The following is an 83,016-nucleotide window of genomic DNA, read 5'->3' on the forward strand; positions in this document are numbered from 1 at the left end:
AGTTTCTGACATCAGCCCCACTAGCAGAACAAACAATTAAACTTCCGGTCGCATATTCACGAGGTTTAGATAAAGCAAAACCCCTATTATAAATGAGTTCAGTAAATTCCATATCAGCAGAAAGGAATACATCATAAGGAGCACCGCTCTGGATCTGAGAACTTAATTTGCCTGATGAGCCGCTAATGATCTCTACAGTAACTCCCGTTTTATGCTCAAAATCTGCCTTAAGCTTTTGCAATACGAATTGTGCATTCGCTGCAACAGCCACCCTAACGGTTTGGGCCTGAACTGAAAAGCCTATAAATAGAATTATGACTCCTAACTGCAGTTTCAATTTACACATTTTTCAGTCCTTAAATTTAATATTCCGCAAATGTTTCGTCCACAAAACACCATAACCATCGCTCTCCGGGCTCCGAAGAAATAATTACCGGATGCTTAGATTGATGAAAATGTGCAGTCATGTGTTTCAATGGCGACTGATCACAGCAAAGCGTTACTCCGCATGTTTGGCAGGTCCTTAAATGTACCCATCCACTATTGACTTTAACACATTCTTCGCAAACCAGTTCACTGGCTAATTTAAGCTCCTTTATTGAGCTGAGGTGATCGCAAAGCTGATTATCCATACTTTAATATTACAAGATACCGAAAATAAACATTTAATCTGTAGCCAGGGAATTAAATCCGATTATATTAAAAACAAGCTAAGCGCAGTTAATGTTAACCTCTATATAAATAAAATAAAATTATGATTACTCCAGAAAACGAGGCTGCATTTGACAATGAAGATCAAAAAAGTCAGCAAGATATCCAGTCAGATGGTATCGAAGTTACTCCTCAGTCAGAAGAAGATAGAAATGCATCAGATATTGACAAGCTAAATCAGGCCGATAGAGCTTCAGAAGCTTCTTATACCCTTGATGTTGACAGAGGTATTGCCCCAGAGAAAGATTAATTCCCTGAATAAATGATGGCCTCAGCTCCTTTGCCCATGATCACCATTGCCGTTAGGTTGATGAAAAGTCCATGGGCAAGGACACCATCAATCTGATTTAGACTATTAGCTAGATCAGCGGGATTAGTAATCAATCCAAAATCAGCATCTACTATATAATTTTGGTTGTCGGTTACAAATGGCGTTTGATCTTCTTTATTTCTCAGCTTTCCTTTTCCATTCAATTGAGCAAGTTTCCTAAGTACATAATTTAAGGCCAACGGTACTACTTCAACAGGGACAGTAAATTTTCCAAGCAACTCAACTTTTTTTCCAGAATCAGCAATGATAATCTCTTTATCCGTTAAAGAGGCTACAATTTTTTCCCTAAATAATGCGCCACCACCACCTTTTATCAGCTGCAGACTTTCTGTAAATTCATCAGCCCCATCTATAGTGATGTCTATACGCTGCACATCATTCATCTCAAGCAACTCAATACCCATATTGACAGCAAGTTCTGCGGTTTTTTCAGAAGTGGCAACTCCTTTAATTTTAAGCCCCTCTTTTACCAGCAAAGCAATTTCCTGAAGCACAAAAAAAGCTGTAGACCCTGTGCCAAGTCCAACAATATCGTTGGCCTTGATATATTTTACAGCGGCCTTTGCAGCAACCTGCTTTTCCAGGTCTTTATTTAATGTGGGTTTTGTATCCATCCTATCTTTGTTTATGTTACAAATTAGTTAAAATAAATCTATTAAAAAACAGGACTAATTTTGGCTTCATTGAAATCTATCTGATTTTCCTGATGCCGTATCTCTTCATCACTAAATTTCTTTTCTTTGCGCATCTTATAAAGCTCTTGTCGCTGAACCGCATAAATATCCAGCAATACACGATGGTAGCGTTTAATCTCTTCCTTCTGCGTCTCGTCGCATTCCAGAGAAGCCAGCTTTTGTTCAGCAATAACTGCATCGCTTTGCAATTGATTTTTCAGGAAACTGACCAGCTCGTTCTCCTCTACCGCAGCGGCATGCTTTTCTTCAAGCCTTTTAATGGCCGTATTCATCAAGCGGATTTGAATGGCAGCTTCCTGCTCCTCTGCAGGTAAAAAGTCGCTGGTGTCTTTAATTCTGACCCACTTTATAACCATGGGCAAAGTCAGGCCCTGAAAAACCAGGGTAACCAGGATAACAATAAAAGTAACCAAAATGATTAAACTCCGATGGGGAAATGCTTGTCCATTATCAAGCAAAATAGGAACAGATAACGCCGATGCAAGAGAAACAACACCTCTCATACCAGCCCATCCAATAATCGTAGCCCCTTTCCATAAAGGATTATGAGGATCTGTTTTTTTAGTGATTCCAAACCAGCTTGGCACGTAAGAAAACACCAAAACATACAACAATCTTATTATAATCGTAACCAGACTTATAATGAGACCATATTTAATGGCTTCCGTTATCGAATACTCATCCATGTCCTCAATAATAGCCGGAAGCTCAAGTCCAATTAATATAAAGACCAGTCCGTTAAGGATAAAAACCAAAGTTGCCCATACATTAATGGTTTGTAATCTGGAGTTCCCGGTTGCAAAAATTTCATGAGAGCGATAAGACAGAAATAGACCGCCACTTACCACTGCCATTACACCCGAAAAGTGGAAATGCTCAGCTACAATGTACATAAAATAAGGGCTTATTAAAGTTAACGCAGCATCTATACTTGGTGTTGTAGGTAAAAAACGATGTACCACATACATCACATGCGCAATGGCCAAACCAATTACAATACCCATGGCTGTAACGATAAAAAACTGACCTGTAGCATTTGAAAAAGAGAATGCACCAGATACCACCGCAACCAGGGCAAATCTAAATACAATTAAACTTGAAGCATCATTGATGAGGCTCTCACCTTCCAGTATGGTAGATAGCCGCCCGGGAATTTTCAGATGTTTTAAAACAGAATTTGCAGCCACAGCATCCGGTGGCGAAATAATGCCCCCCAATAAAAAACCCAGTGCAAATGTAAAACCTGGGATCAATGACGAAGAAAGGAAAGCCACAATGGTGGAAGTCAGGAAAACAAGACCAAAAGCAAGCATCCCAATAGGTCTCCTCCAGCGCCAGAACTGGTTCCACGATGTATACCAGGCCGCCTCATATAGCAAAGGCGGGAGAAACAAAAGGAAAATAAGTTCCGGTTCCACATCCACCTTGGGAATACCTGGTATAAAGCTAATCCCAAGACCCGCCAGTACTAAAAAGATCGGATAAGAAACCTTAAGCTTTTGGGCAACCATAATGAGCAGAAATACCGCAAAAAGAAGAGAGAGCACCAATAAAATGTATTCCGGATTCATTGCTGTTACTTTTTGTATTCCTCCAGCAGGGTATCCATATCCGCCATCAGTTTTTGTACATCTGTATCCAGCGTACCATCATAGGCACCTCTAATGCGTTTTTCTTTATCCACTAAAATTAAATATCCCTGGTGTATAAAACCACCCGGACCAGTTTTGTCTTCTTTTACAGCAACAAGGTAATTGCGCTCAGCAATTGCATACGTATCTTCCTTTTTACCCCAAAGAAACTCCCATTGTGTTCCTTTAATCCCCAATTTATCTGCATATGCCTTTAAACGGGATGGCGTATCATATTTTACATCTATGGTATGCGAAGCCAATTTAACCTCAGGATTATTTTCGTATTTTTTATACACCTTCAACAAATTTCGGTGCATCGTAGGGCAAATTGTAGGGCAGGAAGTAAAAAAGAAATCCGCCACATAAATTTTACCCTTAAAAGCATCTTCTGTTACCGTAGCGCTATCCTGGTTTAAAAATTTAAACGAAGGAATTGTCCTGTAAGTAGTATCCGCCACAGTTTTACCATCTACCTGGTTTTCGGTAATTTCTTGCTGCAGGAAGGGCAAACGTTTGGGTTCATCGTTACAACTTGCCAATAAAAGAAAAGCTGCCGCTACATAACTAAAGTTCTTCATTTATTTTTTAAATTTATGTAAATACACATCAGATGATTTAAGTTCTGCTTTATACATACTGTCAATACTGGCTATCTTTAATTTCTCTGCCATAAAATATTTTACAGCCTGCTCATTTGACTTTCCTGTAACATCCGGTTCAAACTCATGCATCCAGGTATTCATTGCCTCTTCTGCCCTAGCCAGGTTCAAACTCACCATTCTTAAAGTATCTTGCGCGGCTATAGTATCCAGATCAGGAAATTTAATTTTAAGTGCAGATAGATTTCCCAGCAAAGTATCAGCCTTCATTTGATTGTCAACTATTCTGCTTTGGTCTGCCATTACTACATCATGAAGTTTCATCACCTCATCTCTTGAAACTTTATAGTCCGTTTGCTGAATACAAGAAATTATAGCTGCGGCAAGTAGGATACCGCAAAAAAACTTCAATTTAGTCTTCATTTTCAGATGTTTTATGACGCAATTTACCCCATTTCAAATAAGTAGCACCCCAGGAAAAACCAGCTCCAAAGGCAGTTAAAATCATATTATCACCTGCCTTAAAATCTTTCTGGTAATCCCATAAACATAACGGTATAGTAGCCGCCGTGGTATTTCCATACCGGTCAATATTTATCTTTACCTGTTCTGCTGACAATCCCAAATTATCACCCACAGCCTGAATGATCCTCAAATTAGCCTGATGTGGAACCAAATGGTCAATTTGACTGCTCTGCAAATGGTTGGCTTTTAAGATCTCATTACAGGTATCCGTCATACCCTGAATTGCAGCCTTAAACACTACACGTCCATCCTGACGTACATAATGAAGCTTTTGGTCCAGTGTCTCCTGCGAAGCTGGATTTTTAGATCCGCCAGCAGTAACAATTAAATTTTCTTTGCCACTTCCGTCAGTTCTGAAAAAACTATCCATCAGCCCAAACTCTTCCTCTGTTTTTTCCAGTAATACCGCTCCTGCGCCATCGCCGAACAAGATGCAAGTGTTACGATCGGTATAGTTTACGATCGAGCTATTTTTATCAGCACCAATTACCACCACCTTTTTACTCCTGCCGCTTTCAATCATACTTGCACCTAAAGTAAGTGCATATAGAAATCCACTACAGGCTGCGTTAGTATCAATACCCCAGGCATTTTTTAAACCTGCTTTCTCGCAAACCATACTACCGGTAGATACCATCACATAATCAGGAGTTGAAGTAGAAACAATAACACAGTCAATTTCATCAGGTTGCACATTTCCATCTTCCATTAAACGCAGTAATGCCAGCGTCGCCATATCAGAAGTAGCAATGTTTGGATCTTTAACAATTCTTCTTTCCTTTATTCCTGTTCTCGAAACAATCCATTCACTATTAGTGTCCACCAGTTCTTCCAAATCATGGTTAGTTAAAATGGTATCAGGAACGTACCCTCCCAAAGCTGTTATCACAGCATTATATCTTGTTCTCATTAAGTAATTCAAATACGGTGGGCAAAATTAGTAAATATTTACAGCTACGTTACACTTATTTTTAATAGTACCTTAACTTTGCCGCCATATCTAAAACACATGAACGGTAATTGGCATTTAAAAATAAGTTCCCGCAGTTTACTCATCCTTACCGGTTTCATGCTTTCCATTTCCATCATGCTCTATTCCTGCCAAAATGCAGCGCAACTACAGCAAGATATATATTATACCAACGGACGTGATTTGTATATTAAACATTGCCAAAACTGTCATGGCAGCAAAGCTGAAGGATTTGGTGCATTGACTCCCCCACTTACAGATTCTACCTATTTAAAAGCAAATAAAAGCAAACTGGCTTGTCTTATAAAGAATGGCATAAGTGGCCCAATCCGCATCCATAACAAAGATTACAATGACAAAATGCCCGGATTTCCTGGCCTTGCCAATATCGATATTGCACAACTCATTGTATTTGTTACCAATGCGCACGGTAACCATCAGGGTATGTACACTACAGATCAGGTGACTACCGATCTAAATAACTGCGAATAAAGCACATACTTCGGGTGTTAAAATTGTTGCATTATAATTCACAAGATTATTCTATACTTGTTTAAACACAAATTAAACATCATGAAAGCAGCATTTTTAATACTAGCCGGTCTGTTTGCGGTTACCGCAGCCCCTGCACAGCAAATTTACAACCATCCGGATTTGAAAGATATCATTAAATCTCAAAAGCGGATTGCCATTTTACCTTTTAACACCAGGATAAGCTATAAAACACAGCCACGTAGTTTTGATCCCTGGGCAAACAGAACAAAAGAATTGGATGTAGCCAGTACCGTTCAGTCCAGCCTATATACATTTTTATTAGATCGGGGCACTAAAAACAGGGTTAGCTTTCAGGACGTTGATGAAACCAATCTTTTACTCAAAAAGGCTGGAATGGCCGACAGCCTATTTAACTTTAGCAATGCAGATATAATTAAAACATTAGGCGTAGATGCAATTATCGGTGGCAAATATGAAATTGAGCACATCAGGACAGATACCGACTATTCCAGGCCAAAAAGAAACGACAGCACCTCAACGGCTACAAATACGCCATTTATATCAGGCTCAGCAATACTTACAATTACCATTAACGATGCTTCAAACAATGGGCTATTGTGGCGATATTATAACAGTGCCACAGATTATTCCGTATGGTCTACTAAAGACCTGCTGGACCAAATCGTAAAAAAAGCATCCCGTAATCTACCGTATACTAAATAGGCCACCTTTTTTTATATCTTTGCTTTGAAAATGCAAGCCGTTCTATCGCTGTTCTGATTTATCAGGAGAGAGGAAAGTCCGGGCAACATAGAGCATCCCGCTTCCTAACGGGAAGAGGTTTGGGAATGAATACCCAAATTATGGAAAGTGCCGCAGAAAATATACCGCCGATGGCCCTTGTAGCACAGGTAAGGTTGAAATTGTGAGGTAAGAGCTCACAAATTTTCCGGGCGACCGGAGAGTTGGTAAACCCCGGGAGTTGAAAGACCAAATAGGCTAACGCATGTAGGGCTGCTCGTCCGATGTTAGTGGGTAGGTCGTTAGAGATAAATGGCAACGTTTATAGTAGATTAATGATAGAAGTCCTGAGCAATCAGGATACAGAACCCGGCTTACAGGCTTGCATTTTTCTTATTTTATCTTTAATTTGATAAAAGTAAATATATTAGCACTTAAATAATAAATACCAGTACAGTAAACTATGGCAAAATTATTAATAATTGATGATGAGAGGGCGATTAGAAGTACGCTACGAGAAATTTTAGAGTATGAAAATTATGAAGTCGATGATATTGATAATGGTATTGATGGCCTGGAGCTCATCAAAAAGAAAAAGTTTGATTTAGTACTGTGCGACATTAAAATGAATAAGATGGACGGTCTTGAAGTGCTTGAACTGGCACTGGCACACAGCCCAGACCTCCCTTTTATCATGATTTCCGGACATGGAACAGTAGAAACTGCAATAGAGGCCAGTAAAAAAGGTGCCTTTGATTTTATCTCCAAACCACCTGATCTTAACCGCTTACTTATTACGGTTAGAAATGCACTGGACAGAGGAACATTAGTTACAGAAACTAAAGTACTCAAAAGAAAGGTCAGCAAGACTAGAGATATTCTTGGTAAATCAGATGGAATTGGAAAAATTAAAGAAACCATCGAGCGTGTGGCACCTACCGATGCCCGTGTACTTATCACGGGAGCCAATGGTAGTGGAAAAGAACTTGTGGCCCGTTGGTTACATGAAAAATCCAATCGTGCAGATTACCCTTTAATAGAGGTAAATTGTGCAGCCATTCCATCAGAACTTATAGAAAGCGAACTTTTCGGGCACGAGAAAGGATCATTCACCTCTGCGGTAAAACAACGGATAGGAAAATTTGAACTGGCCAATGGTGGTACGCTATTTTTAGATGAAATTGGCGATATGAGTCTTTCAGCACAGGCAAAAGTATTGCGTGCTTTACAGGAGCATAAGATAAGTCGTGTAGGTGGCGAAAAAGAATTGGAAGTAAATGTCCGTGTACTTGCTGCAACCAATAAAGACCTTTTAAAAGAAATAGAAGACGGTAATTTCCGTATGGACTTATACCATAGGCTAAATGTAATTAATATTCATGTTCCCCATTTAACAGAACGCATTGAAGATATTCCTGTAATTGCTGAAAACTTTTTAGATGAAATCTGTAAAGATTATGGCATACCAGTTAAAAAAATCAGTGATGCTGGTATGGTTGCTTTGCAATCCTTACCATGGACCGGTAACGTGAGAGAGCTGCATAACATGATTGAACGTTTGATTATTTTAAGTGATAAAACAATTACAGAACATGATGTGATAGCCTTTGCAAATCCAGGCGGAGGCACAAATATTGGTGCGGCAAATCACCAGCAAGTTACAGCCAATACTTCATCTTCAGCTGTTAATTACGACAAGTTCAGTAATTTTCAGGACTATAAAGATCATGCAGAAAAAGAGTTCATCAAATTTAAACTCGAAAAAAACAATTGGAATGTTTCTAAGACTGCTGATGATATTGACATCCAACGCAGCCATTTGTACAGCAAAATCGAGAAATTTGGCTTGAAGAGAGTCGCGGAATCATAAATAGTTTACACTTTGTAACCGTCATCTCGACAGAGCGCAGCGACGAGAGATCTGTTTTTACATGTTAAATGGATCTCTCCTATCGTCGAGATGACGATATTATTTCTCAATACGACGAACCTTTTTTATTCCATTTCAATAAAGCCCTGTGTCCGCCACTTTCAGCCAATGGTTTGGTGTAAATAGAGTACTTGTTCTTGCTCCTGTTAATCAGGTAAGCAATAGCTGAGGTGATCATTAACGGTACCATTAACACATATCCACCTGTAATCTCCGCAATTAAAAAAATACCGGTTAAAGGCGCATGCATAATGGCACTTAAAGATGCTGCCATTCCCGCCACTATAAAATTAGCCACGTTCACCTGCGCAAAGCCTAAGGTATTAATGGTGTAAGCCAAAACAAAACCTATCAATCCGCCCATAATTAAACTTGGGGCAAAGATACCGCCGTTTCCACCGGCACTAAGTGTAACAAGCGTAGCGGCAGACTTTGCAAAAACAGTCACAATGGTAAATAATATAATTACCCAGGGCAAAGTACTGTAACCAGAGAATATACTATTACTTACCACAGAACTATAACTCCCACTCAGTAAATTTTTAATGGTAATGTAACCCTCGCCATACAAAGTAGGAAATAAAAATACCATCCCGCCAAGCAAAGTACCACCTACCAATACTTTATAATAAGGATGCTTAATTTTATAAAAAGTCTTTTTTATAAAATAATAAGCTTTATTAAAATAGATAGAAAACAGCCCTATCAAAATTGCGAGTAAGACGTACCATATCAATGCGTTAAACTTCCATCCCTCGGTTACCAGAAAAAATAATTGTTCATTATAAAAAAGTCTTGCTATAACAGCTGCTGTTGCCGAAGCCAGCAATAATGGGATAAAAGAAGGAATCGTAAATTCCGGTAATAAAATCTCAATCGCAAAAACAATTCCGGCTATCGGACTATTAAATGCCCCTGCAATCCCTGCCGCAGCGCCACAGGCCAGCAACATCGTAGTTTCTCTATAAGACAGCCCCAAAAAACGGCCAACTACAGATCCTATACCTGCACCACTGGTCACAATGGGTGCTTCCAAACCCGTAGACCCACCAAAACCCACAGTCAATGCGGCAGTAATGATCTGCGAATAGATATTATGAGATTCTACCTTGCTAGACTTTTTGGATATCGTAAAAAGTAAAGGCGTAAGTCCTGTTTCAAACGTACCCTTTCTGATAAAACGTCTAACATACAATACTGAAAGCAAAATACCGATGAGCGGGAAAACAAGGAACAGGTAATATTTGTACTGCCAATGAAAACCACTTTGTAAAAAATCCTCAATGTGATGTGTAAGGGCTTTTAATAAAGATGCTGCCAATCCGGCCAATACCCCTACCACAAGTGCAGCAACAATCAAAAAGTTCCTGTTAGATATTTTAGTCCTCCTGTACTTATTGATTGCGTCTACATAATTAGCCAATTTTACATACATGTCCTTGATTTTCTAACTATCAAATTTATCCAGCAGCTTTATCAGCGTTGCAAAATCTTTAGGATAAGGTGCCTCTATTTCAATATCATTACCATCCATCCCCTTAAACACTAAATGCTTTGCATGTAATGCAAAACGTTTCATGATGGGGAGCTCCTCCTCATCTTTAGATAAGCGGTATCCCTTTTTAATGCTAGATAAAAACACTGGCTTTCCCCTGTACATGTCGTCACCAACAATAGCGGCACGCTGAGTAGCAAGGTGAATTCGGATCTGGTGCATTCTACCCGTAATGGGTTTGCACTCCACCAGTGTATAATGTCTGTAAAATTTGATGGAATTAAAGATGGTTTCTGCACGTTTACCTTCTTTACGATCTATGGTTACACTTTTATTACCATCATTTAAAATAGGCAAATCAATAAATAACTCTTCAAAAGTAAACTGACCATCAACAACAGCATGATAGGTTTTCTTAACCTTCCGTTTTTCGAACTGCATAGATACAGAACGGTAAGCTTCAGGGTTCTTGGCAATAATAATTGCGCCAGAAGTTTCTTTATCTAATCGGTGACAAACTTGTGCATCTGCACTGTACTGTTTAGCAAGACGAAGGATATTTACTTCTCCGGAGCCGCCACGTTCATCCAGAGAGGCTACAAATGGCGGCTTATTAACAACAATATGATCATGATCTTCAAACAAGATCAAATCTTTAAAGGAAGGATATTTCAAGGATATAAATTTAAAACTCTACAAAAGTACAATTTCATATCTTAATCCATGAACTACCGGGACAAATGATTAAGAAAGTTCAAATTTATAGCCTACGCCTTTTACAGTAGCTACGTAACTTTCACCTAATTTTTCCCTTAATTTACGAATGTGCACGTCTATAGTCCGGTTGGTTACCACTACAGAGTCTTCCCAAATGTTCTTCAGAATAGATTCCCTTGTGTAAACCTTGCCTGGTTTAGAGGCCAGCAAGTAAAGCAATTCAAATTCCTTTTTAGCCAAAACAACCTTCTTTCCATCCTGGTATACCAAATAAGCTTCCCTGTCAATTACCAGGTCACCAATTTCCACTTTATTTTCAGAAATCTCATCGTTGCTTACATTCCTTCTCAAAATTGCATTGATACGGCTCACCAGTGCACGTGGTTTAATAGGCTTAGCAATATAATCGTCGGCACCAACATTAAATCCGGCAATCTCAGAATATTCTTCACTGCGGGCAGTTAAAAAAACCATAAAAGTATTTTTAAATTCAGGTATAGCACGCATTAACCTGCAAGCCTCAATGCCATCCATTTTAGGCATCATAATATCCAGGATAATTAAATCCGGATGAACTTTTTTAGCCAGCGCAATCCCCTCTTGTCCGTTATTTGCCACAAAAACCTGATAACCTTCTTTCTTAAGGTTGTATTCAACTAATTCTAAAATATCCGGTTCATCGTCAACAATTAATATTTTCTGTTTTACACCACTCATAGCATTTAAATATTTGTTACGAAAATAGACATAAAGATGAACGTTCAGGTTAAAGCAAGGTTAACAAATTGTTAACAGCACTTATTTTTTAACATGAACTTACAATTTTGGTAAACTCTTGTTTAAAAAGGACTGTAAGTCTGCTGCTCTTAAATTTTTTGCAATGATTTTTCCTGATGGATCAATCAGGAAAGAAGCAGGAATAGCTTCAACCTGAAACAACTTAACAGAAGGGCCATCAAAGTCCTGAAGTTCACCTGCATGCGTCCAGGTTAAACCGTCAGTCTGTATGGCCTGTTTCCATTGTTTGGGATCTTTATCAAGAGAAACACTAAGAATGGTAAAGTTTCTGTCTTTATAATTTTTGTAAGCCTGAACTACATTTGGATTTTCTTCCCGGCAAGGCCCACACCAGGATGCCCAGAAATCAAGCAATACATATTTACCCTTAAAGTCTGAAAGTTTGATATTTTTTCCTTCTATCGTATTTATGGTAAAATCTGGCGCAATCGCACCTGTTTGAACGCTTTTTAACTTAGCCATGCGCGTTAAGAACTCCACCACTGCAGCATTTTTCCCAAATGTACTGCCAATCTTATCCGAATAGGCAATCATCTCCTTTTCATAAACAGAAGGATTGAGTAAATTAATGGCATAAAAACCCGTCAGCGTAGTTGGGTTATCCTGTGCAAATTTCAATATTGCAGCATCTAGTTGCTCTGCTTCTTTTGTATAACCAGGCATCAAACGTTCAATAATCTGCTGTCTTTTGGCTGGCTCCTTTGCTACCTGATCATCAAACAACTGTTTAATTTCGGCAAGTTTCTGGATGTGCTTATTTTTCGTCGTATTCAAATCCTGAAGTTTATCAGCCTCCTCCGCACCAGAAAGACTATAATGCATATCTTTATCGTCTAAATCAGCATTAAGTTGAATACGGTCGCCATTCTTAGCAATAATCATATATTCATTTGAACCGACGGTAACTTTAAAAAAGTCTACCCCTTCAGTTTCGTGTTTGAATTTAAATTCACCTTTATCAGATAAAACTGTAGAATCCAGAGGTATTGGATTTGCCTTATCCATGGCAAAAAGATATACTTTAGCCTGCGGGGCAGAATGCTCAAAAGCACCTTCTAGTATAAATTTATCCTCGTTGGCACATCCTCCAAATAGCAATGCAGCCATCAAAACAGCTCCAAATCTCTTCATCATCATTTATTTAAGTTTTTCCTCCAGCAACGCACTTACCTTTTGAGGGTCAGCTTTGCCTTTTGCAAGCTTAATCACTTCACCAACAAACAAGCCTAGTACCCCTTTTTTACCTTTTTTATAAGCTTGCACCTGAGCCGCATACTTTTCCAATACCTGGTCGGCAAAAACACTAAGTTCGTCTACGTTATCCTCAATAAGTAAATTCATTTCCTCAGCAAGGGCAAATACATTTCCTCCATCACCTTTCATCAGCGCAGGCAAAAGCTGCTGTAACGCCACTTGCTGGGTAATTTTCTTATCGTCAACGAGGTTAACAACCGCGGCAAACTGCGTCGCAGTTAGGTTAATGTCTTTTATCAATATCCCTTTTTCATTTAACATCGCCCTTACAGGACCAACCAACCAGTTTACAAGGCTCTTTGGCGTTTTTACGTCCAGAAGTGTAGCATTAAAAAAGGACAACAAATCAGTATCTTCAGCAAGAATTACCGCATCAGAAAGCGACACACCTAAATCTTTCATTAGCTGTTCCGTAATCGCTCTTGGTAAGGCTGGCATTCCAGCTTTAAGTTCCAACAGCCATTCGTCTGATATGGATACAGGAGGGAGATCAGGATCAGGAAAATAACGGTAGTCATTTGCCATTTCCTTAGTTCGCATAGGCGAAGTAGTACCCTGTTCAGCATCAAAATTTAAAGTACTCTGTACAATCGCCCCTCCGCTCAACACCAGCTCTTTCTGTCTGATGTATTCAAAATCCATAGCACGGCGAACATTACGGATAGAATTCAGGTTTTTCACCTCACACCGTGTGCCAAATTCAGTGCTGCCTGCTTCACGGATGGAAATATTCGCATCGCAGCGCAAGCTCCCCTCTTCCATATTGCCATCACTAACATTTAAATGCCGAACCAGCTTTCTCATTTCAGTTAGCAATACCGAAGCTTCTTCAGCACTCCTGATATCCGGTTCAGTAACAATTTCTATCAAAGGTACACCCGCCCGGTTTAAGTCTACAAAAGAATACTGCTCATCCTGATCGTGCATACTCTTTCCCGCGTCCTCTTCCAGGTGTATTCTGTTGATACCGATCCTGCGTTCCGTACCATCGCTAAGCGTCAAATCGATATAACCATTCTTACAAATAGGCTCATTGTCCTGAGTAATCTGATAACCCTTTGGCAAATCCGCATAAAAGTAATTTTTACGGTCAAAGTAGTTCAGCTGATTAATGGTGCAATTTAGGGCTAGTCCCATTCTAACTGCCTTTTCAACCACTGCTTTGTTTAGTTTTGGAAGCGCACCCGGCAAACCCAAAGACACAGCAGAGATGTGTTCGTTTCCACTGGCACCAAAAGAAGCGCTGTCAGAAGAAAATATTTTTGATTTCGTATTTAACTGTACATGAATCTCTAAGCCAGAAACCAATTCAAATTCCGGAACGTCAAGGTTTGTATTTGTACTCATTTATCAGCAATGGATTAAACTTATTATATAGACTACAGTCCTACAAATATAAACCAAATATGTTGACCGCCATGATTAAAACACAATTATCACTTTGGCACAGCATTTGGATTATAACACACACACAAATGATTAAAACTATGAAACGATTAATTCTATTTGCGTTGCTTGGGATCGGATCCCTGGCCGCGATGCCAGCAAAAGCACAGGTAAGTTTAAACGTACACATTGGTCCAAGACCACAACCAGTAGTGTACTACAGCAATCCAAGACCTGTTGTTGTACGGTCTGTTAGGTACTATGAACCCAGACGAGTACAATACGTAAGGGCTAACAATTACCGCAGGCCAAATGTAGTTGTAGTGAAACACAAACATTATAAACACCATAATAATCACCATAGAGGTAATAATGGTCATGGCATAGGTGGCCGCCACTAAATAAAAAGGGGGGAATTCGTTAAGATTCCCCCCTTTTCTGTTACTTAATAAACGTGTGGGCCTTTTCCAGCACAGCCGTCAGGCCACTGGCATTTTTACCTCCGGCAGTGGCATAAAAGGGTTGTCCCCCGCCCCCGCCCTGTATGTCTTTAGCAAGCTCCCGCACAATTGCAGAAGCATTCATGCCCTTATCCTTTACCAGATTCTCAGAAAGCATCACCGTAATACCAGGCTTATCATCAATTAAAGTTGTCAAAACAAGATACAAGTCATCAACAATATCCTTTACACCAAAAGCTAAGTTTTTCACCGCCTCCGCATTAGGAAGCTCAACATGTACCGCAATCATATTTACACCGTTAATGGTTTTAAGATGATGCACAATCTCATGTTTTAAGCCTGCAGCGTGTTCTCCGGCGGCTTTATCTGCGTCTTTTTTAAGTTTCGCATTTTCCTCCAGTAGTCCAGATACCGCGGCTGTAAGGTCTTTATTGCCTTTTAATAAGGCACGCAATTCGTTTAGTTCCTTATTTTGGTGCAATACAAAAGCTTCCGCTTTATCTGCAGTAATCGCTTCTATACGTCTTACGCCCGCGGCAACGGCGCTTTCCGAAATTATTTTAAAATAACCAATCTGTCCGGTTGCCTTTACATGCGTGCCACCACAAAGCTCCTTAGAATAGTGGTCATCAAAAGTAATGATCCGCACCAACTCACCATATTTCTCTCCAAAAAGCGCGGTAACACCACTGGATATAGCCTCATCATATGGTACATAACGCTGTTCTTTTAAAGGAATATTTTCCCGCACCTTCTGATTCACCAGATGCTCAATTTTTGCCAGTTCTTCCTCAGTAATCTTCGCAAAATGAGAAAAGTCAAAACGCAGGTAGTCCGCATTTACCAGAGAACCTTTTTGGTTCACATGTGTACCCAACACCTTTTTTAACGCTGCATGAAGCAGATGCGTAGCCGTATGGTTGTCTTGAGATAACAAACGCTTACCCTCGTCTATTACTGCCCAGAAAAATCCTTCAACATCTTCAGGTAAAGTGTCTGTATAATGAACAATCACACCATTTTCCTTTTTTGTATCGGTCACTTCAACAGAAAACAGGCGGCTATGGTCTTCTAATCTGCCGGTATCACCTACCTGTCCGCCACTTTCAGCATAAAAAGGAGTCTTGCTCAATACCATCTGGTAGTGTTCTTTACCTTTAGAATTTACCTTACGGTACTTTATGATTTTTGTTTCCGCCTCAAAATCGTCATAACCTACAAACTCAACTTCAAGCTCCGGATGAACAGCAACCCAGTCGCCTGTATCAATTGCGGTAGCAGCCCTTGAACGCTCTTTTTGTTTCAAAAGTGCTTTTTGATACTCTTCCATATCTACCGTCCAGCGCTGCTCTCTTGCCATCAGTTCAGTCAGGTCAATTGGGAAACCATAGGTATCCTGCAATTCAAATGCAAATTCACCAGATATGACCATTTGGTCTTTCAAAATACTGTAAACCCAGGCATCCTCAAAAGATTTCTCCAGTTCAATAGCATTCTCAGACATCAGCAATTCCCCTTGTTTCCGGGTATAATTTTCAAAGCGCTGAATCCCTGTCGCCAGTGTTCTTAAAAAGGAAATCTCCTCTTCCAGAACTACCTTCTGTACAAATTCCTGCTGCAATACCAATTCCTCAAAAACACCACTAAACTGATTGGCCAAAACTGGCACCAATTGGTTTAAAAAGGGCTCCTTCAAGTTTAAAAATGTGTAAGCATAACGTACTGCACGGCGTAAAATCCGGCGGATAACATATCCTGCCTTCGTATTAGAGGGAAGTTGTCCATCCGCAATTACAAAAGAAATTGCCCGGATATGGTCAGCCATCACACGCATGGCGATGTCAGTTTTTTCATCAGCACCATATACTACATCAGCATGGGCGGCGATGAACTGAATCAGGGGTTGAAATACGTCTGTATCATAGTTAGATGACTTCTGCTGCAATACGCGCACCAATCGCTCAAAACCCATTCCGGTATCAACATGTTGAGCTGGTAAAGGCTGTAAAGAACCATCTTTCAGTCGGTTAAACTGCATAAATACATTGTTCCAGATCTCTATAACCTGAGGATGGTCTGCATTCACCAAATCTTTTCCACTAACTGCTGCACGCTCCTCAGCAGTACGACAATCTACATGAATTTCAGAGCAGGGACCACATGGGCCAGTATCTCCCATCTCCCAGAAATTGTCTTTTTTATTACCTAAAATGATGCGGTCTTCCGGCACAAATTGCTTCCAGATCTCAAAAGCTTCCGTATCTCTCGGCAAGCCCTCTCTTTCATCACCCTCAAAAATGGAAACATACAATTGATCTTTAGGAATTTTATAAACTTCAGTCAGTAGTTCCCAACTCCAGCTCAATGCTTCTTTCTTAAAATAATCACCAAAACTCCAGTTGCCCAACATTTCAAACATGGTATGGTGATAGGTATCAATACCTACCTCCTCCAGATCATTGTGCTTTCCAGACACACGCAAACAACGTTGCGTATCTGTTACACGGGGATATTTTATGGCTGCCTCACCTAAAAACAAATCTTTAAACTGATTCATACCTGCATTGGTAAACATCAGGGTAGGATCATTTTTTACCACTATGGGTGCCGATGGAACGATATGATGTTGTTTAGATTCAAAAAATTTTAAGTAAGCCTGCCTGATTTCTTTTGCTGTCATGTTATAGATATTGTGCAACAAAATTAAAATTTTATTGCGGTATTCTACTAAAATCCCTTTACATTTGACTACTTTAAATAAAAGCCGTAATCAACTCATAATCAACATAAAAATATGCCTTACAAAGAACGGGAAATCAATAAAATGTATTACACCATGGGTGAAGTCACCGAAATGTTTGGTGTAAATGCTTCTCAGATCCGCTTTTATGAAAAGGAATTTGAAGTGCTGCAGCCTAAGAAAAATAAAAAAGGAAACAGACTGTTCAGTCCGGAAGACATAGAAAACCTGAAGATTATATTTCACCTGGTAGACGATAAAGGTTTTACCCTTAAAGGAGCCAAAGAACATCTAAAAAATAACAGTAGTGAAGTAAAGGAAAATCAAAAAATCATCGATTCCCTTGAAAAACTGAAAAGCTTTTTGCTGAAGCTTAACGATGAAATTTAATTATTTTAACATTTTCTTCTCTTTCTCAAAATAAAAAAACTTATTCCGGGTTACTATGCCCGGAACAAAAACTCCATTCTTAAAAAGAACCGCAACGGCGCTTGCCTTTATCGCAGTCAGCACCCATTTTGCCCATGCGCAACAACTCCAGGACCAGTTTATCAGAGACCTGGTAGAAAGTCTTGCTGAAACAGTTCCTGAAGATTATGATCTTTCAGAAATCAGCGATCGCTTACATTATTACAATAAGCACCCTATAGACTTAAACCACAGCAGCGGCGAAACGCTAAAAAACCTGATCTTCCTCAGCCCTTTACAAATCAGCAACTTATTCAATCATTTAAAAACAAATGGCATGCTGCTGGACCTGCTTGAACTTCAATCCATAAATGGATTTGATGTAGAAACAATTCAAAAAATAATGCCTTTTGTTACTTTACGTAGCGAGGGCAGGCTCAACAGCTTATCCCTTAAAAATCTAAGCAGTAAGGGTAATCATGATCTCATTTTAAGATACGCCAAAACGCTGGAAGTTCAAAAGGGTTTTACAGATCTTCCCGGAAGCAGGTATCTCGGCAGCCCTGAAAAACTATTGGGCAGGTATCATTACAACTACAATGATCTGCTCTCCGTATTTCTTATTGTAAAAAAGGATGCAGGAGAATATCTGTTTGCTGGAAATAACAAGCGTAGTTTTGATTTTATGTCTGCCCACATTGCCTTAAGCAATGTGGGTCGTTTAAAAAAAATAGTAGTGGGTGATTATAACCTGCAATTTGGGCAGGGCTTAACCTTATGGACAGGTTTTGGCTACGGAAAAGGACCAGATGTAACCAGTGTAGCTAAAAAAGACCTCGGACTCAAACCCTCCACCTCTTCAAATAATCTGGCCTACCTTAGAGGTGTCTCCGCAACAATTACCCTATTCAAAGACATAGACTTTAGCCCCTTCATTTCATTAAAAAAATTAGATGCCAGTTTATCCAAACCGGTAGATGAAGTACAAACGCTGGTCAATCTAAGCACCAGTGGCTTGCACCGCACTGCTACAGAGATAAAAAACAAAGGCAGTCAGGAGCAAATGCTGTATGGGGCAGCTTTACAATACCATAACAATAACCTCAGTATAGGCACGGTACTGTACCATTCCAGCTACAAGCATCCATTTATAACCGGTACATCAGCCTATAACAAATATAGTTTTACAGGCCGCCAGCTTAGTAACGCTGGCCTGCATTACAATTACACTTACAATAACCTCTATTTATATGGAGAAGCTGCACACAGCATCAATGGTGGCAGCGCATTTATCAATGGGGTAATGGCCAGCTTGTCCAGAACCATTTCAGCCGTATTAGTCCATCGTTGGTATGCTGTAAATTACCATAATTTCTTTGCCCAGGGCATGGGGGAAAACAGCGAAGCAAATAATGAAAAAGGGTTATACGCTGGCTTAAACTTTATCCCCAATAAAACCTGGAACGCAGCCCTTTATGCAGACGTATTTCAATTCCCCTGGCTAAAATACCGCATTGATGCAGCATCCGGAGGTTACGATTTGCTGAGCCAGCTCAGCTTTAATCCTTCTAAGACCTTCAAAAGCATCGCCCGTTTAAAAGTTAAACTGAAGGCGCAAAATCCAGATGATCCACTGTCAGAAAACTTGCTTGATGAGGTTTATAAATATAATTATAGACTAAAATCAGACTATCAATACAACAGGAAGCTTAGTTTCCAAAACTGTATTGAAACTGTTCAGTATAAAAAAGGAAAATCAAAAACAGAAACCGGTATTTTAGTCTATCAGGATATTGACTACAGTTTTCCTAAAACCGCACTTTCAGGAAACTTACGTCTGGCCTGGTTTCATACCTCATCTTACAACAGTCGTTTATATGCTTATGAAGAAGATGTTTTGTATGGTTTTGGCTCCGGAATGTACAATGGTCAGGGGTACAGAACTTTTCTTAACCTCAGGTATAGATTAGGTAAACGCATTAACATCTGGACCCGGTATGCTATTTCCATCTACCCTAACTTAACTACAATTAGCTCAGGGCTGGATGAAATACAGGGCAATAAAAAATCGGAGTTTAAAATTCAGCTGCGTTATGAATTCTGAAAAACTGGTTTACGGTGCCGAAATTGTCTTCGTCAGATTGTTACTGCCCTTATGCTTTGGCATATTTTTCAGCGATTTAACAGAAGCCCAACACCTCAATTACATCATCTTTTTAACCGCATTAACATTTAGCACATTGTGCGCCATAAATATCTTTTATCGGAAGCTAAAAATCTACTTTATCAAGGCAGCACCGGTATTGCTGTACTATGTGCTTATCTTTTTGATAGGCATGTTATCCGGAATGCTCCGCAACCAGTCACAGCATGCCGGGCATTTCAGTAAGCAGCCCTTTCGCTATCTAAAACTATTGGTTGATGATGAACCTCAGCAAAAAGGGAACATCGTGAGGATAACTGCCCTTGTAATCGGCGCAATTACAGTAAAAGATAAATATGAAGTTATCAGGGGCAGAATAATGCTTGCGTACCCAAATACCAATGGTAAATTACATCTTCAATATGGAGACGAGCTGTTTATCCCGGCTGTTTATAAGGCCATTGCGCCAGTTTATAACCCTGGTGAATTTGATTTCCAGGCCTGGATGGCAAAGCAAAACATCTACCACCAGGCTTTTTTAAATCCAGGTCAGCTAAAAGTGTTAAGCCATAATAACGGCAACAGATTAATCGCTTATGCCTTAAATTTACGTCAGAAACAGCTTAAAGCTTACCGTAACATCATCAAAGATGATAATGCTTTTGCTGTAGCAGCCACTTTAATTTTAGGCTCCCGTGAAGATTTAAATCCGGAAATCATTACTGCGTATTCCAAAACTGGAACCATACATGCACTTTCCGTTTCCGGAATGCATGTGGGAATGATTTATTTGGTTTTAAACTGGTTACTTGCTTTTATGGACCGCAACAGGCAGGCTAAAACACTAAAAATCTTCCTTATAATTTCCTTGATCTGGTTTTACAGTTTAGTAACCGGATTTAGTCCCGCAGTATTGCGCTCGGCAATTATGCTCACCGTATTTATTCTTGCAAAAGCATTTAAACGGAACACAAATAGCTATAACATCCTGGCCTTTGCAGCTTTTGGCCTTTTAATGTATAATCCATTCCTGCTATGGGACCTAGGCTTTCAACTGTCATTTTTATCGGTTTTCGGGCTCATCTACCTGCAACACAAAATAAAATCGTTGTTTTACACCAAATACAATATCATAAACTGGATTTGGGAAGCCGTATGTCTATCCCTATCTGCACAAATTGTCACCTTTCCGCTCAGTATTTATTACTTCCATCAGTTCCCTTTATATGTTCTTCCTGCCAATTTGTTTATTTTAGTTCCCAGTACGCTAATGATGTACCTTGGCCTCGGCATCCTCGTGTTCCGTGCCTGGTTTCTGGCGCCTATGTTTGAGTGGCTCATTTGCTTCACAAACCAGGGTTTAACTTATTTATCCCAACTCCCCAACTCAAGTCTTAATGCCATCTGGATCTCTAAAACAGAACTTTGCTTAATCTATGGCATCCTGATTTTAGTATTTCTCTGTCTGCAAACCCGCAATAAAAAGATGTTGTTTGCAGGCATCTTGTTAGCCATCCTATTGCAAAGTTCCTTTACCCTAAATAAAATCAGTGCCCGGCATCAACACCAACTCCTATTCTTCAGCCTCAAAAATAACTATGGGGCCGCTTTCATTTTTTCAGACACCGCTGTTGTACTCACCGACCTTCAAAAGAACAGCAAAGCATTTCAGTTCTCCATTCAGCCTGCATTAGATCAGAAAAAAGTAAGCTGCATTAAGCTGATGAAATGGTCTGAAACTTGTAAGGTAGGCCCTTTGAAGATCAATAAACATCAAATCCTCTTTCAGCATTATCGCATTCTCAAATACGACAGCCTGCTCCAGCAAAAACGCATCCTGCAGTGCCCCTCTTATCAGGTTATCTGGCTGCATGGAAATGTGCTTTATCGGCCAGGTGATCTTATACAGCAAATTAAGTATGAGCATCTTGTTGCCGATGGCAGCACTAAAACCGGAATGTTAAAAATTTATGAAGATTCAGCAAACTTATTTCATATCAAACATCACATCTTAAAGAATAAAAAGGGATATTTGCCCTAACTCAACTGATCTATTTATGCTAACCAACATGACAGAACCTTTGGTTTTATATAGTGTATATAACAAGGTGGCTACCATCACGTTAAACCGTTCAGAAAAAAGGAACGCCTTAAACCCTGAGCTTGTAAACTTACTTACAGAAAGTTTTTTAAGGGCGGCAGAAGATGAACAGGTTAAGGTAGTTCTGCTTAAAGCCAATGGAGCAGTATTTAGTGCCGGTGCAGATCTGAATTACCTGCTACAGTTACAGCAAAATTCATATGAAGAAAACCTGGCAGATTCTGAAAACTTAAAGCGGTTGTTTACCACTATCTATTATCTTCCAAAAATAGTAATTGCCCAGGTAGAAGGTCACGCTATTGCAGGTGGTTGTGGCCTGGCAACAATATGTGACCTCATTTATGCTGTTCCAGAAGCAAACTTTGGCTATACAGAGGTTAAGCTTGGTTTTGTACCGGCCATTGTTTCCTGTTTCCTGTTGCGTAAGACCAGTGAAAGCATCGCAAAACAAATCCTGCTCACAGGCGATTTGTTTACAGCACAAAAAGCTTTCGACTACGGACTGATAAATTACGTAACGCCGGCAGCAGAGATTAATCAAACGGTTATGGACTGTGCATTGAAACTATGTACAGAAACTTCCGCCAATTCACTTATGGTAACCAAGCAACTCATCGGTCAAACTAACAATCCTCAACTGGAAAAAATGCTGGACTTTGCCGTCCACATCAATGCCAGGGTACGTGACAGTGATGACTTTAAAAAAGGCATTGCTGCGTTCATCAATAAAGAAAAAATCAATTGGTAAGAAGCTTATTATTTTTTGTTCGCCTGTATCTTTTCTGGATACTTTTCTTCTGCATAGACCGGGTAATCTTTCTGGCGGTCTTCCATAAAAAACTCACCCTAATTCCTGCAAAGCAGGTGCTGGCAACCTTCTATCATGGATTTAGCCTGGATTTGTCAATGACAGCATATATCTCCATATTCCCTGTTTTGTATGCTGTATTTAACTATTTATACGGCAAGGGCCAGGCGGGCATGAAATGGTTAAGAATTTACAATACGGTCTTAATTGTCATATTCAGCCTTATCTCAGTCATCAACTTCAATATTTTCAGAGAATGGGGAACAAAATTAAATGCCAAGGCCATTGGTTTTGCATTTACAGCGCCAAATGAATCACTGGCTTCAGGTGCCTCCTCGCCTATTTTACCAGGCTTATCAATTCTTATTTTTCTGATTACCTCGGGTATACTGCTGCGTAAATTCATTGTACCATTACACATCAACTTCAATAAAAATAAATTCAGCACCCGGATTATTGGAAGTATGGTGTTGATGCTGATCAATTTTTTATTCATCCGTGGGGGATCAGTAGCCCCTATTAACCAAAGTGCCGCTTACTATTCAGATGATTCTATCTTAAATCATGCCGCTGTAAATACCGAATGGAACCTGATGTACAGTGTGCTTGCTGCCACAGGGCCTCATAAAAACCACTACCTGTATTTAACGCCTAAAGATGCAGATGAAAATTTAAAAGCCCTGTTCAGTGTCAAAAAAGACAGCACCATACAGGTATTAACCACCAAAAGACCGAATGTAGTATTGGTGATTATGGAAAGTTTTACAGCAGACTTAACCAGTGTGCTTGGGCGGGAAAAAGGCGTAACACCCAAATTTGACAGTTTGGTGCAGCATGGTATTTTGTTCTCCAAAATATATTCTACAGGCAACCGCACCGATAAGGGCATCATTGGCACCCTAGCTGGCTTTCCAAGCCTTGCCGCAGGCAACATGGTCAATTACCTTCATAAAATGCAGAAGATTCCGGCAATTTCCCAGGAGTTCAGGAGAAATGGCTATCAAACCTCATTTTATTACGGCGGTGCATCAGAATTTGACAATTACAAGGCATTTATACTCTCCCACAGCTATCAAAAACTGATTGACAAAAAGGATTTTAGTAAAGCTGAAATGAATTCTAAATGGGGTGCGTACGATGGTGTGGTATTGAACAGACAAATTAAAGAGCTCAATAAAACCAGGCAACCATTTTTTGCTACGCAAATGACCTTAACCAATCACGAACCTTTTGAAGTTCCGGGAGCCTATAAATTTGGTTTGCTGGACAATTCCATGAGGTTCAGGAGCACAGCCTATTATACAGATTCTTGTATCAATGACTTTTTAAACCAGGCAAAGAAACAAGCATGGTACAAAAATACGCTCTTCGTTTTTATCGCAGATCATGGCCATATCCTGCCTTCAGAAAGTAATGAAGTCTACATGCCCCAGCGTTACCACATTCCTATGTTATTTTTTGGTGATGTCATCAAAAAAGAATATCAGGGAAAGGTTTTTGACCGGGTAGGCAGCCAGATAGACCTTGCAAATACCCTGCTAAGTCAGCTAAGTATGAATACTAAACCATTTATCTGGAGCAAAAACCTACTCAATCCTTATACCAGGCCTTTTGCTTTTTTTAGCTGGGATAATGGAATGGGCTTTATCAATAGCCAGCAATGTGTTACATTTGATAATGTAGGCAAAAGAGTTTTATATAATGACAACAAGACAGCTCCTAAACAGACGGCAGAAAGCCTTAGAGACGGACAATCCTTTTTACAGAAAGCATATCAACAATTTATAGAACTTTAAAAATGAACTTAAAAAACACCGCTTTTAAACTGGCCTGTATGGCCGTCCTTTTGTGTGGTTACCTCAATGGCCATGCACAAGGCAAAGATGGCATCAATTGGGCCAAAGATGGGAATTCCTATTATGAGGTAGACCAAATGGGGCAAATTACCTCCATTACCCTTCCAAAAAGGGAACGTAAAGTTATTGTATCTTCCACCTTGCTTAGCCCCGCCGGACTGGGCTACGCACTACAGGTAAGATCTTTTCAACTTTCTGAAGATGGCAAAAAAGCCCTGATCTATACCAACAGTAAAAAAGTATGGCGTTACGATACCCGTGGTGATTACTGGGTAGCTGATTTAACAAGCAACAAACTTTTACAAGTAGGAAAAGACAAACCGGCTTCCTCTCTGATGTTTGCCAAGTTTTCTCCGGATGCTTCAAAGGTAGCTTATGTAAGCGGGCACAATTTATATGTAGACGACCTTAGCTCTGGAGCAACTAAAGCCTTAACTACTGATGGAACAGACCGTTTAATCAATGGAACGTTTGATTGGGTTTACGAAGAGGAATTTGACTGCAGGGATGGATTTAGGTGGAGTCCTGATGGAAGTACGATCGCATACTGGCAAATTGATGCTACCAAAATCAAGAATTTCCTGATGATTGACAACATAGATTCCATCTATCCTTTTACCATTCCCGTAGAATACCCAAAAGTGGGCGAGAATCCATCTAACTGTAAAGTAGGTGTGGTAAATGTGGCAACAGCAAAAACAACCTGGCTTGCTGTTCCTGGTGATCAGGTACAAAACTACATTCCCAGAATGGACTGGATTCCTGGAAGCAGCGAAATTATTTTGCAACAATTAAACAGAGAACAGAATATAAGTAAATTGTATGTAGCCAATACAAAAACGGGAAGTATCAACACCATTTATACAGAAACAGATAAAGCCTGGATTGATGCCGCTCCGGAATTCAAATGGATCAACGAAAACAAAGAATTTATATTGGTTAGTGAAAAAGACGGATGGCGCCATCATTACCGCATCAGCAGAGACGGAAAAAAACAAACGCTGATCACAAATGGCAACTATGATGTTATTGAGAACACGCTGGTTGACGAAAAGAATGGCCTGCTATATTTCATTGCCTCTCCTGCCAATGCTACTCAAAAATATCTGTACAAAACAAAACTTGATGGAAAAGGTAAACCGGAAATGGTAACCTCCGCAGTTTTTCCCGGTACCCATGCTTATGATATTTCACCAAACGGTCTTTGGGCTTTTCATGAATACCAAAGTGCGGCTATACGTCCCATGAGCGAATGGTTGAACATGACCACAGGCAATCCTTTTTCTATGGAGGGCAGTATCACCAACAAATTGTCAACTATAAAATTGGCCAAAAATGGTGTTGAATTTTTCAAAATTAAAACAGAAGATGGTACAGAACTGGATGGATGGATGAAGAAGCCCTTAAACTTTGACCAGACCAAAAAGTATCCTGTTGTATTTTATGTATATGGAGAACCTGCCTCACAAACCGTAACAGACACTTACGGTACAGGAAACAATTTCCTTTATGCTGGCGATATTTCAAAAGATGGTTACATCACCATGTCTATAGAAAACCGTGGTGCCCCTGCGCCTAAAGGAAGAGAATTTCGCAAAAGCATTTATAAAAACATAGGAGTATTGAATATCAAGGACCAGGCAGACGCTGCGAAGAAAATTATGGAGTGGCCATTTGTTGATAAAGACAGAATAGCCGTTTGGGGATGGAGCGGCGGCGGTTCTTCTACATTAAACCTGATGTTCCAATACCCTCAAATCTACAAAACTGGTATTTCTATCGCCGCTGTTGTTAACCAGCTCACCTACGATAACATTTATCAGGAAAGGTATATGGGATCGCCTTTAAAAAGCAAAGAGGCTTATATAAAAGGTTCGCCACTTAGTTATGCCAAAAATCTTCAGGGCAATTTATTATACATTCATGGTACTGGTGATGACAATGTGCACTACCAAAATGCAGAAATGCTCATCAATGAACTGGTAAAATATGGTAAAGTATTTCAATTGATGTCTTACCCAAACCGTACGCATAGCATCAGCGAAGGACAAGGAACAAGACAGCACCTTTCTTTAACCTATACCAAATTCTTACAGCAAAACTGCCCTATGGGCGGCAAATAAGAGACTAACGTCTAACAGGGAGTTCCACGGTAAACGTGGCTCCCTTACCTTCGCTCTCCGCAAACAACTTCCCGCCATGGGCTTCTACCAGGCCTTTAGCAATAGAAAGCCCTAAGCCTGTTGAATTTTCGCCACCTGTAGGCTGCGCACTTAAGCGCGTAAAACGCTGAAAAAGCAACTGTTTATCTTCTTCTGTAAATCCTGGGCCTTCATCTTGTACCGAAACTGCTACCTGATCAGCTTTTAAGCACATTGAAACCGTAATAGCAGCCCCTTCTGGAGAATATTTAATTGCATTGTTGATCAGGTTGTCAAAAACTTCAGTCAGTTTATTTTCATCTGCCTGAACATAAGGATCAACCTCAGCTGTAAAAGATATCGTTTGGTTTTTCCGGTCGGCAAGCGGAAAATTCATTGCAATTACCTGTTTAACCAGATCCACCAATGGCAGTTTAATCAGCATTAAATTAACTTTACCGGCTTCCATCGTCCCCATCTGCAATAACTCGTCAATGATACGCACCATACTTAAACTTGCCGTTTTGATCTGATCGCACATTTTGTCGATCATGTCCGGATCGTCTTTTTTGAGCTTAATCAAATCTGCGCGCACAGGAATAGTGGTTAAGGGATTTTTTAAATCGTGTACAGCTGCATGCAGAAAATCATACATCTGCTGTACCCTTAATTGTTCTGTTAAGTTTAGTTCCGGGTTGCTAGGAGTCGTCATCTGGGTAGCCATGGGTTCTTAATTTACAATTGGTTAGCAATATAGCATAAAATTCGCTAAATATTAAACGTATAAAAAAAAGGAGGCCTGCATGGTAGCAGACCTCCTTTAACATTGTAAAATAGAATCCTATTTTTTATAAGCTTCCAGCCCGCTATTTAAAAATTTCAAATAATTGGCTACTTCATAATCTGCACCCTGAGGTGGCACTAAAACACCTTCTGTACGCGGATCAAGTAATACATAAAAAGGCTGAGCATTGGCTTGAAATCTTGAAGCTTGTAAATCACTCCATTTTTTTGCCAATGTGTTCAAGCTCTTTCCTGCAGCGTTAACCACCACATCTTCCGGAGCAAGCTCAGTTTTATCGTCTACATATAATTGAATCAATACGTAATCCTGGCTAATCAATTTATACACAGCCGGATCAGGCCATACGTTTGCTTCCATCTTGCGACAGTTTACACAGGCATGTCCAGTAAAGTCAATCAACACTGGTTTACCTACACTTTTGGCATACTCTACTCCTTCTTTATAATCAAAAAACGGATCAAGTTTCAAAGGCTTCTCAAAAAGCTCTGCATATTTATGCGGTTTAGAAGATGAGCTTTCCGGAGCTGCCGCAGCAAAACCGCCACCCAATGATGAGGTATACAAATCGAAATCTTGCGTTGACTGCGGAGGCAAAAATGCTGAAATAGATTTTAACGGCGCGCCCCATAATCCAGGAACCATATAAACGGAAAATGAAAATACGATAATGGCTAAAAACAATCTCGGAACAGAAACAAACGGTACCGGACTATCGTGAGAGAATTTGATTTTGCCCAATAAATACAGGCCCATCAAAGTAAAAATCACAATCCACAATACAAGGAATATTTCGCGGTCAAACCAGTTCCAGTGGTAGGCTAAATCTACGTTACTTAAAAACTTAAGTGCAAAGGCTAGTTCAAGAAAACCTAAAACAACTTTTACACTGTTCAACCATCCGCCTGATTTAGGCAATGTGCTTAGTAAGGAAGGAAACATAGCGAACAATACAAATGGTATGGCCAATGCAAGTGCAAAACCAAACATTCCTACTGCAGGGCCCAATAAAGCACCACTTGTAGCCGCCTGTACCAGCAAAGTACCAATAATTGGTCCGGTACAAGAGAAAGAAACAAGTGCCAGCGTGCCAGCCATAAAAAATAAACCGGCAATACCACCTTTATCAGAATTCGCATCCATCTTGTTTACCCAACTCGATGGCATGGTAATTTCGAAAGCGCCCAAAAAAGAAGCACCGAAAACAACCAGCAGCAAAAAGAAAAAGAAGTTAAAGATTCCATTGGTAGACAGGCTGCTCAATGCGTCTGCACCAAACAATACCGTAATCAATAAGCCAAGTACCACGTAAATCACGATGATAAAAAAACCATATAACATGGCGTTCCTTATGCCTTTACCTTTATCCTGTCCTTTTGTAAAAAAGCTTACCGTTAAAGGAACCATCGGAAAAATACAAGGCATCAAAAAAGCAGCAAAGCCACCAAGAAATCCGGCAATAAATATTGCCCAAATTGTTTGTTGTGTATCTTTTTTATCTGCTGTTTTTCCCGCTACCGTTACTACGGCAGAATCTGCGCTGCTTTTAGCTACCGCAGGAGCGGCTGTAACCTGTGTATCGGCAGCCGGAGTTTCGGGGGCGATCTCCGTAAATTCCACTCCATCCATGGAGGTCGTATCTTCTGTTTGCGCCCTAAGGTTGCCAAAGGATACTAAAATCAATAAGGCCGGCAGGATAAACCTGCACAAGCCTTTTTGTAATCTATTCATCTAATTAATATAAATTATCTACAATCTGCGAAAAGTTTTCCTTACTTATTTAACAGGAATACTGAATTCAACCTCTTCTGGTGGAAGACATTGTTTGTCGTCGCAAGTCATGTATTCAAATTTACCTTTAACAACTACAGGTTTACCTGGTTTAATTTTCACCTTTTGTTGAAAAATAACACTTTTTTCAAAGTACGTTACGTTCATGCTAAATGTTTCCTCAAATTTAGTTACACCTTTTGGCTCAATAGTTTTACCTACTAAAGTATAAGAAGGCGAAGGTGCAAATGTAAAGGTAGTTTTTACCGGACCGCCGTCTTTAACGTTCTGTGAATATACATGCCATCCATCACCAATGGTAGCTTTAATAAATACAGTAGCTTCAGTAGCACTGGTTTTTTTAGCACCATAACTCCAGGTTACCGGTTTCATGATTTGGCTATGTGCGGCAGCTGTAAAAAACAGCGCGGCAGCTAATAAAAATAATCGTTTCATTTTATGTGTTTGTTTAGAGTTTAATATATTACTTACCTTTTGCAGCCAAAAGTTCTTCTAATTTTTTAGTAAGGTCTGCACCGCGAAGGTTTTTACCCACAATTTTACCAGATGGGTCTACCAAAAAGTTTTGAGGAATAGAATTGATGCCATATTGCTTAGCAACTGCATTGTTCCAAAACTTTAAATCAGATACCTGTGTCCAGGTTAAACCATCAGCAGCAATAGCGCCTAACCATGCATCTTTTTTACCAGGTTGATCCAGGGAAACACCAAGTACAGTGAAATTTTTGTCTTTGTATTCGTTATAAGCTTTCACCACGTTAGGGTTTTCTGCACGACAAGGTCCGCACCATGACGCCCAGAAATCAATCAGCACGTATTTTCCTTTGAAATCAGAAAGCTTTACTGGTTTATCATTCACATCATTTTGAGTAAAGTCTGGAGCTATTGCACCAACACTGGTATTGCGGGCAGCTTCTATAGCTTTTGCAAAACTTACACCTGCTTTACTTGCACGTACAGCTGGAGAAAGGCTTTTGAATACAGGCTCTACTTTTTCTACATCAATACCGTTACCTGCACTTTCAGTCAAAGCCTCAAGGCTAAAATAAGAGTTTGGGTTTTGTTTGATATAGGTATTCTGAATTGCCTCCCTTTCGCTGGCAAATTTTTCAAAACGTTGTTGTAAATCGCTTCTAAAAGCATTATCCTTTTTCTTATCTTCAGGGGCACTTGCATATTCAGCATTTAATGCGGCCATAGCTTTTTCAGGACCAGTTAACAAGGCACTATATTTATCAAACTCAGCATTAATTTTTGAACCTGTAATTTTTGCTTTTTTAACTGAATCAGTAGCTGTAAGTGTAACTGTTCCCGGCTCAAGATAAAGTGCTTTAACATCAGCTGTTCTACCAAGAGTACTTATGCCTTTTCCAGCATGGTCAAGCAGCAATTGGGCTTGCAAAGGACCTTCGCTGACACCTTTAAACTGAAATGCTCCATTTGTAACTACAGCAGAGTCAATTACTTGTTTCCCCTCTAGCCTGTAAACCAAATAAGCTTTTGTAGGAACGTTTAACGGGTTTACTTTTCCCATCAAATTGAAATCGCTACTTTGCGCACATCCCAATAAAGGTGCAAGTGCAAGAGCAGATAACATCATTTTTTTCATGTTGTTTTTTTTTAAGTCGGTTAGTTGTGCAATTATATAAAATTCCTGCGTAAATATAAGGTCACATTTACGATATTACAGACTAATCTTGTAGGATAAGGTTTAATCGAGCCTTAATGAAGATGTGGAAACAACATAAGTATGACAATTTGCTATAAAAAATATTAGAGGATATTAATTTGCTTACAAGCCCCTTTTTCTTACCTTTACAACATCATAAAAAGACTGCCCGGCTTTTCAGCTGATGCCTGGTCATCAACGTCTATTTCTTTGACGGAGAGTTCACAAACCTATTTATTCACAGATTCCTGCAGCTGCATTTTTGCCATCAGGAAAATTAAAATTTGAACTAGCTATGCAAAGAGAAAGAGCCTTGTCTGACTACAAAACCTATCGTTACTTTAGACCATCAGAATTAAGAAACCCGCATAAACAACTGGCTTCTTTTTTTGAGGAAGAAGATGTTGAAAGTTTAAAATCAGAAATTAACGACTTTTTTAAGACGGCCTGTGATGAAGCCTATGAATACGGGAATTCGCTACGCTACCCTGCTACGCATCAAAACTGTTTTAAACTTTTGGAACTGGCTTACACGTTAAAGAACAGTAACGAAAATTTCACTTTACAAAACGATCATAAACTTTACCGGAGCTCGGATGCTGTTTTCACACAGGCCTTTCAGGAAAACATTGAATTACTTTTTCCTCTGGTACACCTCAGGTTACTCAGCGCTGCGGAAATAAATGACATTACGTTTTTCCTCAGCGAATTCTTTGAGTACAAAAGTTTATACGAGTGGCATGAGCTTTTGGACAATTTATTAAGATGTGCAAATGGAGACACCGTTTTAGAAAAGATTTACAATCGGTCTTCACATATCATTTTGGTTAAAGAATATGTTGAGAAACTGATTGAAGCAATGTATCTCATCTACCAAACAAAGTCCATAAATTATAAATCTGAATCTACTGAAGGTAAAAAGGAAGCCTTATCTGCCGAAATTGAAAATGCAATTATAGAATACTTACGGTATTTTAAATAAAGTATTATTGGGCCACAATCTCCTGTTTCAAAAAATTGGAGCAAGATTTTAGGGTATAAATCTTAGCTCTAAAATACTGACAGTTTGGACATACCCCTGAATGAGGTTTTAATACCACATTCAGAGAAAAACATTTCTTAGGCAGTGGGGTTAATTTACATTCAATGTAATGACATGCAGCACAACCAACCTAAGACCCTCAATGCCATTTGGAGCGACGTACAAAAATACCTCAACATCAGACTTGAGCTACTTAAACTCGTTATTGTAGAAAAATCATCCAGGCTCATAGCAGATTTGATTACAAACACAATTGTTTTGTTTTGTATGGTCTTGTCCTTTTTGGTTTCTGCGGTAACACTTGCCTTTTATCTCTCCAGGATCTTGAATAGTTACACATCTGGATTTGGTTGCGCAGCTCTGTTTTTTACAGGCCTCGCCTTTCTGGTGCTCTGGAAAAAGGGTGCACTGGAAAAAGCAGTAGCAGGCCTTGCCATCCGAAGATATTTCGAAAAACATTGCGAAGTGCAGCAAGAAAAAGAAAAGGATAAATCCGAAGTACATCTTAAATCGGCCAGGCCCGAAATCAGTATAGCTAAACAAACAAATCAAAAACAACAGCCTGCGGCTAAAAAACAAGCTATGAAAAAAGAGAAAGTAACATTCAAAGGACTCTGGGAAGTCCTTAAAAATTCATTTAACGGATTTAGTGACCATAAGGTCACTAAATTGAGTGGTTCACTGGCCTATTATACGGTGTTCTCCATGGCTCCACTATTACTGGTTATTATTTCTTTATGTGGAATTTTTCTAGGTCAGGAGGCTGCCCAGGGTCAAATCTATGCGCAGCTGGCAGGATTTGTGGGCAAAGACACCGCCTTACAGATGCAGGATATAGTTGCAAAAGCAGCCATCGGAGATAAAGGTACTGTAGCTTTTATTATTGGAATAGTGACCCTACTTGTAGGTTCTACTACGGTGTTTGCCGACATTCAGGATTCTATTAACACGATCTGGGGTCTAAAACCCAAACCTAAAAGAGGTTGGCTAAAGATGTTGCAAAACCGTTTCTTATCCTTTTCTGTTATCATTAGCCTTGTTTTCTTATTACTAATTTCTTTATCTATCACTACTGTACTGGATAATTTTAATCTTAGACTGCAGGCGCGTTTTTCTGATGTATCTGTAGTATTTTTCTACATCCTTAATCAGGTTGTTACTCTGGTGGTCATCTCTTTAATTTTCGGGGTGATCTTTAAAGTCTTGCCAGACGCAAATATCAAATGGCGCGATGTAGCATATGGGGCAATAGTAACGGCGCTATTGTTTATGCTTGGAAAATTTGGTATTTCTATCTACATCGGACAGAGCGATGTTGGCAGTACTTATGGTGCGGCCGGATCACTGGTTATTTTATTGTTATGGACGTATTATTCATCCATCATCTTATACTTCGGTGCAGAATTCACCAAAGCCTATGCCCTTGCCTATGGTTCCGAAATTCATCCCTCCCACTATGCTGTGACTACAAAAGAAATTGAGATTGAAACTGGCAACAATTCTATACAGGACAATGCTTCATAATGATAAAACAACTAACATAAAATCGAGCGTAATTACAGATGAAAAATTTAAAAGAATTGAAATCCAGGCAATCAAATTTAACAGCGATGCATACACTACTTCAAAAAGAAATTTTAACTGATGGAACGCATGCGTTAGTGCGTCGTCCAGCACGCAAAAGATATGATACCGCAGAAAAGGTTGTTTCCTGGCTAATTCCACTCCTGGTGGACAAGACCTTATTAAGAAAATCTGGCTTTGTAACTAAGGCTATCGGCGCATTTGTGGTCAGAAAAACAGTTAAACGCCTGGCTCCTGTAATTCTTTCATGGACTGCTGACGCGCTACTACATAGAAAAATATAAAATTAGCGCTGTAGATTCGTATATTGGAGCATAAGACATATGAAGCTACACCTCATTTTTTTCGCTGGAATACTGCTAAGCCTTTGTGCGGCATGTAACGGAGCAAAAACACAAAAACTAGAAAGTAAAAATGGATTCGCTGTATTACCGAAGCAAGCGAAAGGTGAAGAAATTGCGGCTTTCGCAGGAGGCTGCTTTTGGGCAATGCAAGAGAGTATGCTGGAGCTTAAAGGTGTACATAAGGTAATCAGCGGTTATGCAGGAGGAACAGCGGATCATCCGACTTACGATGCTGTATTAACCAAACAAACTGGTCATGCGGAGGCCGTATTGTTATATTACAATCCTGCAGTAATCAGTTTTGAAAAACTAGCCGAAGCCTTTTTTTATGCACATGATCCTACCCAACTCAACAGTCAGGGCCCGGATGTTGGATCAGACTACCGCTCCATTGCATTTTATCGCTCCCCCGAAGAATTAAAATCGCTCATCAAAGTTGTAGATCAGGTAGACCATACCGGATATTACACCAGCCCTATTGTTACGGAGTTACTTCCCTTTGCCGCCTTTTATCCGGCAGAAATGGAACATCAGGATTATTTCGTTAAAAACCCCTGGAGCATTTATATTAAAAAGGTGTCCAAACCGAAAGTATTAAAGTTAAGGGCTAAAATGTCATCACTGATTAAGCCAGAATATCTTTATAAATAGCAACAACAAATTAATCAGCTAATAATTCTTCCAGTTCAGTTTGTTCTTCTGGCTCCATATCTACAATGCCAGCCAGCAGGTTTGCAATTTTCGGTCGCTGATCAGAAACCAGTAATCCATCTAGTAATGCCACAATAGTTTTCTTTTGATCTATGCTCAGGTTGCTGAAAAGTTTTGGCTGAATCTCATATAAAGCCTTCAAAGTATCCAATAATCTATTCCGGCGTTTAGCTTCAATATGCTCGGCCACTACGATAGACAGCACGCCTTCTCTTTCGTACCGTTCCAGTAATCTGGAAGAATATTCTTTCAAAAAAGCCTTTCTTTTACTTCGCAGCAATTCATTAACTTTTTTACTCAGAAATTTGTATTCCGCTGAAGCTTTAGAACGGCTATACAAACCCGTCTGGATTTCAAACTCAGTACCGCGAAAGTCGAAATCGGTAAAAAATTCACTTTCTATATAAACACTGTGAAAATATTCATCCGCTTTCTTATTTAACGTAGTGTATTCTTTGTACAGCTCCGCTCCTTTTTCATTGATGAAATATACCTTAGATAGTTCTTTATGTAAAGATTCCTTCCATTGTACAAACTTTAGTTTAAAACTCGTATTAGTGTCTTCGTATTTCCAAAACAGATCTTCTTCATAATCCTGGATTTGATCCTGATAATCTAAAGGCTCGCCATTGATTAGAATACTATAATTTCTGCTTTTATTTAGCTCCAGGAACCAGCAAAATTCAGCCTTTAAAAACGGAATAATTTCCTGCTCAAGGTTATCTGCAGAGATTTTTAAATTTGAAAACAAGACCCTTGTACCCGTATTCTTGCTCAATGGCACATCAATTTCTGTAGCCTGGTAATTGTTGAGCGAGGCAACGCCAATTGAAATTCTGCCACTTTTTAAGCTATTATTTTGCGACAACCAGGTCGTTTGCCATTCCGCATCATTGGCAAATCTGAAAAAAGTTAAACGGCCTACACCATTCTTGCCATGCATCGTAGATTTGTTCCGGTTTACAGGCAATTGCAGCGCCTTTTCAGATTCATAAAAGGGATCAAACTTGGCCTTTAATTGCTCAAAATTAATCCCATAGCCATTGTCGGCAACCTCCAGCAAACTGATATATCCAAGCTCATTAGCCGTATAGTTAATTTCTACCGTAGTTGCTGTAGCGTCAAAACCATTCCAAATGTATTCTGCAACTGCTTGTTTTTCATTATAATTCCGCAATACTTTTTGTATCCCGCCTGATGTGATATTAACATGAGTAGCCATGGAGCAAAACTAATAAAATTAGCTAAAAGAAATTGAAAATTTATAAGGCCTTTCCAGATTGATGTGTCCTTCAATTTCAATTAATATTCCATTTCTGCTGTGCCGATATACCATAACTGGGAACTTATGAACAACACTTGTACGAAAACTAGGCTATAATTTGAGGGAAACCGGGGGGAAAGTCAAAGTTTCAGTCGTCCTTAGCTCGCTGTTTAAATGCTGTTCAATCGGTGTTTGTTCGGTTAGAAGCGAACGAACACCGATTGAACTCCGTGTCAAATACGATGAAATGTTCCGGTTTCCTTCGACTTTCCTCTGAATTTCCCTTGTATTTCCGCGCAAGTGTCGGGATATTGAAATACCCAAACTATTCAGAATTTTGCTTTACTTCGCAGCATGCCAATCATAGAAAACGATAATTTATTTAAAGAAGAGATTTTACGTATTGAAAAAGCACGTCTTGATTCGAATGCTTGTATTCTCAAAAAAGATGTAAATGGGGTGGCGAAATACTGGACGCCAGATTTTGTACAAGTAGCCGGAGATGGCAGCTATAGCAAAGGAAAAGATCGCATTGCTAAAGATTGGAAGTATATGTTTACCCACAGCAGCCCGGTTTTTGAACGTATTCCTGATGAAATCAGCATTGCCGAGAGCGGAGATATGGCTTGGGAGAAAGGAAAATGGGCATATAAAACCGATAAATATTATGGAAATTATGCCGCAATGTGGCGTAAGATAAAAGGGCAATGGCTCACGCAGACCGAGCTTTATGTAGCTATGAATGCATAATACATTTCACCCTGCTATGATCCATTTAAGTTGATTAGCAACAAACCATCGCATTTACCTCCGCCCCACCTACTGAGACAGAAATTCCCCATTTTTTTCAAAAAGTTGGGGAATTTTCGTGTTTTAAGCAAATGATTAGAATGAAAGCTATTCCGCTAAAAACTTTATTTTCTATGCTCAAACGCCGCAAATGGCACTTTATGACAAGTCCCCTTTCAAATTTAAATGTTGGAACGGATGTTGGATAATGCGAACTAATCATTTTAAAAAAAACACCTTATATGAAAATTAAGTTACTTTCAATAGCATTAGGATTAAGTCTATTTGCTGTGTCATGTAAAAAAGGCGAATCTGTTGAAGAAACGATTAGCAAAAACATCAATGATATCAACGTACCAGCAAACTTTAACTGGTCAAGCACAAAAGAAGTAAGCTTTAGTGTTGGAACAACTGATTCACGTTATGGCAATACTCAAATTCAGGTGATCAAAATTTACGCTGGAGATCCTGCGAATGGCGGTCAAATGGTTGCTTCAGGTTCAGCAACTTACCTTAGCCCTTTTAACACCAAAGTTTCTTTACCAACTACACTTACAGATGTATATGTTGTAAAATATGCACCAGATTTAACAACAGTGACCCAAAAGGTAGCATTAACAACTGAGGCCGTTCAGGTTACCATTGGAACTTCGAACAATGTAAATGCTACCGTTAAAGTGAATGCGATTGCGGCATGCCAAAGATCAACTACTGATGGAAATATTAACCTTAACACTCCCGAGGTGGTTTGCTATAGTTCAACCAATGATGCAACCATTGACATCCAGGCGAATAACGGTGGTACTGTAAAAATTAGTGCACCAAACAAAACCGTAACCATTAGAAACTTCAACCATACAGGTGTAAATCTGGTTGTTGAGGCTACTACTACAGTAATTGTTGGTGGTGAGATTAAATCAGATGAAACCTGGACCAACTACGGAACTATCCTATTAAACAACAAACTTGACATCAGGGGTACTTTAGATAACTACGGTACAACTACATCTACAAATACTTTACAAATCAACGGTGGCGGAACAGTAAACAACCACTGCAAGTTGTACATGAATGACTTTATCAATGATAATATCCTGAACAATTATAGCTATGCCATTGCTTCAAATACTACCCGTTTAAATGGTGGTAGTAAATTAAACCTGATTGGTAACGAGATCAGCGGTGTAATGTTTGAAACTAAGGATTTCAATAAAGGTGGCACACTAGTAGTTTATGGAACTGGTAAAACTTCTTTATTTAAAGTTACCGGAACCATTGATGGTAACATGATTCTTGATGCAAGACAAACCAGCAACAGCCAAATCATTACTGGTAATGTACAGCTTTGTACACCACAGGCTGCCAACATTCCAAATGGTTTCTTCGTTGCTCCTGCAGCTTTAGGATGTGATGCATACGTAGCCAGCGATTCTTGCATGCCAACTGGTAACGGAACTGCTCCTGCAGACAACGACAGAGATAAAGACGGTGTTAGCAATGATTTAGACGCTTATCCTGATGACGCCACTAAAGCTTTTGATACTTACACTGTAAATTACGCCAATGGTGGTTCTACTATCGCATTTGAAGACAACTGGCCATCAAAAGGCGACTACGACTTAAATGATGTTGTATTGGCTTATAAATTTAAAATTGCAACAAGTGCACAAAACAAAGTAGTAGATATTACTGCTGAATATACTTTGAAAGCTACAGGTGGTGACTTCCAGAATGGTGGTGGTATTGAATTCAACATCCCTTCAGGAAGCGCAACAATTACTTCTTCATCTGCCGTTTTAGAAAGTGGTCAAAGCAAAGTCGTTGTGGTATTGTTTAACAACAGCAGAACCCAACAAACTACCTGGAATACCAAAGTTGGCGAGGCAATTTCTCCAAATGTAACTTATAGCTTCACGCTTAAGTTAACTGATGGTCCTCTAATCAGCACATTCGGTGGTAATAGTGCACAAAATCCATTTATTTGGAATGGCACAAACACATACGGCAGAGGTTATGAAACGCATTTGTATGGCAAAACACCAACTACTAAAGCTACATCAAGCTTATTTGGAACAAGGGATGACGCTTCAATCTCTACAGGAAACTACTACAGCACAGCGAATAAATTACCTTGGGCAATTGAAGTTCCTATTGCTAACTTTGTTTATCCGATTGAAAGAATTGCCATCAGTGATGCTTATTTAAAATTTGCTACCTGGGCAGAAAGTGCTGGTGCAAACGCCCCGGACTGGTATAGCAATACAAGCGAGAGCTACAGAAACACGACAAAACTATTTAACCGATAAACTACATTTTTAATTTGATTTAATCCTCCTGCGCAATGCGCAGGGGGATTTTTTATTGATACCGTGTAATTTTTTCCCCAAAACAGGGCGCACTCCACAACCCCCGAATGCGCCACATCTTGCAAATAGCGCAATAACGAGTAGATCAAGTCCTTTTTTTTTTCTGGCATAATTTTGTAATGCCTATTCGCGTACGCGATCAGCCGGGTGTGATAAATTTATACGTCGATCAAATTTATATGAAGAAAAAATTACTTGTAGTTGCGACAGCAGCTCTTATTTTATCACTTGGGGCCTGTAAAAAGGAACTCAGTTCAGAAACCGAAACTCCAGCAGGAGAAAAAGTAGCGCCGGACGGCTTTGCTTATGTTACCACTAAAAAAGTAGAAGTTAATGTGCGATTGCTTAGTCGTGACGACAAGCCTATTGATGGTGCATTGGTATCCATTTATAATCCTGCAAGCATTGGTGCCGGAAAGGAACTCAGCAAGGTAATCAGTGATGCAAACGGTTATGTAAAAACTACTTTAACTGTTCCAGCTTCTCTTGAAAACCTGATCATTGATCCAGCTTATATTGGTCTGGCTGCTAACGTTAAAACCTATATTAAAGACAATAGTGTTATCGCAATTATTGGTGGTCAGTACGGCTACGGTGGTAATGTGATTATAGAAACTTCTAAATCAACAACAACTGCTTCATCGGGAATATCTACTTTTAGTGTAAAAGGTGTAAATGACATTCCTTCATCAGCATACAATTACGACTTGTCTAAATACGATGAACTGGGCAGACCAAAAGCAATTTTACCGGTTGATAAAATTGATTTCTCTGCATTAATGGAGCAAATCAACAGTGTTCTTCCAGAAAGACAAAAAGTTCAGGAGAAATATATAAAAACAGAAATCCCTACGGATTTAAGAATCACTGCACTTGCAGATGTTTGGATTACATTTGTACATGAAGGTGCTGATTATCGCAATTCTTTAGCGTATTATACTTACCCCACAGGCCACGCTCCTACTAAGGCTGAAGACATCACGAACGTCAACATGGTGTTTCCAAATGCCTCGTTTAAAGTTGGAACCGGAGCTGGAAATATGATTCAGGGCGACAAAGTTTTACTTGGTAGGTTTACAGAAGGAACATCCATAGGCTTTGTGGTACTTCAAAATGCCTATCAAAACAATGGTTCAGTTAATTATTCTGCAACAAAATTCTTCTCTACTGAAGGCTTAAATCCAGAATCTGATCCAAAAATAAAAAGACACAATGTAGTATTACACAATCTTTCTCAAAGGACTTTCTTAATTGGATTTGAAGATATTGAAAGAACAGATGGTTATGGAAGTGATCAGGATTTTAATGACCTGATTGTATATGCTCAGTCTAATCCTGTGGAATCGATAAACCCGGCTGATATTCCAGTTTTAGAAGGTGATGCGAAAGATACAGATAAAGATGGCGTTCCAGACGCGATCGATAAATACCCTAATGATCCGGAAAGAGCTTATGATCGTTATTACCCAAGTGAGACCATTTGGGGAACAACTACTTTTGAAGACAACTGGCCTGCTGAAGGAGATTATGACCTCAACGACCTTGTACTGAGTTACAGGTACAAGTTTGCAATGAGTGCTACCAACAAAGTAGTAGACTTAACTGCTGATTATAAACCATTGGCAGCTGGTGCAACCTTCCAAAATGGTTTTGGCGTAGAATTACCTTTAACCCCTGCGCAGGTTAAAGCTGTAACCGGCTTAAATTTATCTGCCGGCACTTATATTAAACAAGTCGGAAATGGATTAGAAAGCAATCAAAGTAAAGCAGTGATTATTCCTTTTGACAACTACAGAAACCTGTTTGGTGTTGGGACATCATTGATCAATACTTATGCAGGTTCTTCTTACAATGAAAGTAAAACCATTACTGTAGGCGTTACATTTAGTACTCCTTTAGCAGATGATTTCACCGCATTGGCTCCTTTTAACCCTTTCCTGATCAGCAATCTTGAACGTGGAAGAGAAGTTCACTTGGTGAACCATGCGCCTACCGACCTTGCCAATAAAAAATTATTTAACAGCACAGCTGATGATTCGGATGCTGCATCGGGCAGGTATTACACCACAAGGGAAAATAGGCCATTTGCCATTGATTTTTATGGTCCGTTCAGCTACCCTCTTGAAACTGTACCAATTTTTGATGCTTACACTCATTTCTCTGAATGGGCAAAATCAAATGGAAAATCATTCCCAGACTGGTATTTTAATACAAGTGGATACATCAACACCAAATTGATTTATACTAAAAAATAAAGATTTCAAAATATTTAGAAACGGGATAAGTGATAAAAAACTTATCCCGTTTTTTTTTGTAATCAGGTTTATAATATTTTTCAATTGATTTTGTTATAGCGTTTGTATTACACGGAAAATTGTTAATTTGCAGCCTAAATAAAGTTTAAACCCATACAATTTGTTTTATGATGAATCTTCCAAATTGGCTTCAGCCCCATTTGTTTATTGGAAAAAACTTTAAAGATCTGACTGCGGGAGAAATTGAAACGATAAAAGAAAACATGAAAGGCTTTCAGTCAGAAAGCCCGGAAGTTTCGATTTTGATTCCGGCATGGAACGAAGAAAACAATATCTACAGAACCTTATCATCTCTGGCTAAAAATAAAACAAGTATGGAAGTAGAAATTGTTGTCATCAACAACAATTCTACCGATCAAACCCAGGAGGTTTTAGACCTGCTAAATGTGAAGAGCTATTTTCAGCCTCAACAAGGTATAACTTTTGCCAGGCAAATGGGTTTAGAAAAGGCTAAGGGGAAATACCACCTCGGTGCAGACTCAGATACATTTTACCCTCCAAACTGGATTGAAAGCATGGTTAAGCCCATGAAAGAAGACAGTACCATTGTGGGTGTTTATGGCCGCTATTCTTTTATTCCGCCAATTGGTGAAGGCAGGATGGCACTTTGGGCTTATGAAAAAATGACGGGGGTGCTCACCAGACTGAGAAAGAAAAACAGAGAATATATAAATTTTCTGGGCTTTAATATGGGTTTTGTGACAAAAGTTGGCCTGGAAAACGGAGGGTTTGTGGTTACAGATGTGAGGAAGTTTGACAACGCCCGTGATAGCGAATACCATGTGGAGGAATCAGAAGATGGCAGAATGGCTGTTAACCTTCAAAAAACCGGCAAATTGATGTTGGTAACTGGTCAAGGTGCCAGGGCTTATACGTCATCCAGAAGATTGGTTGCTGAAGGTGGTATTTTCAAATCATTTACGCAACGCATATTCAGACACCTTGGTGCAATTAATGAATATATAGGATTGAAAAAGTAAGAACACTTAAATATACTCAAACAAATACCTGATCCTTCTACCCATGGATAAACCGTTACTTTTTGAAGACATTACCTTACTAATCACCCATTTTAACCGCAGTAATTCGCTGGAAAGGTTACTAAAACGCTTTGCAGAACTGAATTGTCAATTTCATGATATCATCGTTTCAGATGACTGCAGTAATGAAACTCACTTTAACCGATTAAAAGAGCTTAAAGAAATTTACAATTTTCAAATCGCTGATACACCTGTAAATAAAGGACTGGCCAATAACATCAATAAAGGTCAGGAGAAAGTTCAAACTCCGCTTACACTCTATGTACAAGAGGATTTTGTCCCTAAAGATCTTTTCCCGGAAAAATTAAAACTAGCTGTACAATGTATGGATGAGCGCCCTGATTTAGATATGGTGAGGTTCTACGCTTATTTTGATTATCCTTATCTTAAGCCTTACAAGGGTGGCTTCTCAGAGATGATCTTCAAAAAATTCTCAAGAGGGTATAAAAAATTCTATTACTATAGCGATCATCCGCATCTAAGACGCAAAAACTTCCTTGATAAATTCGGAAAGTATGTTGAGGGTATCAAAAGTGACCGCGCAGAATACAGAATGATGTTTGCATTTATTAAAGCAAAAGGTAAGGCATTATTTTATACGGATTATAAGGGATTATTTGATCAGATCAATGATGCCATTGAAACCAGCACAGTGAAACGTAACTTTTTAAGGGAGGGAAATGGTATGATATTAACCGCTATAAGACATCTATACAGACACATTCGTTTTAATTTCGATTTATTCCGCTAACTAATGAAAAACAAAGAAAATATCACCATAGTTGTAGCCAGTGACGATCACTTCGCCATTATGCTTGCGGCCCTTATTCAGTCAATTATTCATACACACAAGTCGGGAGAGAAAATTGACCTGTACATCGTTGACGACAATTTATCAACTGCTAATCTTGAAAAAATCAACAGTTCTTATGATCCTGAAAAAATAAATATAAAATGGCTCAAACTAACCGAAATATTTGCTGGAGTAAAACTGCCGCTGGATAATTCTACCTTTCCTTTGAATGTGTATATGCGGTTATTTATCCCGCTGTTTCTTCCTAAAGAAGTCAAAAAGGCAATCTTTTTAGACGTAGACATGATTTTATGCACCGATATTTCAGAACTCTGGAATATTGATTTAGGAAGTTACCCCATAGCAGCTGTTAGAGACAGAAGTGAAATAATTAGTAATGAATGGGGAGGAATTACCAACTATAAAGAATTAGGTTTGCACCCAGATTTACCTTATTTTAATGCAGGTATGATGGTTTTAAATAATGAAATTTGGCGGGAAAACGGAATTACCCAAAAAATCATTGAGTGTATTACAACCAATGTTAAATATGCCAACTTCCCTGACCAATATGGTCTGAACGTGATATTAGCTGGTCAATTTTATGAGCTGGATTTCCGATGGAATTGTTATTCAATTTTAGACGAGAAAAATCCATACATTATTCATTTTATTGGAAATAAACCCATTTATAAATCCTATAACAGTAATGTAACCTATGCAGAGGAATTTTTTAAATATGTCCGCCTAACAGCTTGGAAAGACTTTAGCCCTCACTCCTCTTATAAAAGATATTTGAAAAAGGCTATCAATAAGATCAAAAAGAAACTTAACATTAGATAACCATCATTAAATCAAAAAAAATGAGCGTTAAAAAGTACCATGTATTTATTGGAGTTGTTGTGGGAGTTGTACTTGGTATTTTAGCCAATAGAAACAGAGAATATCTTATAAATGCACAATTTATAAGAAATCACTGGCATTTTAGAAAACCTATTGAAAATACGGATCAGTTGATTAAAAGTGATAAAGTAATGATTTTTTTATCTTTTGGTCAATCCAATGCTGCAAACTATGGAAATGGAACATACCAATGCAGAAATGAGATATATAACTTTTATAAAGGGGAGATCTTTCCCGCTAAAGAACCCTTATTAGGCCCAGATGGGGCAGGCTGTAGTGTTTGGACACGTGTAGCTGATATGTTGGTTGATAGTGGTCTTTACAGTAAGGTAATCATCGTTCCCATTGGAATTGGACAAACCTCAATAACTAAATGGACAAGCGGAGATTGCAGAACTATTTTAGACAAGGCATTGGAAGACCTCAAAGAGAAAAACATAAAATTAACCCACATCTTTTGGGATCAGGGTGAAACTGATAATGTGGATGGGACAACAAAACAAGAATATAAATCGCGGTTAAATAAATTAGTACAGATTTTTAGAAGCAATGGCTTCAATGCCCCTTTTTATTCATCAATTACAAGCTACTTCCCATATAATAATGATTATCCGCTAGGTATAAATCCAAAAATTACGACCGCACAAACAGAAGTAATTGAAGAAAGAAAAGATGTTTTTCCGGGTCCTAATACAGATTCCTTAAACCTCGCTTATTATAGGGCAGATGCTGTCCATTTTACAGAAAAGGGACTTGATAAATTAGCTGAGGCATGGTTTAAAAAAATCAAAGAAAGCGAAAATCAAGCTTTATCAGTCCATTAATAATTGCCCCTCATTTTTTATGTCAAAACTAAAAGCCATTATATCAGCCTTAAAAAACCCTCATTTTCAGTCACTTCTTGGAAATGGAGTTGTTTCTGTATTCGGAATGGTGACACTGGCTGTTCTTTATAGGGCGTTAACGGTGCAGGATATTGGAGTCTATATTTTTTTCATTACAATTTTGGGCCTCGTTGATACCGTAAGATCTGGATTCCTAACCACTTCATTTATCACTTTCTACTCCGGCACCGAGAGAACCCGCGCCAATGAAGTAGCTGGTTCTACCTGGATGATCGCCTTAATTGTTACAATTGCTTGTGTAGTCATTAATATTCCTACCTACTTTTTAGCCCCATATGTAAAAAATGAAGGGATGAATTTATTCATGAAATATTTTTCATTGATTAGTATCATTACACTTCCCGCATTTATGGCTAGCCTGGTTATTCAGGGGGAAAAAAGATTTGACCGCCTACTTAGGTTAAGGCTCATTAGTCAGGGTTTATTTACAGGAGCAGCGATGACGCTTGCCCTCTTAAACAAAGCGAATTTAACAACTATTATATTGGCTTATATAGCTACAAATACCTTATCAAGTATCATTGCATTGTTAGTGGGATGGACAATGTTGTCTAAACTTAGAAACTCTACAAAGAAAACCTGCCTGGAGCTTTTCCATTTTGGTAAATATAGTTTTGGAACAAGCATCAGTGCAAACCTATTCCAGGTGACAGACACGTTTTTTATCAATTTTTTTCTTGGTCCGGCAGCAATTGCAGTTTATAACCTTGGGGGAAAACTACTTCAAATTATTGAAATACCACTTTTAAGTATTGCCAGTTCTGGAATGCCGGTACTCTCTAGCCACTACAACAATAACAAGAGAGAAGAAATGATGTATACCATGAAAAAAATGGCCGGAATGCTATCAATAGCCATTATTTGCGCCGCGATTGGTGCACTCATTTTTGCAGAACCCATTATCCAGCTAATTGGGGGAGCAAAATACCTGGACACGGCAGCACCAAATCTTTTCAGGATATTTATGTGTATTGCGATTTTATATCCCATTGACCGTTTTTTTGCAATAACACTAGATGTTGTCCACCTTCCTAAGGTGAATTTCTACAAAATTTTAATCATGCTTTTTGTAAATTTAATTGGCGATTATTTTAGTCTGTCTATTTTTAAATCTGTGTATGCGATAACAATTGCCAGCCTTTTCCCTACACTGGTTGCTATATTTGTAACCTATCCTCCATTAAATAAATTTTCTAAATTTAATTATTGGAGTATTTATTCAATTGGCTATAAAGAAAGCATTTTGTTTGTGAAGCAGATTTATCAAACGTTATTCCTTAAAAAACAATCAAACAATTCCATATAGCTCCTTAACCATTTTAAATTATAAAAAGATGAAACCATTATAATAGCTTCATCACATACAAAAGAAAACTATAAAAAGATGAAAATAAGTGTTTTGACTCCATCATTTAACTCAGGTAAATACATTGAGCGAGCTATTCAGAGTGTAATTGATCAGGATTACAAGGATTACGAACACATTATAACAGATGGTGGCTCTAAGGATGATACATTGGACATCATAAAAAGATACAGCCATATCAATTATATTTCTGAACGTGATAAGGGTCAGTCTGATGCCATGAATAAAGCATTTAAGATGAGCAACGGGGATATTATTGTATATCTCAATGCAGACGATGAGTTTTCTCCAAATGCCTTTAAAACAATTGCCAAAGCCTTTAAAGATTATCCGGAAGCGGATATGATAGTTGGAAATTTAATTTACCTGGCCCCTGATGAAAAAGTGACGCGAATACCTTCAAATAAATATTTAGATATTGTACGCTACTGGCTTAATTTATTCCCGAATAATCCGGTAAGTTATTTTTATAAGCGCAAGGTACAGGTTGAAATAGGTGAGTTTCCAGTTGACAATCATTTTGCGATGGATGTATGGTTTTTATTGAAGGCATACCAGAAATTTAAAGTAAGCAAGGTGGATGCAACTCTGGGTATCTTTCACTCTGATGGAAACAATAAAACTGCCTTAACGGATACAGGTGTGAACTTGCATAAAACCGTAAAAGCGCATATAAAGAATGACAACCCGATGTTATTACCTTATTTTTACTATAGATTTATCCTTGCCAAATTTTTTAAATAAACCTAAAGTACATTTTCATCAAGATGGTTAAGAATAGCTTTATCTATCCCTTCATCAAACTTACGTGCGAAAAAGCAATTTGAATCTTCAATCTTATTAAGATCTGAGAGTGTTAATGTTTTTGGACTGGATTTATTTTCCGACCAATCAATATATCTTAAGTTGTTGTTCTGCAACCTGTTTTTTAATGGAGAATTATATAAGATACTTTGAAAAAACAACTCATCTGAGCCCCAACTGTAAGTAAAACTACTATATATGTGTTTATGTTCTTTAATAAAATTTAACACATAGCGGGCACATTCACTGTCAATGGTAAACCATTGTGACTTCCCTGTCAAATGAAAATCTTTTGGAAAGGCTCGCGTTGGAAGTAAAGCATCCATAATCCGCTCAACTTTAAATTTGCCAAAAAACGAAAAATCAGCTAAATGATAGCGGTTAAAACGATCTTTTGACTTTTGAACCCATGGATCATTTAAAGGTAGAAATTCCATAAACGCACCCTCAGATTTATTTTGAAGAAATTGATGAAACTCAGAAAGCTTTCTGACAGGGTAATCCTGACCACTCAACAGATTGATATATTTTACAGATGGTGCTATCACCAGCAACTCTTCTAAGCTGTTCAACGTAGCCTTTATCTGGCTAAAACCTCCCCAATTTACAGAAACCCGTTTCTTTACAAAGTGTATCCCCGGACTATTAAATAAGTCCTTAAAGCCTTTAATATCTGTCTTACGATCCAAATGGACCATGATCAATGCATCGGGGTGCCACAGACTTAAAACCAAACGCCTAAGCTGATTTGGATCTTTATGCGCTAAAATAATATGGCCTACTAACATTCCAATTGATCTATACAGTTAATACTTTAATATACGATATCCGCCGCAAAATAGCACAACATTAGTAGATAAAACCCCATAAAGAACAACAAATACCTCATAATGTATTGACTATAAATCCCCCTACTTAAACTTCAATATTGCTTTATCATGGTATTTCTTTCCTAGTTTGATGAAGAATTTTTCAAAATACACATAACTTAACCAGGCAAACAGAATAGAAAAAACAACTGTCAATGTAATTAGCGCAATACTGGATTTAATTGCAAAAAAACCTAATAAACTACCTACTATCCCATATGTTATGGGATGCAGCAAATATAAAGAATAGCTGATATTACCGAAAAATTGAAGCACATCTTTTAGGTATTCATTAAAGCTTTCAAAATCGAATTTGTAAAACAGAAAACAAATGACAGTGATATAAAATGATAAGATCATTTTATTTAGCCCGGTTACCAGCTGAACAGGTTCTCCAAAAACCTGATAAGTATAAAACAAAGCAGAAAATACAAGAATTAAAATGCCTGTTATGATGTTTTTTCTGGGCACTAATCCACCAATTGAGCCCAATGCTATTCCGGTAAAAAAGTAAAAAATCTGCCCCAATGGATTAACATAATTAGACCACTGTGCACCCAGTGCAACATTTGGGTCCAAAATATAAAATGCAAAATAATATAAAGCAACAAATGACAAGAGCAAACTCATGTAAATAAATGCCTTATTTATCCTTCCTAAATAGATAATGAATGGAAAAAAAAGATAAAAGAAAATTTCATTACCGATAGACCAGGCACCACTTGCAATAAACCCTTCAGGTCTGATTGCACCAGGAATAATGGTAACATTCAGGACTATTTTTTTTAGCGTCATTATTTCAGGATTATACTGAAAAATAAGGGTTAAAATTGTCGCCAGCCATAGTAAGGGCACCAATCTAAAGAACCTTTTGATATAAAAACCAATTAAATCTGATTTGTTAAGGTATAACCTATTGGCGTAAACGATATATAAAGTAATCCCACTTAAAATATAAAAAATAGATACACCATAAATTTTAAGTTTGCCAAGCATAGAAGAGGAATCAACCTCACCAAAAGTAAAAAGATGCATATGATAGGCCAAAATGCTTAAAGCAGCCAATCCTCTTAAATAATCTATTGATTCAACTCTTAAAATAGTCTTTTTTGGGCTATTGTCCATTATATGTTGCATTGTTAGTTTTTATGGCTTTGTAAATTTCCCGCACACTAGCTTCCCAGGTATGCTGGGCAGCAAAACGCTTTCTTGATTTTTGTAAATCAACACTATCAGTTAACCTTGCCTGCTCAAGGTATTCCAGGTACTGTTCTTTCGTATCTGCAAGAAAAACAAAGTCAGCAAATACCTCCATACTTTCCGTTCTTGTAGCTAATATGGGCTTTCCAACAGCAAGGTACTCGTCAATCTTTCGCGGGTAATTGCCAATTGTAACTTCGTTTACTTTTTGGGGATTCATGCAAACGTCAAATGAATTGACATACGCAGGAAGTTCGTCAGGATTTTTAGACCCTAGAAAATGTACATTTGTCATTTTATGTAAACCACTTTTAGCAAAGTCGCCATCTTCAGGACCAACTAGTACTACATTCCAGTCTGGTTTCTGTTCTGCAATATATTTTATCAATTCAAGGTCTAGCCGCAATGACTGCAAGGCTCCCACATACCCAAGTATTGGAGCTTTAATTGTGTTCATATCATTAGGAACAGCTTGCTGATCTGCATCCAGAAAGATATCTATTTCACAGCCCTGACCAACATAATAAGAATGGGGGTTATACAATCCGCACAATTTTGCCAGGTATGCTGAGTTGGCTGTACATACATCACTTTTGGCCATCAGTTTCGGTTCTAATCGTGAACCATGATGTCTCCAATAGTCTACCCCAATTAAATAATCCCTGGAATAATAAATACTGCTGTCAGGCTTTAAATAATCCTTCAAATAAAAGCTCCTGAAAATATCGTTATCGTTGAAAAGCAGGTAATTCTTAAACTGGAGTTTTTTAACCGCCTTAACAATAGAATTAGAAAACAGCTTATTATTTGAGCGGTTTAAGAGGTCAAATATGAAGTTAATTTTAATCCAGTTGATGGATTCGATAACCACATCAGGGTAATACACCCATAAGTTCGGCGCTATCAGCTCCAAATCTTCAGCCTCGCCACTTAAAATCGCTAGCCTCTTTTTAACATCTTTATCATTCTTTCTCTTAATTTTAGTAATTCGGTCAAGTGGTGAATTGACATATAAAACACGGTTGTGTTTACTAAATTCAATCGCTATGTTTTTGCAATTACTTCCTATCTCCGTATCCCAGGGTTGCAAACCGACAACAATAATATCCCTGTTTTTAATTAAAGTCATGATTATAATTTAGATAATTCTTCTTGCTGCTTTTCTTTATCAAGAATTAAGGTAACATTTATCAATGCTACAAACAAGTAAAAATAAATACTCGTTGGGAATTGTACCAATGCTTCCTGAGGATAATTCCCAATGTTCAACGCAAAAATGATCAGTACCATGGCTAAACAGTAACCTTTCAATTCAGGATCCTTAATTTTATAATAATTCGTAATCCCTGTTTTTAGGATGGTAAACATTAATGTACAGAACAATATCAACCCCACAAACCCCAATTCAACGGCTACCCTGACATAACCACTATCAGGTGGAAAATGGGCCAGGTAAGAATTAGGCGCAAATCTCTCTCCCCAGGTACCAGTTGCGCCCAACCCACCACCAAAGGGATGGGTCTGTATAAATGGTTGTATGCGTTTCTGATTGATTCCACGTAAATTAAAGGAAGGATCGTCTGAAGGTCTAAACGCAGATTGAAACCTAATCAAATTTTGATTGGATGTAGGCATATAAACGAGGATAGCCAAAAAGATCATTCCTAGTATTGATAAACCAAGTACTCTGTAATTAAACTTCAATATGGCTAATAAAAATATTGCTGCAGGTAAAAGAACGTTTGCCCCTCTGGTACCGGAATACAACATATTCAACATAAAGAAAACAACTAAAAAACCCAGAATGATTTTCTTATACACCTTCATATTATTCATCATTAGCGTCAGGCACAATATAGAGCTGGTTACCATATTATAAGAGAAGGCTACGGGATCAGAAAATATTGACGACTTCCGCCAATGACCTGCAATAAAATACAACGTAGATAAATTAGGGTCAGAAGCTAACCAATCTTTCTCAAATTGAAAGAAGCCCAGGTGTTCAGACTTAAAGGCATATAGTGCAGCAAAAAAGGCCAATCCAATCCAAAGTTTAAGTATAAGCCTCACAAAATTTACCGTCCTTATCTGGGTCATAAAAACAAAATACATAATCATTACTGCCGCAACAGACCTAATTGTATATACCCAAGCCAATCTTGATTCAGCCGTAGGATTGAAGAATTGTAACAAATTATAGCCTATCCAGGCAAGGATTATGTAACTAATTGTGTTTTTGAACTTCTCCAAACCAGGATTTTGTTTCTGATAAATCAGAAAGCCTAAAATTAGTAGCAACTCAAGGCCGTCCATAACGGTTCCTAAAGGAAAATGAACCCCTAATCTACTTATAAGGGCAATCACATAAGCAAAAGTCAGAAGAATTACGATTCCAAATTTTGGATAGATAATAACTGATATCGCCACAGGAATACCTATCAATATTATAAATACTAAAACTCCGAAATTTAATCCATAATAAAATGTACCTAGTGTTAATAAAATCGCCAATGGAGCTGTGACTGCCAGCAGCATTAATGGAGTAATCTTAGACAAGGCAATTTTAAACTTCATAAATAAATACAACCAGGATTATAAGAACACAAGTTTTATAAAAAAATAATATGTCGAAGCAGCACAAACGATGCAAGCCACGTAGTAGCAAAGTTTCTCTAATCTTTTTTTGCTCTTTATTAGCTCCTCTTCACTTTTTTTATACGGGTAGATTTTCATTAGGATCTGAATTTATACCGTTTATGGATTCGTTATGGTAGTGAGTAGTCGCAACAGAAGCCTTATTTGCATTCTTGCTTTTTAACAATGAAATAACTTGTAAGTAAATAAACTTTGGAATGTTAATTAATGACTTATATATCCTGGCATCTACTTTTGCCCTGACCAAAGCGAGATAAAAGCCTAAGATGAAAAGCAAAAAAGCAATACACCATATTAGGAAGGCAGTTAAAGAAATGAATATGTTAATGAACATGAAAATGCCCGAAGCGATAATAAAAAGAAACAGCGGTGGTCTTAAAAGCACAATCCCAAATAGAAATTGATTGCAGTTCCATTTTGTAATTCCAGCCCATAATATGCCAAATCCAAGCTTGAAATATTTAAACCAGGTGTTGATCCAACGACTGCGTTGTTGCACCAATTGCTCAGACTTAGATGTCTTTTCATCATATACAAAAGCATTTTCAGCGAATGCAATTCTAATGCCCTGCTTAACCAGCCAGTTTTGTAGCACCTTATCAAAACCGGCTCCAGTCACCGGATTTTTAACTAAGAACTCATAATAAAGTTTGGCCTCAAATGCCATTCCAGACCCTGCAAGCGTGGCCGAAGAACCCAATTCGAATAGAACCTTACCATCATAAAAATGATAATAAATGTCACGTGCAGCATCCAGCGAAGCGATAGTAGTATTTAAGTTTTTAGCTTCGCGTACCCCCTGAACAGCAACAAAACCTTGCTCGAAAGCAGTATTCAATTGATTTAAGTAATCGGCATGGACCAAATTGTCACTATCTATAATTGTAATGCGATCATGAACCCTTAAAAAATGATCCATGGCATACAAATGAGACTTTGTATTACTTGCCAGTGTTTCTTCTGGCCGCAATAAAACAACACGTGAATCATTAAAATTAAGTGCAGAAATATCACATTTATCTGCTACAATATAAACCAGATAGTTGGAATATTTTAATTTTAATATGGAGTCTACAACAAAGGGTAATGTATTAGTCTGCTCATAAGCAGTTACAATGATTCCATAATCAGCTTCTACTGAAGGAAGCTCAATGGGTTGTTTTAATTGTTTTCTGAAAATTAACCATAATAGATACAAAAATACCGGGAAAACAAGGTTATACCCAATCAGCAATTGTAAAGCAATAAATGGCACCTCAAATAACCACATAATTATTTTTTTTCTGGGACTTTATTCATCACCCAACCTGTGAATAAACCTGTATTCTTTAAATAATTGGCATAGTATAATTTCTTCCTGTCAATTGTTTGCCCATAATTAAAAATGCCAATTACTTTGTCTGCAAAGGAAATCCATTCTTTAGGTTGATTTAGTACTTCAAGTGCTGCAGTTTCAATAATAATTAAATCAAACCATTGTTTAGCCCAATCTAACTTTTCCCTGATTTGTTCATAACTCGCAACCTCAATTAAAGATGCGTCACCTCCCCTGTTCTTTAAAACCACCAAAGAAGACTCTCTGAAATCCGTTTGAATAAAACTTTTCCCCTGTAAAAAATCTTCTACATAAATTGTGGAATTTGAACTGTTACTGATCTTCGGACTACTAAAATTACCATCTATAACCAACACCTTTTTATTGGTCATCATCCAGGCAAAAGCAAGGCTCATAGCAACAAATGTCTTACCTTGTAAGGGCGTCATGCTATTTACCACCAGAACTTTACCTTTAAGGTCATTTTCAATTTCATAACGAATAGACCTCAACTGGTTTTTAAGTTCAAGTACGGGAACAGGTAGCTCTTCATCATGTTTCCATATCCCTTTTAGATCTATAGAAGGAAGATTCAAGGTGCTTAAACTTCCTATAACCGGAAGTTCTGTTTTATTGGATAGTTCTTCAGCTGAAAGAATACTGTGATCTATTAAAAACAAGACAAATAGTACTAACAGCACTATTACTGCCGTAATTATACCACTAAGAATTACCAGTAGCATTTTTTTAGAAGGTTGCGCCAAACCTGGCATTCCCATTTGAACTACATTAAGCTTAATGGATATACCAGACTCCAAACTACTCTGGTTGTATTTATTCAGGATATCTAAATATTCTTTAGTAGCAATGTCTATGCTCATTTCATAAGACTGCACTTCGGCTTCTTTCGGAACAAGCTGATCAAAATCTTTATTCAACTTATTAATTTCACGTTCCAATGCATTGATGCTATATCTGGAAACGTCAAGCTTAACTTCTAAATCTAATTTTTGTTCTATTAAAGCCTGCTTGGTTGCTAAGGGATTGTTAATATACTGATCTGAAGATCGATTGATTTCAGCAGTGAGTTGCCTTTGCAAAGAATCAATAGAAATCTTATACTTTTCATCAAAATCACTTTTATAATATTGATCATACAATGCACTCAATTCTTCTTTGGTACCAACAATATCCTGGTTTACTTTAGACAACGCAGCCTCAATATACCGGCGTTCACCAGGGCTAAACTTTCTATCAATTTCATTCAGCGCACCAGCATAAGACGAAGTATTTTGTACAGCTTCCTGCTTTTTATTATCAAAATCTACAATATTTGAATATAACTGTTTGGATTGCTCATCCAAATTTAAAACACGGTTATTGATCTTATAAGTGCGAAGTGCTGCCATTTTCTTGGTCAGTGTATCGCTTTTCTCTTTTAAAAGTTGTCCTAAGAAATTAGTTGCTTTAACTTGATTTGTCTTTACAATTGTAGAGTAGTACGCTACAAATTCATTGGATAGTGAATTTACAACAAATGCCGATAATTCTGGATCTTCGGATTCAAACTCAACAATAATAAAATCACTTGAGCCAGAACGATAAATATTAAGTTTTTCGCTTAAGCTCCCACTATCATAACGCACTGATTTAATAACATTAAACAGACCATTTTGATCCTTATCCCACAAATTCAAAGGCATTTTCTTTCGATACATTTCCCGATATACCTCCAGTGCATGCGCTTTAGCATTTGGATTCAGATCTTTTATAGCCTTACCAGGCTGTCTAAATGGTTTACTTGTAGTCAGATCATTAATAATCAATTTGTAGGAAATCTGATCAAGCATTTTCTTCATCTTCATCATGGTAATCAGGTTATTAAATTCCTGATTAGCTTGCTCACTAGGTAAAACACCCTGATTTAAGATAGACTGTTGCTGATATTGCTGGGTTTCATCCACAATACCAGTTGCAATTTGTACTTGAGATACATATGAATCAGAAAGATTCCTTACAAGAAAATAAGTAATGATTACTGTAATTACAGGAACTATAATCAGAACCAGTAAATACTTCTTAACGATATTTAGGAATTTTTTTACCTCGTCCATTTATTTTATTTCTTCGAGCTTTTTAACAGTTAGTTCTTCTAAGGCTGCTTTAGCAGTTAGGTAATTTCCTTCAATCTGTAATTTTGTAGTCAATGCTTGATTGAAGGCAATAGAAGCCTCGTTGTAAATCTGTAAAGTTACTTCGGCTCTTTGATAAGCAATTTTTATTGATTTGAAGTTATTTTCAGCATCAAGGTAAGCATTAGTTGCTGGGATGACAGATTTCTGTGCTTGTATGTATGCAAAATATCTGGTTTTAACGGCTGCTTCCAGAGAAAGATCATACTCATCCCTGTTATATTGTGCGATCCGAACTTGTTCCTTTGCTTTTTTAATTTGACTCGGCTTTGCTAATAAAGACCCAGGGTTGATTGAAATACCAATCTGATAGCCATTTAAAATATCTGCTGTTGTTACATTGACTAAATTTGAACTTGCCCTATTTGAACGAGAAACATATTGGAAAGAGAAGGGCTCTAACCAGGAAATCTTAACTCCCGACAAATCACTTTTGGCTGCTTTTATTTCACTTTCAAATGATTTTAACCTCGGATAATTTTCTTTTGCAGCCGCAATTAGCTTATTTAAATAGAGATAAGAAATTTCACTGAGTATCGCTTCCTGAGCTCTAAGATTACTGACAGGTCCTATTAAACTGAAAAATAGTAACCATAAGAATAAAGAGTATCTTTTTTTGTTCATAAACTAGCTAAGTAATGGTCAAATATATATTTCTTCTTCAGAATATGCTAATATTGTACCATATAATAAATCATAAATATGGCATCACTCTCAGAGCGAGTAAAAAACAATCCTAAACTCAAAAAGATTGTACATTGGATGATTGTTCCCCGGCACGAAGCGCGACCCCGGTTATGGATTAAGTTATTTGTAAATCCATTTGTGCATAAAAGAGGAAAAGGCAGTAAAATAAGAAGAAGAACCAGAATTGACGTTTTGCCTTTTAATAAATTTGAACTGGGCGAGTATGCTACTATAGAGGATTTTAGCACCATAAACAATGGCGTAGGACCTGTGTTTATCGGCAATAGGACTTTAATTGGAATGAGCAATGTGATTATCGGACCGGTTACGTTAGGGAATAATATTATCATTGCCCAAAATGTGGTAATGAGTGGCTTAAATCACAGCTATCAGGATGTACATCTACCTATCTCACAGCAAAATGTAACCACTTCAGAAATCAGGATTGAGGACGATTGCTGGATTGCCGCAAATGTAGTTATTACTGCCGGGGTAACTATTGGAAAACATAGTGTAATAGCTGCCGGAACAGTTGTTACCAAAGATGTGCCCCCCTTTTCCATTGTAGCAGGAAATCCTGGGAAAATTATTAAGAAGTACAACGGCGCGACTAATTCCTGGGATCGGGTTTAAATTATCGGGGAATTGCTTGCTAGTAACGGGAAGTATTTCCTCAAAAAAGAATGACAAAATAGGTGCTAAAACTAGCAGGTGTTTTAATTTTTATGGATTTTAGTATGATGAGGCTTATAAAAGCCTTTAATGTATTAAACCAATGATATAAAGCGGTCAAATGGCTTTATATTTGCCTTTAATTGTGGTGTTATTGACATTATTTTAAACTTATGATAAAATTTTTACGGTACTCCGTATTCTTTTTAGTGTGGCTTTGTTTTATACCAAAGTCTTTTGCTCAATTTCCATACGTGGAAAGTTTTAGAGCTGCTACGGCACCTGGAATCACCTTTGGTGGCGCACCAGCTGCATTTTTAACGGCCTCCGGAAATTCTTCTCTTGGGGGCACACCAATTGATCCGGTTGGAAATGGATATCTTCGCTTAACCAGTGCAGCCAATAACCAGAAAGGTTATGCCTATAGTACTTCAAATTTCCCTTCCAGCAAAGGACTAAGGGTTGAATTTGAATACTATATCTATGGCGGAACCGGTGCCGATGGGATCAGCTTTTTCTTATTTGATGCCACAGCTAATCCATTTGTTATCGGTGGTTTCGGTGGTTCGTTGGGATATGCACAGATTACCACTACTACGCCTGTCTCTCCCGGTGTAAGCAAAGGCTATCTCGCTATTGGATTAGATGAATTTGGTAACTTTTCGAACACAAACGAAGGTAGACAAGGTCCAGGAATTGGACAGGTGGCTGGATCAATTACACTTAGAGGTAAGGGAGATGGCGCAGCATTAACCCCAGACAATTATACTTATTTAACAAGTAAAAGGTCTTCAGACCTAGGTATAGATTTGGTGGGTAACGGAAGTGAGCGTATGCCGGACTCTACAAATGTGGGCTACCGCAGGGTACTCATGGAACTGGAGCCCAATCCTTCCGGTGGTTATTTCATTACTGTTAAACTGACTCAGGGAGGTACACCACCGCTGATGCCAGTAACCATAATCGACAGATTCCCCTATGCTGAAATCGCGCCTGCTAATTTACGGTATGGATTTGCTTCTTCCACTGGTGACCAGACCAACTTCCATGAGGTTAGAAATGTGGCCATTTCAGTATTTGATGAAGGCTCACTGGTAGCGCCAACCGCAAATAATGATACACAAGCTGCCTGTCCTGGCAACCAGAGCAGCACCAATGTTTTTGCCAACGACATCACGACAAATACAAATGCGGTCATTGAACCTAGTACCATAGACCTTAATCCTGCACTTGCCGGATTTCAAAAAACTTTCACCATTGCCGGTAAGGGTACATTTACCGCCAATGACAACGGTACCGTAACTTTTGTGCCTTTATCATCTTTTACCGGAACTGTTGCAGCCGATTACACCATTAAAGACAATTATGGAAAAACATCTACTGTTGCGACAGTAACCTTTAACTATATAGCTGCAGGTATTACAGCTGATGCCGGGCCGGATGCGGTAATCAATTATCTTGGATTGCCTTTGAGTTTTACATTGGCAGGAAATGACCCTGGCATTGGAAATACAGGCGCATGGACTCAAATTTCAGGCCCAAGTGTAGCTACTTTTGCCAACAATACTTTATATAATACTACCGCCGGAAACTTAGTAGGTGGTGCATATGTATTTAGATGGACGATAACAACGGCCGGTAGCTGCCAAAGCTTTGACGATGTAACGGTTTTGGTCAATCGCCCTCCTGTCGCCGCGAACGATGAAGTGAGTACAAACCTTGAAACAGACATCGCTATACATATTCTTGACAATGATTCAGATCCCGATGGCAACCTAACAATTGTAAAGTCATCTGTTGTAATTACTGCACAGCCAGCGCGTGGAACGCTTGTACTGGATGCGGTTACCGGAGATGTAATTTATAGACCTAATGCAGGCTTTATTGGAAATGACTCTTTTGTTTATACGATTAAGGACATTTACGGTGTAGTATCCAATCAGGCCATTGTGAATATACATGTGGTGCTTACACCAATTGGCTTAAATGACGTAGCTACTACTCCTACCAACATTCCGGTTACTATCCCTGTGCTGGATAATGATCCTGGTAAAACCGGCGCAACAGTTTTACCAGATTTGTTACCTACTCACGGTACTTCAGTAATTAATCCTGACGGCACCATTTTTTATACGCCTACACCGGGTTATAGCGGATTAGACTCCTTAAAATATGTGATAAGAAGCAGTAGTAATGTGAATTCTGCGCCAATTACAGTGCTGATTAATGTGAAGCCGGTAGGGGCAGCTGATCAGGCTACTACAACGGTTAATATACCTGTTTTAAACAAAGACATTAAAGCCAATGATTTAAGTAAAGCTAATACAACAGTAATTCCAAAATCTAATCCTGCAAATGGTACTATAGGAATTAATCCTGACGGTACCATTAACTACACGCCATTCCCTGGTTTTATCGGTAAAGACTTCTTTAATTATGCTTTACTTACAGCTGATGGTGTCCAATCTGACAACATTCTTTTTACCATTACGGTTAAGCCTGTCGGTTCTAATGATGTTTCTAGTACAGTTTCGAATGTTCCAGTTACCATATTGGTTAAAGAAAATGATTTAAGTGGCCCGGTAACCAATGTAAGCCTTTTAAGTCCTCCGGCTAATGGTACTGTGGTACTCAATGGCGCCGGTAATCCAGTATATACACCTACACCTGGGTTTTCTGGTACAGATAGCTTTACCTACACTTTGAAAACACCTGATGGATTGACAGAGTCTGATGCAATTATGGTAAACATAAATGTCCGTCCAGCTGGTTCGCAAGATGGTGCATTAACGACTACGAATGTTCCACTGACCATTCTGGTTAAAGACAATGACATCAGTAAAACCGGAACTACAATAACCCCTGGTACACCACCTGCAAATGGTACAGTTACGTACAACGCCGCTGGCAATCCGGTTTATACGCCGGCAACCGGATATTCTGGTAAAGATACCTTCACTTATTTATTAAAAAATGGTGCTTTATTTTCAGATCCTATAACTGTAAATATTGATGTGAAACCTGTGGGTAGTGCTGACGTAAAAACGACACCTATAAATGTTCCTGTAACCATTTTAGCAAAAGATAACGACCTTAGTAAAATTGGTACGCAACTTAGTCTTGCTACTACACCTTCAGCTTCAAAAGGAACGGCAGTTGTAAATGCAGATGGTAACATTGTATTTACACCAGCAGCCAATTTCTCTGGTGAAGCTGTTTTCACTTATATCTTAACAACTACCTTAGATGGATTGGTGTCTGACCCTATTACAGTTACTGTAACGGTTAAACCTATTGGAGCAGATGATTACAAATCAACCAATACCAATGTGGCCATAACCATTCCTGTTAAAGATAATGATGTGAGCAGTGCAGGTACCACCATTTTATTTGCAGATATGCCAACTCATGGTTCTGTGGTATTGAATGGAAGTGGTATACCTCTTTATACGCCTGCTAACGGATATTCCGGAAAAGACAGCTTTACCTATAGATTGCAAACTGCAGACCTGGTTAATTCTGATCTGATCACTGTAAATATCGATGTAATTCCGGTAGGATCCCCAAATACAGCAAATACAACTACGAACAATCCTATAGCAATTCCTGTTAAAACAAATGATTTAAGTCAAACAGGTACATCAATTGTTTTAACTTCAAATCCTCCTAACGGTACGCTTGAATTTAATACAGCTGGTGAAGTTGTTTATACTCCACTGCCTGGTTATTCTGGAATAGATAAATTTACTTACAAGCTTCGTACTACATTAGACGGTTTAGAATCTGAGCCAATTGAAGTCACCGTTACGGTAAAACCAACAGGTATTACTGATCCTGTTACTGTTAACTCTAATGCGACTTTAGTACCTATTCCCGTTAAGAACAATGACCCGGGTGCTACTGGTACCACCGTTAGTATAAATACACCACCATTACATGGTACGGTTACTATAGGTGCAGACGGGATCCCTGTTTACACACCTACACCTGGCTATTCTGGTCCGGATAGTTTTACCTACAGGCTAACTACAGTACCTGATGGTGTAGTTTCTGACCCAATAACGGTTAACATTACAGTTAGGCCTTCTGTAGTTATTCCTGCACCACCATTAACGGTTTCAACGCCGATAAATACACCTATAGCTGTACCTGGCATTCCATTACCTACAGGCGGCACTGTTACCTTCCCCACTTTACCCCTTCATGGCACTGTAGTCTTTAATCCGGTAACTGGTGTGGTAACGTATACTCCTGCTCCAGGTTATACTGGTCCTGATGAATTCTTTTATGTAATTACCGACCCGGATGGCAATACTTCTGCTCCGGCAAGAGTAACCGTAACTGTAACTACACCTGCGAAGATTGGTTTGGCGAAGCAATTGAGTGCCGGCCCAGTTAAAAATGCAGATGGTACGTATACGATGACGTATACTTTTACGCTTGTAAATATTGGTGATGTAGCTGTAGATCGGGTATCTTTAACAGATAACCTAGCCACTACATTTGGAGGAAATGCGGTTACTGTAACGAGGTTAAATGCATCTGGCCCATTACGCGTTAATAACAATTATAACGGCACCTCAGTAACAGAATTGCTCTTAAATACAAGTTCAATGGCTGCTAAATCTAAAGAAACGGTGGTACTGGAAGTGAATGTAAGACTGGACAAAAAAGATGGAACTTTTTACAACTCTGGATTTGTTGAAGCTTATAGTGTAACCGATGGAAGCAGAACTTCTGATCTTTCTACCAATGGAGTTAATCCAGATCCTATTACTGCGGGAGATTTTAGCTCTTCTGAATTTACACCTGTTAAATTGGTTCTTCAAGACATCTTTATCCCGAAAGGCTTCTCTCCTAACAACGATGGCATCAACGATTTCTTTGTGATTGAGAATGGCGGAGGAAAAGTAATAGCGCTTGAAGTTTATAACAGATGGGGTAATTTAGTACACCGCAACAAAACTTACGCAAACACCTGGAACGGAAAAACCACTGAGGGTATTCATATGGGTGATGATGTTCCTGATGGAACGTATTATTACATCATTACTATTGATGGACAAGACAGACGTGTGGGTTACATTACAATTAAACGATAAAATGAAAAGATTAAAAGGAATTATAATAGTACCCCTACTGCTGATTTGCAATAGCCTTATGGCACAGCAGGACCGGATGTACACACAATATATGTTCAATACCCTGGCTGTAAACCCTGCCTATGCAGGAAGCCGAAACGTGGTTTCGGCCACGGCTCTTGCAAGAAGTCAGTGGACAGGAATTGAAGGCGCACCTAAAACAGGAACATTTACCATTGATGCGCCTATTATGAACAAACGGTTTGGGATTGGACTTCAGATTTTTAGTGATAAGCTGGGTGCAGAACAAACTAATGGTGCCGCATTGAGTTTCGCCTACCGTATTAGAATGGAAGAAGCAACTTTAAGTTTTGGTGTTCAGGGAGATTTAAGTCAATACAAAGCGAACTTAACAGATCAGCCTTTGAGTTCCCTACCTGCTTATGACCCTGCTTTTGCGAATAACATCAACAAAATGCTTTTCAATTTTGGTACTGGGGTATATTACAATACAGACAAATTTTACCTGGGGCTATCTGCTATGGATTTGATGCCTAACAGCCTGTCTGCTGAAAATTCATCTGGCACTAAACTGGCCGGCAAACAGTCTTTACACCTCTTTCTTGCTTCAGGCTATGTATTCCCGCTTTCGGAAGAGTTTAAATTAAAACCTTCTGTTTTGATTAAAGGAGTTAAAGGTGCACCAATTGAAGGAGATGCAAACTTAACCTTCTGGATTAAAGACGCCATAGGCATTGGCGCTGGCTACCGCTCTGCGGCTGATGTTTCTGCCCTTATTGAAATCCAGGCCACTCCTCAGTTTAGAATTGGTTACAGTTACGACCGAAGTACAACGCAACTTCAAAACTTTAATTCGGGAAGTCATGAGATCATGATCCGTTATGAATTCGGCTTTGAAAAAGGTAAAATTTTATCTCCTAGATTTTTCTAATCAACTATGAAACCAAACGCAAATAAATTTATATTGATCCTTTCTTTGTTGGTTATTATAGCTGGACAAAGTTTACGTGCCCAGTCATCTGGTGACGATGCGGCAATGAAAAGTGCAACAGCTGCTTTTAAAGCGCTAAAATATGCATCCGCCATTAAGCAGTTGAGTGTCATTGTAAGAAAAGATACAGGTAACGTTAAAGCCATAGAAATGCTGGCTTACAGTTATAAAATGACCAATAATTATGAAGGGGCCTTAGACTGGTATGATCAACTGATCAGACAAAAAGGAGTTAAACCTGAATGGGCATTGAATTATGCTCAAGTATTGGCCAATGTGCAACAATATGAACGTTCTGAAGGCTTTTACAGGAAATACCTTTCTTTAGTACCGGAAGATAAACGTGCGGCTGCTTTTTCTGCCAGTAACATCTCTAACATCCGTAGAAATTCTGGTCACTGGAAGTTAGGTTTTACTAACCTGAATACAAGTAGTGCTGATTATGCACCAGCCTTTTATAAGGATGGGTTGATGTTTAGCAGCAATAGAAAAACCGGAACGTTATCTAAAAGAGTTTGGCAATGGGATAATACACCTTTTACAAATTTGTATGCAGTTGCAAAACTGAAAGACATTAAAGTGGTAAATCCGGATAGTATTATTGGGGCGGCCAAGCCTGGTACCATGCAAAAAACGCGTTTTAACGATGACGATACCCCGCCTACCAGCAACGACACGAGAACACTTGGACAGTATACTGCAACTGTTGAGCGCGATGTACTTAGCGCTGTTGGGCCTAAACAGGAATACACAAAACTCTTGCCTGGATTAAATACCAAATACCATGACGGTGCCGCTGCAAGTTTTCCTGATGGCTCTGTAATTTTTACCAGGAACAATTATTACAAAGGCTCTGCTAAGAAGAGCAAAGATGGCATTATGAAGCTAAAGCTTTATATTGCTGAAGGTGCAACGTTAGGTAACATCACGGAGTTTCCTTACAATAGTGATGAATATTCTACCGGACACCCTGCTTTGAGCAAAGACGGCACGATACTGGTTTTTGCATCGGATATGCCTGGCGGTTTTGGTGGTACTGACTTATACTATAGTGTAAGATCTGGATCCGGGCAATTCACCAGACCTGTTAATTTAGGCAAACAGATCAATACTGAGGGAAATGAAATGTTCCCAAGTTTGGATAAAGATGGCAATTTATATTTTGCTTCAAATGGTTTGGCAGGCTTAGGCGGCCTGGATATTTTTGAAGTGCCTTTGAAGGAAATGAGACCAGTTGCTGCCCCCCATAACATGGGTGCTCCTATCAACTCACAAACGGATGATTTTGGTTTGATTATGGCCGATGACTTAAAGTCTGGCTACTTAAGCTCAAACAGAAAAGGGAATGATGACATCTACCGCTTTAACCGGGTATCTTACCGTATTATCCTTGAAGGTGTGGTGAGGGATTCGAGAACTAAACTTCCAATTCCTAATGCGAGAATTTTATTCCGCTCACTGGATGGCGCAGATACCGTACGTACAAATGGAAAAGGTGAATATAGAAAAGATATGCCGAGAGAAACAGATTATGAGATGACAACTCAAAAAATCAGTTATGTAAGTAATATGGGCTTTGTAAGCTCTGAAGGTATTGAGCAGGATTCTACCATCAAAAGAGATATTTTGCTAAGCAAAGCAGAAAGTAAACAACAGTATGTGTTAAACCACTGCGACTCTATGAAGCGGGTATTTGCAGTTCAGAACATCTATTATGATTTGGACAGAGCAGAGATTAGACGTGATGCCAGACCCGCATTAGATGATCTGATAGACTTAATGCGTAAATATCCTGAAATAACTGTAAATACTTCAAGCCATTGCGATAGTCGCGCATCTGAATCTTACAACAGGGATCTTTCTCTGCGCAGAGGTGAGAATGCCAAAGCATATCTTGTTGCAAGAGGTGTTTCTCCAAGCAGGGTTAGCGTTGAGTACTATGGTAAAACAAGACTGGTAAACAGATGCTTTGATGGGATGCCTTGTTCTGAAGCAGATCAGCAGTTGAACAGACGTACCGAGTTTGATGTAATCATCAATGGTGTAAACATCACCAGAACAAACTGCGACGATATGTAACATTCCTCGCCTGGCGGGGTTGTTCCTTCCTCATGAAAGTTAGGTTTGCATGAAATGAGGATTGCTACTCATTTCTAAATCACTAAGCATACAAAGAGATCATAAAAAAGCCTATCCGAAAAAACGGATAGGCTTTTTTATGATCTTGTTTTAAGCTATACTTGCTCTTTTTGAACTACAGCAGGGAAAGTTTGCAGGATGATTTTAAAGTCTAGCCAGAATGAATAATTCTGCGCATAGAAATTATCCAGCTTTTTACGTTCTCTTTCAGACATATCAGCCTTTCCTCTTCTGCTTACCTGCCATAATCCGGTTAAACCTGCAGGACCAAGAAAACGCATTGACCATTCATTAGAAGTCAGCATTTCTGCTTCATACAGTGGCAATGGACGGTTTCCTACTACAGACATATCGCCGAAGAAAACATTTAAAAGTTGAGGCAGCTCATCTATACTGTATTTTCTGATGAAGTGTCCAAATTTAGTGATTCTTGGATCATTCTTTAATTTCACAAAAGTTGTGGCGCCGGTTTCTGACTTGTCATATTGATTAAGTTCATTACTTAACGCCTGAAGCTCATTACTGGCATTGGCACGCATAGAACGAAACTTGTAGAAGTCGAACACCTGATACCCGGTCCCTACCCTTTTACTTTTAAAAATAATTGGCCCCTTAGATTCAATAGCAATGATAATGGCTACAATTAATAAAAAAGGAGAAAGCACTAATAAAACCATACCTGAACTTACAATGTCAAATATTCTTTTGTAAATAGGGATTTTGTACGTAACATCAATTTTAGCAAGGTCTGCCATCTGAGGTTTGATGAGTTTAAACTTCACCAAAAAAATGATCCGCTCGCAAAGATCTTCCAATGGAACCGGAGACACATAAAGGTCATTCACTTTATGCTTCATCGCCATTTCCCTGATTTCGGGATCTGCAGATTTAGAAAGCAATACGATAACCAATCCTTTTAATAAAGGATCTTTCTTTATTGACCTGATAAATTCAAAAGATTTCACTTTATCATCTACTTCCATCACAATGACGTCTGGTAAATTGAATAAAGATTGGTCTTTAAGGTAATTAATGCAGTCTTCTATAGTAGGTTCCTGATGCAGAAAAAATGTCTGCTCTAACCTGGGTAAAGCTTCCTCTTTAAAAGATTCCCCGGAATAAAGTAACCTGATTGGATTTTTTGAACTAACCTCGGATTGAATCATACTTTAAGAAAACATTAGAAATTGCTGTTTTTAATTGCGCAGGATTGAATGGTTTTGGGATGAAATCATCCACGGTGAAACTCATTTTAGATACCAATCCTTCTAAATCACTGGCACCTGATAAGATAATTACAGGTGTATGTCTGTAAAAGCCACTTATTTTTAGATTGTAAATGAATGAACTTCCGTCAAAATAAGGCATTTCAAGATCTGATATAATTAAGGCGGGCGAATGGCCTTCTTCCAACCAGGTTAAGGCCTCCACCCCGCTGGTTTTGATAATTAAGTCATATTCAGCAGATAAAACAAAATTCAACAATTTGAGAATTGTGATTTCATCATCTACGATAAGTATTTGTTTCTTAGACATACCAAATTAAATATTCCACATCCATTTAATAAACGAACATACGAAATTATAACAGAATGTGCTGAATTTTATACTATAAAAATCAAAATTGCCATTATTGGCAAAAAAAAAGCTGAAACATATGCATTTATGTTTCAGCTTTTAAATATAACATTAAAATAATGTTAGCTAATGATTAGCACTATTGAGCACGGCCAGACTTTTTATCTTCACCACGGCCAATAAGATAACCAGCACCTGCTCCGGCTACACCACCGATAATAGCACCTTTTCCTTTACCAATTAACGCGCCACCAACTGCACCAGCACCGGCCCCTATTAATGTACCTTTTGCTGCACTACTCCAACCTTTCTTTTTGGTTGTGGTGGTAGTAGTGGTAGTTTGACTTGTTGCAGGTGCTGCATTGGCTGATGCCCGTTGCTCTGCAAGCATAAGCGTACGTTTCTCTTCTGCTACTCGTGCCACTTCTTTCTGACGATCTGCTTCTTGTTTTTGCATCACAACAGCTTTATTCAAACTGTCTAACCTGATACTGTCTTTTACAGCTTTAACGGCAGCTTGCATAGCAGCTTCTTCTTTTGCTTTATTTGTACATGCCGAAAAAACGACAGCGATTGCGAATATTGCGAATAACCTTTTCATAATAATAAATTTAATTTGTTTTGTTAATGATAACTTAGAAAAAATGATGCCAAACTTAAAACTGGCTATTTATCTTCTAACGGGGAATGCCCGATACGCGCGCTGGTATCAGAGTCATCATCCTCACCATCTGGGTTATGGGAGATGCGATCACTGTCCTGATCATAACGAATACGGTTGTCTGAAGAACCATCTGCATCTAATCCCAAATTTTCTGTATCTGGTAGTACTTGCTTTTGCTGTTTCATATTCTATACGTTTAAATACATAACAAATGTTAGGCTTTTAGGTTTTTACCTTTCTATTCATTACTTTCACTGCATATATAGATTACATGATATGAGTACATTAGGAAAAGTTAAATGGTTCAATTCTTCTAAAGGGTTTGGTTTTATCACTCCTGAACAAGGAGGAAAAGATATTTTTGTTCATTTTTCAGCAATTGCAGGAGATGCATTTAAAAATCTCACTGAAGGAGATAGTGTTGAATTTGAATTAAACGAAGGAAAAAAAGGCCCTGAAGCCTCAAATGTTAAGGTTCTTTAATCTGATTGATTTCGCTTAAATGACGCTGGTCATAACAGCTAACATATAGAGGATGTCTTTGCAGGCATCCTCTTTTGTTTATATATAACTAGCTTTTATATTATAATACGGATGGAGACAAAAAAATACACGATTAGCATCCTTGGTTGCGGATGGTACGGACTGGCAATGGGAGGCTGCCTTGTTAAAAATGGTCACACTGTTAAGGGCTCTACAACTTCTGAAAATAAACTGGCCTTACTTGAAAAGGCCGGCATACAGCCTTACCTATTAAACTTAACAGACGATACCGCAACCGTCGCGGCTGACTTTTTTAAATCAGAGCTGCTGATCATAGCCTTGCCTCCAAAAAAGCTAACTACAGAAAAACAGGCTTACGATAAATGCATTGAGAGAATTGCAGCACTGGCCACAGCAGATGATGTTAAGCAAGTTATCTTTATCAGTTCTACTTCTGTTTATAAAGACAGCTGCGATTTGGTGGATGAGTATACGCGACCCCATGCCAGTACCTCCTCAGCAGAAGGAATTTTAGCTGCTGAGCATCTACTTTTCATGAACAACGGTTTTGTTACTACAGTGATCAGATTTGCGGGGCTGGTTGGACCGGAAAGAGCACCCGGTCGTTTTTTTGCCGGTAAAAAAGACATTCCAAATGGAAAAGCGCCTATAAACCTTATTCATTTGGATGATTGCCTTGGTATCACCCTTGCTATCATTGAGCTGTCTGCATTTGGGAATATCTATAATGCTTGTTGCCCGCATCACCCCGAAAAGCAGGATTTTTATACCAGAGCTACTTTAAATATAGGATTGCCTGTTCCTGCTTTTAAAGATGAACTTTTAACCTGGAAAAAAATATCGTCTGTACGTATTTCCGAAAATCTCAATTATCAATGGAAGGTGGGGAATTGGGATGAATGGCTTGAGGCTGAAAAATAATTGATATATTGGGTGGCTTTAGAAGAAGATAATATATGAAGTTAACGATATGGGGCGCAGCTAAACAGGTTACCGGAAGCATGCACCTTTTGCAACTGGAGGGTTATACCATTTTGGTAGATTGTGGATTGGATTATGAAAAGGGCACATATCAAGAAGAAAACCAGTACTTTCCTTTCGATCCGCGTGAGATAGATGTGGTTATTTTAACACATGCACACATTGACCATTCTGGAAATTTACCCACACTGGTGAGACTTGGCTTTAGTGGTCAGATTTTAAGCACCGCAGCCACAGCCGATTTAACCGAGATCCTATTGATGGACTCTGTGAATATCTTTTTGAGCAAACAGCAGAAAAGGTCTAAAGGTAGAAAACACCATAGCGGCCCACTGCCACTTTATGTTTATAAGCACGTTACAGAAACTATGGAGCGCTTTATAACAATAGGCTTTCATAAAGATTTCAAAATAAATACACAGGTATCGGTAACGTTCATTCCTGTTGGTCATTTGCTTGGTGCAGCGGCAGTGGTACTAACCGTAACCGAAAACGGCAGCCAGAAGAAAATTGCTTTTACCGGGGACATTGGCAGAAAGAATTATCCTGTATTAACAGATCCGGAACCTATTCCACAAGTAGATTATTTAGTAACCGAATCTACCTATGGCGGCAGGCTACATTCTAAAGACAGCACCCTGCAGGATAAACTTATTGAAACCATAAATGAAACCTGCATTAAATTTCCGGGGCGGCTGATTATTCCAGCCTTTAGTATAGGAAGGACACAGTCACTTGTATTTGCACTAAATAAGATCTTTAGCACAGGATTACTGCCGCCTGTTAAAGTTTTTGTTGACAGTCCACTGGCCAGTGCCGCAACGGAGGTATACAGAAAGCATCATCAATTGGTGAACGAAGAGGCCAGGGCTTTTTATAACAGGGCTGGTGATGAATTTGAATTTGATGGTCTCTCTTATGTGCATGACAAGAGAGAGAGTATTTCGATTTCTAATTATCATGAACCCTGCATCATCATATCCTCTGCCGGGATGCTTGAAGGAGGGCGGATACAAGACCATTTATATTATAACATCCAGAACTATTATTGCACAATTTTATTTATCGGGTACTGCGCAAAAGGCACACTTGGAAGCCGCCTGTTGCGTGGAGATCCTATTGTGCGATTAAGGAACAGGGACCTGATGGTATATGCAACCATTAAACAAACAGATCTGCTAAGCGGACATGGTGACCATGATGACCTGATCAATAATGCAAAGCATCAGAACCCTAAATTAACCAGGCATATTTTCCTGGTACACGGAGAAGATAAAAGTCTCCAAAGCCTGAGTAAGGCATTTAGCGAATTGGGATATACAGTAAGTATTCCTGAAAAAGGTGAAACTTTTATATTGTAATTTTATTTTTTGAGTTAAATTGTATCAAAAACTATACAGACAAATGCCTTTTTAAGCACAAGTAACTGCATAGAAATAATTTTATGCATACATAATAAAGTGTTGATATATAGCTTATTTAAGAAATAAGGGAATTAAAACCGGCTTTGGCAGGATTATTTCTATTGGGTAGTCAAATCAGTAATAAACGAGCTGATGACATCTAATGAATACAAAAATGAACTTAAAAATTACAAAATCGGCTTTGGTACTGTCCTTAGTAGGACTATCAAGCGCACTGTTTGCTCAGGACTCGGATACAACGAAACGTTTTGATAAAAAAGATTTCCGCACATGGTCAATTGGTTTAAACGGTGGTATGCTTACTCACTACACACCTTTCAACAACAGTAACAATGGTGATTATTACACGCCGAAAGAGAGCTGGGGTTACGGTGGTTACATCAAAAAACAAATTACTCCTGGATTTGGTTTACAGGCTGACTTCTTAGCTGGTAAAGTTGAAGGTATGAGAGCAAACGGTGCTTCTCTTACAACTGCTCAAAGAGATGCTTCTACTTTCTCTACCAGAATTGACTGGTCTGCAGCTTTAAAAGCTAATTTTACAATTGCTAACTTAAGCTTAAACCATAAAAATGGTGTATTTTCACCTTATTTAACTGCTGGTGCCGGTTACATGTCATCTAGTGCTGCTACTAACTTTGTAGGTGGTACTAATGATGGTTTCCAGGAAAACTGGTTTGTACCGGTTGGTGCAGGTTTTAAATTGGGATTATCTAACACGATTAACCTTGATTTTGGTTATGACGTAAACTTCATGAAATCTCATAATTTTGACGGCTTAGTTGGTAATGCTAATGACAGATTCTCTTATGCACACGCTGGTTTAGAGTTTGCACTGGGTAAAAAATCTAGTCCTCAATTGCAAAACTACAGTGCATTGGCTGCTTTACGTGAGCAAACTGCTGCTGAAAGTGCTGAGTTAAGAAGAGCATTATCTACACAAGAAGAAAATGCAAGAAGAGATAGAGAAGCTGCTGCTGCTAAATATGCTCAGGAAATGGGTGATGATGATGGTGATGGTGTAGCTAACAAATTTGACAAATGTCCAGGTACTCCATCAGGAACAGTTGTTGATGGTGCTGGTTGTCCACTAAGAGCTCCTTCTCAAATTATCAGAGAAAAAGTTATTGTAACTGAAGCTGACCGTAAAGTTGTTGGTGAAGCAATTAAAAACTTAGAGTTTGAATTGGGTAAAGCTACAATTAAAGCTAAATCTTATGAAACTTTGAACCGTGTAGCTGCTTTATTGGTTGAGAAAAACTTTAGCCTTAAATTAGCTGGCCACACAGATAACACTGGTTCAATGGCTTTAAACTTACGTTTATCTAAAGACAGAGCAGAAGCTGTTAAAGCTTACTTAGTGTCTCAAGGTGCTAACCCATCAGTAATTGAAGCAACTGGTTACGGTCCAAACCAACCAATTGCTACAAACAAAACTGCTGCTGGTCGTCAGCAAAACAGAAGAGTTGAATTCTCATTGTTCTAAACCTTGTTTAGATCATCCAGATTCAATTCCGGATATAAAAAAAGCCCGCAAAAATTTTGCGGGCTTTTTTTATGACATGTAGGCAATGGTTATCCCCTTAATTTCCTGTAAACCGCAGCAAGGAATGATTTTAAAAATGGAGCTACTCTTAAACTTTTCATGATTTGAAGATCTTCAAAAATAGACGTCTCTGCATCCAGAAAGGAAAAAATGGTTGAAGCAGGTGTGCCTTTAAATAAATCATAAAACAATTGGTGCCCCTGATAACGGTTTCCATCTAAAACATTTAGCAAGGTGCTATCATACAATTGTTGTTTTAAAGCTATTGTTTCTGCACCGAAACTGGCATGGCCGTGTTGTTTCAAACTATGAAGTATTTTTGAGATTGTTTTTTGTGTATTGATGAAAGTATATCCTGTGCTGGCTCTTGTATCACCTCCTGCAGTACCGATATTTACAATAGAGCCATCAAAACGATTAAACATATGATCTGTCATTGGGATAGCACCAAATTCCTCTTCAATAACTTTATATTGGGTTATATTTAATTCGTCATTTATATAGGTCTCAATTTTTGCGTCATACTCAGCTGGCCTTAACAAAGATTTAGAAAAAATGGTATACTCCACAAAAATTACAGATTCACTAAGCGGCAGGGTATAAAAAAAGGTTGTTCCATGCTCCTGACTGGTTCTAAAGTCCATTAAATGAGCGGCACGTAGGCGTGTAGGTTCGTTTAATTGTATAATAACCCCTTTAAAATGCTGTAAAAAATACTGACTGTGCGAATGTAAAACTGGTTTCTGGTAAATAGAATTAAATAAAAATTCACCTGCAAACTGATAGCGCGCGGTATGCAGAAAACTTTGCTGGTCTTTGTGATACCATGATCTAACTTCATCCAGGTAAAAGGAAACGTTGGGGAAGGTTTTTAAGTAAGCAAGTACAAAATTATAAAAATCAAGACTACGAATGGTACAATAAGTATAGGGAGCAGCGTCAAGATGTAATTGCTTTCCAGAATTGGAATAGAACAAAAGATCATTCCAACTATGGGATATGATTTCATCAAAATCTGTCTGCTCTTTTTTCCAGAACGACCAGGTTTTGTCGTTATTTTGCTTTGAATGTTTATCTACAACAACAATATGTTTATCATGCCATAAGCCCTCCTTTAAGGCACGATAAAGCAGGCTTAAGCCTGCCATTCCCCCACCGGAAATAATGATATCACACTTGATGTTTTCCATTGCATTTAAGTACTGAACCCAAATCTATGGAAACTATATGGGTAATTTTTGATTATGTTAATACTTCAAAATATTCACTGGCAATTTTATTAAAAATCTGCCTTGTGAGTGGCTTATGCATAAAGGTTACAATTTCTTTATTCTGCATAGCTAATGCTTCATCGTCTGGATTAGTCGAGGTAGTTAGCATGATTACTTTGATTTCTTCTTTCTGACGTTGATCCAGCGTCCCATACTCCTGCATAAAATCCCATCCACTCATGCCAGGCATATTGATATCTAAAAAGATCAATCCAGGTCTGGGAGCATCCATTTCGATGTTTTCATACTTTCCGGAAGAGGTTAAAAATTCTAAAGCCTCCCTGGCAGATGTGATGGATTTTACATCCACATCTATGTTTGATGTAGAAAGTATCTTTCGATGTATAAAGTTGGTCGGCACATCGTCATCAATTAATAAAACACAATTAAGGCCTTTATATTTAATTATCGGTTGTATATCTTCGCTTTTATCAGCTTTCATTATGGGGATTATTTGTTTAAGGTGAAACAAAAAGTACTGCCTTGCTGAAGGGTTGATTCTACATAAATCTCACCATCATGAAGCTCTACAATTTTTTTGCAATGTGCAAGGCCTATTCCGTTGCCTTCATATTCTGACCTATGGTTTAAACGCTGAAAAATAACAAATATTTTCTCTTTATAGCGTTCGTCCAGGCCTATTCCGTTGTCTCTAACTAAAAATTTCCAACCCTGCTCCTGCTTTTCAGCGGATATTTCTATTTCTGGAATGCTACCAGGCTTTCTAAATTTTATAGCATTACTGATTAGATTTTGAAAAAGTTGTCTGATTTGGGTTTCATTCCCATTTACTACCGGCAAATTATTAAAATAAATGTTAGCACCGCTTTTTTGAATACTGGAATGCAAATCATTTTTAACCTGTTCTACCAAAATTTCGCAATCTACAGTACTAATCCTGCTCACACCGATCCTGGAGTAATCCAGCAATCCTTTAATGAGTTCTTTCATCCGCTCAGCAGATTGAGAGATATAGCTAAGATAAAGCAGCCCATCGTTATCCAGGCTTCCAGAATATTCTTCTTTTAATAAATCAATAAAATTGGTTACGGTTAACAAGGGCTCTTGTAAATCATGAGAAGCGATGTAGACAAACTGCTCTAATTGCTTGTTATAAGCAGCTAATTCTCTGGCATAGTTCCGTATTGCCCTGTCTTTCCTCATTTTTTCAGTGAGGTCCCGGGTAACTTTAGAAAATCCAAGTACATTTTTATTTTCATCGTACATGGCTTTAATGAGGATGCTGCCCCAAAAACGGTGTCCGTCTTTTTTTACCCGCCAGCCTTCATCTGATGCTTTACCAAGTTTTACGGCTGCCTGAAGCAGGGATTCGGGCTTTCCATTCAGCAAATCTTCCTCCGTATAGAAGATTCTGAAATTTTTACCAATAACTTCGGCTGAGCTATATCCTTTGATGTTTTCTGCTCCTTTGTTCCAGTCTACAATGTTCCCCTCTTTATCTAAAAATAAAATAGCATAATCTTCTATTTCATCTAGCATATTAAGGAGTTCCGTTTGATCTTTACCGAAGTGCATTTATAACATCTATATTAAGTTGATAGGTTAAGGCCATTTTCAAAATACGAGCCAATTAAAAAAGCGGCTTGATTTGGCTTTAATATGGCCCTTTCTAATAAATCGAGCAATTATTTCTCATATTGTGGAGTAAACAAATTCCCATGTTTACACACCTGACCACACGGTATCGAGAAACCATTTTTTTGAATCATAGAAATGTGCAATCGGTTTAAAACCTGCCGCTCTTGCAATAGCATCGGTTTCTTCGACACTATATTTTTGAGAGATTTCCATATCAATATATTCATTTTCTTTGAAATGAAAGGTATGGTCTGAGATATTTACTACCTGATCCGTCAAACTGATCAGGTAGCTTCTGCATGCACCGGTAGAGGGATCGTAGGATGGATAATGTTCAAACTGGCTAAGGATAAAATTTCCCTTTAGTTCGCGGTTGATTCTTTTAAGCAGGTTAAGGTTAAAATCACGGGTGTATCCCGCTGCATCATTATACGCTGCACGGATGACGCGCGGATGCTTTTTTAGATCGAAACCAATCAGTAGCAAGTCGTCTGGTTTTAGCAGGGTACGTAACCTTTTACAAAAATCCAGGGCTTCATCAGGTTTAAAGTTACCGATGTTACCTCCCAGAAAGAGCACTACCTTTTTACGTGAAGATATTGCATAGGCTTTTTGGAGCATTTCAAAATATTCTCCGTTTAAACCTGTTACTTTAAGTCCTGGTATGGCATTGGGAAGATTTTTTTCCAGGTAATTGACCATACTAGAAGAGATGTCTATAGGCATGTAGGTGAAATCTGCACCTTGTTCATGAAGCTCAGCAAGCAGATAACTGGATTTTGTGGCGTCCCCCGCTCCGAGCTCAACCAAATCAAATTCAGCAAAGCCATTTTTTAATGTTAATGCAAGCTCCTTTGTACGCGTTTTGAAAATTTCCATTTCACAATTCGTGGGGTAATATTCTACACTACCCATAATCTGCTGAAAGAGCTTATCTCCTGCTTCATCATAAAAATATTTGGAGTTCAAGCTTTTTGGGCTTTGATTCAGGTCTCGTAAAACCTCTTTTAAAAATTGTTCCATGGTTTATTTTGCAAGCCTGATTCCGCTAAACATCCACCTTAATTGAGGGTGAAAAAAATTTCTGTAGGTTGACCGACTGTGGTTTAATGAGCTGGCAACTGATGCGCCCCGAAGTACCTTTTGGTTAACCATAAATTTGCCATTGTACTCTCCTAATGCTCCTGCGGCCTTCGAAAATCCAGGATATGGAAGATATGCACTTTCGGTCCACTCCCATAAGTTACCCCATTGTAATTGAGCAGCCGCAACTTCCCATTCAAATTCTGTTGGCAAGCGCATTCCCTTCCATTGTGCAAAGGCTGCAGCTTCATAATAACTTATATGGTTTACCGGTTTCGCAGCTGCTATTGGCCGTAATCCTGAAAGGGTGTAGCTATACCAACAATCTTCTATTTTATACCAATACATTGGTGACTGTATCAGATTTTCATTAACCCAATCCCATCCTTCGGCATGCCATAAATTGAAGTTGCTATAACCTCCATCTTGTATAAAATCAAGATATTCTGAATTACTGACCAGCTTTGTGGATATACTAAAATCCTGAATATACGTTTTATGCCTGCCCAATTCATTATCAAAATGAAAGCCTGAACCATTAAAACCTATTTCATAAACACCTTCGCTAATATCAATCCAATGTTCTGTATTGGCAGTGGTATCAGCTAAATTTTGATCTATTGTTTCAGTACTGTAAGCAGGGAAAAGGGGATTATGTCCTAAAATATATTTAATATCATACCACAACAGTTCTTGATGTTGCTCTTCATGATTTAAGCCTAATTGCATTAACGCTTCGATTTCAGCATTTGGGCTTGTGCTTAAAAAGCCTTCCATCGCTTCATCTACATAAGCCCTATATAAAAATACTTCATCTACAGTAGGCCGACTTAGGTTGCCACGATCTGTACGAATTACTCTAGCCCCAATATTTTCATAATAACTATTGAAAACATAATTGTATTCTATGTTATAGGGAACGTATGCTGCAGCATGAGGGATCAGGATAAATGTTTCAAAAAACCATGTTGTATGCCCTAAATGCCATTTTGGTGGACTTACATCTACTATGGGTTGCACCACATAATCTTCCTTTTGCAATTTCGAACAAATCAGTACGCTATGCGCCCTGACTTTGGCATACTGCTTCCAAAGTGACATGCTTTATTTAGTTAAATGTTTGGTTAAATCTGTTATGCTATTGATCTGCAAAGTTTGTGCCTGTTCTCGTCTCATCATCAATGCATAGGTATTGTTAAAACCTATCGGCTTAAGCCACTTCACATTAAATTTCTGTTTAAATTCTGTGCTTACATATTCATAAACAGCAGCTGGATCTGCATTTAATTTTTGGATGACAGATTGCGCTGGTTTTAGCAATACCAGGAAGCCTGTTCCTGTATATTCCGGATAAAAATCAATCTCATTATTAATTAAAGCATCAAAACAAATTTTAGTACCCCCCAAGCCTGTTTTGGTTGCAACGTTTAGATCTGTATTGCCCATGATGAGTATTTTATACATTTGGGCGAGAATGTACTGTTCGCCGAATATCTTTGAGCCAATCCGGATGGTACCTTTGTTTTTTTTACCAGCAGGTTTGAATAGCTTTTTTGCGACGATGAAATCCATTGCTACTTTTTCTGGACTCTGTTTGAGATGATCTACTTTATAATTGAGTACTGTCATCAGGGAATCATTGATCGTTCCGGACAATTGGTTTAGTACCGATTCCAGCTCGGGATATCGATAAAGTACTTCTTGTCTGATAATGGGCGCCGCATAATAAGGCGGAAAAATATGTTGGTCGTCTTTAAGGGTGACAAGATCATAAGCCTTTAAACGTCCATCAGTACTGTAACCGCTAATGATATCAAGTTTACCTTCATAAGCAGCTTTGTACATAACTGCATCGCTAATCACAACTGTTTCTATTCCTAACCTGTATACTTCTTTTAAACCAAGGTACCCATCTTTACGCCCCATAAACTCTGGTGTAAAGCCTGCCAGCATACGATTGCCGATTTGAACGGGAAGTAGATAAAAGGAAGTGGACAACACGATAATAAATGGAGCGAGGAGGTATATGAGCTTAAAGGATTTAAGATTGATTTTTTGAACAAACGAAAGTAAAAGGTCCAACAAAATGGCCAGTAAAGCCGCTGGGATTGCGCCGGCGAGAATCATATTTGAATTGTTTAGCGCTATGCCTCCAAAAATGAATTCGCCCAAACCACCTGCTGCTATATAAGCTGCTAGTGTAGCCACGCCAACGTTAATGACAGTTGCAGTACGTATTCCAGCCATAAGAACTGGAAAAGCAAGTGGCAACTCAACTTTAACCAGAATTTGCCAGGTATTCATTCCCATCCCCTTTGCAGCTTCTTTAACTGCGGGATCTACTTCGGTAATGCCTGTATAGGTATTACGGATAATGGGCAGAAGGGCATACAGGAAAAGCGCAAGTATAGCAGGCTTTGGTCCTATTCCCAACAGGGGTATCATGACGCCTAATAAGGCGATACTGGGTATAGTTTGTAAAACTCCAGCAATACCAAGTACTATGCCTGAAGTTTTAGGTTTTCTTGCGATGAGAATACCCAAAGGCACTGCAACAAGAATAGCCGCCAGTAAAGAAATTAATGTTAGGCTAAGATGGCTGAGCGTTTGGCTTAGTAACTTATCAGATTGCTGGGCAATAAACGTGAAAAAGCTTTGGGATTGATCCATATTATTTTTGGTAGGTCAACATTGCATTTCTGAGCTCCTCAGCTGTCCAACCCAACATGGCATCCCATACTGAGCGCTCATCGGTAAGTTCCAAAGTTTTTAATTCCAGTTGCATGCGCTGCTCTTTAAGGAACTCTGTAACGAATTCATTTTGAGGGTTAAACAACAATTGCCGGGGCGTACCAACCTGCATCACTTTTCCTTTGTCCATCAGGCAAATTACATCGCCAAGTTCAAAGGCTTCCTGAACATCGTGGGTAACCATAATAATCGTTTTTTTAACAAGTTCGTCCAGTTGTTTAAATTCCTTCCGGATATTTATCCTGGTAATGTTATCTAACGCACCAAAGGGCTCGTCCATTAGCAATACAGATGGGCTGGTCATTAATGCTCTGGCTAATCCTACACGCTGCTGCTGACCGCCGCTCAATGATCCCGGATATTGATTGAGCAGGGCAATCTCCAGTTTAAGTTTTTCAAAAAGCTCTAATGTTCGCCGGCGAATACGTTTACTATCCCATTTTAAGAGTTGAGGAACGATGGCCACATTCTCGGCAATGGTGTAGTGAGGAAAAAGTCCATGGTTTTGCAATACATAACCAATTCCCCTTCGAAGTACTTCTGGCTGCTGCAGGTTAATGTTCTCGTTGTTCAAATAAACAGCCCCTTCATCAGGTTCTATTAAACGATTGATCATGCGGAGTGTGGTGGTTTTTCCGCAACCGCTGGTACCCAGAAGCATTAAATTTTGTCCTTCCTGAATTTCGAAGCTGAGCTGATCTACAACAGTGGTTCCATTATATCTTTTTACAAGATTTTCTACTTTAATCATGAATGGACATAAAAAGATTATTTAAAGATTCTGCATATAATGGATGTGCGATGATGGCGAAGCGAATTTGATCGTATGTAATTTTCCCCATCATAGCCATCTGTAAAACAGTCATGATCTCTCCCCCTTCTTCACCAATAATTGCAGCGCCTAAAATTTGCTTCGACTTGCGATCTACTACAGCTTTCATCAAGCCTCTTGTTTCTGCAGTTTCAATAGCCCGGGCGACATTTTTCATTGGGATCTTTGCAACCATATAATCTATCCCCTGCTCCTTCGCTTCTCTTTCTGTAATGCCAATTCGGCCCAACTGAGGATCGGTAAACATACAGTAAGGAACCATGCGATCCAATGTATCTAATTTTTCTCCTTTAGCCAATAAGTTATTGGTAACAATTACATAATCATTGTAGGCGATATGGGTAAAGGAAGGACCTCCTTTAACGTCGCCCAGTGCATATACATTTTTTGCTTTTGTTTCCAGATATTCGTTCACCTTAATATACCCACGTTCATCACATTCGATACTGGTGTTTTCGAGGCCTAGTTTTTTTGTTTGAGGGGCCCTTCCTGAGGCTAATAAGATATGGCTACAGGTATATTGACGGCTTTTATTTTCAATTTCAACGTCTGCAATAATATTTCCAGTTGATGATTTAGATAACCTTTTGACTTTTGCAGCAGTAACAACTTCGATTCCATCTTCCTTAAATATTTCTGACATGGCAACACAGACATCATCATCTTCTTTAGGCATTAGCAATGGTGACTTTTCCAGCAAAGTCACTTGAGCACCAAAACGCTTAAACATTTGCCCAAATTCTAAGCCGATATAGCCTCCGCCAATGATCAGCAGGTGCTCTGGTATTTCAGTTAGCTCCATGATACTGGTAGAAGTCAAATAATCCACGTCATTAATCCCTTCAATTTCGGGAATTACTGGGCTTGAACCAGTATTTATAAAGATTTTTTTAGCAGTATAGTTACCAAAGTTTCCATCGTGTTCGTTAATGTAAACCGTATGATCATCTACAAACTTAGCTTCACCGTATAATAGGTTAAGATTTTCTGTTTTCTCTATGCCTTTTTCAGATCCGCCACGAAACAGTGATATAATCTTATCTTTTCGTTGGATGATAGCTTCGAAATTGACTTTATAGGAGGGGATTTCAATTCCCAAATCATCGCTTCTTTTAGCCAAATAAGCCATTCTTGCCGAAGCTATCATTGCTTTTGTAGGGGTACATCCATCATTAATACAGGTACCACCTACCGCTCTTTTTTCTACGAGTAAGGTTTTTAAACCAGCAGCAGCCATTTTTTTTGCAAGTGGCACACCTGCCTGGCCAGCGCCAATTACTATTGCATCGTAATCTCTCATTTATTAACGGTTAAATGTTATGTGCTTTAAACCTAACAAATATCAACCCAAATTTAAGATTACATTTGGCTTTATCAATTGCTACATGGCATAATCTGCAGCTACCATGTTACTTTTAACTTTTACCCTTAGCAATTTCAGTCCCTGATCTTTAATTTGCCTTACGCGTTCCCGGCCCAGGTTATACCTCTCGGCAATGTCATCCAGGCTAAGCGCAGGATGATCATAAAGCCCGTAGAACAAAGTAATGATTTCTTGCGCCCGGATGGGTAAGGCCTGTAGCAACCTGCCCAGCTCATCGTTCCTGGAGTCTGTCATCAAAGAAGCATCAGGTTCGGGTTCTCCAGCTTGCTCAAGCACATCCATTAAGGTAAAGCCATCTTCACTACTTTGCATATCCAGCGAGTAAGACATTGGTGCATTCCACAAATGATCATTGATCTTTTCTTCTGTCATATCTACCAGCTCACTGAGTTCAGCTAGTGTTGGCTCACGCTCCAGCTGCTGTTCCAATTCGGAACTACACTTTTTAATACGCATAATGCCTGCTATCTGATTGGCAGGCAACCGCACCACTCTATTGTGTTCTGATATGGCCTGCATTATATTTTGACGAATCCACCATACTGCAAAAGAAATGAACTTAAAGCCTTTTGTATCATCAAACCTACCTGCCGCTTTGATGAGCCCCAGATTTCCCTCATTGATTAAATCTGCCAAGGCTAAACCGCGGTTCTGATATTTTTTAGCGACCGACACTACGAATCTCAAATTTGTTTTAACCAACTTGTCCATTGCAGACTGATCGCCCATTTTTATTTTACGGGCAAGGTTAATTTCTTCTTCTGCGCTTAAAAGTTCAATTTTAGCAATGTCTGCAAGGTATTTTTCTATCGAATCGGAATTGCGATTGGTAATAGATTGTGAAATTTTTAAAGCTCTCATATGCTTATTTGGTTAGATTAGGAGACGCATAAAGATCAGTGGTTTTATTAATTATTATCTGATAACACTCAAAAAACAGATAATAAATCTTTTTTACATAGATAGCTTAGGATATATTATCTTTATAGGCATATATTTTTATTGGCAAACCGAATAAAATTCTAAAGTAAAAAATTAAATCTCAGCCCAGATTAGTAACGATTTACGTAAAAACCTCACTATGGACAAATATGTTTTAGATACCACTGACATTGCGATACTTAATCTTTTACAGAAAGATGCGCATTTGACCAATAAAGAACTGGCACATAAACTTAAAAAATCTCCCACGCCAATTTATGACCGCGTAAGACGATTGGAAGATCTAAAGTATATTAAAAGATATGTAGCTATCATTGACCATACGAGAGTTGGAGAATACATGACTGCTTATTTACAGGTGCAAATAAAGGAGCACTCAAAAGATGCTTTGGTTTCTTTTCTACATGAAATAAATTCTTTTACTGAGGTAATGGAATGCTACCACACCACAGGAGCATTTGATTTTATTTTAAAGGTTGTAACACCAAACATGAACAAGTACAATGATTTTTTACTGCAGAAACTGGGTAGCTTACCTAATATTGGAACTTTACAAAGTTCGGTAGTGATTTCTAACGGCAAACATGAGACGGCTTTCCCGCTATAAAAAGAAACAGGGATACGTTTTGACGGCATCCCTGTTATTAGATGGTTTATCCACCACAGATAAACCTAAACCAAACAAACTATATATAAAACGCAGTCTGCGACAAAAAGTTTTATAAATTTTAAAATATTTAAAAATATCTCACAAAAAACACATTATCAGATAGATAATTTTTAACATTCCAATGGTTAATTGATCTTAAGGGTATGCGTTTGGCCTATTAAAGGATTAGATAAAGATCAACCCATATTTTGATAAGACGAAGATGTTATATAGGTGCCAACGCATGCAGGAGGCGTGATCTTTAAATTTCTTCAGCTTTGTAACCTGCTTTTTCAAGGATTTGAATAACCTGGTTAGCTTCAAGTTGCCCGCTGGAAGTTATTGTTAAAATTTTATTGGGATCATGAACATCTGCATTCCATGATTCAATGCCAGCTAGACTATCTAAATAGGGTGTAACTGTAGTTATGCATCCTGCACATTTAATATTTGTTTTAAATTTTAAGGTTTCCATATGTGATAAAGCATTTAAACTTTTTATGCTTACAAAGATAAATGGGATGTCATTACCGATTTACATAGATTTGTTATAATGCAA

At 38.5% G+C, this 83,016-nt stretch carries 72 protein-coding genes and 1 other RNA gene (1 of these 73 only partly in view); 34 read left to right on the top strand and 39 right to left on the bottom strand.

From position 1 onward, the window contains the following. Positions 1-337, bottom strand: partial view of a molybdate ABC transporter substrate-binding protein gene (gene modA, locus LPB86_RS18170; RefSeq protein ID WP_230692830.1) — the 5' end (the start) only. Its footprint begins 407 nt before the window's first position; only the first 337 of its 744 coding nucleotides appear in the window; it begins with the start codon at positions 335-337; its stop codon lies beyond the left edge, outside the window. Between the two features lie 25 nt (positions 338-362). Next, positions 363-632 (bottom strand): UBP-type zinc finger domain-containing protein, encoded by a 270-nt coding sequence (locus tag LPB86_RS18175; protein ID WP_230692831.1) that lies wholly within the window; start codon positions 630-632, stop codon positions 363-365. 122 nt (positions 633-754) lie between these two features. Between LPB86_RS18175 and LPB86_RS18180 the strand changes: the two genes are divergently transcribed. Then, positions 755-961, top strand: coding sequence for a hypothetical protein (locus LPB86_RS18180; RefSeq protein ID WP_230692832.1), 207 nt, complete (start codon positions 755-757; stop codon positions 959-961). Here LPB86_RS18180 and rpiA read toward each other — a convergent pair. From rpiA to LPB86_RS18205, 5 genes are read right to left on the bottom strand one after another with little or no spacing between them, the layout of a single operon-like run. Further along, entirely contained in the window at positions 958-1,656 is a 699-nt protein-coding gene (gene rpiA / locus LPB86_RS18185) for a ribose-5-phosphate isomerase RpiA (RefSeq protein ID WP_230692833.1), read from the bottom strand. The two genes, LPB86_RS18180 and rpiA, sit on opposite strands and share 4 nt — an antisense overlap. 41 nt (positions 1,657-1,697) lie before the next feature. Next, a complete protein-coding gene (locus LPB86_RS18190; protein ID WP_230692834.1) occupies positions 1,698-3,308 on the bottom strand; it encodes a Na+/H+ antiporter in 1,611 nt (536 codons plus the stop codon). A 5-nt stretch (positions 3,309-3,313) separates the two neighbouring features. Further along, the gene (locus tag LPB86_RS18195; protein ID WP_230692835.1) at positions 3,314-3,949 is read right to left on the bottom strand and encodes an SCO family protein; all 636 of its coding nucleotides are present in this window, start codon (positions 3,947-3,949) and stop codon (positions 3,314-3,316) included. After that, positions 3,950-4,393, bottom strand: coding sequence for a hypothetical protein (locus LPB86_RS18200; protein WP_230692836.1), 444 nt, complete (start codon positions 4,391-4,393; stop codon positions 3,950-3,952). It abuts the gene before it with no gap. Continuing rightward, the gene (locus tag LPB86_RS18205) at positions 4,383-5,405 is read right to left on the bottom strand and encodes a beta-ketoacyl-ACP synthase III (protein WP_230692837.1); all 1,023 of its coding nucleotides are present in this window, start codon (positions 5,403-5,405) and stop codon (positions 4,383-4,385) included. Before LPB86_RS18205 ends, LPB86_RS18200 begins: the two co-directional genes overlap by 11 nt. Before the next feature lie 99 nt (positions 5,406-5,504). Here LPB86_RS18205 and LPB86_RS18210 point away from each other — a divergent pair, with 99 nt between their 5' ends. From LPB86_RS18210 to LPB86_RS18225, 4 genes are all read left to right on the top strand, one after another. After that, positions 5,505-5,957, top strand: coding sequence for a cytochrome c (locus LPB86_RS18210; RefSeq protein WP_230692838.1), 453 nt, complete (start codon positions 5,505-5,507; stop codon positions 5,955-5,957). Between the two features lie 81 nt (positions 5,958-6,038). Next, a complete protein-coding gene (locus LPB86_RS18215; protein ID WP_230692839.1) occupies positions 6,039-6,683 on the top strand; it encodes a hypothetical protein in 645 nt (214 codons plus the stop codon). 29 nt (positions 6,684-6,712) lie between these two features. After that, an RNA gene (rnpB, locus tag LPB86_RS18220) (RNase P RNA component class A) lies at positions 6,713-7,094 on the top strand. A gap of 70 nt (positions 7,095-7,164) precedes the next feature. After that, positions 7,165-8,571 (top strand): sigma-54 dependent transcriptional regulator, encoded by a 1,407-nt coding sequence (locus tag LPB86_RS18225; protein ID WP_230692840.1) that lies wholly within the window; start codon positions 7,165-7,167, stop codon positions 8,569-8,571. Positions 8,572-8,677: 106 nt separating this feature from the next. Here LPB86_RS18225 and LPB86_RS18230 read toward each other — a convergent pair whose 3' ends face one another. The 5 genes from LPB86_RS18230 to gatB form a co-directional block, all read right to left on the bottom strand. Next, a complete protein-coding gene (locus tag LPB86_RS18230; RefSeq protein WP_230692841.1) occupies positions 8,678-10,066 on the bottom strand; it encodes a chloride channel protein in 1,389 nt (462 codons plus the stop codon). 12 nt (positions 10,067-10,078) lie between these two features. Continuing rightward, positions 10,079-10,801 (bottom strand): RluA family pseudouridine synthase, encoded by a 723-nt coding sequence (locus LPB86_RS18235; RefSeq protein WP_230692842.1) that lies wholly within the window; start codon positions 10,799-10,801, stop codon positions 10,079-10,081. A gap of 69 nt (positions 10,802-10,870) precedes the next feature. Continuing rightward, positions 10,871-11,560 (bottom strand): response regulator transcription factor, encoded by a 690-nt coding sequence (locus LPB86_RS18240; RefSeq protein ID WP_230692843.1) that lies wholly within the window; start codon positions 11,558-11,560, stop codon positions 10,871-10,873. A gap of 99 nt (positions 11,561-11,659) precedes the next feature. Further along, entirely contained in the window at positions 11,660-12,778 is a 1,119-nt protein-coding gene (locus LPB86_RS18245; RefSeq protein WP_230692844.1) for a TlpA disulfide reductase family protein, read from the bottom strand. Next, positions 12,779-14,242 carry an Asp-tRNA(Asn)/Glu-tRNA(Gln) amidotransferase subunit GatB gene (gene gatB, locus LPB86_RS18250; protein ID WP_230692845.1) on the bottom strand — a complete coding sequence of 488 codons (1,464 nt, stop codon included), beginning with the start codon at positions 14,240-14,242 and terminating at the stop codon, positions 12,779-12,781. It abuts the gene before it with no gap. A gap of 140 nt (positions 14,243-14,382) precedes the next feature. On the opposite strand from gatB, the gene LPB86_RS18255 reads away from it, so the two are divergent. Then, positions 14,383-14,682, top strand: a complete 300-nt coding sequence (locus LPB86_RS18255; protein WP_230692846.1) for a hypothetical protein — start codon at positions 14,383-14,385, stop codon at positions 14,680-14,682. Positions 14,683-14,722: 40 nt separating this feature from the next. Here LPB86_RS18255 and alaS read toward each other — a convergent pair whose 3' ends face one another. Next, complete coding sequence (gene alaS / locus LPB86_RS18260) at positions 14,723-17,422, bottom strand: alanine--tRNA ligase (protein WP_230692847.1); 2,700 nt, start codon at positions 17,420-17,422, stop codon at positions 14,723-14,725. A 114-nt stretch (positions 17,423-17,536) separates the two neighbouring features. Between alaS and LPB86_RS18265 the strand changes: the two genes are divergently transcribed. The 6 genes from LPB86_RS18265 to LPB86_RS18290 all read left to right on the top strand — a co-directional run bounded on the left by LPB86_RS18265 (position 17,537) and on the right by LPB86_RS18290 (position 26,921). Continuing rightward, the gene (locus LPB86_RS18265; RefSeq protein WP_230692848.1) at positions 17,537-17,872 is read left to right on the top strand and encodes a MerR family transcriptional regulator; all 336 of its coding nucleotides are present in this window, start codon (positions 17,537-17,539) and stop codon (positions 17,870-17,872) included. Between the two features lie 55 nt (positions 17,873-17,927). Beyond that, on the top strand, positions 17,928-19,994 hold the full coding sequence (locus tag LPB86_RS18270; RefSeq protein ID WP_230692849.1) for a helix-hairpin-helix domain-containing protein: 2,067 nt from the start codon (positions 17,928-17,930) through the stop codon (positions 19,992-19,994). Further along, complete coding sequence (locus LPB86_RS18275; protein WP_230692850.1) at positions 19,984-22,074, top strand: ComEC/Rec2 family competence protein; 2,091 nt, start codon at positions 19,984-19,986, stop codon at positions 22,072-22,074. Before LPB86_RS18270 ends, LPB86_RS18275 begins: the two co-directional genes overlap by 11 nt. 28 nt (positions 22,075-22,102) lie before the next feature. After that, the gene (locus tag LPB86_RS18280) at positions 22,103-22,882 is read left to right on the top strand and encodes an enoyl-CoA hydratase/isomerase family protein (protein WP_230692851.1); all 780 of its coding nucleotides are present in this window, start codon (positions 22,103-22,105) and stop codon (positions 22,880-22,882) included. Between the two features lie 158 nt (positions 22,883-23,040). Further along, a complete protein-coding gene (locus LPB86_RS18285; RefSeq protein ID WP_230692852.1) occupies positions 23,041-24,738 on the top strand; it encodes an LTA synthase family protein in 1,698 nt (565 codons plus the stop codon). A 2-nt stretch (positions 24,739-24,740) separates the two neighbouring features. After that, a complete protein-coding gene (locus LPB86_RS18290; RefSeq protein WP_230692853.1) occupies positions 24,741-26,921 on the top strand; it encodes a S9 family peptidase in 2,181 nt (726 codons plus the stop codon). A 4-nt stretch (positions 26,922-26,925) separates the two neighbouring features. Here the strand turns inward: LPB86_RS18290 and LPB86_RS18295 are convergent, their stop codons facing one another. From LPB86_RS18295 to LPB86_RS18310, 4 genes are all read right to left on the bottom strand, one after another. After that, entirely contained in the window at positions 26,926-27,651 is a 726-nt protein-coding gene (locus LPB86_RS18295) for a sensor histidine kinase KdpD (RefSeq protein WP_230692854.1), read from the bottom strand. Between the two features lie 129 nt (positions 27,652-27,780). Next, a complete protein-coding gene (locus LPB86_RS18300) occupies positions 27,781-29,472 on the bottom strand; it encodes a protein-disulfide reductase DsbD (protein ID WP_230692855.1) in 1,692 nt (563 codons plus the stop codon). A 45-nt stretch (positions 29,473-29,517) separates the two neighbouring features. Next, positions 29,518-29,967, bottom strand: coding sequence for a protein-disulfide reductase DsbD domain-containing protein (locus LPB86_RS18305; RefSeq protein WP_230692856.1), 450 nt, complete (start codon positions 29,965-29,967; stop codon positions 29,518-29,520). 28 nt (positions 29,968-29,995) lie between these two features. Then, the gene (locus tag LPB86_RS18310; protein WP_230692857.1) at positions 29,996-31,141 is read right to left on the bottom strand and encodes a TlpA disulfide reductase family protein; all 1,146 of its coding nucleotides are present in this window, start codon (positions 31,139-31,141) and stop codon (positions 29,996-29,998) included. Positions 31,142-31,496: 355 nt separating this feature from the next. Between LPB86_RS18310 and LPB86_RS18315 the strand changes: the two genes are divergently transcribed. From LPB86_RS18315 to msrA, 4 genes are all read left to right on the top strand, one after another. Continuing rightward, positions 31,497-32,183: a hypothetical protein gene (locus tag LPB86_RS18315; protein ID WP_230692858.1), complete on the top strand. Its 687-nt coding sequence runs from the start codon at positions 31,497-31,499 to the stop codon at positions 32,181-32,183. Between the two features lie 174 nt (positions 32,184-32,357). After that, the gene (locus LPB86_RS18320) at positions 32,358-33,767 is read left to right on the top strand and encodes a YihY/virulence factor BrkB family protein (protein ID WP_230692859.1); all 1,410 of its coding nucleotides are present in this window, start codon (positions 32,358-32,360) and stop codon (positions 33,765-33,767) included. A 38-nt stretch (positions 33,768-33,805) separates the two neighbouring features. Beyond that, on the top strand, positions 33,806-34,111 hold the full coding sequence (locus LPB86_RS18325) for a hypothetical protein (RefSeq protein ID WP_230692860.1): 306 nt from the start codon (positions 33,806-33,808) through the stop codon (positions 34,109-34,111). Between the two features lie 39 nt (positions 34,112-34,150). Further along, the gene (gene msrA, locus LPB86_RS18330) at positions 34,151-34,822 is read left to right on the top strand and encodes a peptide-methionine (S)-S-oxide reductase MsrA (protein WP_230692861.1); all 672 of its coding nucleotides are present in this window, start codon (positions 34,151-34,153) and stop codon (positions 34,820-34,822) included. Positions 34,823-34,832: 10 nt separating this feature from the next. On the opposite strand, the gene LPB86_RS18335 is transcribed toward msrA, so the two are convergent. Further along, a complete protein-coding gene (locus tag LPB86_RS18335) occupies positions 34,833-36,104 on the bottom strand; it encodes an ATP-binding protein (protein ID WP_230692862.1) in 1,272 nt (423 codons plus the stop codon). Between the two features lie 396 nt (positions 36,105-36,500). Between LPB86_RS18335 and LPB86_RS18340 the strand changes: the two genes are divergently transcribed. The 9 genes from LPB86_RS18340 to LPB86_RS18380 all read left to right on the top strand — a co-directional run bounded on the left by LPB86_RS18340 (position 36,501) and on the right by LPB86_RS18380 (position 47,367). Continuing rightward, positions 36,501-36,896: a DUF4440 domain-containing protein gene (locus LPB86_RS18340; protein WP_230692863.1), complete on the top strand. Its 396-nt coding sequence runs from the start codon at positions 36,501-36,503 to the stop codon at positions 36,894-36,896. Between the two features lie 281 nt (positions 36,897-37,177). Then, positions 37,178-39,241 (top strand): LruC domain-containing protein, encoded by a 2,064-nt coding sequence (locus tag LPB86_RS18345; protein WP_230692864.1) that lies wholly within the window; start codon positions 37,178-37,180, stop codon positions 39,239-39,241. A 239-nt stretch (positions 39,242-39,480) separates the two neighbouring features. Beyond that, complete coding sequence (locus tag LPB86_RS18350) at positions 39,481-41,556, top strand: LruC domain-containing protein (RefSeq protein WP_230692865.1); 2,076 nt, start codon at positions 39,481-39,483, stop codon at positions 41,554-41,556. A gap of 167 nt (positions 41,557-41,723) precedes the next feature. Then, positions 41,724-42,596 carry a glycosyltransferase family 2 protein gene (locus LPB86_RS18355; RefSeq protein ID WP_230692866.1) on the top strand — a complete coding sequence of 291 codons (873 nt, stop codon included), beginning with the start codon at positions 41,724-41,726 and terminating at the stop codon, positions 42,594-42,596. 43 nt (positions 42,597-42,639) lie between these two features. Then, entirely contained in the window at positions 42,640-43,407 is a 768-nt protein-coding gene (locus LPB86_RS18360) for a glycosyltransferase (protein ID WP_230692867.1), read from the top strand. A 3-nt stretch (positions 43,408-43,410) separates the two neighbouring features. Then, positions 43,411-44,292, top strand: coding sequence for a glycosyltransferase family 8 protein (locus LPB86_RS18365; RefSeq protein WP_230692868.1), 882 nt, complete (start codon positions 43,411-43,413; stop codon positions 44,290-44,292). A gap of 20 nt (positions 44,293-44,312) precedes the next feature. Continuing rightward, on the top strand, positions 44,313-45,176 hold the full coding sequence (locus LPB86_RS18370; RefSeq protein WP_230692869.1) for a sialate O-acetylesterase: 864 nt from the start codon (positions 44,313-44,315) through the stop codon (positions 45,174-45,176). Between the two features lie 19 nt (positions 45,177-45,195). After that, a complete protein-coding gene (locus tag LPB86_RS18375; RefSeq protein WP_230692870.1) occupies positions 45,196-46,563 on the top strand; it encodes an oligosaccharide flippase family protein in 1,368 nt (455 codons plus the stop codon). 78 nt (positions 46,564-46,641) lie between these two features. Beyond that, entirely contained in the window at positions 46,642-47,367 is a 726-nt protein-coding gene (locus LPB86_RS18380; protein ID WP_230692871.1) for a glycosyltransferase family 2 protein, read from the top strand. Between the two features lie 2 nt (positions 47,368-47,369). Here LPB86_RS18380 and LPB86_RS18385 read toward each other — a convergent pair whose 3' ends face one another. The 7 genes from LPB86_RS18385 to LPB86_RS18415 form a co-directional block, all read right to left on the bottom strand. Beyond that, on the bottom strand, positions 47,370-48,215 hold the full coding sequence (locus LPB86_RS18385) for a beta-1,6-N-acetylglucosaminyltransferase (protein ID WP_230692872.1): 846 nt from the start codon (positions 48,213-48,215) through the stop codon (positions 47,370-47,372). Between the two features lie 123 nt (positions 48,216-48,338). After that, positions 48,339-49,433, bottom strand: a complete 1,095-nt coding sequence (locus LPB86_RS18390; protein WP_230692873.1) for an acyltransferase — start codon at positions 49,431-49,433, stop codon at positions 48,339-48,341. Further along, positions 49,411-50,625, bottom strand: a complete 1,215-nt coding sequence (locus LPB86_RS18395) for a glycosyltransferase (RefSeq protein WP_230692874.1) — start codon at positions 50,623-50,625, stop codon at positions 49,411-49,413. Before LPB86_RS18395 ends, LPB86_RS18390 begins: the two co-directional genes overlap by 23 nt. Positions 50,626-50,627: 2 nt before the next feature. Further along, a complete protein-coding gene (locus LPB86_RS18400; RefSeq protein ID WP_230692875.1) occupies positions 50,628-52,070 on the bottom strand; it encodes an O-antigen ligase in 1,443 nt (480 codons plus the stop codon). 139 nt (positions 52,071-52,209) lie between these two features. Then, positions 52,210-53,421 carry a glycosyltransferase gene (locus LPB86_RS18405; protein WP_230692876.1) on the bottom strand — a complete coding sequence of 404 codons (1,212 nt, stop codon included), beginning with the start codon at positions 53,419-53,421 and terminating at the stop codon, positions 52,210-52,212. Positions 53,422-53,423: 2 nt separating this feature from the next. After that, complete coding sequence (locus LPB86_RS18410; protein WP_230692877.1) at positions 53,424-55,580, bottom strand: lipopolysaccharide biosynthesis protein; 2,157 nt, start codon at positions 55,578-55,580, stop codon at positions 53,424-53,426. Continuing rightward, complete coding sequence (locus LPB86_RS18415; RefSeq protein WP_230692878.1) at positions 55,581-56,282, bottom strand: TolC family protein; 702 nt, start codon at positions 56,280-56,282, stop codon at positions 55,581-55,583. Positions 56,283-56,360: 78 nt separating this feature from the next. On the opposite strand from LPB86_RS18415, the gene LPB86_RS18420 reads away from it, so the two are divergent. The 4 genes from LPB86_RS18420 to LPB86_RS18435 all read left to right on the top strand — a co-directional run bounded on the left by LPB86_RS18420 (position 56,361) and on the right by LPB86_RS18435 (position 65,189). Further along, entirely contained in the window at positions 56,361-56,978 is a 618-nt protein-coding gene (locus LPB86_RS18420; protein ID WP_230692879.1) for a DapH/DapD/GlmU-related protein, read from the top strand. 212 nt (positions 56,979-57,190) lie between these two features. Beyond that, complete coding sequence (locus tag LPB86_RS18425; protein WP_230692880.1) at positions 57,191-62,119, top strand: Ig-like domain-containing protein; 4,929 nt, start codon at positions 57,191-57,193, stop codon at positions 62,117-62,119. 1 nt (position 62,120) lies between these two features. After that, on the top strand, positions 62,121-63,050 hold the full coding sequence (locus tag LPB86_RS18430) for a type IX secretion system membrane protein PorP/SprF (protein WP_230692881.1): 930 nt from the start codon (positions 62,121-62,123) through the stop codon (positions 63,048-63,050). Positions 63,051-63,056: 6 nt separating this feature from the next. Beyond that, the gene (locus LPB86_RS18435) at positions 63,057-65,189 is read left to right on the top strand and encodes an OmpA family protein (protein ID WP_230692882.1); all 2,133 of its coding nucleotides are present in this window, start codon (positions 63,057-63,059) and stop codon (positions 65,187-65,189) included. Between the two features lie 155 nt (positions 65,190-65,344). Here the strand turns inward: LPB86_RS18435 and LPB86_RS18440 are convergent, their stop codons facing one another. The 4 genes from LPB86_RS18440 to LPB86_RS18455 all read right to left on the bottom strand — a co-directional run bounded on the left by LPB86_RS18440 (position 65,345) and on the right by LPB86_RS18455 (position 67,676). Next, positions 65,345-66,415, bottom strand: a complete 1,071-nt coding sequence (locus LPB86_RS18440) for a sugar transferase (protein ID WP_230692883.1) — start codon at positions 66,413-66,415, stop codon at positions 65,345-65,347. Continuing rightward, a complete protein-coding gene (locus LPB86_RS18445) occupies positions 66,396-66,785 on the bottom strand; it encodes a two-component system response regulator (protein WP_230692884.1) in 390 nt (129 codons plus the stop codon). Before LPB86_RS18445 ends, LPB86_RS18440 begins: the two co-directional genes overlap by 20 nt. Before the next feature lie 181 nt (positions 66,786-66,966). Further along, positions 66,967-67,428 carry a YMGG-like glycine zipper-containing protein gene (locus tag LPB86_RS18450; RefSeq protein ID WP_230692885.1) on the bottom strand — a complete coding sequence of 154 codons (462 nt, stop codon included), beginning with the start codon at positions 67,426-67,428 and terminating at the stop codon, positions 66,967-66,969. Positions 67,429-67,493: 65 nt separating this feature from the next. After that, entirely contained in the window at positions 67,494-67,676 is a 183-nt protein-coding gene (locus tag LPB86_RS18455; protein WP_230692886.1) for a hypothetical protein, read from the bottom strand. A gap of 91 nt (positions 67,677-67,767) precedes the next feature. Between LPB86_RS18455 and LPB86_RS18460 the strand changes: the two genes are divergently transcribed. From LPB86_RS18460 to LPB86_RS18475, 4 genes are all read left to right on the top strand, one after another. Further along, a complete protein-coding gene (locus LPB86_RS18460) occupies positions 67,768-67,974 on the top strand; it encodes a cold-shock protein (RefSeq protein WP_230692887.1) in 207 nt (68 codons plus the stop codon). A gap of 111 nt (positions 67,975-68,085) precedes the next feature. Continuing rightward, on the top strand, positions 68,086-68,916 hold the full coding sequence (locus tag LPB86_RS18465) for an NAD(P)H-binding protein (RefSeq protein ID WP_230692888.1): 831 nt from the start codon (positions 68,086-68,088) through the stop codon (positions 68,914-68,916). A 35-nt stretch (positions 68,917-68,951) separates the two neighbouring features. Then, positions 68,952-70,337, top strand: a complete 1,386-nt coding sequence (locus LPB86_RS18470; RefSeq protein WP_230692889.1) for an MBL fold metallo-hydrolase — start codon at positions 68,952-68,954, stop codon at positions 70,335-70,337. Between the two features lie 217 nt (positions 70,338-70,554). Further along, positions 70,555-71,886: an OmpA family protein gene (locus LPB86_RS18475; protein WP_230692890.1), complete on the top strand. Its 1,332-nt coding sequence runs from the start codon at positions 70,555-70,557 to the stop codon at positions 71,884-71,886. Positions 71,887-71,975: 89 nt separating this feature from the next. Here LPB86_RS18475 and LPB86_RS18480 read toward each other — a convergent pair whose 3' ends face one another. From LPB86_RS18480 to LPB86_RS18520, 9 genes are all read right to left on the bottom strand, one after another. Further along, the gene (locus LPB86_RS18480; RefSeq protein WP_230692891.1) at positions 71,976-73,136 is read right to left on the bottom strand and encodes a lycopene cyclase family protein; all 1,161 of its coding nucleotides are present in this window, start codon (positions 73,134-73,136) and stop codon (positions 71,976-71,978) included. Between the two features lie 52 nt (positions 73,137-73,188). Beyond that, positions 73,189-73,659 (bottom strand): response regulator, encoded by a 471-nt coding sequence (locus tag LPB86_RS18485; RefSeq protein WP_230692892.1) that lies wholly within the window; start codon positions 73,657-73,659, stop codon positions 73,189-73,191. Between the two features lie 8 nt (positions 73,660-73,667). After that, complete coding sequence (locus LPB86_RS18490) at positions 73,668-74,717, bottom strand: ATP-binding protein (protein ID WP_230692893.1); 1,050 nt, start codon at positions 74,715-74,717, stop codon at positions 73,668-73,670. Between the two features lie 183 nt (positions 74,718-74,900). Beyond that, on the bottom strand, positions 74,901-75,839 hold the full coding sequence (gene egtD / locus LPB86_RS18495) for an L-histidine N(alpha)-methyltransferase (RefSeq protein WP_230692894.1): 939 nt from the start codon (positions 75,837-75,839) through the stop codon (positions 74,901-74,903). A 3-nt stretch (positions 75,840-75,842) separates the two neighbouring features. Further along, positions 75,843-77,000, bottom strand: a complete 1,158-nt coding sequence (egtB, locus tag LPB86_RS18500) for an ergothioneine biosynthesis protein EgtB (protein WP_230692895.1) — start codon at positions 76,998-77,000, stop codon at positions 75,843-75,845. 3 nt (positions 77,001-77,003) lie between these two features. Continuing rightward, a complete protein-coding gene (locus tag LPB86_RS18505) occupies positions 77,004-78,569 on the bottom strand; it encodes an ABC transporter permease/substrate-binding protein (protein ID WP_230692896.1) in 1,566 nt (521 codons plus the stop codon). A 1-nt stretch (position 78,570) separates the two neighbouring features. Continuing rightward, a complete protein-coding gene (locus LPB86_RS18510) occupies positions 78,571-79,401 on the bottom strand; it encodes an ABC transporter ATP-binding protein (RefSeq protein ID WP_230692897.1) in 831 nt (276 codons plus the stop codon). Beyond that, positions 79,394-80,782 carry a mercuric reductase gene (locus LPB86_RS18515; protein ID WP_230692898.1) on the bottom strand — a complete coding sequence of 463 codons (1,389 nt, stop codon included), beginning with the start codon at positions 80,780-80,782 and terminating at the stop codon, positions 79,394-79,396. The genes LPB86_RS18510 and LPB86_RS18515 overlap by 8 nt, the downstream gene beginning before the upstream one ends. An 81-nt stretch (positions 80,783-80,863) precedes the next feature. After that, a complete protein-coding gene (locus tag LPB86_RS18520; protein WP_230692899.1) occupies positions 80,864-81,727 on the bottom strand; it encodes an RNA polymerase sigma factor RpoD/SigA in 864 nt (287 codons plus the stop codon). 220 nt (positions 81,728-81,947) lie between these two features. Here LPB86_RS18520 and LPB86_RS18525 point away from each other — a divergent pair, with 220 nt between their 5' ends. After that, on the top strand, positions 81,948-82,415 hold the full coding sequence (locus LPB86_RS18525) for an Lrp/AsnC family transcriptional regulator (RefSeq protein WP_230692900.1): 468 nt from the start codon (positions 81,948-81,950) through the stop codon (positions 82,413-82,415). Positions 82,416-82,719: 304 nt separating this feature from the next. Here LPB86_RS18525 and LPB86_RS18530 read toward each other — a convergent pair whose 3' ends face one another. Next, positions 82,720-82,932 carry a heavy-metal-associated domain-containing protein gene (locus tag LPB86_RS18530; RefSeq protein ID WP_230692901.1) on the bottom strand — a complete coding sequence of 71 codons (213 nt, stop codon included), beginning with the start codon at positions 82,930-82,932 and terminating at the stop codon, positions 82,720-82,722. Positions 82,933-83,016 lie beyond the last annotated feature (84 nt).

The organism is Pedobacter sp. MC2016-14 (genome assembly GCF_020991475.1).
GTDB lineage: Bacteria > Bacteroidota > Bacteroidia > Sphingobacteriales > Sphingobacteriaceae > Pedobacter.

What these genes read in the sequence shown, in the direction of transcription:
- rpiA (WP_230692833.1), bottom strand. Translation starts at nt 1,656, where the DNA reads ATGGATACAAAACCCACATTAAATAAAGACCTGGAAAAGCAGGTTGCT.
- LPB86_RS18190 (WP_230692834.1), bottom strand. Translation starts at nt 3,308, where the DNA reads ATGAATCCGGAATACATTTTATTGGTGCTCTCTCTTCTTTTTGCGGTA.
- LPB86_RS18520 (WP_230692899.1), bottom strand. Translation starts at nt 81,727, where the DNA reads ATGAGAGCTTTAAAAATTTCACAATCTATTACCAATCGCAATTCCGAT.
- LPB86_RS18400 (WP_230692875.1), bottom strand. Translation starts at nt 52,070, where the DNA reads ATGAAGTTTAAAATTGCCTTGTCTAAGATTACTCCATTAATGCTGCTG.
- LPB86_RS18215 (WP_230692839.1), top strand. Translation starts at nt 6,039, where the DNA reads ATGAAAGCAGCATTTTTAATACTAGCCGGTCTGTTTGCGGTTACCGCA.
- LPB86_RS18505 (WP_230692896.1), bottom strand. Translation starts at nt 78,569, where the DNA reads ATGGATCAATCCCAAAGCTTTTTCACGTTTATTGCCCAGCAATCTGAT.
- LPB86_RS18270 (WP_230692849.1), top strand. Translation starts at nt 17,928, where the DNA reads ATGCCCGGAACAAAAACTCCATTCTTAAAAAGAACCGCAACGGCGCTT.
- LPB86_RS18530 (WP_230692901.1), bottom strand. Translation starts at nt 82,932, where the DNA reads ATGGAAACCTTAAAATTTAAAACAAATATTAAATGTGCAGGATGCATA.
- LPB86_RS18205 (WP_230692837.1), bottom strand. Translation starts at nt 5,405, where the DNA reads ATGAGAACAAGATATAATGCTGTGATAACAGCTTTGGGAGGGTACGTT.
- LPB86_RS18315 (WP_230692858.1), top strand. Translation starts at nt 31,497, where the DNA reads ATGCAAAGAGAAAGAGCCTTGTCTGACTACAAAACCTATCGTTACTTT.
- LPB86_RS18300 (WP_230692855.1), bottom strand. Translation starts at nt 29,472, where the DNA reads ATGAATAGATTACAAAAAGGCTTGTGCAGGTTTATCCTGCCGGCCTTA.
- LPB86_RS18370 (WP_230692869.1), top strand. Translation starts at nt 44,313, where the DNA reads ATGAGCGTTAAAAAGTACCATGTATTTATTGGAGTTGTTGTGGGAGTT.
- LPB86_RS18230 (WP_230692841.1), bottom strand. Translation starts at nt 10,066, where the DNA reads ATGTATGTAAAATTGGCTAATTATGTAGACGCAATCAATAAGTACAGG.
- LPB86_RS18285 (WP_230692852.1), top strand. Translation starts at nt 23,041, where the DNA reads ATGACAGCATATATCTCCATATTCCCTGTTTTGTATGCTGTATTTAAC.
- egtD (WP_230692894.1), bottom strand. Translation starts at nt 75,839, where the DNA reads ATGGAACAATTTTTAAAAGAGGTTTTACGAGACCTGAATCAAAGCCCA.
- LPB86_RS18410 (WP_230692877.1), bottom strand. Translation starts at nt 55,580, where the DNA reads ATGGACGAGGTAAAAAAATTCCTAAATATCGTTAAGAAGTATTTACTG.
- LPB86_RS18360 (WP_230692867.1), top strand. Translation starts at nt 42,640, where the DNA reads ATGGATAAACCGTTACTTTTTGAAGACATTACCTTACTAATCACCCAT.
- LPB86_RS18290 (WP_230692853.1), top strand. Translation starts at nt 24,741, where the DNA reads ATGAACTTAAAAAACACCGCTTTTAAACTGGCCTGTATGGCCGTCCTT.
- gatB (WP_230692845.1), bottom strand. Translation starts at nt 14,242, where the DNA reads ATGAGTACAAATACAAACCTTGACGTTCCGGAATTTGAATTGGTTTCT.
- LPB86_RS18175 (WP_230692831.1), bottom strand. Translation starts at nt 632, where the DNA reads ATGGATAATCAGCTTTGCGATCACCTCAGCTCAATAAAGGAGCTTAAA.
- LPB86_RS18430 (WP_230692881.1), top strand. Translation starts at nt 62,121, where the DNA reads ATGAAAAGATTAAAAGGAATTATAATAGTACCCCTACTGCTGATTTGC.
- LPB86_RS18180 (WP_230692832.1), top strand. Translation starts at nt 755, where the DNA reads ATGATTACTCCAGAAAACGAGGCTGCATTTGACAATGAAGATCAAAAA.
- LPB86_RS18320 (WP_230692859.1), top strand. Translation starts at nt 32,358, where the DNA reads ATGCAGCACAACCAACCTAAGACCCTCAATGCCATTTGGAGCGACGTA.
- LPB86_RS18420 (WP_230692879.1), top strand. Translation starts at nt 56,361, where the DNA reads ATGGCATCACTCTCAGAGCGAGTAAAAAACAATCCTAAACTCAAAAAG.
- LPB86_RS18280 (WP_230692851.1), top strand. Translation starts at nt 22,103, where the DNA reads ATGACAGAACCTTTGGTTTTATATAGTGTATATAACAAGGTGGCTACC.
- LPB86_RS18210 (WP_230692838.1), top strand. Translation starts at nt 5,505, where the DNA reads ATGAACGGTAATTGGCATTTAAAAATAAGTTCCCGCAGTTTACTCATC.
- LPB86_RS18515 (WP_230692898.1), bottom strand. Translation starts at nt 80,782, where the DNA reads ATGAGAGATTACGATGCAATAGTAATTGGCGCTGGCCAGGCAGGTGTG.
- LPB86_RS18355 (WP_230692866.1), top strand. Translation starts at nt 41,724, where the DNA reads ATGATGAATCTTCCAAATTGGCTTCAGCCCCATTTGTTTATTGGAAAA.
- LPB86_RS18200 (WP_230692836.1), bottom strand. Translation starts at nt 4,393, where the DNA reads ATGAAGACTAAATTGAAGTTTTTTTGCGGTATCCTACTTGCCGCAGCT.
- egtB (WP_230692895.1), bottom strand. Translation starts at nt 77,000, where the DNA reads ATGTCACTTTGGAAGCAGTATGCCAAAGTCAGGGCGCATAGCGTACTG.
- LPB86_RS18510 (WP_230692897.1), bottom strand. Translation starts at nt 79,401, where the DNA reads ATGATTAAAGTAGAAAATCTTGTAAAAAGATATAATGGAACCACTGTT.
- LPB86_RS18375 (WP_230692870.1), top strand. Translation starts at nt 45,196, where the DNA reads ATGTCAAAACTAAAAGCCATTATATCAGCCTTAAAAAACCCTCATTTT.
- LPB86_RS18345 (WP_230692864.1), top strand. Translation starts at nt 37,178, where the DNA reads ATGAAAATTAAGTTACTTTCAATAGCATTAGGATTAAGTCTATTTGCT.
- LPB86_RS18380 (WP_230692871.1), top strand. Translation starts at nt 46,642, where the DNA reads ATGAAAATAAGTGTTTTGACTCCATCATTTAACTCAGGTAAATACATT.
- LPB86_RS18450 (WP_230692885.1), bottom strand. Translation starts at nt 67,428, where the DNA reads ATGAAAAGGTTATTCGCAATATTCGCAATCGCTGTCGTTTTTTCGGCA.
- LPB86_RS18195 (WP_230692835.1), bottom strand. Translation starts at nt 3,949, where the DNA reads ATGAAGAACTTTAGTTATGTAGCGGCAGCTTTTCTTTTATTGGCAAGT.
- LPB86_RS18455 (WP_230692886.1), bottom strand. Translation starts at nt 67,676, where the DNA reads ATGAAACAGCAAAAGCAAGTACTACCAGATACAGAAAATTTGGGATTA.
- LPB86_RS18385 (WP_230692872.1), bottom strand. Translation starts at nt 48,215, where the DNA reads ATGTTAGTAGGCCATATTATTTTAGCGCATAAAGATCCAAATCAGCTT.
- LPB86_RS18465 (WP_230692888.1), top strand. Translation starts at nt 68,086, where the DNA reads ATGGAGACAAAAAAATACACGATTAGCATCCTTGGTTGCGGATGGTAC.
- LPB86_RS18275 (WP_230692850.1), top strand. Translation starts at nt 19,984, where the DNA reads ATGAATTCTGAAAAACTGGTTTACGGTGCCGAAATTGTCTTCGTCAGA.
- LPB86_RS18310 (WP_230692857.1), bottom strand. Translation starts at nt 31,141, where the DNA reads ATGAAAAAAATGATGTTATCTGCTCTTGCACTTGCACCTTTATTGGGA.
- LPB86_RS18490 (WP_230692893.1), bottom strand. Translation starts at nt 74,717, where the DNA reads ATGCTAGATGAAATAGAAGATTATGCTATTTTATTTTTAGATAAAGAG.
- LPB86_RS18240 (WP_230692843.1), bottom strand. Translation starts at nt 11,560, where the DNA reads ATGAGTGGTGTAAAACAGAAAATATTAATTGTTGACGATGAACCGGAT.
- LPB86_RS18350 (WP_230692865.1), top strand. Translation starts at nt 39,481, where the DNA reads ATGAAGAAAAAATTACTTGTAGTTGCGACAGCAGCTCTTATTTTATCA.
- LPB86_RS18365 (WP_230692868.1), top strand. Translation starts at nt 43,411, where the DNA reads ATGAAAAACAAAGAAAATATCACCATAGTTGTAGCCAGTGACGATCAC.
- LPB86_RS18475 (WP_230692890.1), top strand. Translation starts at nt 70,555, where the DNA reads ATGAACTTAAAAATTACAAAATCGGCTTTGGTACTGTCCTTAGTAGGA.
- LPB86_RS18395 (WP_230692874.1), bottom strand. Translation starts at nt 50,625, where the DNA reads ATGACTTTAATTAAAAACAGGGATATTATTGTTGTCGGTTTGCAACCC.
- LPB86_RS18265 (WP_230692848.1), top strand. Translation starts at nt 17,537, where the DNA reads ATGCCTTACAAAGAACGGGAAATCAATAAAATGTATTACACCATGGGT.
- msrA (WP_230692861.1), top strand. Translation starts at nt 34,151, where the DNA reads ATGAAGCTACACCTCATTTTTTTCGCTGGAATACTGCTAAGCCTTTGT.
- LPB86_RS18440 (WP_230692883.1), bottom strand. Translation starts at nt 66,415, where the DNA reads ATGATTCAATCCGAGGTTAGTTCAAAAAATCCAATCAGGTTACTTTAT.
- LPB86_RS18425 (WP_230692880.1), top strand. Translation starts at nt 57,191, where the DNA reads ATGATAAAATTTTTACGGTACTCCGTATTCTTTTTAGTGTGGCTTTGT.
- LPB86_RS18460 (WP_230692887.1), top strand. Translation starts at nt 67,768, where the DNA reads ATGAGTACATTAGGAAAAGTTAAATGGTTCAATTCTTCTAAAGGGTTT.
- LPB86_RS18305 (WP_230692856.1), bottom strand. Translation starts at nt 29,967, where the DNA reads ATGAAACGATTATTTTTATTAGCTGCCGCGCTGTTTTTTACAGCTGCC.
- LPB86_RS18470 (WP_230692889.1), top strand. Translation starts at nt 68,952, where the DNA reads ATGAAGTTAACGATATGGGGCGCAGCTAAACAGGTTACCGGAAGCATG.
- LPB86_RS18325 (WP_230692860.1), top strand. Translation starts at nt 33,806, where the DNA reads ATGAAAAATTTAAAAGAATTGAAATCCAGGCAATCAAATTTAACAGCG.
- alaS (WP_230692847.1), bottom strand. Translation starts at nt 17,422, where the DNA reads ATGACAGCAAAAGAAATCAGGCAGGCTTACTTAAAATTTTTTGAATCT.
- LPB86_RS18445 (WP_230692884.1), bottom strand. Translation starts at nt 66,785, where the DNA reads ATGTCTAAGAAACAAATACTTATCGTAGATGATGAAATCACAATTCTC.
- LPB86_RS18255 (WP_230692846.1), top strand. Translation starts at nt 14,383, where the DNA reads ATGAAACGATTAATTCTATTTGCGTTGCTTGGGATCGGATCCCTGGCC.
- LPB86_RS18405 (WP_230692876.1), bottom strand. Translation starts at nt 53,421, where the DNA reads ATGTGGTTATTTGAGGTGCCATTTATTGCTTTACAATTGCTGATTGGG.
- LPB86_RS18295 (WP_230692854.1), bottom strand. Translation starts at nt 27,651, where the DNA reads ATGACGACTCCTAGCAACCCGGAACTAAACTTAACAGAACAATTAAGG.
- LPB86_RS18525 (WP_230692900.1), top strand. Translation starts at nt 81,948, where the DNA reads ATGGACAAATATGTTTTAGATACCACTGACATTGCGATACTTAATCTT.
- LPB86_RS18245 (WP_230692844.1), bottom strand. Translation starts at nt 12,778, where the DNA reads ATGATGATGAAGAGATTTGGAGCTGTTTTGATGGCTGCATTGCTATTT.
- LPB86_RS18335 (WP_230692862.1), bottom strand. Translation starts at nt 36,104, where the DNA reads ATGGCTACTCATGTTAATATCACATCAGGCGGGATACAAAAAGTATTG.
- LPB86_RS18225 (WP_230692840.1), top strand. Translation starts at nt 7,165, where the DNA reads ATGGCAAAATTATTAATAATTGATGATGAGAGGGCGATTAGAAGTACG.
- LPB86_RS18340 (WP_230692863.1), top strand. Translation starts at nt 36,501, where the DNA reads ATGCCAATCATAGAAAACGATAATTTATTTAAAGAAGAGATTTTACGT.
- LPB86_RS18485 (WP_230692892.1), bottom strand. Translation starts at nt 73,659, where the DNA reads ATGAAAGCTGATAAAAGCGAAGATATACAACCGATAATTAAATATAAA.
- LPB86_RS18480 (WP_230692891.1), bottom strand. Translation starts at nt 73,136, where the DNA reads ATGGAAAACATCAAGTGTGATATCATTATTTCCGGTGGGGGAATGGCA.
- LPB86_RS18415 (WP_230692878.1), bottom strand. Translation starts at nt 56,282, where the DNA reads ATGAACAAAAAAAGATACTCTTTATTCTTATGGTTACTATTTTTCAGT.
- LPB86_RS18390 (WP_230692873.1), bottom strand. Translation starts at nt 49,433, where the DNA reads ATGCAACATATAATGGACAATAGCCCAAAAAAGACTATTTTAAGAGTT.
- LPB86_RS18435 (WP_230692882.1), top strand. Translation starts at nt 63,057, where the DNA reads ATGAAACCAAACGCAAATAAATTTATATTGATCCTTTCTTTGTTGGTT.